Source organism: Pseudarthrobacter sp. HLT1-7 (genome assembly GCF_059383435.1).
The window spans coordinates 56,769-170,539 of the sequence record NZ_JBWZCH010000003.1 but is presented as its reverse complement, the minus strand read 5'-3'; the positions used below and the strand labels follow the sequence as shown (position 1 = coordinate 170,539).

The following is a 113,771-nucleotide window of genomic DNA, read 5'->3' as shown; positions in this document are numbered from 1 at the left end:
GAGAGCGGAGACGCCTTCACGCCGTCCGCCGTGCTCATCCAGCGACTGATTCAGCACAACCCTGCTATGTGGGGACAGGCCAGCAGTTACGGCAAGGAACTGAACGCCCAGCGGCTCGGCCGGATGCTCGTTACCGCGTTCAAACTCCACTCCACCAGGCAGGGAGATTCCAAGCGCGGATACTTCCGGGCCAACCTCGAAAACGTGTGGCGTCGGATGGGCATGGCACCCCTGAAAGTAACCGACGGGACTGACGAGACCGCCAAGACCGACGGCGCGAAGTGTGCACTCCACCGGGTGCCGCAGCCCGCCGCCTGCTTCACCTGCAACGCAGCCCAGGCCGCAGCATGACGTACATCCGCCCCAGCCAATGCCAGCAATGCGTACCGATCGAAACGACCACCGTCGACTCATCCCACGGATGGAGTGCGGACCTCGCACACGAAACCACCTGCCCGAACCGGAAGGACCACAAATGACCAGCACCGAGCGCGTACGTTCGTACGGTACGAATGCCAAAAGCGCGGGCGGGCCCGTTAGGCCTGATTCTGCGTCCGAACGTTCGGACGCCCGTACGCATGGAAACGGTTTCGATGGGTCCCGCGCACCCGCACCCGTTAGGCCCATTCTGAACGGAAACACGGACACTAGGGGCCTCGTGGGTGAAGTCGAGCGCGAGCACCTGCAGGCGTTCGGTAAGGACGTCCGGGCCATGCGGAAGGCCGCCGGCTTGACCCAGGAGCGGCTGGGGAAATTGTGCGGGATAGGCACAACCCACATTTCACGCCTGGAGCAGGGCAGGCGTAGGCCGTCTGTGGACGCCATCAAGGCTCTGGCCCGCATCCTCGCACCTTCGGGGACTGCGGACGCCGTAGAACAGCGTTGGGCCCTCGCGGCAGGGGACTCCTTGCGGGAGGGCGCGGCGCGGAAGAAACGCCGGGTCGATAACAAGCACCGCCGGGCGGCCGCCGCCGAACTGGCGAAGGTGAGAGCCAAGATGGGGCGCCTCATTGCCGACAAGGAGCGCCGCGGGCAGCCGGTACCCGAAATACTCCGGAGCCTGGCGGACTTCGATATCTCGCGGAGGTTGCAGCCGGTCGAGGATGAGCCCGGCATCACCGGCATCGAGCCCTTGCGTACCGCACGTGACACCCGCGAAGAAGTCCAGGACATCATCCGGAGCATGACCCGGCGCCGACGATGACCGCCACGCCGCAACCCATTTACAACACCCACCAGAAAGAGAACCCCATGAAGTACAACATCCCCGCCCCGAAGTCCGACGAGACCCCCAACGAGATCCACACCCGCCACCTCGCCGAGTACGACCACAACCACGCCGCCGGCCAGATTCCGGACTTCATCAACCGGAACGTCACGCAGGACCACGCCGAGACGCCCTGTGAAGTGTGCGAGCGCCGCACCGCGGGCGAGTCGTTCGCCCACGACCTCGCCTGCAGCGGGTACGTGCCGCACCCGGACAGCATTGCCGGTCAGCCCGGCTACCGCGCATCCTAACCCCCACCTTCCCCAGACTCTAGGAGATACATAATGGCCCGTTTCAACGATATTGCCGCCCAGATCGAGCAGCTCAACCGCGACTTGAACACCGCCGTCGCGGCCGCCCAGTCCCACGCGGACCCTCACCTGACCCCGGACGGCCTCACCGCAAAGCGTGCATCCTTGGTGAAGGGCGCCCAGGACACGGCCGGCGCGAAGCTGGTTGAACTCAAATCCGCTTTCGACGCCAACGTCAACATTGCTAAGCGCGACGCCGCCCGGCTCATCCCCAAGGCCGAGGGCAGCACCCGCGACGGATGGGAGCGCGTGAAGATGATCCTTGACGCCGGAATCCCGCTGCATCAGGTAGTCGCCCAGGCAACGCCCGAGCAATTGGAGGCCCTGGCCGAGTGGGGACCGTCATGGATGGCCGCTCAGTCCGCGGCGGCCCGATCGACAGGATTGGGCGCGGGGGAATGGCAGGCGCCGGATGCTTCCCAGTTGCGGCGGTCCATTCAGTCCCGCTGGGCGGAGGTCCTTGGTGGAACGGCAGCCGCGACCATTGCGGAGGCCCTGGACGCCGACGTCGTTGCGGCCGGCATCGAGCAGACCGCCACGCACCTTGCGGTCAAGGCTGCAGGGTCGACGTCGGTTGACCCGATCACGGCCGCACTGAATGCGCACTACGCGCAGGAGGGTGCCCGGCTCAGCCTTTCGCCCGCGGGCTCGTAGAGCACCCCATGCACCGGGGCGTGAGCCCTCCCACCCCATAGACCGGCTGGCCGCCGTGAGTTCAAGCCACGGCGGCCCGCCACCCCACACAGAAAGCAGGACCACATGGTCAATCCCGGAGCATTCAGAAATCCCAACGACGAAGCCTGGATCGGGCGCAAGTTCGCCGAACTGGAAGGCGAACTGCGGGAACTTAGAGCCGCCAACCCGTTCGGGCCTATGGGAGTCCTCCCCCGCAAGGGTGGGATCGACGTGCAAGGCTTCATCAACTCCCTCCGGCCCGACGGGACAATCGGCGTCTCGATGGACGAGTCTGGAGTGTTCGAGGTCTTCGACGCCGCCGGCACAACCCCCGTCGCACGGTTCGGGCCGCTCGACAATTCCGCGCCCGGCCAGTACGGCGTCGAGGTCCTCGTGGGCACTACATGGGTACAGCTAGGAGCGCAGGCAACGACGTGGGCAACCGTGTCCGGCAAGCCAGCGACCTACCCGCCGGCCACCCACCAGCACGCCGGGACAGACGTCACGTCCGCGGTGGCGAACGCTACAAACGCGGCGGAGGCCTCCCACGCGGCCCAGGCTGACGGGTCGCAGTACGGCTGGACCAACAACGTCGCCGGCACATCGTTCTATCAGGTCTGGGTGGGCAATGACGGCGGCTTCCACTTCGGACGCAACACCTCATCCATTCAGTACAAGGAAAACGTCCGGGCCCACAACACGGACCCCGCTAACGTCCTGGCGCTGCAGCCCGTCATCTATGACCGCGTCGGCGGCGGCGCCGACGAGTACGGACTCATTGCCGAGCAGGTAGCGGAGCACTTCCCGGAGCTTGTCATCTGGTTTGACGGCAAGATCGACGGTCTACGGTACGACCTGCTGCCCGTGGCCCTGCTGGACGTCGTACGGGACCAGGAGAACCGCCTCAGGGCACTGGAGGGCCGGGAACCCCTCCCGGCCCGCACGGTGTTGCCCAACGTGCCGTCAGCGGACGCTCCTGCCGTCGAACCGGAACCGCTGGCATACTCGATCGCAGGAGGGTAGACATGGACGCCGTAGAACTGGAACGCACCGCCGACAGCCTGGCCGCAGTTATCGCGGAGCTGGACACGGGAGAGCTTGACTCAAGCAAGCAAGGCCGCGCATACCTCGAAGGCGCAGAACAAGCGCTCAGGGCCGCCGCAACGCACTAGGTTTTGACCGGTCATTCCCTTACGCGCACGTGCACGCATTGGGCCCCGCTAGTGGTCAAACCGGCGGGGCCCCTTTGCTGTGTAGGTTCGACCGGTCGAAGGGGGAAATCGGGCGCAGGTGCGCGTTGGGCCATAGAAGCGCCCGCCAGGTGGTTGAACCGGCGGGCGCTTCTCGCCGTCTGCCTTCGGACGGTCCGAACCCCAAAAAGCGCCGGGCGTCCGAACCGTTCGCACCGCGCTGTTCCGCGCTGCATCCCAGTGACCGCGCTAAGCGCACCTGCCCGGCGTATTATCGGCAGTGACCGGCCCGCCGTCGTGATCCCCCCTTTATGACGGCGGGCTTTGTCGTGTCCGGCCGCCTTGCCAAAAACGAACGATTGCCGGGAACCATCGAAGCCGTTCCCGCAACTCGCAACTTCGCTGTGTTCTAGGCACTCCCAGTATTGCCAAAACTCATGCCGTAAGCTATTCTCAATACCAAGAGCCGCGGATGAGTTTTTAGGAATGGGGACATGATGGGCAGCATCGTTGGATACTCTCGGGTTAGCACCGCCGACCAGAATACGGATCTGCAGCTCGACGCACTCGAAAAGGCCGGCGCCGTGAGGGTCTTCACGGACCACGGGGTTAGCGGGGCCAAGACCGAACGCCCGGAGCTGGACAAGATGCTGGACTACCTCCGCAAGGGTGACACCCTGCTTGTCTGGCGCCTGGACCGCCTCGGCCGTTCCATGCAGCACCTCGTGACCCTCGTTGCCCAGCTCAAGGAACGCGGCATCATCTTCCGCTCAATCCATGAGGGCATCGACACCAGCACCATAAACGGTGAGCTCGTGTTCAACATCTTTGCCAGCCTCGCCACGTTCGAGCGGGAACTCATCCGGGAACGCACCAGCGCCGGCCTCGCATCAGCACGGGCCCGCGGCCGCCTCGGCGGCCGCCCCAAGAAGTACGACGCCAAGAAGGTTGCCGACATCAAGCGGTGGCACGCCGCCGGGGACATGAGCCCGCAGGAGATCGCGGACGCCGCGAAGGTCAGCGTCTCCAGCATGTACCGCCTGCTGAAGATGGAGACCCCCGCCTGACGGTAGTCCTCACTGGCCGCACGGCGTGGCGTGCACACTGGCGCGACGCAGAGAGCCCCCGCCAACTATGCATGTTGGCGGGGGCTCTCTGTCACTGACTACTTTGCCGGGTATGCCCATTCCCAGCCGGCGGCCATGAAGCCCTGCTTGTGGACCAGAACGCCCGTTGGAGTTGGCACGTCTAGGACAATCTTTCCGGTTGCCTTTTCTGCCGGACCGAGAGCCGACGGGAAGCGTTCAGCCTCCGGCAGGCACATGAATGACTCAAAGGTGCCGAGGTCACCGTTGAAGGTGGTCCCGTTGTCTGCGATCGCCTTCCAGCCATAGCCCGCGAGACCGAACTGAGGATTGACCGACTGCGCTAGTGCAGGCGTTGTCTCCATCGATACATCGAGCACAATGAAATGCCCGTTCTTAGAGGGCATGGCCGACGTGTTGGTGCACGCCGGATCGATCTGAACGGAGTTGATGACGAAGCTAGCCACGGTTTCATTCTTGTCCGTGACGGAAGCCCCCTGGCCCGGAACCTTGACGATATTGCCACGCGGCGACTTCGCCTCAGCTGCGGATGCGCTCGGGGAGGGTGCTGCGCTTGCGGAACCTCCGGCCGCGGGCTCAACGGACGGCGCCGTCGCGGTGCTCTGCGCCGTCCCGCCGCAACCGGCGAGCATAAGCGGAAGTAAAGCTATGGTCCCAATGATTCGTGCTTTCAATTTATCCCCCTGTGTGAAGTGACGTGTGCTGAATCAGGATATGGCTGCTGTGGCCCATGCGGGTGCATCAAGGCCATGTCGCGTTGCTGGTCAACAGCCGCGTCTAGGCGCTTATCAGCGTGTCCGCCCTGTGCGCCGTCAGGATGGCCGTCAGCTCATCCCGGAGCTGTTCGACGTCGCCCAGTGCCAGCGCCGGGCCAGCGCCGCCGTTGTGGGAGAGGCGCACCTCGACGGGCCCGCCGGCAGCCTGCGCCTGGTAAAGCTCAAGCGTGTCCGGTGCGCCCGTATCCGTCGCGGGCAACTGGATCTCCAGTGACTCACCGAAGCAGATCTGGTCATCAGTGTGGGTTACATCGGCGTGGCCGGCGCCGGATTCGCACCAGGTGGCGCAGACGATGGGGGAGAGGGTAGCGGTGCTGTTCATGGTGGAGACCGTTCTGTTGTGGTGGATTGACTGTTGGTGCTGTTGTGCGGTTGCGTCCCCAGCGGACGCGGTGAGCCTAGCGCGGGGCACGGACATTGGGAGCCGGGACAACCGTGATGTCTTCCGGGTGCCATTGCTGGCGGGAACCATCCGGGAGCGTGACCCACACGCCGCCGTTGGTGACCCGCCAGACTTTACCGGTGAGCCCGTCCGCATTATTGAACATGCCCGTGAACTTCACGTGCTTTCCGGCGAACGTCGATTTCATTTGCTGCAGGTCCATCGTGGTCCCCTTCACTGATATAGGACTCCCAAGGGAGATAGTTCCCCCGGACGAATCCCCTTCCCCAAAAAAGCCCGCCGCCCCCGTCTCCGCTCTGCGTCATTCGCCCACAACGAGTAGACCCGCCCCGGTTAGGGCCGTGTCTGTGGTGTGGCCTGGACGCCCGCAGCTAACGGGGATCTCGCCTAGGCGGTTCTAGGCGTTCGGTGGAGATAACCGCGCACTCACTGTGTTTGCGCTAGGAGGCTGGAACGCGCTGTGACGCTCGACGGCCTCGCAAAATGTGGGTGCCAGCCGGTATGCTGGGCTCACAATCAACTAGTCCTTGATTGTCACGCCCCGGAGGTTACTAGCCTGCCGGGGCACTACTTTTTAGGTAGTGCCTTGACGGTAAACGCAAGTGCGTTCGTGGTCCCCACGGTCGCCTCCTGCATCGACCTCGTAGTCCACTGCAGCCGGCACGCCAACGGCCGCAGGCAGGTGACCGAGATCCTGTCTCTGGGCCGCAGGGTGGAGAACGGCATCATCGAATCCTCCATGGTCTTCGCCCTGGCTGACGGCCAGCTGGAGCCAAGAGCCAACTCCGTGCCGGCGGCCGAGAAATTTGCGCGCTCGGGCTACGACGTATCCGCACTACTGGAGCAGCGCTGATGGCGCCGCTCCTTGGCATGCTGGGCGGTGCCGGACTCCTGCTGATCTGGTGGTCGGCCTGGGAACAACCCAAGCCGGTGAAACCCCACCCCAGAACGAGCAGGGTGGAAGACCTGCTGCGGCGGGCCGGGATCGAAAAGGTCAGCGGCCCCGGCCTGCTGGCCAGCTGCCTCGGCGCGGGGGCATTCACCACCGTCGTGTTCTTCGCCGTGACCCGGTCATGGCCGATCGCGGGGTGTTTTGGGCTATTTGGCGGCTGGCTCCCGATGGCAATAGTAAAGTGGCGCGCCCGAAAGCGCACCGCCGTCCTGCGCCTGCTCTGGCCCGACGTCGTCGATCACCTTCGCTCCGCCATCAGGGCGGGTCTGTCGCTGCCGGAAGCCCTGATCCAGTTGGGGGACAAGGGCCCGGCGGAGCTCCGCCACGTATTCCGCGACTTCGGCTCCGACTACCGATCGGGTGGCCAGTTCGATCCCTGCCTGAACAGGCTCAAGGACCGGCTGGCTGATCCCGTGGCCGACAGGATCGTCGAGGCGCTCCGCCTGACGCGTGAGGTGGGCGGGTCGGACCTTGGCCGGTTGCTGGGCACCCTGGCGGAGTTCCTGCGGGACAGCGCCCGGACCCGGAGTGAGCTCGAGGCCAGGCAGTCGTGGACGGTCAACGCCGCCCGGCTCGCGGTGGCTGCACCATGGATCGTCCTGGTGCTGCTGGCGAGCCGGCCCGAAGCTGTGGCCGCGTACAACACTCCGGTCGGGGCCGGCGTCCTTCTCGGTGGTCTCGCGGTCTCCCTCGTCTCGTACGCCATCATGCTGCGCATCGGAGCGCTCCCGGAAGACGAACGGGTGCTCCGGTGACCGGGCTGATGGCGAGCGCCGCGGTCTGCGGCGTGGTTCTGGGCGGCGGACTCTGGCTGCTGCTGGTGAGGCTGCCGTTCATGCGGCCCACCACCTTCGCCGAGCGCATCGGGCCGCAGCTCAAGTCCCACAATCTGGAATCCCGGCTGCTGCGCACGGCTCCGCGAAACGTCACACCGTTCGGGCCGCTTGAACGGACCCTCCGTCCCGTTGTCCGCGACGCGGTCTCGTTGTTGGGCAGGATCAACCTCGGCGCCCCGGCGTTGAACCGCCGCTTGGCCAGGGCCGGGAGCAGCAAGTCGTCGGTGGACTTCCGGGCAGAGCAGCTTCTCTGGGGTGTTGGGGGCTTTATGGCGGCAGTCGGTGCAGCGATGCTCTTCGGCGCCGCCGGACGATTCAGCCCCGTCGTTGCTGTTGTGGGCGTCCTCGGCGGCGCCGCCGGCGGCTTCCTGCTGCGGGACTATCTGCTGGGCGCCCTGATCCGGAAGCGCGAGTCCCGCATGATGGCGGAGTTCCCCAGCATCGCAGAACTGATGGCCCTTGCCGTCAGCGCCGGGGAGAGCGCCACCGGAGCCCTGGACCGGGTATGCCGCAGTGCCAGGGGAGAGCTGTCAAAGGAATTCACCCGGGTCCTCGCCGAGACCCGGGCAGGCAAGCCCCTCGTGGAGGCCCTGCAGGAGTTCTCGGCAAGGACCGACCTTGGTCCGCTGCTCCGCTTCGTGGACGGGCTGATCGTGGCGGTGGAACGCGGGACACCCCTTGCCGATGTGTTGAGAGCCCAGGCCCAGGACGTCAGGGACACAGCCAAGCGCGAACTCATGGAGTCGGCCGGAAAAAAGGAAATCGGAATGATGGTCCCGCTCGTGTTCGGAGTGCTGCCGCTGACGGTCGTGTTTGCCGTTTTCCCGGGACTGGCCGCCATCAGTCTGGGCCTTTAGGAGCAGGACAGAAGCAGACGTACTGCAGAAGAACCGCAGCATCCACAGAATCAGGACCAGACCTCGAACCACCCACAAAGGGGGACGCCATGAAAAACGGGGCACCATGAAAAAGGGGACACAGTGAAAAGCATCGGGATCCGCACGGCATTGTTGTTCTGGACGTCCGGCCTGCTGCTCCGGCGGCCTGCAGCTGTCCAGGCGCGGAGGAGCAGGCGGCCGGCCGCTCCCGGGGACCAACGGGAGCGCGGCGATGTCCCGGGCTGGGTGATGATCACCCTGATGTCGGCGGTGCTGGTCGCTGCACTCCTTGCACTCGCGGGCCCGGCGCTCGAAGCACTCTTCAACCAGGCCATGGACAAGGTGGGGCAGTAGCGGGTGCGCAGGGCCGGCGTCCTCCACACCCCCGGCAGAGCCGAGGAGCGAGGCTCTGCCGTGGTGGACTTTGTCCTGGTGGGCGGTCTGCTGACCCTCTTTTTTCTCGCCATCATCCAACTCACTTTGGCTCTCCACGTCCGTAATACCCTGATCGACGCCGCAGCCTCGGGAGCCAGATACGGCACGCTGGCGGACCGCGGTTCGGCGGATGCCCGGGACAGGACCGCCCAGCTGATCGGCGTGGCACTCAACCAGGACTTTGCCAGGGACGTGACCACGAGCGAAACCAGCTTCCAGGGAATCCGCACCCTGGAGGTGACGGTCCGTGCCCCGCTGCCGGTCATCGGGCTGATCGGCCCCCGGGGGATACTGGAGGTGAAGGGGCATGCAGCGATCCAGCCGTGAAACCCTGAACAGTCTCTGCCAAGCGGACGACGGCTATGGTTCCGAACGGGGGAGCGCCGTCGTCGAGTTCACCTTCTTGACACTGCTGCTCATGGTCCCGCTGGTTTACTTCATCATCACGGTGGGGCAGCTCCAGGGCGGCTCCTTCGCGGTGGTGGGCGCCGCGGACCAGGCGGCGAAGGTCTTTGTTGCGCAGCCGGACGCGGCGAGTGGCAGGGCCGCGGCCGAGCAGGCGGTCCTCCTGGCGCTCGCCGACTACGGGCACCCGGCGGAAAACGCCAGGGTGGATACGGACTGTGCACCGGCGGACTGCCTGGCCGCCGGCTCGGCGGTCACCGTCACCGTCCACCTCACCGTGCCACTGCCGTTCGTGCCGTTCAGCGATGCCCTCCACCTCAACGCCGGCCAGCTCAGCGCCTCCGCCACCCAGCTGGTGGGACGCTTCAGATGAACCCCGCGGCGGCGCAGGACCGGTGGCACCGGCTGACGAGCGGCCAGGATCCGGAATCCAGTGGCGGCAGGGAAGGCGGTCAGCTGACGGTGCTCATCATCGGCTATGTCCTGCTCGCCCTGCTCGTCGCGACCGTGGTCACGGCCGCCTCCAGCGTCTATATCGAGCACAAGAAGCTGCTCTCGCTCGCCGACGGCGCCTCGGTGGCAGCGGCGGACAGTTTCACCCTCGGACAGCTCAAGACCGCCGCCGGCAGCCCCACCGCCGTCCTGGACGGCGGACGCGTCCGGAGCGCGGCCGGCGACTACCTGGACCGCAACGGAGCCTTCTCCCGGTTCAACGGCCTCGCAGTCGCACCGGCAACGGGCAGCCCGGACGGTTCCACCGCTGTGGTGGTGCTGAGCGCCGCGGTCCACCCGCCTGTGGTCAACTTTCTGGTCCCCGACGGCATCAGGATTGAGGCGAGTTCGACGGCGCGTTCCCGGCTCACCCGCTAAGCCGGCTCACCGGCTAAGCCCGCGCTCGGTAGCGCGGCCGGTAGCGCGGCCGGGAAGACCCGCCCGCGACCGAGTCGGGGCGGCCAGCGGGGATAGCGTAGGCTTAAAAAACCATGGCAAACATTGATTTTCCCGCAGAAATCCGCGAGCTCCGCGCCACCTACACCTCCATCGAGAACGTTTCGAATGTGGAGGCTCTGAAGGAAGACATCGCCGAACTGAGCGAGCGGGCCGGCGAACCCAATCTCTGGGACGATCCCGCCGCCGCCCAGGTGATCACCTCGAGGCTCTCGCACCGCCAGTCCGAGCTCGCACGCCTGGACTCGCTCGTATCGCGGATCGACGACCTTGAGGTTCTCGTGGAGCTGGGCCAGGACGAGGACGACGCCGCGTCCATGGGGGAAGCCGCCACCGAGCTGGAATCCATCCGCAAGGCCCTGACGGATCTTGAGGTGGTGACGCTGCTCTCCGGCGAGTTCGACGAGCGCGAGGCCGTGGTCACCATCCGCGCGGGCGCCGGCGGCGTGGACGCGGCGGACTTCGCCGACATGCTGCTGCGGATGTACCTGCGGTGGGCCGAACGCCACGGCTACCCGACCACCATCATGGACACCTCCTACGCCGAAGAAGCCGGGCTGAAGTCCGCCACCTTCGAGGTCAAGGCGCCCTACGCCTATGGCACGTTGAGTGTCGAGGCCGGCACTCACCGCCTGGTCCGGATCAGCCCCTTCGACAATCAGGGCCGCCGCCAGACCTCCTTCGCCGCCGTCGAAGTGATCCCGCTGATCGAACAGACGGACTCCATCGACATCCCGGATAACGAGATCCGCGTTGACGTATTCCGCTCCTCCGGTCCTGGCGGCCAGTCGGTCAACACCACGGACTCCGCCGTGCGCCTGACCCACCTTCCCACCGGCACAGTGGTCTCCATGCAGAACGAGAAGTCCCAGCTGCAAAACCGCGCCGCCGCCCTGCGCGTGCTCCAGTCCCGGCTGCTGCTGCTCAAGAAAGAGCAGGAAAACGCGGAGAAGAAGGCCTTCGCCGGCGACGTCAAGGCCTCCTGGGGCGACCAGATGCGTTCCTACGTGCTCAACCCGTACCAGATGGTCAAGGACCTCCGCACAGAACACGAGGTGGGGAACACCTCCGCCGTGTTCGACGGCGAGATCGACGACTTCATCGACGCCGGCATCCGCTGGCGGACCGACAACCGCAACGCGGAAAAGTAGGTATCCCGGGCCCGGCGCTGCCCATCCGCCTCTTGCGTCACTCCCGTCCCTCCCATCTAATCGGGCAACACGCCCCCGCACTCCAGCCGATCCGCAGGGTCCCGTGCGTATAGTCGAGAAGCCGGAGCTCTACTTCCCCCACTAGAAAGCCCGCGCCCCGGCAGCAGAACCGTGCTGCACCAGCCGCGTCCTGCAGGGTACTTAGGGCCATGATCCGTTTCGAAAATGTCAGCAAGGTCTATGACCAGACGGCGCGTCCGGCGCTGGATTCGATCAACCTTGAGATCGACCGTGGCGAATTCGCCTTCCTCGTCGGCGCGTCCGGCTCCGGTAAGTCCACGTTCCTGCGCCTGGTCCTCAAGGAGGACCGCGCATCCTCGGGCGCCGTCTACGTGGCCGGCCAGAACGTCGCGAACATTTCCAGCTGGCGCGTCCCCAGGCTCCGCCGGGGAATCGGCGTCGTCTTCCAGGACTTCCGGCTGCTGCCGCAGAAAACCGTGTTCGCCAACGTCGCGTTCGCCATGCAGGTCATCGGCAAGAGCCGCAGTGTCATCCGCGACACCGTTCCTGAGGTCCTCAAGACGGTGGGCCTCGAAGGCAAGGAAAGCCGCCTGCCGCACGAGCTCTCCGGCGGTGAGCAGCAGCGCGTGGCGATCGCCCGCGCCGTCGTCAACCGCCCCGGCATCCTGCTGGCCGATGAGCCCACCGGAAACCTGGACCCCACCACCTCGATGGGCATTATGGGTGTGCTGGACAAGATCAACCAGAACGGCACCACCGTGGTGATGGCCACCCACGACGACGACATCGTCAACGAGATGCGCAAGCGCGTCGTGGAACTGCGCAACGGCGTGGTGATCCGGGACGAGGCCAAGGCCCTCTACACGTCCATGATTCCGGTGGTGGGCCAGTCACGGCGCCTCCGGGACGCCAGCGGCCGGGAACTTGAACCAGCCCCCGCACCGGCTGTCTCCAGCCGCAGCGAGGCGCGCGCGGATTCACGCGCAGCGGCACGCATCGCAGGGGAGGTCCAGCTGTGAGGCTCCAGTTCATCCTCGCCGAAATCGGCAGCGGCCTGCGCCGCAACCTGTCCATGGTGGTTTCCGTCATCCTCGTGACCTTCGTATCCCTGACCTTTGTCGGCGCCGCCGGCATGCTGCAACTGCAGATCAACCAGATGAAGGGGTACTGGTACGACAAGGTCCAGGTGGCCATCTTCCTCTGCAGCGACGGCTCGACGGCGCCCGGCTGCGCCGCCGGCCCGTCCACGGACGAACAGCAGGACAACCTGCGCAAACTGCTGGAGTCCCCCTCGGTAGCCCAGTACGTCAACGACTTCCAGTTTGAGTCCAAAGACGATGCCTACAAGCATTTCAAGGACCAGTTCTCCAATTCCCCGATTGTCGACTCGGTGAGCGCGGACCAGCTCCCGGCGTCCTTCCGGATCAACATGAAGGACCCGGAGAAGTACCAGATCATCAGCGAGACGTTCTCCTCGCAGGCCGGCGTGGAGACCGTGATTGACCAGCGCCAGCTCCTCGAACGCCTCTTCTCGGTCATGAATGCCGCGTCCCTCGTGGCCGTGAGCGTCGCCGGCGTGATGATCGTCTGCGCGATCCTCCTGATTGCGACCACCATCAGGCTGTCGGCATTCAGCCGGCGGCGGGAAACGGGGATCATGCGCCTCGTGGGAGCCTCGAAAATGGTCATCCAGCTTCCCTTCATCCTGGAGGGCGTGATTGCGGCGGTCATCGGTGCCGCCCTCGCCTCGGGCACGCTGTGGGCCGTGGCGCACTTCTTCCTCGGCGGCTACCTGTCCCAGCAATACCCGGACACCGCCTTCATCTCCGCAGCCCAGACGCTGATCCTGGCACCGGCGCTGATCGGCCTGGGTGTACTCTTGGCCGGGGCATCATCACTCCTGACCCTCCGCCGATATTTGAGGGTCTAACTTGCGCAACGAAAAGGGAATGCTCATGACAGCGAAGGTTCGCCGGACGTCTCTGCCAGGGCAGGCCGGCGCCGGCTCTTTCCGCCGCCGCAGCCGCCTGATCGGCGCCGCGCTGGTGCTGGTCCTCGCCGCCGGTATGGGTGCCTCGACTCCGGTGGCATTCGCCGAAAACCTTGAGGACCAGCAGGCCGCGCTCCGGGACGAAGCATCGCGCGTCCAGCAGTCCCTCGAGTTCGTCGACTCCAGAATCGCCCAGGCCGCGTCGGATCTGGTGCTCTTTCAGGGCCAGCTTCCCGGCGCGCAGCAGTCGCTTCTCGAAGCCCAGGGCCGCGTGGCCGGCGCGGTGAAGGAAGTCGAAGCCCTGGCCGCCCGGGTGGACCTGGCGCAGCAGAACAAAGCCAAGATCACTGAGCAGCTCGAGACGGACAAGCAGAAGATCTCCGATACCAGGAAGCTGATCGGGCAGATCGCCACCCAGGCATACAAATCCGGCGGCGTGCCGTCCAACCTGTCCCTGTTCTTCGGCTCGAACCAGGGCGGCAGCCTGACGGACACAATCGACCTGGCCGACCAGGCGATGCGCAGCCAGAACTCTGCGATGGATAAACTCACCCAGCAGAACGCCACCAACGTCAACTCGCAGGCCCGCCTCGAAGCGGTGGAAGCCGAGATCAAAGATCTCAAGGCCAAGGCCGACGCCGCGCTGGCACGTGAGAAAGCCGCCCGCGACGAGGCCGAGGCCAAGAAGGCTCAGGTGGACAAGCTCATTGCCGACACCAGCCGGCTCGACGCGGAACTGCAGGCCGCCAAGCCCGGCATCCAGACCCAGCTTTCCCAGGTCAAATCACAGCAGGACGCCGTCGCCGCGGAAATCGTCGAACGGGACCGCAAACTGCGTGAGGCCTACGAGGCCGAACAGCGCCGCATCGCCGAGGCCGCTGCGGCCGCGGCTGCCGCAGCCGCCCGCGCCCAGGGCCAGAACCAGGCCAAACCGGCTCCCTACATCCCGGCGCCCCCCGGAGCGCCGTCGGCCTTCGGCCTGCGCAGCCCGCTCCCCGGCGCCCGCATCACCTCGGGCTTCGGCTGGCGCGCGACGCCGCCGGGAACCATCGACTTTTACGGTAAGGGTGGCTACATGCACACCGGCATCGACTTCGGCGCGGGCTGCGGCACCCCCGTGTACGCCCCGGCGGCGGGCACCGTCTACTCGGCCGGCTGGGCGGGCGACGGCGGCGGCAACAACGTCAAGATCTCCCACGGCGTGGTCCAGGGCAACTCGCTGACCACGATCTTCTACCACAACGCCAGCGTCGCAGTGTCTTCGGGCCAGCAGGTCAGCCAGGGCCAGCTGATTGCCTATGTCGGCTCGACGGGTAACTCCACGGGCTGCCACTCGCACTTCGAGACCTGGCTTAACGGCCAGGCTGCGGACCCGATAAACCTGCTCTGATCTGCCGGGAGCGTAAGCTTTCCGGTTGCGGAGATGCTCTGCCGTAAACTGGAAGCTCCGTGCCGTACCGGCTGCGGACCCCCTGGCGGCTGGGAACAGCCATTCCGCCAGCCACCACTCGATCCAAGGAGTTCCACCGTGCCGAAAGAAAGTGGCCGTAAGGTAGTGGCCACCAACCGCAAGGCCCGGCACGACTACCACGTCCTGGACACCTATGAGGCCGGGATCGCGCTGATGGGTACCGAAGTGAAGTCACTCCGCGAGGGGCATGCCTCCATGGTGGACGGCTTCTGTACCTTCTACAACGACGAGCTGTGGATGGAGGGCATCCACATCCCTGAGTACCACCAGGGGAGCTGGACCAACCATGCTGCCCGCCGTCGTCGTAAACTGCTGCTGCACCGCGACGAGCTCATCAAGATCTCGCACAAGATCCGCGAGTCCGGCTTCACCATCGTTCCGCTCCAGCTGTATTTCGTGGACGGACGCGCGAAGGTGGAGATCGGCGTCGCGCGCGGCAAGAAGGAATACGACAAGCGCCAGACGCTGCGCGAGCAGCAGGACAAGCGCGAGGCCCTGCGGGTCATGCGCGAACGCAACCGCCGCTGACGCAGGGCCGGAACCTCACCGGACTGTAAAATGGTCCCGCCGCGGGAATGATTCCGGGCAGGTGTGCGCTATGCTTAGTAGTCCGGGAAGGAACCTCTTGGTTCCTGGCCGGTTTGACAAAAAAATACGGGGATGATCGGTTTCGACGATGTTAGTCGCGACAGGTGAAGCGGGCCGAGGATGCAGAATTATCTCGTAAACGCTGTCTGCAAACCAATAAGTGCCGAATCAAAACGCACTGACTTCGCTCTCGCTGCCTAAGCAGTAAGACAGTCCGTCAGCCCGAGGTTGCTATTGCCCCGGATCCTGGCGTCATTTAGATAGCCACTGCTGTTTACCTCCGCCACCGGGGTGAACGGGACTCTTAGGTGACTGGGCCCGGATCAGCCAGCTGTTCGCAGCATGGCAGGGGCCGAGAAAATCCGATGCGAACTGCGCCCGGAGAAGCCCTGACAACACGACATCGGACGGGGGTTCAATTCCCCCCATCTCCACATGGGAGCGCCGGAAACGGAGCTCCACCCCGTATAAGTTTGACGCAGTACAAGCTACACCCAGTACAAAAAGGCCGGAAGCTGATGCTTCCGGCCTTTTTGGCGTGTCAAACAGTCCTTGCGGTGCCGCTCAGCACCGTGACCGCTCGGCCCCGTTGCCGTGCAGCGAACGCTCAGCGCTTCTTGATATGCGCCACAGGGTCCGCATGCGTTTCCGCGACGTTCTTGGTCTTCTTCTCGGCCCGTTTTTCCTTGATGGTCTTCACCGGTTTTTTGGCCTGGTGCCGGTGCGGAGATTTGTCAGGCATTGCGCCCTCCCTAAAGGCAGAGAGGCCGGGATGGCCCCGTGCTCTTTAAGTTACGCCTTCGGCACTGCGACGTCCACGATGCCGACGAACCGGCTTCCTACACCCTCATACTCGCTGCGGATCAGCCCGCTACCGCGCAGCGGGATCTCATCCGAGTGGTGATCCGCGCAGACAACGTAGGTGAAGTCCGGCCACCACTTCTTGGGCCGGGCGGCCTCGGAGAACCCGCAGACCGCACACGTCAACTGGACCCATACCGGGCGCTTGCCCGTCCGGTTGGCCTTGGACTGGACCAGCCACTGCGGGGGATTGTCCAGCAGTGCGCCAAGCTCGGCATCGCTCAGGCGGGAGGGGATACCGTGACGGTGTGCCATTTCCAGCGGAATGTCGAGGATCTGGGCTGCAACACGACGGGTAATCATCCTTCAACGATACGTGACGGCAGGCCTCCGGACGGCCCGGCAGACGGCCCCAGCGCCCCGGCAGACGGCCCCAGCGCCCCGGTGTTAGGCTCATCACAGACCCGTGCCGCCCCCGCACAGCACTGCAGCACAGGAGCCAGCGAGGAAGGCAGCTGCCATGTCCCCAAGCACCGCCGCGGCGATGACCGCCGTCGAGAAACGCGTCCTCTACGTCGCGATCGTCGCGTCGTTCATCGCCTTCCTGGATGGTTCGGTAGTCAACCTCGCCCTGCCGGCGATCGGGCGGGAGCTTGGCGGCGGACTGGTGGTCCAGCAGTGGGTGGTGGATGCGTACCTGCTGGCCCTGGGCGCCCTCATCCTGGTGGCGGGTTCCCTGTCGGACCAGTTCGGCCGGGTACGGGTCCTGAAATGGGGGCTAGCCGGCTTCACGGCCACGTCGGTGCTGTGCGGCCTCGCCTGGAGCGGCGAGTCGCTCATCCTATTCCGCGGCCTGCAGGGGATCGCCGGCGCCCTGCTGGTGCCCAGCTCGCTCGCCATGATCGTGACCGTCTTCACCGGCCCGGCGCAGTCGCTGGCGATCGGGCGATGGTCGGCCTGGACGTCCGGCGCCATTGTGGCGGCACCGCTGCTCGGCGGGCTCTCGGTGGATCTCTGGACCTGGCGGTTGATCTTTTTCCTCAACGTTATTCCGGCCGCGGCGGTCTGGCCGGTGCTGCTCAAACTGCACGAACTGGACCATGAGCGCACACCCGGCAGCCGGATCGACGCGGCGGGAACCTTCCTGGCGGTCATTGGCCTCGGCGGAATCGTCTATGGTTTCATCGAACGGGGCAGCCTGGGCTGGTCGGCCCCGCAGGTATGGCTTCCGCTGGCGATCGGCGCGGCCGCCCTGGCCCTGTTCCTCCGCCACGAGGCCCGGACCTCCGCTCCGATGATGCCGCTGCGGCTCTTCGCCGTCCGCAACTTCGGCTGGGGCAACATTGCGACGGCGGCGATCTACGGCGGGCTCTCACTCGGTTTCTTCGTCCTGGGACTCTTCCTGCAGCAGGTCGCCGGGCTGGGCGCCACAACGACTGGCCTGGCCCTGCTGCCCCCCACCGTTATCCTGCTTCTCCTGTCCTCCCGGATGGGTGCCCTCGCGGGCCGCTACGGGCCCCGCTGGTTCATGACCGCCGGGCCGCTGCTGTGCGCGGCGGGCTTCCTGCTGCTGATGCGGGCGGGCCTGCCGCTGGACTATTTCGGGCAGATCCTGCCGGGGCTGCTGGTCTTCGGACTGGGCCTGGCCGTCACGGTGGCGCCGCTGACGTCCGCCATCCTGGGTGCCGTAGAGCCTGAAGAGGCCGGCATCGGTTCCGCCGTCAACAACGCAGTGGCGCGCATCGCGGGGCTGGTGGGCATCGCCGCCGCCGGGCTGATCACCGGACCGGGGATCACGACGTCGGGCGTGGTCAGTACCGTCGTGGTCACCGCGGTGCTGTTCTTCGCGGGCGCGGTGGCGTCCGCCGTCGGCATCCGCAACCGCCCGGCGACGGCCGGGGTTGAGTAGTCCCCGAGTCAGGAGTCAGGCGGCCTACGCGGTGAGGGCAAGGCCAAGCGCCGCAGCCGCGAGCCCGGCGACGAGGTTGGCGGCGACATTGAGCGCGGCGGCGCGGTACCGCGCCTCACTGGCCAGCCGCACCGTGGCGGTGGTCCAGGAGCTGAAAGTGGTGAGGCCGCCCGCCAGACCGGTCACGAGTCCGGTGCGCCACTCCGGCCCGAGCCCCAGCTCTTCGGTCACGCCCATGGACAGGCCGATGATGAAGGACCCGGCGACGTTGACCAGCAGGGTGGCCCACGGCCAGTGCGCCCGGGGCCCGGGGCGGTGCGCAAACCAGGAGTCGGCGGCGAAGCGCAGCAGGGCCCCGGCAACCCCGAAGATGCCCACCAATAGCGGGGTGATCATGATGTTGCGCCCCTCGCGTCGGCCGGTGCCTTGCCGGCCAGTGCCATGCCGGATTTCCAGCCGGCCGCGGCGGCGCCGAGCCCCAGCACGACGGAGAGTCCCAGATAGGCCAGCCAGATGCTGTGGAAGCCGCCGCGGAACTGCTGGTCCACTGAGTACACCACCGCGGAAAACGTGGTGAAGGAACCCAGCAGCCCGGGGCCGAGGCCGGCACGGAGCCAGATGGCCGTGCGGGGCCGCGCCATCCAGAGGGTGGTGAGGGCGGCGAGGACAAAACTCCCGGCGACGTTGATCACCAGGGTGGTCCACGGCACGGCGCCGGACGCCTCCGGGAACAGCAGGCCGGCACCGTAGCGCAGCTCCGTTCCGAGCAGGCCGCCGACGGCGACGGCCGCCCACGCACGCCAGCCGGGCGGCCCCGGGCCTGTCACCGCAGGGCCTTCCGGCACGGTGCCCGCCACTTAGCGCCCGTCGACGCTGCAGCCGGCGTGGGCCGCGCCGCTGTGGACCCACAGGGCGGCCGCGACTTCCCCGGCGAGGTCGAATTCCCGCAGGATCCCGCCGGAGCCGATGCGCACCACGAGCGCCCCGCCGAAGGGCTTCCGTCCCAGCACCTCGACGTCGGCGTCCAGATCGATCTCTTCGGCCGCAAGGTAGCGCAGCAGTTCGGGGTTTTCATCGCTGATCCGGGTGATCCGGCCGGTGTGGCCGTCGTCGAGTTCGCTCATCCGGTGCGCCGGCGGCATCAGCACGGAGCCGTCGGCGGCCGGGATCGGATCGCCGTGCGGGTCCCGGACCGGATTCCCCAGCTTGGCGGCCATCCGCTCGATGAAGGTGTCCGAGACGGCGTGTTCTAACAGCTCGGCTTCGTCGTGGACCTCGTCCCAGCGGTAACCGAGCTCCCGGACGAGGAAGGTCTCGATCAGACGGTGCCGCCGGACCATGGACAGGGCCAGTGTGACGCCGTCGGGCGTGAGGGTGATGGCGCTGTAGGGCTGGTGGTCCACCAGGCCCTGGTCCTTGAGCTTGCGGACCATCTCGGAGACCGAGGAGTTGGCGACACCCAGGCGCTGCGCGAGCTGCGTCGAGCTGATGGGTTTGTCCTGCCACTCCGTGAAGGTGTAGATGACTTTGACGTAGTCCTCAATCGAGGAGGAGGGTGCACCGGTCTTCACGGACCCAACCCTACCGTCAGCCGGCGCCGGTGAGCGTGAGCCACAGCAGGACGACGTTCAGCGCCACCACCAGCACCACGCTGACGATGCCGGCGATCCGCAGCGGCATGCCGTCCGCGAAGCGGCCCATCAGCACCTTGTCGCTGGTCAGTACCACCAGCGGGATCAGGACGAAGGGAATGCCGAAGCTCAGCACCACCTGGCTGAGGATCAGACCCCAGGTGGGGTCGAAGCCGACGGACAGCAGCACAACCGCCGGGATCAGCGTGACCACGCGCCGGACCATCAGCGGGATGCGGATCTTGAGCAGTCCCTGCATGATGGTTCCGCCCGCGTAGCAGCCCACAGAGGTGGAGGCCAGGCCGGAGGCGAGCAGGCCGACGGCGAAAACGACGCCGATAATCGGGCCCAGATTGGCCGTAATCGCCGCGTGGGCCCCCTCGATGGTGTCGGTACCGGCCACGCCGCCAAGGGTTGACGCCGCCAGCAGCAGCATGCCGATGTTCACCACCCCGGCGATGGCAAGGGCCACCACGACGTCGAGACGGGTGGCCTTGACAAGCCGGGTGATCGCGGGCAACGGAACGTGCAGATGCGGGTTGGGGCGGTGCCGGTCCCGGGACAGGGCCGAGTGGACGTAGATGGCGTGCGGCATCACGGTGGCGCCGAGCATGCTGGCGGCCAGCAGGACGGTGTCCGGGCCCTGGAAGCCCGGGATCAGCCCGGCCGCGACGCCGGCCGGATCCGGCGGGCTGATGAAGAGCCCGGCCAGGAAGCCGATGCTGATGATGCCGAGGAGGAAGATGATGACGAATTCGAAGGGCCGCTGCCGGTTTTTCGCCTGCACCGCCAGCAGGAGCATGGATACCGCGCCGACGATCACGGCCCCGAGCGGGAGCGGCAGTCCGAAGAGCAGGTACAGGGCGATGGACCCGCCGACGACCTCGGCCAGGTCGGTGGCCGCGGCCACGATTTCGGCCTGGACCCAGAAGGCGCGGCGCCAGACGGGCCTGAGGCGTTCGCCGAGGATTTCCGGCAGGCTCTTGCCGGTGACGATACCGAGCTTCGCGGACTGGTACTGGACCAGCACGGCCATGACGTTGGCGGCCACCAGGACCCAGACCAGGAGGTAGCCGTACTGGGCACCGGCGGTGAGGTTTGCCGCGACGTTGCCGGGATCCACGTAGGCAATCGAGGCCACGAACGCCGGGCCCAGCAGGCCAAGCAGGGCCCGGCGGGCGCCTGGTTTCCGCCCGGGACGCACCTTCGGCGCCGATGGTTGGTGTCCGGTTACTTCCAGCACGGCGGGCCCCTCTGGATCGGTTGGTCAGCTGGTCCGCCGTGAGAATGGTCGGTTTGCCAGCCATGACGCCCGGTGTGGGCTGGCGGTGCGGCCCACGCCATTGTTTGTAGATACCTGCAACAAGTTGTTAGGCCTACCGAAACGATAATCCTCTGCGCGGGTAACGCGCAATCCGGCCGGAAAGAGCGCAGCGGTTACGAGACGACGTCGTCAGGCCCGGAATGCGCGCCACGTCTGGGCCAGGTAGGGGAGCCGCAGCAGCTCTCCGGGCCCGTGGCCCAGCTGCCCGTGCAGGTACCAGTCGAGATTGACCAGCACCTTGGTCCGGGTCGGCTCCGAGGCCTTCAGATAGTAACTGCGGGACTTAGCCAGCGCCAGGATGTCCGCGGTTGTGACCGGGTCCTCCCAGCGGGTCAGGTGGCTCTCCAGACCGGTGAATTCCGGACCCAGCGGCGGCGTGAAATGCGGTTTGTGGACATCCCCGGCGTGCATGATCCGGGAGAGCCGGTGGACCCACGGGACCGAGGTGTCCAGCTGGTTCCAGATCAGGCCCAGGACGCCGTGCGGGCGCAGGATCCTGGCGAGCTCCTTGCTGGCCGGGAGCGGATCGCACCAGTGCCAGGCCTGGGCGACAGTGACCAGATCGAAGGCTTCGCCCGGCAATCCTGTGTGTTCGGCGGTGCCGGTGACGGCGGAGACGGCCGGGAGCATCCGGCGCAGCTGGTCCAGCATGCCGGCGGACGGATCCACTGCCACGGTGTGCAGCCCGCGTGCGACCAGCAGGGCGGTGAACTTTCCGGTGCCGGCGCCGATATCCGCAGCGTCCTGCGCCCCGGCCGGGATCAGCCAGTCGGCCGACTCTGCGGGATAGCCGGGGCGGACCCGCTGGTAGTGTTCGCCGCCGTCCTGGAAGCTCTGCCCGAGCTCCTGGCGGCGCTCGCGGTCCAGTTTGGGGCCGCCGCGTGTCACGTGCGATCTCCTTCGGCCAGATCCGGATGGTACCTTTCGAATTTACCGCACGCTGCGGAGGAGCGTTTCCAGCCCAGACCGCTAGCTCGGGCCGCTAGTGGTCATTTTCCCCGGGTCGTCGGGGTCAGGCTGGACCGGGTCCTTCACCTGCCGGGGGACATGCCCATTCTTCGCACCCGGGACTGGGCAAAATGGCACTATGTCCGCCCGCTGGCCCCGGGGCGGGGCATGTCCCTGAGCCCGGCCATCCCACACTCCCGGATCCGGACCCCCGACGAACTAACCAAAATGTCCGCTAACCCAGGCCGCAGGGTGCCGCCCCGGCGGTGCCGGGCGTGTTGGGCGCCCACTGCGGGTAGCTGCGGGAGTCGTTGGCCGGCACCCAGCGGCCGGCATCCACCACATAGTCCCAGCCCAGTCCGTTCTGCCGCAGTTCCTCCAGCCCTGCCAGCAGCCGCTGGGCATCCTCCAGCCGGGAGCCGACGCCGAAGCTGGCCCGCAGCGAGCCTGAGGGCAGCCCGAGCCGGCGGAGCAGCGGATGCGCGCAGAAGCGGCCGTCACGCAGGCCGATGCCGTGCTCCGCGGACAGGTACGCGGCCACCAGGCCGGCGTCGTAGCCCGCCACGGAGAAGTTGACGACGCCGATGCTGCCGCTTCCCGGCCCGCCGCCGTCAGGCCCGCCGTCGTCAAGGCCGGAGTCGGAGAAGATCCGGTGGACGGTGACGCCGTCGATCCGCTGGAGCCCCTCGACCAGGAACGACCGGATGGTGTTCTCGTGGGCCTGCCACTGCTCCGGATCCAGGGCAGCGATCACCTGGGTGGCCCGGGCAAGGGTTGCGGCGCCCAGAACATTGGGGGAGCCGCCCTCGTGGCGGGCCGGCCCGGTGGTCCAGCTGACCGTATCGAGCCGGGCGTCCTGCACCGCTCCGCCGCCGGCCAGGTGCGGGGTGCCGGCGTCCAGCCAGTCCGGCCGGCCCACCAGGACGCCGGCGCCGAACGGCGCGTAGAGCTTGTGGCCGGAGAAGGCGAGGTAGTCGACGTCGTCCGCGGCGATGTCGATCCTGCGGTGCGGGGCCAGCTGGGCGGCGTCGACCACGATCCGGGCGCCGAACTCGTGGGCCAGCGCTGCCAACGCGCGGATCGGCAGGATTTCCCCGGTGACGTTGGAGGCACCCGTCACGGCGAGCAGGCTGACACCGCCGTGGGACAGTTCCCCGCGGAGCCGCTCCAGTGTGGCGGCCACGGTGGGGGCGGCCACAACGCTGCGGTGCGGGACGGCCTGCCACGGCAGCAGGTTGGCGTGGTGTTCGATGTCGAGGAAGAGCACCTCGCCGGTGTGTACGCCGCCGGCGACCGGCAGGCAACCGGCGAGCAGGTTCAGCGAGTCGGTGGTGTTCCGGGTGAAGATCACGGAGTCTTCCGGGCGTCCGCCCACGAACTCGCGGACGATCGTCCGGGCGTTCTCGTACACTGACGTGCTGATCTGGGAGGCGTAGCCGGCACCGCGGTGGACGCTAGCGTAGTAAGGCAGGATCTCGTTCAGGTAGGCCGAAACGACGGACAGCGCGGGGGCGGAGGCGCCGTAGTCCAGATTGGCGTAGCGGACGTGGCCGCCCTGGATCAGCGGCGCCTGGATCTCGGCGCCGGTGACCGCCGAGAGCGGCTGGCGGGCGACGGCGAACGCGTCGTCCGGGCGCCCGGCGTCGGCACCGGCGGCTGCACCGGGGTGGATTCCGGGGTGGATTCCGGGGGCAAATCCGGAGCTGGCAGGAAAAGTGGCAGTCGTCATGGGACCTCGCTCGAAAAGGGACCCCATGTGCCGGGGATCCGCGCTTGCCGGGTCCGTTCCGGACCGGCCAGGTCGTCACCCGGGGCACCCCGCCGCGAAGGGAGGGTTGCCGGCCAGCAAACCGGGGTTTAGCGCTGGCACTCGTGACCTGCTTCGAGCCTAGGACATCCGCGTCGGCGGCGGAAAGGGAGGGCATCAATGTGAAGAGCATTGTTACGCGCCAGGGCCCGCCGACGCTACGAAGCCGCCGTGTCCGGTTCTGTCGCTTCACAGCGCGGCTGATTTAGCCAGGCCAGCCTCCCGCTGCCGGGCGGGCGGGGACTGGTGGGCTGAACGCTGATGCCGAACAGGGCATCCAGCGCCGCCGTGTAGTCGTCCCGGCGGCCGGCCGCCGCCAGTTCCCTGGCGCGGACCGTCGGGATATGGAGCAAACGCCGGACAACGCGCCGCAGGGCAAAGTTCACCTCGTCAGCCGGGGCGCCGCAGCCATGTTGCTTCCGGACCCGCTCCATCTCGGCTTCGAGAACCTCCTGGATGTGCCGGCGCAGCGCCACGACAGCGGTGTCGACGGCGCGGATTTCCTCGTGCTCCTCGAAATGACGCGCGGCCTGCCGAACCAGCGCCCGGGCGAGGTGAAGTGCCTCAATGTCTGCCGAAGGGGCGGCGAGCTGCACGGACGCCAGAGTGATCAGTTCAACGCCTGACAGATCGGCCACCTGTGGATCGAAGTCGTGGCTGGGGGCGAGATCAATCACAGTGACGGCACGTCCCGCATCCTCCCGCCAGTCCGCCAGAGTGGCAGCACTGATGCGTGCCCCAGCCCCGCTGCAGCCAACGATGACGTCTGCCCGGGCAATGGCCGGGGGTAACTCCCGGGCCGTCAGCGCCTTGCCTCCCCGGGCCGCGACAAATTCATCCGAGCGGCCCGACTGCGAGAAAACGGAAATCGTTGTACACCCCCTGGATCTGAGGATCTCTGCAACGCATGAGGCATAGGCTCCAGTGCCGAATAGGACCACCGAGGTGTTGGCGAGGGCCCGTTGCCCGGATCCGGCGGCGATGTCAAGCGCCACAGACGCAATGGACCTGCCGGCGCTGCTTAGCGCGGTCCGGGCACCAACGTTCTTCGCCGTGCGGGAGGCTCCCTGGAATAGTCGGACCAAACGTCCGCTGGCGGTACCGGCAACTTGTGCTTCGGTAAGGGACCGGCGGACCTGGCCGGCAACTTCGCGTTCGCCCACAACAGAGGAATCCAGGCCGGCGGCGACGGCAAAGAGATGCTCGGCCGCAGTGGATCCTTGGTGGTCTTCGAACAGCGCCGTGAGCTGTTGGACGGCCAGTCCGGTGCAGCGGCCGACAGAACCGAGGGCAGCGGAGCGGGCGGCCGCCACCTCGGTGCCGGAGAAAACTTCGCAGTAGATTTCAAACCGATTGCACGTCGACAGAACCACCGATCCGGTCACGGCGGAACTGCTGGCCAGGAGGTGAGCGGCCAGGTCCGATGAACCGGCGTGCAGCCGGGCGGCCACCTCAATGTCGAGATCCCGGTACTTCGCTGCTAGCACCAGCAGGATCGGTCCGGCCGCGTCGTCCCGGGGACCGGAATCCATGGTTTCAAAAGATGCCGGCATGGCTGCAATCCTCCCGGTAGGTGTCCAGACCACCTCGCTCCGGCCGCGGAGCCCGCCGCCGCAGCCAGAGTCCTACAGGTACCTATGGGAATCCTTGGGTCGCCGGACCGCCAGGGAAGCGCAGCAGCCGGCGCCGTTATAGCAGGTCGTCTAGTCCCGGGTTGAGGCGCCTGAGCACCTCGGAGTGCAGGATCGAGTTGGTGGCCAGGGCGTTGCCGCCGAACGGGCCATCTTCCCCCTCGAGGGAGGTGAAGCGGCCGCCCGCCTCGGTGACAATGGGGACCAGCGCGGCCATGTCGTAGAGGTTCAGCTCGGGCTCGCACGCGATGTCGACAGCGCCTTCCGCCACGAGGCAGTAGGACCAGAAGTCGCCGTAGGCGCGGGTGCGCCAGACCTCCTCGGTGAGGCCGAGGAATTCATCCAGGTTTCCCCGCTGCTTCCAGCCGCCCAGGCTCGAGTAGGACAGTGAGGCATCCGAGAGCTCAGAGACGTTGGAGACCTTCAGTCGGGTCGCGGCGGCCAGCGAGCGGCCCATGTACGCACCAGCGCCCTTGGCGGCCCACCAGCGCTTGCCCAGCGCCGGGGCGCTGACGACGCCGACAACCGGCTCGCCCTCGTCCACGAGAGCGATCAGGGTAGCCCAGACGGGGACGCCGCGGACGAAGTTCTTGGTCCCGTCGATCGGGTCGATGATCCAGCGCCGCGAGCCGTGGCCGGAGCTGCCAAACTCCTCGCCCAGCACAGCGTCGCGGGGTCGGGAGCGGGAGAGCTGGCCGCGGATGGCTTCCTCGACGGACTTATCGGCATCGGTGACCGGCGTCAGGTCCGGCTTCGTCTCGATCCGAAGGTCGAGCGCCTTGAAGCGGCTCATGGTCTGGGAATCTACGGAATCTGCCAGTACATGGGCAAGGCGCAGGTCATCGTTGTAGCTCGAAGCGGGTTGACTCATGGTTCCAAGCTACCGCCAAAGCGGCCGGCCGGCCGGGAGGCTGCGTCGCTGCGCCACGGGAAGCGGGACAGCCGGGCGCAACCGACACGTCAGGAGACGGTGCCCAGTTCCTTGACGTCCTGCGCTTCCATCCGCGGGTCGGTGCCCAGCAGCCGGCGCAGCGAGGTCAGCCGGGCGGGGCCTGACGGGCCGGCATGTCCCCCCGCTACCCAGGCGTCGACACCGCAGTTGACGGCGCTGGTGTTGTGCTTGCAGCCCCGCTCGCAGCGGTCGGTGCCGGGTTCCAGATCCGGGAAGGAACGCAGGATCCGGTCCGGGTCCACATGGGCCAGGCCGAAGGAACGGATGCCGGGGGTGTCGATGATCCAGCTGCCGGACGGTGCATCGTTGACCTTGAGGGCCAGCGCCGAGGAGGAGGTGTGCCGGCCGCGCCCGGTCACGGCGTTGACGCCGCCGGTGGCGCGCTCGGCCCCGGTCAGGGCGTTGACCATGGTGGATTTGCCGACGCCGGAATGGCCCAGCATCACCGTGACCTTCCCGTCGAGGTAGTCGCGCAACTGTGAGACGGCGTCCTTGTCGAGCCGCGCCGAGAGCCCGTCGTCCGAGCGGGCGTCGATTCCGGAGGCGGCAGAATCCGCCGTCTTGGAAATGATCACCGGGAACGCGAGGTGCTGATAGTTGGACAGCAGCCCGGCGGGATCCTTGACGTCGGCCTTGGTGACGAGCAGCAGGGGAGAAATGCCGGCGTCGTAGGCGGCCACGAGGGCACGGTCGATGAAACCGGTCCGGGGTTCAGGGTTGGCGGCCGCCACCACGATCACCAGTTGGTCGGCATTGGCGACGACGGCGCGTTCGATCGGATCGGTGTCGTCCGCGCTGCGCCGTAGCAGGGTTTTGCGGTCCTGGATCCTGACCAGCCGGGCCAGGGTGTCCGGCTCGCCGCTGACGTCCCCCACAAGGGAGACGAAGTCGCCGGCCACCACAGGGTTGCGGCGCAGTTCCCGGGCGCGGGCGGCGATGATCTTGCGTTCCTCGCCGGTGCCCTCGCCGACGACGGCGGTGTAGCGTCCGCGGTCGACGGTGATGATCCGGCCGGTGACTGCATCGTCGTAGCTGGGCCGGTCCTTCGTGCGGGGGCGTGAGCCCTTCTTATTGGGGCGGATCCGGACATCGGACTCATCCCAGGAGTCAGTGCTGCGTGCCACTGGCGGCGTCCATTTCTGCAGCGGCTGCGTCCGCCGGGGGTGCGTCCGGCGGGGCGGGCGTCCCGGCAGAGGACTGGGCCAGCATGGCTTCCCACAACCGGGGGAAGTCCGGCATGGTCTTGGCTGTGGTGGCGATGTCCTCGACCTCGATGCCGGCTACGGCCAGTCCCAGGATGGCGCCGGCGGTGGCCATCCGGTGGTCCGCATAGCTGTGGACGGCGCCGCCGTGCAGCGGAGCGGGCCGGATGATAAGGCCGTCGGACGTCTCTTCGGCGTCGCCGCCGAGGCGGTTGATCTCGGTCACCAGTGCGGCGAGCCGGTCCGTTTCGTGGCCGCGGAGGTGGGCAATTCCGCTCAGCTGGGAGGATCCGGAAGCCAGGGCACAAAGGGCAGCCACGGTGGGCGCGAGTTCGCTGGTTCCATCGAAGTGGGCGCCCTTGATCTCCGGGCCGCCGGTGACGGTCAGGATGCCGTCCTCCAGCGTAACGGTGGCTCCCATGGTGGTGAGAATGCTGCGCCAGAGGTCCCCCACCTGGGTGGTCCCGGCGGGCCAGCCCGGGATCCGGACCGTGCCGCGGGTTGCCAGGGCCGCCGCGAGGAAGGGGCCGGCGTTGGAGAGATCCTGTTCGATGCGGCGGTCAAAGGCGCGGATGGGCCCGGGGGAGACAGCCCAGTGGTTCGGGACCGAGTCATCCACGGTCACTCCGACGCCGCGCAGCACGGCGATGGTCATGGTGATGTGGTCCATGCTGGGCACGGGTTTACCGGGGTGTTCGGTGCTGCGGTGTTCCAGGTGTAGCCCGTCCGTGAAGCGCGCGCCGGCCAGCAGCAGGGCGGACACGAACTGCGAGGACGCGCTGGCATCGATGACAAGGTGCCCGCCGCGGACCTCACCGGTGCCGTGGACGGTGAACGGCAGGGACGACGCCGGCCCGCCGTCGGGCGCGCTGACAGCGACGCCGAGCCCCGTGAGTGCCTCGATGATGGTGGCCATCGGCCGGTTGCGGGCGTGCAGGTCGCCGTCGAACAGCGTCTGTCCGTTACGCAGTGCCGCCACCGGGGGGACGAAGCGCATGACGGTGCCGGCCAGGCCACAGTCGATTCCGGTGCCGGCCGCGGGGCTGTCCAGGCTGATGGGGGTGATTTCCAGGTCGGGGCCGAAGGCGCCGTCACCGGGGACCTCCGTGATGGTGGCGCCGAGCCGGCGCAGCGCCTCGATCATCAGGGCGGAGTCCCGGGAGTGCAGCGGCGCACGCAGTCGCGAGGGCCCGTCGGCGATGGCCGCCAGCACCAGATACCTGTTGGTCAGGGACTTGGAGCCCGGCACGGTGACCGTCGCGTCGACGGGCCGGCCGGCGAACGGCGCCCGCCAGAGCGGGGCGACGCCGGCCGGGACGGGGAGGGCAGCTGCGGTGGGGGTGGTGCCGGCCATGTGCTTGCTTATGATCCGACGGTGTGGTCTACGGCCTTACGCACCGCTTTGTCGGCTTTCTTCAGCTGCTTGCCCGTGGTCTTCCTGACGTCAGAGGCGAGGTGGCCGGCGTTCTTCCTGGCGTCGGACGCGAGGTGCTCCGCGCGCCAGGCCAGGCTGGGCTTGCCGTTCGTGTCCACGGAGGCCAGCAGCACGCCGCCCGTCAGCGAGACGTTTTTCAGCAGCTGCTTGCGGCGGGCGTCGCGGCCCTCCTTGGAGGTGATGTCCGCGCTGCGCCATTCGACGTAGCCATTAAGGGCGGAGATGACGGCCAGGACGGTGGCGGCAAGGCGGGCGGACTTGCCGAGCGCGAAGAGGACGCCGGCACCTACCTGGGTGCCGCCGATGACGCGGGCCAGCACCTTTTCATTTGTCTGGAACGGCAGGGACTCAGCCGCGCGGCGCAGCAGGGGGGACAGCTGTGCCGCAGTGTCATCCGCATTCTTCAGCTTGTCCACACCGGCAAGGACGAAACTGGAGGCGAGCATGGGGCGGGCGAGAAAGCGGACAAACGGCATGGATTTCCTCCTGGAGAGACGAACCGCGGAATCGACGCGGGAGAACCGGTTCCAGTCTTGCACTTTTGCGGAATATTTGCCCGCCGGACGTGGTTGTGAGTGGCAGGTTCCAGCCGCTCTTCAATGGCTGGATTTTGAGTCGGATCAGCCCGGTAGCCGGGCTGCAACACACAGGCACGGCCGGACCAATCCGGTGCGGCCCGAGGAGGCGGAGATTTGATTCTGGTCAAGGACAGTGTGGAGCTGGCAGCAGATCCCATGCAAGCGTGGGGCGTCGCCCGCCAGGATGGTTCCGGTGCCCGCCGGACGGTGACAGTAGACTTGAAAGCGATGAGCACCATGGATCCGGCCGTTGCGGCCATGCACGAGGTAGCCGGAAACGGTACCGCGCCCGCCAAGTCACCTGTTGCCGGGCCCGCTGGCGCACCCCGTGAGGCTGCCCCGGCGGCTGAGGAAGTCCTGGCTGCGCCGGGTGTCGATGCGCCGGCCAACGAAGCCGCCGTCCGGGAGACCATCGTGGATGGCCGGCTGCTGGACGTCGCGGTCGAGTCGTCGGACGAGCGCCGGGTCCGTTTTGAACGGGACGCCATGCAGTATGTGGACCAGTTGTACTCCGCGGCCATGAGGATGGCAAGGAATCCCGCAGATGCCGAGGACCTCGTCCAGGAGGCCTACACCAAGGCCTTCTCCGCGTTCCATCAGTACAAACCCGGGACCAACCTCAAGGCCTGGCTGTACCGCATCCTCACCAACACCTACATCAATCTCTACCGCAAGCGGCAGCGCGAGCCGCTGCAGTCGAATTCGGACACCATCGAGGACTGGCAGCTGGCCCGCGCCGAGTCGCACACCTCCTCGGGACTGCGTTCGGCTGAGGCCGAGGCGCTGGACCACTTGCCGGATTCTGACGTTAAGCGGGCGCTGCAGGCGATCCCGGAGGAGTTCCGCCTCGCGGTGTATTTCGCCGACGTCGAGGGCTTCGCGTATAAGGAAATTTCAGACATTATGAACACGCCGATCGGGACCGTTATGTCACGGTTGCACCGGGGCCGGAAGATGCTGCGGGATATGCTCGCCGACTACGCCGCCGAGCGGGGATTCAAAGCCGCAAATACCGCTGCGGCGCCCGGAAGCAATAAACAGGAGAACAGGAAATGAGCGACTGCCAGGGACTGGGCGATTGCGACGACGCCCGGATGGAACGTATTTACGAGTATCTGGACGGGGCGCTTACGCATGATGACATCGCTGAGATCAAGGATCACCTGGACGGGTGCCCGGAGTGCTTTGAGCAGTACGACCTCGAATGTGTCATCCGCGTAATGGTGAAGCGTTCGTGCACGGAGGCGGCACCGGAGAACCTTAAGAACGCGATCCTCGAGAGGATCCATACAATCCGGCCCGTCGAGGCCTGAGCGTCCGCGGCCCACTGGCATAAAACGAATGACCCCGGAATCCTCAAGGATTCCGGGGTCATTCGTTTCAAGCTGTTAATTCAAGCTTTTGCTTAGGCGTTGGGGCGCTTGCCGTGGTTCGCGCCGCCACGCTTACGGTCACGACGTTTACGTGCACGTTTGCTCATAGCTGGCCTCCTTAATATTGGTACTCACAAGAGCTGCCCTCAAGTCTCCCACATCGGGACCCGGGCCGCGAACCGGCGGTCTGCCCGCCGGCGGGCTCAGCCGAGCGAATTGCGGATCGAGATCCGGGCCTGGTCCAGCACCGTCTTGACCGTCTCCAGCGTCACTGGAGTGATGGGCTGCCGGCCGCCGTGGCGGCGCAGCTCCACTCGGATGTCGTCGCGGAAGGTCTGGACCAGCATTTCCGCTTCGCGCAGGCGCCGGTCGCTCTCCTGGGAGTAGCGCGGGCCGGTGAGGGCGCCGACCGTTGATCCTGCCGCACGGGCCGTGGAGCGTGCCGCCTCCGCCGTCGCGGCGAGGTCGGCCCGCAGCCCGCGCATATTTTCCCGGATATCCTGCCGCAGGTTGTCGGCGAGACGGCGGACCGAGGCCGAGATGTCATCCTCCACTCCGGCCAGTTCGTCCCGCCTGCTGTTGAGCTCAACGAGGCCGGCCGGGGTGATGCTGTAGTTGGTCCGGCGGCCCTCCGTCCGGGTGGCCACCAGTCCTTCCTCCTCCAACTTGCCGAGCCGCGGGTAGATGGTGCCGGCGCTGGGGGAGTAGGTGCCGCCGAACCGTTCGCTGAGTGCCTTGATGAGTTCGTAGCCGTGCTTGGGGCCGGACTCGAGCAGCGCGAGCAGATACAGGCGCAGCGCTCCGTGGGCAAAGACCGGAGGCACTAGTGCCCCGTTTCGGGATCCGCGGTCGGCTGGCCGTGGAAGACGGAGGTTTTTCCCGAGACGGAGTTGGTGCGGACCAGCATGAGCTGGGCATCAGGTCCCGCGATGGTCTCCACGGCACCGCCGGGCTGGGAATATTTCTGGTCATCGATGACCACAGTGCCGCTGGCGGTCTTGGCGATAATGTCCACGCCGACGTCGTGCGGCAGCCGGATAGTGACGTCGCCGGACACGGAATTCGAGCCGAAGTCCTGGGTGAAGCCGTGCAGATCGAAGCCCAGGTCGCCGCTGACGGTGTTCGCCCGGACATGGCTAAGATCGCCCGAGGCTGTGACCTCGCCGGAGACGCTCCTTGCTGTGAAGACGCCCTGGTGGCTGCGGGCGATCACCTCGCCGCTGACGGTGTTCACGGACAGGTTCCCGGACGTGCCGTCGGCCAGGACAGAACCGGAGACAGTGTTCAGTCGGGTGTGCCCGCTGAGGCCGGACACCATGCCGTCGCCACTGACGGTTCCCGCCTCGACCTCGACGCCGGCCGGCAGGGCGATACTGACGACGACCGAGTTGCTGCTGCTGTTGTTGACGGTGCCCATGAGGTTCTTGAACCAGCCCTGCGGGCCATGCAGCTGGTGCCGGATCTCGAGGCGCCCGTTGACCAGGCTGATCGCGAGAGGGTCACCGTGGACCTCGGAAACCTCGATCCGGGCAACGGCCTCGTCATGGGTGACGACGTCGAAGCGGCCCCGGATGATCCCGAGCTTGAGCGAGCTGACGCCGTCGACGTCGATGGTCTTCGGGCCGGTGACGGTCCACGTGGTTCCTGCCGATTCGTGCTCTGTCATGGTTCCTCCGGGAAGGCGCTACGGATGCAAATCATCACGATATATCGTGACTATGAAACTCACGATATATCGCCTTGCGCCCCGGGGTCAAGGCCGGTCACTCCGGCGTGTCAATGCCAAGCCACTGGAACCAGCCGCGGTGCAACACAAGCCACGCCATCAGCCCGTAGCCCGCCTGTCCCGGGGTGCCGTTGTTTGCCGCGAGGTCCTGGCGCCACTGCTCGTGGTTCAGCAGCGGCGAGAAGGTGTCCACGTAAAGGTGCTTACGGCGGTTGGTGACATCGGCGAAGGCCGTGTTGAGCTCGCCAAGCCTGCGGTTCTGCGCCGGGTCCAGGGTTGGCGGCGGACCCACCACAAAGACCTCGATCTTGTTCTGCGAGGCGGAATCCAGGATGTTAGCCAGGTTCAGCCGGCTGCGTGCCGTGGAGAGACCGAATTCGATGTCGCGGCCGGAGAGCCCGATCACCAGGCGGTTCTCGTGGCTGGCGCTGAAGCGGCGCCCGGTCTCCTCGAGCCAGCGCGCGGCCAGCCCCTCGGTCCCTTCCTGCGGGCACGGCAGGGAGTAACTTTCCACGGACATTTCGTCCTGGGGGGTGCGGGCAAGCACCCGGCCCAGCCAGCCCAGCGCGCGGGGGTCACCCAGCCCGGCCAGCAATTCATCACCAACGGCTGCGATCCGCAGCTTTCGATCTTCCACGACTACCTCTTCACTCCATAGCGCTAACGGGACGCAGTCCACCAGACCACGCCGGTCCGGAAAGGCCGGTTAAACACCGCTGCCCGGCCGGAGTTGCGTATTTCCATCTCCGGCCGGGCAGCAATGACTTTACTTACGTGCGAATGCCTGCTTGAGCAGGGCGTCCTGCTCCGCCGCATGCCGCTTCATCGACCCTGCCGCGGTGGACGCCGAGGCGGGACGGGATGCGAGGCGCACCCGGCGGTCCAGCTCGTCCGGGAGATTGAGGCCGATGAACGGCCACGGCCCCTGATTGGCGGGCTCGTCCTGCGCCCAGACAACGTCGGCGTTCGGGTACTTGGCAAGCTCCGCGGCGATCTCGGCGGACGGCAGCGGGTAGAGCTGCTCCACCCGCACGATTGCCGTCGTCGTGTCGCCGGTCTTCTGCCGGGTGGACAGAAGGTCGTAGTACAGACGGCCGGAGACCAACAGCACGCGTTCGACGGCGTCGGCCGGCAGCTGCTCGTGCTCCGGGATCACGGGCCGGAAGGTACCGGTGGTGAAGTCTTCCACCGACGATGCGGCGGCCTTGAGGCGGAGCAGCTGCTTCGGCGTGAAGATGATGAGCGGCTTGCGCGGCCGGCTGTACGCCTGGCGGCGCAGCAGGTGGAAGTGCGACGCCGCCGTGGTCGGGTTTGCCACGATCATGTTCTGCTCGGCACACATCAGCAGGAAGCGCTCGATCCGGGCCGAGGAGTGGTCCGGGCCCTGGCCTTCGTAGCCGTGCGGCAGCATCAGTACCAGCGAGGACCGCTGGCCCCACTTTTGCTCTGCGGAGGAGATGAACTCGTCGATGATGGTCTGCGCGCCGTTGACGAAGTCACCGAACTGCGCTTCCCAGAGCACCAGGGCATCCGGGCGTTCCACCGAGTAGCCGTATTCGAAGCCCATGGCCGCGTATTCGGAGAGCAGGGAATCGTAGATCCACAGCTTCGCCTGGTCCTCTGAGAGGTGGGCCAGGGGTACCCACTCGTCACCGTTGGCGCGGTCGTGGAAGACGGCGTGGCGCTGCACGAAGGTGCCGCGGCGCGAGTCCTGGCCGGCGAGCCGGACCGGGACACCTTCCATGGTGAGCGAGCCGAACGCGGCGAGCTCACCGAAGCCCCAATCGATGCCACCCTCGCGGGACATCGCTTCACGCTTCTCCAGCAGCTGCTTGAGCTTGGTGTGAACGGTGAAACCCTCGGGGATGTCGGTGTGGGCCTTGCCGATACGGGCCAGCATCGCGGCGGAAATCGCCGTCGACGCCGGGGTGCGGGCGGACGAATCGCCCTGCTGGGAAAGCGGGCGCTCGATGTCCGACACAGCGGCAGAATCGGCCGTGATAATCGGAATCGGCGACGTCTGGGCTGCGTGGGTTTCGGCGAAGACGCGCTCCAGCCGTTCCTGGTAGTCGCGCAGCAGCTGCTCGGCTTCCTCCTCGGTGATGTCACCGCGGCCGATCAGCGATTCCGTGTACAGCTTGCGGACCGAACGCTTGGCTTCGATCAGGTTGTACATCAGCGGCTGGGTCATCGAGGGGTCATCGCCCTCGTTGTGGCCGCGGCGGCGGTAGCAGACCATGTCGATGACAACGTCCTTGTGGAACTGCTGGCGGAAGTCGTAGGCGAGCTGGCCGATGCGGACCACGGCCTCCGGGTCATCGCCGTTCACATGGAACACCGGTGCCTGGATCATCTTGGCGACGTCCGTGGAGTAGGTGGAGGAACGCGAGGACGACGGGGCGGTGGTGAAGCCGACCTGGTTATTGACCACGATGTGGATGGTGCCGCCGGTGCGGTAGCCGCGCAGCTGGGAAAGGTTCAGCGTCTCCGCCACCACCCCCTGGCCGGCGAAGGCCGCATCGCCGTGCACCATGATCGGCAGCACGGGGAATGCCTTGCCCTGGTCGAGGCGGTCCTGCTTGGCGCGGACGATGCCTTCGAGGACGGGGTCGACAGCTTCAAGGTGGGACGGGTTGGCCGCGAGGTAGACCTTGGTCTCCTTGCCGTTGTCCGAGGTGAAGGTACCCTCGGTGCCGAGGTGGTACTTCACGTCGCCGGAGCCCTGCACCGAGCGCGGATCCTGGGTGCCCTCGAATTCGCGGAAGACCTGGGCATAGGTCTTGCCGGCGATGTTGGTGAGCACATTGAGCCGGCCGCGGTGGGCCATGCCGATCGCTACTTCGTCGAGTTCGTCGTCGGCCGCATTGGAAATGACGGCGTCCAGCAGCGGAATCAGGGATTCGCCGCCTTCCAGCGAGAACCGCTTCTGCCCGACGAACTTCGTCTGCAGGAACGTCTCGAAGGCCTCGGCCGCGTTGAGCTTGGAGACGATGCGGAGCTGCTCGTCGCGGCTCGGTTTGGAGTACGGGTGCTCGATCTGGTCCTGGAACCACTTGCGCTCGGCAGGGTCCTGGATGTGCATGTACTCGATGCCGGCGGTGCGGCAGTAGGCGTCGCGGAGGACGCCGAGGATGTTGCGGAATTTGAGCATCGGCTTGCCGCCGAAGCCGCCGGTGGGCCATTCGCGGTCCAGATCCCACAGCGTCAGGCCGTAGGTCAGGACGTCGAGGTCCGGGTGCTTGCGCTGGACGTACTCGAGCGGATCGGTGTCCGCCATGAGGTGGCCGCGGACGCGGTAGGCGTGGATGAGCTGCTGGATCCGGGCGACCTTGTTGATTTCGTCGGCCGGGTCCACCTGCAGGTCCGGGCTCCAGCGCACGGGCTCGTACGGGATGCGCAGGGATTCGAAAATGTCGTCGTAAAAGTTCTGCGCGCCGAGCAGGAGCTGGTGTACGAGCTTCAGGAACTCCCCGCTGCCGGCACCCTGAATGACGCGGTGGTCATAGGTGGAGGTCAGCGTGAGGACCTTGCTGATGGCGTTCTGGGCGATGATCTTCTCGCTGGCACCCTGGAACTCCGCCGGGTAGTCCAGGGCGCCGACGCCGATGATGGCGGCCTGGCCCTTGGACAGCCGCGGAACTGAGTGCACCGTGCCGATGCCGCCGGGGTTGGTCAGTGAGACCGTGGTACCGGAATGGTCATCCGCGGTCAGCTTGCCGGCGCGGGCGCGCTTGATCAGGTCCTCGTAGGTGTGCCAGAACTCGGAGAAGTTGAGGGTCTCCGCCTTCTTGATGTTCGGCACTATGAGCAGGCGGGTTCCATCAGGCTTGGGCATATCGATGGCGATGCCGAAGTTCACGTGCGCCGGCTGGACGGCGACGGGCTTGCCGTCGATCTCGTCGAAGTAGACATTCATCGAGGGGAACTGGGCCAGGGCGCGGATGACGGCGTAGCCGATCAGGTGCGTGAAGGAGACCTTGCCGCCGCGGGCACGGGCCAGATTGGAGTTGATGACCACGCGGTTGTCGATCAGCAGCTTCGCCGGGATGGCCCGGACGCTGGTGGCGGTGGGCACCTCCAGGCTGGTGATCATGTTGGCGGCGATGGCCTTGGCGGGGCCGCGAAGGACGGACACGACGTCTTCCTCGGGAGCCGTCGGGGCCTTGATGTTCTTGGGCAGCTGGGCCGGGATGGGCGTGGTGCCCGGGCTGGCCTCCGAAGTCTTGGAGCCGTCGCGGGCGACGGTGGCCGGGGCTTTCTTCGCTGCGGCAGGGGTCGCTGCGGCAGGGGTCGCTACCGGAACGGGGGCAGGTGCTGCGGGAGTGGGTGCTGCCGGAGCGGGAGCAGGTGCTGCCGGCCGCGACGGCGACGCGGCAAGCCGAGCTACAACGGGGATTTCGCGGGTGGCGGGGTGCGCAACTGTCGCTGCGCCTGAGGCTCCGTTGGTGGACGAACCGTCACCGGCGTCGAAGGATTCGAACAGCGGCCACCACTTGGCATCGACCGTGTTTTTGTCCTGCTGATAACGCTCGTACAGTTCGTCAACGAGCCACTCGTTTCCGCCAAATTCCTCGGGTAGACGGTGGCTAGGCTGCTCTGGCACTTGAAATACGCCTCTTCCGTGAGTTTGATTCCCACTGGTTTCCACGGTGCCGCAGCACGACGATCGAACCAGTCTCTGCGTCCAGTGAACCCAGACCCCTGCCAGTCTAGTGACGATTCGAGCCAAACCGCCAATAGGGGTGACTCAAATCATCAACTTGCCGGACTGCCTCGACAAGCGGGGAAGTGCGGCTGCGCGCCGGGCCGCTCGGCGGCAACCGCTCGCTGTCCAGCACGCCTAGAATCATTGCCTAAATACCGTAGTTGCCAATCCAAGGAGCAGTTGTGCGATTCCTGAGCGCGCCCACCACCGATCTGACCTACTCGGACATCTTCCTGGTGCCGTCCCGTTCCGATGTCACATCACGGCTGGAGGTGGACCTGGCAACCGACGACGGGACGGGCTCCACGATTCCGCTGGTCGCAGCGAACATGACGGCCGTGACGGGCAAGCGGATGGCTGAGACCATGGCGCGCCGCGGCGGCCTCGCCGTATTGCCGCAGGATGTCCCGCTCGAGGTGATCCGCGACGTCACAGCCTGGATCAAGACCCGCCACACGGTCCTGGAAACCCCCGTCACCCTCTCGCCGGCCGACACCGTCATCGATGCGCTCCATCTGATGGGGAAGCGGCCGCACGGGGCAGTGGTGGTGGTCGATGACGCCGGCACCGTGAGGGGCGTGGTCCGTGCGGCCGACTGCGAGGGACAGGACCGCTTCGCCTCGCTCGCCTCCGTCATCCGCCACGAGCCGCTGGTGCTTGACGCGGAAGGGCTCGACGCCGACGGGCTCGGAACCGGAGCCGGCGGCCAGTCCCCAGGCCAGTCCCTTCGGGGGCTGCGCCGTGCCTTCGACGCGATGGACGCCGCAGGAACCGACTACGCTCCCGTTCGGCTGAACGGAACCCTGGCAGGGGTTCTCACCCGCAGGGGCGCGCTGCGTTCAACGCTCTACCGCCCGTTGCTTGACCAGGCCGGCAAACTCAAGGTCGCTGCCGCCGTCGGAATCAACGGCGACGTTGCCGGCCGGGCCGCGGAACTTCTGGCCGCCGGAGTCGACGTGCTGGTCCTCGACACCGCGCACGGCCACCAGCGGAAGATGTTCGATGCGCTGGCCGCGGTGAAAGGCCTCAACCCCGGCGTCCCGGTGGTGGCCGGCAATGTGGTCACTGCCGAGGCGACCCGGGAACTGATCCAGGCCGGGGCGGACATCGTCAAGGTGGGCGTCGGGCCGGGCGCTATGTGCACCACCCGCATGATGACCGCCGTGGGCCGTCCCCAGTTCTCCGCGGTGCTGGAGTGCTCCGCGGCTGCCCGGGCAGCGGGTGGCCGGGTGTGGGCCGACGGCGGTGTCCGCTACCCGCGCGACGTGGCACTGGCCCTCGCGGCCGGGGCCAGCCAGGTCATGATCGGCTCCTGGTTTGCCGGCACACACGAGAGCCCGGGGGACCTGCAGCTGGAGGCCAGCGGCCGCCAGTTCAAGGAGAGCTTCGGCATGGCCTCGGCCCGGGCCGTGCAGAACCGCAACCAGCGCGAAGGCGCCTTCGAAAAGGACCGCAAGGCCCTGTTCGAGGAGGGCATCTCCACCTCCCGCATGTACCTCGATCCGGCCCGGCCCGGCGTCGAGGATCTGCTGGACATGATCACCGCGGGCCTCCGCAGCTCCATGAGCTATGCCGGGGCCGCGGACCTCGCCGCGTTCCGGGAACGCGCCGTGGCGGGGATCCAGTCCGCGGCTGGCTACGAGGAAGGCCGCCCGGTTCCGCAAAGCTGGTGACCAAAGCTGGTGACCAAAGCTGGTGACCCGGGCTGGCGGCCCGGGCCGCCGGAACTGCCGCCGTCGGGCGTCACTGTAGAGGGCGCGAGTTGGCGGGCGGCGGCAGCCGCTCCTGTAGACTGGAACTCTTATGGACAGTAAATCTAGGTGCCGGCCTGGGGGCTGTCAGCGGAGAACCGGAACCGGTCCCGCACAGTCCACCCGCAGAGCCGGCAAACCCCGTTCACGTGCCCATCATGCTCCGGCAGTACGCCAGTCCGGAGCTTTTCAGGAAACAGGGCCGGCCCCCGCCGGCCAGCCTCCGCCTGACAGCCTGCTCCCGCGCGGCCGCCCTGTACGCGGCCTACTCCTGCCCGGCCGCCTCTGCGCCCCGGAAGCAGGCCGCTAAATGGAGTGGATCCTTCTCGGCGTAGGCCTCCTGCTCATCCTCGGCACCGGTTTCTTCGTGGCTGTCGAGTTCTCCCTGGTGGCCCTTGACCAGACCACCGTCCAGCGCGCCGTCGACAACGGCGACACCGCGGCCGGGCCCCTGCTCAAATGCCTCAAATCCCTGTCCACGCAGCTTTCCAGCTGCCAGCTGGGCATCACCATCACCACCCTGCTGACCGGCTATGTCATGGAACCATCGGTCGGCCAGCTGCTCGAAGGTCCCCTAGCCGCCCTGGGACTCCCGGACGCTGCAGCCGCCTCCGTGTCCCTCGTCCTCGCACTGGCCCTGGCCACGCTCTTGTCGATGCTGATCGGGGAGTTGGTTCCCAAGAATATGGCCATTGCGTTGTCGTTTACCGTAGGCAAGGCCCTGGCCCGGCCCCAGCTGGTCTTCACCGCAATCTTCAAACCTGCCATCGTGGTCCTTAACGGCTTCTCCAACAAGGTCCTGAATATTTTCGGTCTGGAGGCCAAGGAGGAGATTTCGGGCGCCCGGACGCCGGCCGAACTGGCGTCATTGGTGCGCCGTTCGGCCGCGATGGGAACCCTCGACGCCGGCACCGCCAACTTCATTGCCCGGACGCTGAAGTTTTCCGGACGGACCGCGGCGGATGTGATGACACCCCGGATCCGGATCGAGACCATCGACGGGGACCAGCCGGTGTCCGACATTGTGGAAGCCGCGCGCCGGACGGGCTATTCGCGCTTCCCTGTTATCGGCGAATCCTCGGACGATATCCGCGGCGTGGTGCACATCAAGAAGGCCATCGCCGTTCCTTCGGGCCGGCGCGCCAACCTTGAGGCCGGGGCGATCATGACCGATGTGCTCCGGGTTCCGGAAACCATCCACCTCGACGCGCTGCTGGCGGAACTGCGCGAAGGCAATCTGCAGCTGGCCGTGGTCTTGGACGAATACGGCGGCACCGCCGGGATCGCCACGCTGGAGGACCTGGTCGAGGAAATCGTCGGAGAAGTCGCCGACGAACACGACAAGGTCCGGCCGGGGCTGCTGCAGAACGCCTCCGGTGACTGGTATTTCCCGGGGCTGCTGCGCCCCGATGAACTCTCCGAACAGATCTCGGGCCTGACCGTGCCCGACGAGTCTGCCTACGAAACGGTGGGAGGCTACGTCATGAGCCAGTTGGGCCGCATCGCATCGGTCGGTGACACTGTCGACGTCGGCGGCGGGACCCTTAGCGTCACCCGCATGGACGGGCGCAGAATCGACCGGATCTGCTTTCAACCCGTCCGGGTTCCCGGTGCGGACGACGGCGAAAACCACAGCGCGAACCATGCCGCCGGACGGGCCGGTGCCGCATGAGCGACTGGGCGGGAATCATCTGGCTCGTTGTGCTGCTGCTCGGCAATGCCTTCTTCGTTGGTGCTGAATTCGCGGTCATGTCCGCACGCCGGAGCCAGATCGAACCGCTCGCCGAGGCGGGGTCCAAGCGGGCGCAGACCACGCTGCTGGCGATGGAGAACGTCTCGTTGATGCTGGCGTGCGCCCAACTGGGCATCACCGTCTGCTCGCTGCTGATCCTGCAGGTGGCGGAGCCGGCCATCCATCACCTGCTGGCGGTCCCGCTGGAAGCCGTGGGCATGCCGGTGGAGATCGCCGACGTCGCTGCATTCGCCGTCGCGCTGCTGCTGGTCACGTTCCTGCACGTCACCATTGGCGAAATGGTTCCGAAGAACATCTCGGTGACGATGGCGGACAAGGCGGCCCTGCTGCTGGCCCCGCCGCTGATGTTCATCGCCCGGCTGGTGAAGCCGGTGATCGGGACCCTCAACTGGGCCGCGAACCACATCCTGAAGCTGATGCGAATCGAGCCCAAGGACGAGGTCACCTCCTCCTTCACACTCGAGGAAGTGCAGTCGATCGTGCAGGAATCCACCCGTCATGGACTGGTGGACGACGACTCAGGACTCATTACGGGTGCCCTGGAGTTCTCGGAACATACCGCGTCCGTGGTGATGGTGCCGCTCGACAAACTGGTGATGCTGAAGGCGAACACCACCCCGGTGGAGTTCGAGAAAGCCGTGAGCCGGACCGGTTTCTCCCGGTTCCCGATGCTTGACGACGACGGGATGCTCTCCGGCTACCTCCACATCAAAGACGTGCTGTCGATCCCCGACGCCGCCTACCACCAGCCCATCGCGGAAAGCCACATCCGCTCCCTGGCAAACCTGGCCATGGACGATGAGATCGAGAAGGCCATGTCCGTTATGCAGCGGACCGGCTCGCACTTGGCCCGGGTGATCGGGCCGGACGGACTCACCCAGGGGGTGCTGTTCCTGGAGGACGTCATTGAACAGCTCGTGGGAGAGATCCGGGACGCCACCCAGGCCACCGGCTACCGGAGGCTGGGGCAGGACTAGCCGGCGGGTAGCCCTAAATAGGAATCATTCCTATTTGGGGCTACACTCGAAGCCGATACTAATGCTCCTGATTCTCAATAAACGATCCGAGGTTCCCCGTGCGTCGTCCTGCTGCCCGTGTTCTAGTGGCTGCCCTTGCCGGCCTCAGCGTGATGCTGACTGCCTGTAGTCCAACCGCGGCGACCCCGCAGGAAACTGCCAGGGATAAGACCATAGAGGTCGTCGCCTCCACCAGTGTCTATGGAGACATCGTCAGCGCCATCGGCGGAGCCAAGGTGGCAGTTAACTCCATCATCAACCGCACCAGCCAGGACCCGCATTCCTACGAGGTGACCACCCAGGACAAACTGGCGGTTTCCAAGGCCGATCTGGTGCTGGAGAACGGCGGCGGCTATGACGATTTCATCCAAAAGCTGTCCGAGGAGAGTGGGCTGGACCCCAAGAAGATCTTGAACGCCTCGGAGCTTTCCGGGCTGGAGAATGCTGGCCAGGCAGGCTTCAACGAGCACGTCTGGTACAGTTTTCCGGCCATGAAGCGGCTGGCAGACGCCATCGCGGCTAAGCTCGGCGAACGTGAACCGTCGTCGGCGGAGACTTTCCGCAGCAACGCCTCTGCCTTCAAGGAGTCGCTCGGGGGCCTGGAGGCGAAACTCGCGACGATCAAGGCCGCCGGTGGCCAGGGTGCCGCCGCCGTCACCGAGCCGGTGCCGCTCTATCTGCTGGACGCTGCGGGTCTTGAAAACACGACCCCCGACGAGTACCTGGAGGCCATCGAATCCGGCTCTGACGTCCCGCCTGCCGTGCTGAAGTCCGCCGTCGACCTGGTGCGTTCCGGCGCAATCAAGCTGCTGGCCTACAACCCGCAGACCGAGGGCCCGCAGACGGTGGCGCTTCGGGACGCCGCGGACGCCGCCGGCGTTCCCGTGCTGAACTTCAGCGAGACGCCGCCGGAGGGCAAGACGTATCTGCAGTGGATGACGGACAACGTGGACAGCATTGCCAAGACGCTCTCCTGAGCACAGCCCGGCCAATAGGCGCTGGTTCAACCGGCCCCCGGCCCCACGGATCGTCGGGGCCTAAGATGATAATCGCAACAGCGTGAATAGACGCGTCAGCGGAACGCGCGGGTAAGAAGACCCGCGCAGAAATTGAGGAAAACCAAGTTGACATCCGTAGTGAGCCTCCGTGGTGCTTCCCTCTCGTTCGGTCAACGGACCCTCTGGGAAAACCTGGATCTGGACATCAACCCGGGTGAATTCTTCGCGGTCCTCGGCCCGAACGGCAGCGGCAAGACCACCTTCCTTAAAGTGCTCCTGGGGCTGCAGGAACTTTCGTCCGGAACAGCCGTGCTTGACGGGCATCCCGTTCAACGGGGGAGCCGGCGGATCGGCTACATCCCGCAGCAGAAGGCCTTCGACCCCGACACTCCGCTGCGCGCCCGCGATCTGGTGGGCCTCGGCATCGACGGGCACCGCTGGGGAGTGCGGCTGGGGGAGGCCAAAGCCAACCGCAGGATCGACCGGCTCCTGGGCATGGTGGGGGCCGAGGACTATGCCAAGACACCCGTTGGGCAGCTCTCCGGCGGCGAGCAGCAGCGGCTGCGGGTGGCGCAGGCCCTTGCCACCGATCCGAAGGTCCTGCTCTGCGATGAACCGCTGCTCTCACTGGACCTGCAGCACCAGCAGGCTGTCAGCGGACTGATCAACGAACAGTGCCACGGACGGAAGAGCGCCGTCGTGTTCGTAACGCACGAGATCAACCCCATCGTGGACTATGTCGACCGGGTGCTGTATCTGGCCGGCGGACGCTTCCGGGTCGGCACACCGGCGGAAGTCATGACCACCGAGGTCCTGTCCGATCTCTACGGCAGCCGGGTCGAAGTGATCCACGCGAACGGCCGGCTGGTGGTGGTGGGCGTCCCTGATGCCACCACCCACCACCACCACGACGCGCACGCCGTTGCAGGGGCGGTGGGCTAGATGGATTTCGAAAGCCTGCTGAACTCCGTTTTCAACTTTGAGAACTACGGCGAGTTGCTCATCCTGGTCCAGAACTCGATCTGGGCCGGCGCGGTACTGGGGCTGCTTGGCGGCCTGGTGGGGACCTTCGTGATGAAGCGGGATCTGGCCTTCGCCGTACACGGCATCTCCGAGCTCTCCTTCGCCGGCGCGGCCCTAGCCCTGCTGATCGGTGTGGACGTTGTGCTGGGCTCCCTTGCCGGTTCGGTGGCGGCCGCCCTGCTGCTGGGCCTGATGGGGGTGCGCGCCCGGGACAAGAATTCGACCATCGGCGTCCTGATGCCATTCGGCCTCGGCCTGGGCATCCTCTTCCTCTCACTCTATGAAGGACGCGCCGCCAACAAGTTCGGCCTGCTGACGGGGCAGATCGTCTCCGTGGGGACTGTCCAGCTGCAGGTGCTGGCCGTCGCCGCCGTCGTCGTGATGCTTGCCCTGATCGCCATTTGGCGGCCCCTCACCTTTGCGAGCGTTGACCCCGACGTCGCCGAAGCCCGCGGTGTGCCGGTCCGCGCCCTCGCCCTCGGCTTTATGCTGCTGCTGGGCGTCAGCGTGGCGCTCTCCATTCAGATCGTCGGCGCCCTGCTGGTGCTGGCGCTGCTGATCACCCCCGCGGCGGCGGCCCTGCGGGTGACGTCGTCGCCCCGGCTGGTGGTGATCCTCAGCGTCGTGTTCGCGGTGGCGGCGACCGTGGGCGGCATCCTGCTGGCCCTCGGCGGCCGGCTCCCGATCAGCCCCTACGTGACCACTCTGTCGTTCCTGATCTACGTCATCTGCCGCGTGATCGGCGGCGTCCGGGCAAAGCGGGGAATGAACGGGCGCGTGCTGCGGAGCGCTCCGGCACCGGCTGCCTGAGCCTGTCGAAAGGCCCGTTGACCCGCCCGTTGACCGTGGCCACTAATCTTGTCGTATGAAGCGGATTGTCCTGTGGCTCATGCTCGCCGTGCTGACGCTGGCCGCGGCGGAAATCGCGCGCCGGCTGGGCGGCGACGGCGCGGCTGGCCTGGTCCTTATGGTCGTCGCGGCGAGTGTAGGGACAACTGTCGGGGTGGGTTGCGGCAACAGACAAGCCGCGGAGACGGAAAAGTACAGGAAAGCCCTGATCTCAGGCCGGAAGATGCCCGCAGCCAATGATCCCCTGGATCCTGACCCCCAGGATGTCGTTGCACTCATCAGGGCAGCGGTGTCGGCACCATGGCCAGCATCAGAATCTGATCGCAGGACCTGTTTTTCGACGTTGAAGCTGGTTGACCGCGACCACCTCGAACCGGCGCACCCCCTGGTGCGAAGCGGGCTGCTCGTCGCCCCATCGCTCGGCGCTGCCGAAGGAATCTGGGTCACCCTTGGTGACCGCCTGCTATCCGTCACCGTGTTCCTCTACACGGATCCTCGTCCGGGACCCAGCGCCGCCGAGCTCGGCTATGTGGCAGTGCACGAAGGGTTGGTCGCCCTTCTTGGAGCTCCGGACGAGGAGAACTCCCGGCACGTCGGTGAGCCGACGAGTCGGTGGACCGCGGGTGGGACGCGGATTGAAATGTCCTGCCACTACCGGCATGTCGATTCACTCGAAATCGAGCTCAAACATGGCGCACTGGCAGAGGAGTACGAGGCACTGCTGGGGTAGGCGGCAGCTGCCTGGCTACCCGCCCGCCTGGCGTGCCGTGCACTCCGGGCACAGCCCGTAGATCTCCACGGTGTGTTCCACCGCGGTGTAGCCATGCTCTTCAGCAATCCGTGCGGCCCAGGCCTCGACGGCGGGTGCCTCCACTTCGACCGCCTTGCCGCAGTTGCGGCACAGCAGGTGATGGTGGTGGCCGGTAGCGGCACAACGCCGGTAGACGGCCTCGCCGTCGGCGTTCCGGAGTGCGTCAACCAGGCCGTCGTCGGCGAGGGACTGCAGAATCCGGTAAGAGGTGGCCAGGGAAACCGAGGTGCCACCGTCCTGCAGGATGCGGTGGAGTTCCTGGGTGCTGACAAAATCCGCGAGCTCGTCCAGGGCTGCGCTGACCGCGAGCCGCTGTTTAGTGACGCGCTGTTCTTTGCCCGCGGCTGCGGCCGGGGCGGGAGCCGGCCGCGGGCTGTGGCCGGCTGTGGCGTCCTGGGACATCGTGGAACTCGCCTCGCTGATCGTCTTGCTCTTGGGTGATGGCAAGGTCCAAGATTACCAGCCGGGTCCGTGGACACGGGAATGCCGGGTGCCTAGGCTGGCCTGATGTTGCTGACGAAATTCACCCATGCCTGTGTCCGGCTCGAGAAGGAGAACAAGGTGCTGGTCTTTGACCCGGGAACCTTCTCCGAGACGGACCAGGCGCTGGCCGGCGCGGATGCCGTGCTGATCACCCACGAACATGCGGACCACCTCGACGTCGACGCCGTCGTCGCCGCACTGCTGGGCAGCGCCACGCTGCAGCTCTTCGCGCCGGCCGGGGTAGCCGCGCAACTGCGCGACAAGGCGGCCGACGCCGGATCCCGGATCCATCCCGTTGCCCCCGGGGCGGACTTCGAGGTTGCCGGCTTCGCCGTCAGGAGCTTTGGCGGGCAGCACGCGCTGATCCATCCGCAGATTCCGGTGGTGGCCAACATCGGCTACTTTGTGGATTCCAATGTGTACCATCCGGGGGACTCCTTCATAGTTCCCGACGGCGTGGAGGTGCGGACGCTGCTCGTGCCGATCCACGCACCGTGGAACAAGGTAGGCGAAGTGGTGGACTTCGTCATCGGCGTCCGCGCCCCGAAGGCATTCCCGATCCACGACGCCCTGCTCAACGAGAGTGGCCGTAGCCTGGTCGAGGGCCATGTGACCCGGTTCGGCGCCAAATTCGGCACCGAATACCGGCACCTCTCCAGCGGTGACTCGGTGGAGGTCTAGGCACGGCCGGACGAACCCGGCCGGACGAACCCGGCCGGGAGCCTAGGCCGGCCAGACCCCGCTGGCGAAAAACTCGCGGATGGTGGCCTCGTGGGGCTCAGGGTCCAGCCCCTGGGACAGCAGCCAGCCCGGGTTGTAGTAGTTGCCAGCGTAGCGGTCGCCGCCGTCGCACATCAGGGACACGACGCTGCCGCGCCGGCCCTCGGCGATCATCCCGGCGATGAGCTGCCACACGCCCCAAAGGTTGGTGCCGGTTGATGGGCCGGCGTGCAGTCCGGCGTGCTGCTGAAGGTGCCGCATCGCCGCCACCGAGGCGGCGTCCGGAACCTGCACCATGTGGTCGATCACCGCGGGAACAAAACTCGGCTCCATCCGTGGCCGGCCGATTCCCTCGATCCTTGAGGGAAGCCCTGTCGCCGCGGAATGCTCTTCGCCGTAGCGGCAGCCCAGCCACGCGGGGTAGAACGCGGAATTCTCCGGATCTACAACGGCCAGTTCCGTGTTGTGGCGGTGATAGCGGAGGTACCGGCCGATGGTCGCGCTGGTCCCGCCGGTACCGGCACCCACCACGATCCAGCGGGGGACCGGGTGCTCTTCCAGCGCCAGCTGGCCGAAGATCGACTCGGCGATGTTGTTGTTTCCGCGCCAGTCCGTCGCCCGCTCGGCATACGTGAACTGGTCCATATAGTGGCCGTTGGTGCTCCTGGCCAGTTCACCGGCGGCGGCATAGACCTCCGAGGCATGGTCCACCAGCAGACAGGAGCCGCCGAACTGTTCAATCAGGGCGATCTTCTCGCGGCTGGTGGTCCGCGTCATTACGGCGATGAACGGCAGCCCCAGCAGTTGCGCAAAATAGGCCTCCGAGACCGCCGTGCTGCCGCTGGAGGCCTCAACAATGGTGGTCCCCTCGGTGATCCAGCCGTTGACCAGCCCGAATAAAAACAACGACCGCGCCAGCCGGTGCTTGAGGCTTCCGGTCCGGTGCGTGGATTCGTCCTTGAGGTACAACTGGACACCCCAGTGCTCCGGGAGCGGAACCGAATACAGGTGGGTGTCGGCGGAGCGGTTGTTCTCGGCATCGATTCTACGGACGGCCTCGTCAGCCCAGGCCCGGCCCATTGTGCGCTCTCTGATCACCGCACCAGCCTACCCGCGGCCGACGCGCCACCAATGACCGTGCAGGTGATGATCCCGCAGCTGATGACCCCGCAGCTAGAGTTGGCGGATGCAGACCCTCATGGATGTTGCGGAACTCAAGGTCCGGCTGGGCGGTGTCGGGCAAACCGGGCAGCGCACGGTGCTGTTGGATGTGCGCTGGGAGCTCGGCGACCTGCACGGCCGGGAGCACTACCTCGCTGGGCACCTTCCGGGCGCTGTTTTCGTGGACCTCGCGACCGAACTGGCTGGTCCGGCGGACGCTGGTCGCGGCCGACATCCGCTCCCGTCGCTGGAACAGTTTCAGGCGTCCGCCCGCTCCTGGGGAGTCCGCAGCGGCGATCTAGTTGTTGCCTATGACAACACCGGCAACATGGCAGCCGCCCGGCTTTGGTGGATGCTCCGGAACGCCGGCGTTGCGGACGTTTGCCTGCTCGACGGCGGACTGGCCGCCTGGCGTGCCGCCGGGTTCGACGTCGAAAGCGGCGAGCGGCGGCCGGCTGGTGGGGACATCCTCCTCTCGGACGGGGCCATGCCTGTGATCGACGCAGGCCAGTCGGCATCATGGGGCCGGCAGGGACTCCTCTTGGACGCGCGGGCGGGGGAGCGGTACCGCGGCGAAATCGAACCGGTGGATCCCCGTGCCGGCCACATCCCGGGAGCCGTCAGCGCCCCCACCTCGGCCAACCTCGGCCCGGACGGCAGGTTCCTTCCGGCCGAACAGCTGCGGGAACGCTTCACCGGTGTGGGTGTGCGGCTTGATATCCCCACCGCGGTCTACTGTGGTTCGGGCGTGACGGCGGCCCACGAAATCGCGGCGCTGTCCATTGCAGGATTCCCTGCAGCGCTCTTTCCGGGATCTTTCTCCGAATGGTCCAACGAGCCCTCGAACGAAGTCGTGACCGGCACGGCGCCCTACGATGGCGGCACCCCCGCGCCATAGGTGCAGGAGGACACGCTCACCCTCTCACCCGCTTCTGACTGCAACGCGGGCAGTCACATACGGCCCGTTATGCCCTGTCGGATGGGCCGTAAGTGACCCCGCGTTGCTGTTGGCGGCGGCGGCTTGCCGCTCCGGAGGATCTTGGCCCGGCGGCGGCGAGGCGGGGGTGGGTCCGGTGACGTCCGGCTCAGACCTGATTCCGGCAGCGTCGTTCGCGGCGGCTTCATTCCCGGCGGTGGTGTTCCTGGGAGTGGCGGGGCGGTGGAGTGGTAGCTGTGGCCGGTGGGGGTGGTGAGGTCGATGGTGTGTTTTGGCCCGGGGCGGGGTTTGGCGGTCCAGCCGGGGTTTTCTTTGGTGTGGTTGCAGGCTTCGCAGAGTCCTGCGCCGTTGGTCCGGGTGGTGGTGCCGCCGTGGTGCCAGGGGATGATGTGGTCGTAGTGGCGGATGGGGGCGTCGCAGTAGGGGGTGCGGCAGGTGTCATCGCGGGCCTGGATGAAGCGGCGGAGCCCGGGTGGGAAGAGCCGGGCGCGGGAGTCCATGCCGATCAGGTCCCCGGTGCCGGGAGCGGTGTAGAGCCGGCGGAGGAAGAGGTTGAACGCCGCGTCATCGTTGACCGTGGCCCCGGCCTTGGGGGTGTGGGTGAGGATGTTTCGTGCCCAGCCGGCGGGGACGATGCCGTAGCCGGGGAGGCGGGCTGGTTCGGAGTCGCCCTGGAGGAGGGTGCGGTCGGTCATGATGAGCTGGAGTTCGATTCCGGTGATCCCGCCGGGGGTGCCGGTGGTGCGTTCGAGGAGGCCGTCGGCCATGAGTTGGCCGCGGGAGCGGGGGTCCCCGGCGGCGCGCAGGGTGTCGGCGTGCCGGGTCAGGGCGGTGTACACCGCGACGCCGTCGGCGACCGGGAGCAGCGCGGTGAGGCAGGTCATGGTGTCCGGGGCGGGGCGGAGGCTGACGTGCCGGTCGGTGGCGGCGTGGGCCGAACGCTGAGTGACGGTGCGGGGGTCGCGGCGGTAGGCTGCGGTCCGGGCGCGGGCAACAACGGCCCGGTCTCCGGCGCCGTCGAAGGTGCCGGTGTCCGCGGCGAGTTCCTCGTCGACGGCGGCCCGGTCGGCGGCGGACAGGCAGGCGGTTTCCCGCACGAGGAGGGTGGCCCGCCATTCGTTGAGCCGGCCGGTCTGCAGGGCAAGGAACGTGTGGGGCATTTCGGTGACGAGGGCTGTGGCCAGGCCCAGGAGCCGGTTGCCGCGGGCGGGGGATTCGCGCCGGGCCAGCGCGATCTGCGCACCGACCCCGGACCCGTGCCCCGCGGCGTGCTCCGCGCCGGGCCCGGCACCCGGATCTGCGCCGGGCGCCCCGGGGCCGCGCTGTGCGGCGTGCTGTTTCCGGCGCTGGATGAGTTCGAAAGCGACGGCGATCCGGGCCTGCAACGCTGCCGCGGCGGATTTGAGGTCCTCGAGGTCCCGGAGCTGAGAGATCAGCCCGGCCCCGCCGTCGTCGTCGTCATGGCAGGGCCGGACAGCGGCCAGTGAGCGGGCCACCTCCATGACCGTCACACCGCCTCCCGAAGTAGCCACCTCGGACCCCCTATTACCGTCCATGTAAAAAGGCTATCGGGCACCTGTGACAATCAAGACCCGCGCAGGTGTCCATCCAGTTCGGACTCGTTCCCTCCTGTTTGGTGGCGGGACGACGGCTGCGGTCAGCGATTCTGCGGTGTCCCCGGCGGTGGTGCGGGTCATGGCTGCCGGGCTCATGGAGTGAGTCCTCGGCCCTCCAGGGCAGACGGCTTTGACGGAAAGCTCAACGATCGTAGAGTCCGCTACGAACACCTCAGTCAACCCTCACCGGCTGACTCAAAATGCGGTGTCCGGCCGGCGCCGACTGCCTCAGGGCGATTGGCTGACGTATTGGAGCGCTTCTCTGGTGAGTGCGGTCCAGGCTTGCAGCGTAGTTTCCAGATCCGGCGATGCAGGGATCGCGACCCATTCGCGCATTGTGCGCGCGCCCATGATGACAGGTTCCGCAGTGCCGTCGTCCACGAGGGCGGCGGCACGTGGGCGGGGAAGCTTGACGATGAGACGGTCGCCGTGGCCGAGGAAGGCCACGATCTTGTTTCCGGTGCGCAGCCCAGGGCTTCGGAACATTGTGCCCAGATCGATCGGCCCGTCGGGTTTGAGCGCTGCGGCTATTTCCTGAAGAAGATAAATCCCGGTCGAGGGCGGATGAGTCACGATACTGTTACCGCCGCAGAAGCCCGGATGCCGCCGATAACGCGGCGCACCGCGCCGATGTCCCCGGTGATGAGCCCCGCGGTAGCCGCAGCGCTGACGGGCATCTGGCCCGCGAACAGGGCAACGAGAGCACCGGGATCACCATCAACCACGGCATCAGGGGGGTCGTGCGGCCCGCTCGGGGTGATCCGAATGGTGCCGGCCATCGCGGTAATGTCGCATCCGTCGTCAATTGTCCCGACACGCACCAGCTGCCGGGGAGCTGCGGGATGATTGTCTCGACATAGGGCGCGCAGCGGCAGCAGCAGCCAATGCGCACGAAAGGATTCTTCAGGCGTCGGGGCGCTCATCACCGGTGCGCCCCATTTGATGAACTCCCGGACGACGCCCTCGAGTGCGGCGCCGCGATCGGTCAGAGAAAACACGACTGCTTTCGCGGGGCGGGGCAGTTCCGAGCGCAGCACCAAACCGGCCAGCTCCATGTCGCGAAGCCGGCCTGCAAGCAAGTTGGTGGCAATCCCCGGTAGGCCGCGTTGCAAGTCCACGTACCGGCACTCTCCAAGTGACAGCAGTTCGCGAACGATCAGTAGCGTCCACCGATCACCGATCAGGTCAAGTCCTCGCGCCAGCGCGCAGTACTGCCCATAGGTCTTCACGGAACCAGACTATCAACTCACTTGACTTAATCAAGTGAGCGCTGGAAAGTATCAACTAGCACGCATCTCTGGCAGCTTGGAGGAACAATGTCCGCCGTAGTGACCATCGACGAATCGCCCACTCTTCGGCGCTACTACAGCATCCTCACGGGCGGTGCCGAGCCATACCGGGATGGGCGGGATCTCCTCGCATTGCTCTCGGACGACTTCGTGTTCGACGGGCCGGTTGCCGGCCGAATGGCCGGCGGCACCCGGTTCACACACGGGGTGCGAGGTTTCATTGAATCGGTCCGCGGCCTCGCGATCCTTCAGGCCGTCGTCACATCGGGCGGAGCGGCAGTGCTCTACGATGCTGAGCTCCCCAACGGAACCATTCGCTTCGCCGAGTTCTTTGACTTTGACGGCGACAAGATCCGAGAGCTCCGCATCCATTACAACGGGGCAGACTACCGCGCAAGTGGCGGCCGCTAGTCACACCCGCAAGCCGGTCCTGCCCGCTCTCTGGCGGATGCTCCTGACTGGCGATGTTGCGGCCCCGGGGGTAGCGTCGGAACATGACTCCAGGACGCCCCGTGCCGCCGCCCCTTGCCAAACCGCTCCCCGATCTCAGCACCGCGTCAGAGCCCGCTGATGGCCCCCGTTTCGCGGCCGCCGTCGGCGCGACCTCCAGCGAGAGCGGTCTGGTACCCCTGACGGTTGCGCGCCGCGCGCCGAAGGAAGACGACGTCGAGATCGCGATCGAATTTTGCGGACTGTGCCACTCGGACGTCCACGCCTCCCGTGGCGAGTGGGGCACCCAGAACTACCCGCTGGTTCCCGGCCACGAAATCGTGGGCCGCGTCGGCCGTGTCGGTTCCGCCGTGGACGACTTCGCCCCCGGTGAGCTTGTGGGCGTCGGCTGCATGGTCGATTCCTGCCGCGAATGCGAGAGCTGCCTCGATGGCCTGGAGCAGTACTGCGAAAACGGCATGACCGGAACCTACGGTGCAAAGGACCGCCGCAATGGCGACGCCACCACCCAGGGCGGCTACGCCACCTCCATCGTCGTGGACCGCCGCTACGTGCTCCGCGTCCCGGAATCCCTGGACCCGGCCGCGGCCGCGCCGCTGCTGTGCGCCGGCATCACCACGTTCTCCCCGCTGCGCCACTTCGACGTCGAGGAGGGCGACGTCGTCGGCGTCGTGGGTCTGGGCGGACTGGGTCATATGGCAGTGAAGCTGGCCAAGGCAATGGGCGCCGTGGTGTTGGTCTTCACCACCTCGGAATCCAAGGTCGCCGCAGCCCGCGAACTCGGCGCGGATGAGGTGATCCTGTCCCGCGACGGGGCAGCCATGGATGCCGCCAACCGGAGTATCGACGTCATCATCGACACTGTCGCCGCACCCCACGACCTCAACCCCTACTTCCGCACCCTGCGCGTGGACGGTGCGCTGTTCCAGCTGGGGCTTCCCTCGGAGGACATACCGCCGGTGAGCCCGGGCGCTCTGATCCGCCGCCGGATTGCTTACGCAGGCTCCCTGATCGGCGGCATCGCCGAGACCCAGGAGATGCTGGACTTCTGCGCCGAGCACGGCGTCGTCTCCGACGTCGAGGTGGTCCGCGCGGACCAGCTCAACGAGGCCTATGACCGGATGGTGGCTGGAGACGTGAAGTACCGTTTTGTCCTGGACGCCAGCACCCTGGGGTCCCCGTCGGAAAGGGCAGACGCATGAGCACACTCTTCACCAGGATCATCCGCGGCGAGATCCCCGGCCGCTTCGTGTGGCGCGAGGACGACGTGGTGGCCTTTCTCACCGTCGGCCCGCTCGCAGACGGGCATACCCTGGTGGTGCCAACCGAGGAGGTGGACCGCTGGACGGACGCCTCCCCGGCACTGCTCGCCCGGGTCATGGAGGTGGCCCGGAAGATCGGCGCCGTCCAGGTCGAGGTGTTCGACGCCGACCGGGCCGGACTCATCGTGGCCGGCTACGAAATCAACCACCTGCACGTCCACGTCTGGCCCTCCAACACCATGGCCGACTTCGACTTCGGCTCGGTGGAGAAGAACCCGGACCCGGCACGGCTTGACGCCAACGCGGCGAAGCTCCGCGAAGGTCTCCGGACCGCGGGGTTCGCGGAGCACGTCCCGGACGCCTAAACCGGACGCCTCAACCGTGCGCCTAAACGTAGGCAAAGCGCCGTGCACCGGCGCCGGCCCGGAACCCCAGCGGGTGTCAGGCCGGCGCCAGCGCCCTATTCAGCACCGCGCGGATCCGTTTCTCGGAGACCGAATAGGCGGTCCCGAGCTCGACGGCGAACAGGCTCACCCGGAGCTCCTCAATCATCCAGCGGACCTGGGTTAACTCGGCGCCGGCCCGGCGGCCGGGCAGCAGCGCCGAGACGGCGTCGTCGTGGTCGTCTTCCAGCGCCTGGACCGCCGACATCTGCTGGGCATCGCGCTGGACGTTGCTGGGAAGCTTCTCGAGGCGCTTTTCAATGGCGGCGAGGTAGCGCGGCAGCTGGCTGAGCTGGGCGTAGCCCGTGCGTGCCACAAAACCGGGGAACACCAGCTGTTCCAGCTGGCTCCTGATGTCGTTGAGGGCGCTGATCAGGGCCAGGCTGGTGGTGCCCTTGAGCTGCTTCTCGATCCGCCGCGTGCTGGCAAGGATGCGTTCGACGACGGCGGTGACGGTAAAGACCGTGTCGATCAGCTCGGCCCGGACTTTTTCGTACAGCGCGTTGAAGGACGCCTCGTCCCAGGGCAGCTCGGCAGGCGTGAGCTTGTCGATCGCGGCGAGGGCGCAGTCCGCGATCAGGGCCGTGACAGAGCCGTGCGGGTTCTGGCTGAAGGTCAGCTTCTCGGTGTTGTTCAGGTGCTCCAGGACGTAGCGGTCCGGCGGCGGAACCTTCAGTGCCAGCAGCCGGATCACGCCGCCGCGCATGGCCTGTTCCTGCTCGGAGCCGGTCTGGAAGAGCCGCAGCGCCACCGTGCCGCCCTCGTCGGCAAGCGCAGGGTAGCCGGTGACGGTATGGCCCTTGACGGTGCCCTGGACCTGGCGCTGCACGGCCCCGAAAGACCAGGCGGTGAGGCCGGATTTCTCGGCAAAACCGGTAGAAGCGGCAGGGACCGGCACCGCCGCGGGTGCGGCGTCGTTGCCTGGACCGTTGCCGGTGGCCTTTCCGGCGGCCCGCCCGCCCGCCTGTGGCGCCGTCGTCGCGGGCGTGGCGCCCAATGACTCGGCGATCGCGCGGCGGGTGGCCGGCGCCAGCCGTTCCTGCAGCGCCGGGAGGTCTTTGCCCTCGTCCAGGACCTGGCCCTGGGAATTAACCACTCGGAAGCTAACCCGCAGGTGTGACGGCACGGCGTCCCAGTTCCAGGAATTCGGCGGGATGACCTGCCCGCGGATCCGGCGCAGGACCAGCTCCAGCGACGCTTCCAGCTCGTCGGTGGCCGGGACAAAATCGGACTCAAGGGCGGCCACGGCCTGGCGCGCGACGTCCGGTGCCGGTACGAAGTTCTTGCGCACCTGCTTGGGCAGGGACTTGATCAGGGCCGTGACCAGCTCCACGCGCTGGCCCGGAATGAGCCAGCGGAAGGCGGCGTCGTCGAGCTGGTTGAGGAAAAGCACGGGGACCTCGGCGGTGACGCCGTCGGACGGATTCGGTGGCGAGCCGGGCGCCACGGGGTGGAACTCGTAGCTCAGCGGCAGCTCAAATCCCTTGTGCAGCAGGGTCTTCGGGTAGGCCGAATCGTCAAGCGCATCGGCGTCCTCGCTGATCAGCAGCGCCTGGTCGAAGTCGAGCAGCGTGGGATCCTGCTGCCGCGCATCTTTCCACCACTTGTCGAAGTGCCGTTCGGAGACGACCTCCTTGCCGATCCGGTCATCATAAAAACCGAACAGCGTCTCGTCGTCCACCAGGATGCCCCGGCGCCGCATCCGGGCCTCGAGCTCCTCGACCTCGTGGAGCAGGGCGCGGTTGCGGTGGAAGAACTTGTGGTGCGTCTGCCAGTCGCCTTCGACGAGGGCGTGCCGGATGAAGAGTTCACGGCATAGCTCCGGGTCCACCCTGCCGTAGTTGATCCGGCGGCTGGGGATGATGGGCACGCCGTAGAGCGTGACCTTCTCGTGGGCCATCACCGAGCCCATTTTCTTGGACCAGTGCGGTTCACTGTAGCTGCGCTTGAGAAGGTCCGGCGCCACCTGCTCCACCCAGAGCGGATCGAATTTCGCGGCCACCCGGGCCCAGAGCCGGCTGGTCTCGACGAGCTCCGCGGCCATCACGAACGTGGGGGATTTCTTGAACAGCGCGGAGCCCGGGAAGATCGCGAAGCGGCTGCCGCGGGCGCCGGCGTACTCACGTTTGCGCTCGTCGAGGATGCCGACGTGGCTGAGCAGGCCGGAGAGCAGGCTGATGTGGATGCCTTCGTGGAGGCCCACCGGATCGGCCAGGCGCTTGTTGTCCAGGCTGATGCCAAGCGGCCGGGCCAGCTGCCGGAGCTGGGCGAACAGGTCCTGCCACTCGCGGACGCGGACGTAATTGATGAACTCGGCACGGCAAAGCCGGCGGAACGCTGTGGAGGACAGCTCCTGCTGCTTTTCCTGGAGGTAGTTCCAGAGATTCAGGAAACCGGTGAAGTCCGAGTTCTCGTCGCGGAAACGCGCGTGCTTTTCCGCGGCGAGCTGCTGCTTGCCGGAGCCGTCGCCCTGGGGGCGTTCGCGCGGGTCCTGGATGGTGAGGGCTGCGGCCAGGATCATGACCTCGCGGACGCAGCCGCGCTTGCCGGACTCCACGATCATCCGGCCAAGCCGGGGATCCACGGGCAACTGCGCCAGCTGCTGCCCGACGGCGGTGAGCCCGCCGCCGCTTCCGCTTCGGCTTCCGCTTCCGTCGCTGTCGCCCGCCTGTCCTTGCGGGCGCGCGACGCTGAGGGCGCCGAGCTCGCGCAGGAGGGTGACGCCGTCGTTGATCGCGCGCGAATCCGGGGGCTCCACGAACGGGAAGTTTTCCACGTCTTTGGGTCCGCGGGCAACGCCCATGGCGGTCATCTGCAGGATGACGGCGGCTAGGTTGGTGCGCAGGATCTCGGGGTCGGTGAACAGCGGCCGGGACTCGAAGTCCTCCGCCGAGTAAAGCCGGATGGTGATGCCGTCGGACACGCGGCCGCAGCGGCCGGAGCGCTGGTTGGCGGAGGCCTGGGAGACCCGCTCGATCGGCAGGCGCTGGACCTTGGTGCGGTGCGAATAGCGCGAGATGCGGGCGGTGCCGGTATCGATGACGTACTTGATGCCCGGGACCGTCAGCGAGGTTTCGGCGACGTTGGTGGCCAGCACGATCCGGCGCTTGCTGCCCGGGTGGAAGACCTTGTGCTGCTCCTGCAGGCTCAACCGGGCAAAGAGTGGGAGCACCTCGGTGCCGGCGAGCCGGCGGTTGGACTGGATCCTGGCGTTGAGGGCCTCGGCGGCATCGCGGATCTCGCGTTCGCCGGAGAAGAAGATCAGGATGTCGCCGGGGGCTTCCAGCGCGAGTTCGTCGACGGCGTCGCACACGGCGTCCAGGGGGTCGCGGTCCTCCTCCAGCTCGTCGTCGGAGGCTGCGACTGTATCTTCAGCGCCATCGTCACCGGCGGTGCTGGCGCCACCGGCGGGCTGGGAGAGGGGCCGGTAGCGGATCTCGACCGGGTAAGTGCGTCCGGAGACCTCGATGATCGGGGAGGGCTCTTCCTCGCCACCGAAATGCCTGGCGAAGCGCTGAGGGTCGATGGTGGCCGAGGTGATGATGATCTTCAGGTCCGGCCGCTGCGGCAGGATCCGCTTGAGGTAGCCGAGGATGAAGTCGATGTTCAGGCTGCGCTCGTGGGCCTCGTCGATGATGATGGCGTTGTACTTGCGCAGCAGCTTGTCGCGCCGGATTTCGGCCAGCAAAATGCCGTCTGTCATGAGCTTGACCTTGGTGTTGCGGCCCACCTCGCCCGTAAACCGGACCTGGAAGCCGACCTCCTGGCCGATCTCCACGCCGAGTTCCTCCGCGATGCGCTCGGCGACCGTGCGGGCGGCGAGCCGTCGCGGCTGGGTGTGGCCGATCAGGCCGTTCTCGCCCAGACCAAGCTCCAGGCACATCTTGGGAATCTGGGTGGTCTTACCGGAGCCGGTCTCGCCGGCGATGATGGTCACCTGGTTGGCGGCGATGGCCGCCATCAGGTCCTCGCGGCGCTCGGAAACCGGCAGCTCGGCGGGGTAGGAAATATGCAGTGTCATGGCTGGAGACAGTCTACTGGGAACTGTCCCCGCGGCAGTTCCGGAACAGGGAAGTGCCCGGTCCCTGACGGGGCCGGGCATCGGGCGGTGATGGGAGGTGCAGCGCAGGCCAGTCTTCGCCGGGGCTCAGAAGATCCGGTAGGTGTAGCTGCTGCTGGGCAGGTCCAGGGCGGACCAGGAGTCCTCCGAGCGGACCGGCGGGTTGTGGCCCAGCCCGTCCTTGCGGAGCGCTGCGATGGTGGTGGCGGCGGCGGTGATGATCAGGACGATGAGGGCGATTCCGAAGAGTTCCATAGCTCCATGGTTCTCCGGTGACGGGGACAAAAGAAGTGGCAGAAATGCCCAAAAAGCTATAATTTCTGCCACAATGGAGGCATGATTAAATCAGTGGCCATGATCGTGCTCCCCAACTTCTCGATCTTCGAGTTCGCGACCGCTTTTGAGGTTTTCGGCATGGACCGCTCGGCACGGGGAACCGGCGTCCCCGCGTTTGATTTCCGGGTCTGCACCCCCGTGCCGGGCGAGGTCCCGATGAGGTCCGGACTGTCCATGCAGGTGGGGCTCGGACTGGACGCCGCGGCGGACGCGGACCTGGTCATCATGACTCCTTACGGCGGGGACAAGGACGTCCCCGAATCCGTCCTGGACGCACTGCGGGCCGCGCACGCCCGCGGGGCCTGGGTCATGTCGATCTGCACCGGTGCTTTCGCCCTGGCCCGGGCGGGCCTGCTGGACGGCCGCCGCTGCACAACGCACTGGCACTTTTCCCAGGAGCTCGCCAGCCGGTATCCCGCTGCACTGGTGGATGAGAACGTCCTCTACGTCGAGGACGGCCGGATCATCACGAGTGCGGGCACGGCGTCGGGCATTGACGCCTGCCTGCATTTGGTCCGGCTGGAATTCGGCGCCACGGTGGCGGCGAGCATCGCCCGTGACATGGTGGTTCCGCCGCACCGCGACGGCGGCCAGGCCCAGTTCATCGACCGGCCGATCCCGCCCTGCGGCTCCGAACCCATGGAGCACCTGCTGCTGTGGATGGTGCAGCACCTGGGCGAGGACCATTCCGTCAACGAGCTGGCCGCCCGCGTCCACATGTCGCCGCGGACGTTCGCCAGGCGGTTCCGCTCCGAGACAGGTGCCACCCCGGCGGCCTGGCTCAACTCCCAGCGGGTGCTTCGCGCCCAGGAACTGCTCGAGACCACGGACCTCAACATCGACGAAATCGCACGGGAAGCCGGCTTCGGGCACTCGGTGCTGCTGCGGCACCACTTCGCCAAGGTGCTGGACACCAGCCCGCAGTCCTACCGCCGCACTTTCCGCGGTCACGTGGCCGCAGCGGTCTGACCGGAAGCTCAGCCCGCTGGCCCGAGCAGTCCGTCCGACGGCGGCAGGCCTCCCGGCGCGGCGGGTGACGATTCTGCCGTGGCCCGGGCCTGGTCCACAAGGTCCCGCCACGGTCCCGTGACGGCCTGCTCCGGCAGGGTGGCCCGTCGCTGGCCGGCGCGGATGCTGTAGAGGAAGCGGTCCGGCTGGCCCGTGGCAACCGACCGGGCGTTTTTTGGGACGTCCTCCCAGGGGCAGGCCTCCACAAGCGGCTGCCAGAGCTCCCTGTCATCCGGAGGGGTCGCCAGCACGGACCAGGTCCGTTTCATGCCGGCAATCCCGCCGCTGCGCTGGACGGTGATTTTCATCTGACTGTGGTTTTCATAAGGGTTGCTTCATCGTCTGATTCCCGGGATCTTCACCTTCACAGTTTCCCACGCAGACAGGACGGCGTCATGCTCCGCGGATTCGGCGCCAAAGAGTTCCCCCGCGGACGCTGCGGTGGCTTTCGCGAAGGCGCCGAAGGTCGCATTGGGAGCCAGAGTGCCGCCCGTCAGGGTGTGATACCAGATCTGCGCCGGCGCGTCCCAGGCCTTGCCGCCCAGAGTGGTGGCAACAAGGCAAAACGCCCGGTTGGGGATCCCCGAGTTGATGTGCACGCCGCCGTAGTCGGCACTCGTGTGCACATACGTTTCCATTGAGTCCGGCTGCGGGTCCTTGCCCAGCACATCGTCGTCGTACGCCGTTCCCGGCGCCTTCATGGAGCGCAAGGCGCGGCCCTGGACCTGGTCCGTGAAGAGTCCCTCGCCGATCAGCCAGCTGGCCTCCGCCGTCGACTGCTTCTTCACATACTGCTCCACCAGAGCGCCGAACACATCGGACATGGATTCGTTCAGCGCGCCCGCCTGGTTCCGGTAGGCCAGGCCTGCCGAGTACTGGGTGACGCCGTGGGCGAGTTCGTGGCCGATCACGCTCAGGGACTTTGTGAAGCGCTGGAAAACCTGGCCGTCGCCGTCCCCGAAGACCATCTGCCGGCCGTCCCAGAATGCGTTGTCGTACAGGCGGCCGAAGTGGACCGTGGCATCAAGGTGGAGGCCGTTGCCGTCAATGGAATTCCGGCCGAACGCCCGGGCATAGAGCCGGTGGGTATGGCCCAGGCCGTCGTACGCTTCATCAGCGGCCGGGTCGCCGGTGGCCGGTTCCCCCTCTTTGCGCACCACGCTGCCGGGCAACTGCTCCGCGAACTTGGCGTCGTAGACGGTGCGCTCCGGCGGGGACGGCTTGATTTCCCGCATGCCGGGGGGAGTAACGGGACTGGGAGCCGCACGGGAGGCCTGGAAGCTCCTGACGTGCAGCAGCGCTTCCTTTGCCGCACGGGCGGCCCCGGAGAGCCGTGGTTCGCGCTGGGCAGCCAGACGGCGGAGCAGGTACGGCGGGATGATGGAACAGTACATGTGAGACCCCTTTGTGCTTCGGCGGACTCCCGGCACGGCAGGTCTCCTGGCACGGGGCCAGCCGCCCGCCGGCCGCCGGAACCCCGCTGCCGATGCAGACAGCCTACGAGCGGGCACCGACATTTGGCAGGGGTGTGCTCCTGCAATTTCCCTGAGCTGTTCCGCCGTCCCGGGCCGGACGTAAAATCACGCATGGAAAAGCTACGGTATTCGGTGAAGATCAAGGCGCCCGTGCAAGATGTTTGGACCACGATGCTGGACGATGCCAGCTACCGGGAGTGGACCGGCGTTTTCAGCAGCGGCTCCTACTATGAAGACGCCTGGGACAAGGGCGGCGAAATCCGATTCCTGGGTCCGGACGACAGGGGCTTGCACGGCGGAATGATCGCCACTGTCGAGGAGAACAAACCGCACGAACTGATCTCCCCGCGCTACACCGGCCAGATCATCGATGGTGCGGATGACACCACCAGCGACGCTTCGAAGACCTTCATTGGCACCCAAGAATCGTGCTCCTTCAGCGAGTCGGGCGGGATAACACTAGTGGACGTCGAACTTGGCAGCGAGGATGACTTGGTCGCCATGTTCAATGACGCCTGGCCCCTTGCACTGGCCAAGCTCAAGGACGTCACGGAGGCCTCGAGCTGAGCCGGCCGAAAACGCCTGCCCGTTCCCTCTGGGGTACCGAGCTTTAAGGACGAATTGTTGCACCATTGTTCATAAGGCTTTACCCGGCTGCTCCGTGAGTAGCTTGCGTTCTGGTGCCGTGTCTGGTTAGGGCGTGGCTCACCTTTGGTATTGCCTCCGCCGAGTCTCCTACGAAGTGCGCTTTCTTGGATATGTCCGTCCCAGCCGTCCGGCTTCGGTCCTGTCGGCAGCGCTGGCGGGTGCGCTGCCATCGAATGTAGGTCAGACCGGTGAAGGTGCCGGCCGGAGGGTCCGAAAGGAACTCTTTGCTCAGCGAGAAAGCACTCAGGCGGTGTTGGACCAAGGTATGCGGACTAACACGGCACCCAGGGTGCAAGCCGGAGCTTCTTTTTCGTCTCTTGTGTATTCTTCGTCGCTCCCATGGAACTGGTAGCTTGTGACCAGCGGCCCCAGTTCTGGGCACCGCATTCCGTAGGGGGATATCTTGAAGAAAACACTCGCCACAGTTATGCTTGCCGGTCTCATGCTGAGCGGCTGCAGCGGCAACCAGGTTTCCGCGAAAACACCGACGGCGTCCGCAGTCGCCGTCGCTCCGGCCGCTTCCATCACTGTCCCCGCGGTGACCGGCCTTACCCTGGACAAGGCCACGGACAAGCTAGTAGACCTTGGGCTGAAGGTGGAGGCCAAAGACATAGAGGACGACAAAATAATCCTCTCCAAAAAGAACTGGCAGGTGACTACCCAGGATCCCAAAGAGGGGGCCGGGCTCGCCAAGGGGTCCACGGTGATCTTGGGAGTCAAGCACCTCGTGAAGGAAACGCCAACGCCTACGCCTACGCCGGCCCCGGCGCAGTTCGTGGCCCCGGTAGCACCGCCGGTCGTGGTGGCACCGCCGGTCGTGGTGGCACCGCCGGCACCGCGTACCCCCGCTCCCGCGCCCCCGCAGTATGGCGGAATCATCTGCAAGGACGGCTACGCCTGGCCGGGAACGACGCGCCAGGGCGCCTGCCGCGGACATGGGGGCATCAGGAACTAGGCGGGGGACTTCTTCCGCTTCTTGTTGACTGCGGGGACGCCTTGTCCAGGACAGCCGGGATCGCAGGGCCCTGGGTACTACTTTCTCCGCTCTGGTCCCGCGCTGCCCAGTGAGCCGGCCCATGGGGAAGGACGTGGAAATCCATCACCGAGTTGGCCGACTCTGAGCCTGAGGAAGTACTACCGGCGCTTCCACCGGATCGACTACTTGCCCGGTACGATGCGCGGGTTGGCTGCCAAGCAAAAACCCCGCCGTTTCTCTGAAACGGCGGGGTTTTTGTCTGTGCCCTCGATTGGAATCGAACCAACGACCTTCTGCTCCGGAGGCAGACGCTCTATCCCCTGAGCTACGAGGGCAGTCAAGGTTCCTGCCGTTGCCGGCGGGACGTCCTAGAGCTTAGCAGGAAGGTGGCCTCCAAGGGAAAATCGACGCGCCTAGGGGGCCGACGGCGGCTGGCCCCCAGGCGCCGTCGGCCCCCAAGCGGAACAGCTCACTAGCAGGCGGAACCGCTCAGTATCCGGCGAAGGAATCAACATGGATCTTCCGCGCCCCGGCGGCGCGGGCGGCGGCGCGGAGAGATCGGACGCTGGCCGGCGAACCGGACACAAAAACCTCCCGGTCCGCGATATCGGGAACAAGGTCCTTCAGCGCCGCACTGTCGATCCGGGACCGGCCGGCGTCTTGCATAAACGCCGGCGGCGGGGAGCCGTCGCTGAGCCTGGCCACGACGCGGGTGCCGAAACGTTCGAGCTCCTCCGCGTAGGCGAGTTCCGACGCTGTCCGCGCCAGGTAAAGCAGGACCACGTCCCGCTCACTGGCCGAGCCGGTGCCCGGGCCGGTGCCCGGGCCGTCGCCGGAGCCAGCGCCGAGGTGGGCCAGGTAGGGCGTGATCCCAATGCCTGCCGCGATGAGCAGCACAGGAGCTCCTGACTTCCGGGGCAGGACAAAATCGCCGCCCACCGCAGTTCCCGTCAGTTCGTCGCCGGGTTGCAGGGACAGCAGCGTCCGCTTGGCCGAGGACAGCGGTTCGGCCGTTCCCACCCCGATTGTCAGCACCGGCGACCCGGGGGGACTGGTGAGGCTGAAGACGCGCCGCAGGCCCCTGCCGTCGGACTTTTCGTGGGGCAGGTGAAGTTCCAGGTACTGTCCGGGGCGGTACCTGACGGGACGCTCCGGGCGGAAGCTGAATTCCGTCGTCGTCGGCGTCAGCGGCCGGGAGTTCAGGAACTGGAGGCGGACCCCGCCGCGCTGGCCGGCTGCGAAGGCGAGCACGTTCCCCACCAGCAGTGCCAGCTCGGGGGCGCTGGCCACGAAACCGAAGTTGTACGGGCTCGCGAACAGCACCCCGACGACGGCGGCCAGCGCCAGCTGCTGCCACCGGCGCGGCGGCAGGGTGAGTGGTTCGGTCAGCATAAAGCCGACGAAGAACAGGACCGGACGCTGGGCGAGCGGCTGCCACAGGGCCTCGCCAAGGACCGAGCCGGTCCGCAGCAGGTCCGCGGCGACGATGGACACCGCGACCACCGTGAACACCGCAGCCATGAGCAACTTCCGGATCCGGTAGAGCACCAGCAGCACGCCGGGCAGCAGGAGCCAGAGCATCGCCGGCGTGGCGGCCCACCAGGTGGCGATGTTGAGTCCGGTCAGCCCGGTGATGAACGCGCCGGCCGCTGCCGGGTTAAATACGTGCCGGCCGCGCCACGCAAGAGCGTACTTGGACGCGGACGCCAGCACACAGGCGAGGGCAACGCCAGCAAGGTCCAGCACCTGTTGCCCCGCCGAAAACTGTGTCGGCCAGAAAAGGAAGTACAAAAGCAGGCCCGTGATGAGTGCTGACTCCGAGTGTGGACGCACCCGGAACAGGGCGGCCAGGGCGCGGTTGGACGTGTACGTCAGGCCCAGGCACAGCGCCAGATGCGCGATCATCTCCACGAGCCCGAATGTCAGCCAGCCGAGCACATTGAGCAGCATGCTGTAGGCGGCGAGCACGGCCAGGACCAGAAGTACCATCCGGTACATCGTGAACCGGCCCAGCGCCGTGTCCAGCCGCGGGCCGATGGGGGTGAAGACGGTGGCAGTCATGAGAACAGGGCCCCTTCAAAGTCGGCGGAATACTCGGCGTGTCCGTCCGAATACACGGTAAGCCAGGAGAACTCGAACTCCTCGCGCAGTTGGGCGCCGCCGACAAAAAACAGGGCGGTGGCCAGCGCATCCGCCACCATCGCTGTGGCGGCCATTGCCCAGCTGGCGACGACGGTGCGCACCGGGGCGCCGGTGGTGCCGTCCAGGACGTGGTGGAGCCCGTCGCCCCAGGCGCGCCGGTTGGCGGCGGAGGCGCAGAGCGCACCCGTTCCCAGGCTGACAATGCCGATTGCCCGGCCCGGGTCGTAGGGATGTTCCAGTGCCACCTCGACCGGCGCGGCGCCGCCGGTCTCCTGTCTGGTCTCGAGACCATTCTCCAGACCGGGGCCCGGGCCGGAGTTCAGCAGGTCCCCGCTCGCGTCGATGAAGTGTTCTTCGACGCCGCGGGCGCGGAGCTCGGCCGAGAGCAGGTCCGCCAGCTGTCCTTTTCCGGCCGCTCCGACGTCGATCACCACCGGGGCGCTGGTGGTCAGCACCGTGCCCTGCCAGTCCAGCACTGTGTCCCACGGCGGGGCCGGCAAGGGCGGCCCGCCGGCGCGCAGCGAGTACCTGGCGTCATAGCCGAGCTGTTCCAGGCTGCCGCCGATCAGCGGGGTCATGGCCCCGCCGCTGAGCCGGTACAGGGACGCGTAGATCGGACCGAGCTGGGCCGCCCCGGCGGGCAGCTCGTATCTGCCGGGCCGCCGCGACGCTTCGGCGATCAGGGAGTCCGGCCGGAAACGGGACCAGGCCGCGTCGTAGTCCGCCACGGTGGCCAGCAGCCGGCGGCGGTGCCCGTCGGCCAGGGGCGATGGTGTGGAGATTTCCCAACTGGTACCGATCCCGTCGAAGCTGAAGCCTGTCCAGCCCGGATGCGGCACGAGTCCTCCTTTGCTGCCGGCGCGGCGCGGCGGCCGCACCACTGGTTGGCGTGGGCTATTTGGCGTCGGCCTTGATCTTTTCCACGGCCTGGTTGAAGCCGCCGCCGGTCAGCGAGGACCCGGCCACCTTGGAAACCTTGATCTCATCAAGCTTCTTTCCCACGATCTGGGCCTTGATGCCGCCGGCGAACTCGCCCTGGAATTTCTTGGTGTTGGGGGTGGAGGGATGCGGGGTGATCTCCACATCTGACACGGCCCCGCTGGCCAGCGTCAGCTTGACGCCCACAGTCTCGGTGCCGTTGGGGGAGCCGTAGTTGCCGTCGGCGGCGTAGATGCCGTCCTTGTAACTGGCGGTTCCCGCTCCGGCGGAGGAAGGTGCCGGAGCGGCACTTTGGGCGGCGGGGGCCTGGGCGGGCGCGCAGCCGGCTGCGGTCCCGGCCAGGGACAGGCCGGCGATGCCGACGAGGACGCTTTTTCGAAGGGAGGCATTCATACCGCTGCTCGTTTCGTTGGCGAAGATTGGATAAGGGAGTGACTCGAGAACACTGACCTAATACGGGTACACCCATGACAACGTTGTCCTTAGCGTAATGGTTCACACGCGATCCGGCTTGGAAAAACGCGGGGGTTCCCGGCTGCGTCCCCGCGCCGGTGACCGGGCCGTCATGACCGGCGCCAAATTCCGCCGCACCGCGGGCCACCGGTAGGCTGGAACCGTGACCCCAGAAGAACTCTCCCTCGCCATTTCCGCCTGCCTGAAAGACGCCGTCGCCGCAGGCGAAATCGGGCTCCCCGCGTCCGACATCCCGGCTGAGGTGCGCGTTGAGCGGCCGAAGAACCGGGACCACGGCGACTGGGCCACCAGCATCGCCCTCCAGCTGGCCAGGGCCGCGGGCACCAATCCGCGGGAGTTCGCCGCCGTCCTAGGTGCCCGGCTGAAGTCCATCGACGGTGTATCCGCCGTCGACATCGCCGGCCCCGGGTTCCTGAACATCACGGTTGACGCCGGTGCGGCCGGCGCCCTGGCCAGGGCAATCGTCGAAGCGGGGGCGGCCTACGGCACCAACTCGGCGCTCGCAGGCCACGTGGTGAACATGGAATTCGTCTCTGCCAATCCCACCGGACCTCTGCACATCGGGCATACCCGCTGGGCAGCCCTCGGCGACTCGATCGCCCGCGTGCTCCGGGCCTCCGGCGCCGAGGTCACAGCCGAGTACTACGTCAACGACGCCGGCTCGCAGATGGACGTCTTCGCACAGTCCGTCCTGTCCCGGCTGCACGGCCGTGGTGTTCCCGACGGCGGCTACCCGGGCGAATACATCGCGGACCTGGGCCACGAGGTGCTCACGCAGCACCCGGACATCCGCGAACTGACCGAGGTGGCGGCGCTGCCGGTCATCCGCGGCGCGGCTTACAAGGCGCAGCTGCACGACATCAAACGGACCCTTGCCGAATTCGGCGTCGACTTCGACGTCTACTTCTCCGAACAGGAACTCCACGACGCCGGCGCCATCGAGGACGCCGTCGCCCGGTTGCGGGAGCAGGGCCACGTGTACGACGACGGCGGCGCAGTCTGGCTGCGCACGACGGACTTCGGCGACGACAAGGACCGCGTGATGGTCCGCGCGAACGGGGAGCCCACATATTTCGCGGCCGATGCTGCCTATTACCTGTCCAAAAAGGACCGCGGCTACACCGAGAAGATCTACCTGCTCGGCGCAGACCACCATGGCTACATCAACAGGCTCAAGGCCATCGCCGCCGCCGCGGGCGACGATCCCGAGGTCAACATCGAGGTCCTGATCGGCCAGCTGGTCTCGGTCAACGGCGCCAAGCTGTCCAAACGGGCCGGCAACATCATTGAGCTTAAAGACCTCATCTCCTGGCTCGGGAAGGACGCCGTCCGCTACTCGCTGGCCCGCTTCCCTGCCGACTCGCCACTCGCACTGGACCCCGATCTGCTCACGAAGCACAGCAACGAAAACCCGGTGTTCTACGTCCAGTACGCCCACGCCCGCTCCCGCGGCACGGCCCGCAACGCCGTCGCGGCGGGTGTGGACCGCCGTGTAGACGGCAAAGACAGCTTCGAAGCCTCGCTGCTGGACCACGCGACCGAAAACGAGCTGCTCTCCCATCTGGGCAGCTACCCCTCGATCGTGGCCAGGGCGGCCGAGCTGCGCGAGCCGCACCGGATCGCCCGCCACCTCGAGGTCATCGCCGGCGCGTACCACCGCTGGTACGACGCCTGCCGGGTGGCGCCGCAGGGCGAGGAACCCATTACCGACCTCAACCGCACCCGGCTGTGGCTCAACGACGCCACCAGCCAGGTGCTGGCCAACGGACTGGAACTGCTAGGCGTCTCGGCGCCGGAACGGATGTAACCATCATGACCGCGAACCCCGCAATCCCGTCCGCCGCCGGCACGACCGACGCCGCCGCCGCCGCCGGCGCCTCCCCGCTGGCGCCCGGATGGCTGCAGGTCCCCGCCGACCTGAACGCGCTCCACGCGCCGCTTTGGGCGGCCGGTGCGGCCCGGACCGCCGGCGGCGAACTCGCTATCGACGGGATTCCCGTCAGCGAACTGCAGCGCCAGTTCGGCACCCCGCTGTACGTCCTGAGCGAGAGCGATTTCCGGAGCCGGGCACGCGCCTTTTCCGACGCGTTCAATGATGCGTTCGCGGACATCTGCGGGGGAGTGGATGTCTACTACGCCGGGAAGTCCTTCCTGTGCACGGCGGTGGTCCGCTGGGTCGAGGAAGAAGGGCTGCGGCTGGACACGGCCTCCGGCGGGGAACTCGCCGTCGCTGCGCGCGCCGGGATTCCAGGCGCCGACATCGCGCTGCACGGCAACAACAAGTCCGACGCCGAGATCCACCGCGCCCTGGACATGAAACTGGGCCGGATCGTGGTGGACAGCCTCGCTGAGCTGGACCGCGTTGCGAAGATCGCGGACGCCCGCGGCGAAAGGGCGAAGGTCATGCTGCGGCTGACCCCCGGCGTGCACGCCCATACCCACGAATTCATCGCCACCGCGCATGAGGACCAGAAATTCGGCCTCTCCATGGCCGGGGATTCCACCGAACAGGCCGGGCTCTCCGCGGCCGAGGAAGCCGTGGCGGCGGCCGCCGGCTACCCCGGCATCGAACTGCTTGGCCTGCACTGCCACATCGGCTCGCAGATCTTCGAACCGGACGGCTTCGCCCTCGCCGCGGAAAGGCTTCTGGACTTCCTCGCCGCCATGCAGGCCAAGTACTCCATCGTGCTGCCCGAACTGGACCTCGGCGGCGGCTACGGCATCGCCTACACGCCGGTGGACACCCCCCGCCCGGCCGCCGAGATCGCCCGGGCGATGGCCGCCGTCGTCCGCACAAAATGCGCCGGGCTGGGCATCTCCGCCCCGCGGATCTCGATCGAACCCGGCCGGGCGATCGTGGGCAGCACCACCTTCACGCTCTACGAGGTGGGCACCCTCAAGACCGTGCGGGTCGATGCGACCGCGGCCGGCACCGGTGACTCGGACGAAGCCGCCGAACCCGGCACAACCGGCGAAAACGTTACGTACCCGCGCCGGTATGTGTCAGTGGACGGCGGCATGAGCGATAACCCCCGTCCGGTGCTGTACGACGCGGATTACTCCGCAATTCTTGCCTCCCGCACGTCCGCCGCGGCTCCGCAGCTGTCCCGCGTGGTGGGCAAACATTGCGAGAGCGGCGACATAGTTGTTAGAGATGTATACCTGCCCGAGGACGTGGCAGCCGGTGATCTGCTCGCTGTCCCGGGGACCGGCGCCTACTGCTGGGCCCTGTCCAGCAACTACAACTATCTGGCCCGGCCGGGCGTTGTCGCGGTGGGCGATGGATCCGCCCGGCTGATTGTCCGCGGGGAAACCGAAGAAGATTTGCTGAACCGCGACATGGGAGTCTGAATGACCGAATTACGAACCCTGAAGGTGGCCCTGCTGGGCTGCGGCAACGTCGGGGCCCAGGTTGCGCGGATTCTCCTGGACGATGCCGAGATGCTGGCGTCCCGCGCCGGCGCCCGGCTGGAACTGATAGGCATCGCCGTACGCGACGTCGCGGCCCCGCGCGACGTCGAACTGCCGCACGAGCTGTTCACCACCGACGCCGAAACCCTCGTCAAGGACGCCGACCTGGTGATTGAGCTGATGGGCGGGATCGAGCCCGCGCGGACCCTGATCCTGACCGCCATGCGGAACGGCGCCTGCGTGGTGACCGGCAACAAGGCGCTGGTGGCCAAAGAGGGCCCGACGCTGCACGAGGAAGCCGACAAGGCCGGCGTTCAGCTGTCCTACGAGGCCGCCGTGGCCGGCGCGATCCCCATCCTGCGGCCCATCCGCGACAGCCTCTCCGGCGACCGGATCACCCGGGTGCTCGGCATCGTCAACGGCACCACCAACTTCATCCTGGACCAGATGGACTCCACCGGTGCGCAGTTCGCAGATGCCCTGGCAGAGGCGCAGCGCCTGGGGTACGCGGAGGCCGACCCCACCGCCGACGTCGAGGGCCACGACGCCGCCTCGAAGGCCGCGATCCTCGCGTCGCTGTCCTTCCACACCCGCTTCTCCCTGGCCGATGTTTACTGCGAGGGCATCAGCTCCGTCACCGCCGCGGACATCGCCGCCGCGAAGGATGCCGGCTTTGTGATCAAGCTGCTGGCGATCGCCGAGAAGCTGGGGGCCACAGGCAGGGAAACAGGCTCGGACACCGACGGCGCGACGGGCGTCTCGGTCCGCGTTCACCCCACGCTGCTCCCGCGCGAACACCCGATGGCAGCGGTCCGCGGCGCGTTCAACGCCGTCTTCATCGAAGCCGAAAACGCCGGCGAGCTGATGTTCTACGGCCAGGGAGCCGGCGGCACGCCCACCGCGTCCGCCGTGATGGGCGACCTCGTCTCGGCGGCCCGCAGCATCGTCCTGGGGGGCCCCGGCCGCGCCGAGACCGCCACCGGCCAGGTCCCGGCGCTGCCTATCAGCGCCGCGGCCACGAGCTACTACATCGGCCTCGACGTCGCGGACCAGCCCGGCGTCCTGGCCCGGATCGCCCAGCTCTTCGCGGAGCACGGCGTGTCCATTGAAATCATGCGGCAGACCATCCAGCGCGATGCCGACTCCAAGATTGAGTCGGCGGCACTGCGGATCGTGACGCACCGCGCAAGCGAGGCTGCACTGGCAGCCACCGTCGAGGCCGTGAAGGGTCTCGACGTCATCAATTCCGTTACATCCGTACTGCGGGTAGAAGGAGTCTAAGTGGCTCACCAATGGCGCGGTGTCATCCGCGAATACGCTGAACGCCTGCCCGTCACCGAGGCCACCACGGTCATCACCCTGGGCGAGGGCGGCACCCCGCTGGTGCACGCCCGGAAGCTCTCCGAGCTGACCGGCAGCGCCGTCTACCTCAAGGTCGAAGGGATGAACCCCACCGGATCCTTCAAGGACCGCGGAATGACGATGGCCATGACGGCTGCCGTTGCCGCCGGCGCCAAGGCGGTGGTCTGCGCGTCCACCGGCAACACCTCCGCCTCCGCAGCGGCCTACGCTACGGCGGCCGGGCTCACATGCGTCGTGTTAGTGCCCGAGGGTAAGATCTCGATGGGCAAGCTCAGCCAGGCGATCGCGCACGGCGCGACGCTGCTGCAGGTTGACGGCAACTTCGATAACTGCCTCGACATCGCCCGAAAGCTGGGGGAGTCCTACCCGGTGTTCCTGGTCAATTCGGTCAACCCGGCCCGGATCGAAGGGCAGAAGACCGGTGCCTTCGAGGTGGTCGACTCGCTCGGCGACGCCCCGGACTTCCACGTCCTCCCGGTGGGCAACGCCGGGAACATCACCGCGTATTGGAAGGGCTACAAGGAGTACTGCACGCCGTACGAGTCCGCCACGGCAGGCACCCTGCCCGCGGTCTCCACGAAGACCCCGGTCATGTGGGGCTTCCAGGCTGCAGGCGCCGCGCCGTTCGTGGCGGGCCACCCCATCACCGAGCCCGACACCCTTGCGACGGCGATCCGGATCGGCAACCCTGCCTCCTGGGACGGCGCCATCGCCGCCCGCGACGAATCCGGCGGCGTGATCGAAGCCGTGACGGACGAGGAAATTCTGTCCGCCCACCGCTGGCTCTCGGCCCGTGAAGGCGTCTTCGTGGAACCGGGCTCTGCCGCCGGCGTCGCGGGACTCATCAAGAAGCACGCCGCCGGGGAAGTCCCCGCGGGTAAGACCATCGTGATCACCGTCACCGGCCACGGCCTGAAAGACCCGCAGTGGGCCCTGCGCACGGAAGACGGCAGCGAGGTGGAGCCGGTGAAGGTCGCCAACGACGTCGTTACCGTCGCCACCGCCCTGGGACTGGAAGATCAATAGCCGTGGAAACCACCCTCACCATCCCGGCCGAGTCCGCTGCCGGTGCGCCGGCGATTCCGGCCGGGCAGCTCGTGACTGTGCGGGTGCCGGCTACGAGCGCCAATCTGGGGCCCGGCTACGACAGCCTGGGCCTGGCACTGTCGCTGCATGACACCCTGACGGTGGAGACCCTGGCCAGCGGCGAGCTCGAGTTTGAACTCAGCGGCGAAGGTGCCCAGACACTGCCCCGGGACGCGAGCCACCTCGTAGTCAAGGCCATCACGGAAGCACTGCATCGCCTGGGATTCCGCCATGAGGGGCTGCGGATCACCGCCGACAACGTCAATCCGCACGGCCGCGGCCTGGGTTCCTCGGCGTCCGCGGTGGTCGCGGCCGTCACCGCGGCCAACGCCCTGGTTCCGGAGGCGTCCCGCCGGGACAAGGACTGGATCCTGCAGCTGACGAGTGAGATGGAAGGCCACCCTGACAACGTTGCCCCCGCAATTTTCGGCGGACTGGCGCTGTCATGGCAGGACAGTGACCGGTACAGCAGCACCCGCGCGGCTGTGGCTGGTTCGGTGATTCCCGTCGTCGCCGTCCCGGACTTCGAGCTGTCAACGGCAGCCGCCCGCGCGCTGCTGCCTGCCTCGGTGGGTCACCACGCGGCGGCGATGAATTCGGGCCGGGCTGCCCTGCTGATCCACGCGCTGACGCAGAAGCCGGAATTCCTGCTTCCCGGAACCCGGGACTACCTGCACCAAAGCTACCGGGCCCAGGCGATGCGGCCCAGCGCGGACCTGATCGCCGCACTGCGGCGCGAAGGCCACGCCGCCGTGGTGTCCGGGGCCGGTCCGACCGTGCTCGTTCTCGCCAACGGGGCAGTGCAGGCCCGCACGGTGGTGGACTTCATCGGCGCCTTTACGGCAGGCAACACGCCGGAGGTGGGCTGGCGTGTGATGACGCTGGCCGTCGACGGTGAAGGTGCTAAAGTGGAAGTGCACCGGCGGTAATCACGCAGGCGGTAAATCAGTTACTGTTCGTAAGACCGCGATGTTGGCCAAGTTGCCTCTCTCATCTTTCACTGCGCAATATCTTCCGGTGCCACCTGCTTTTGGTCTGATGCAGGAATCCGCAGACATCAGCTCTGCACCCCTGAATTGTCAGCCCGTCGTTCCTTAATTTCGGAACCAGGTGAAGCAGTATCCGGCCCTGCCGGCCAATATCCATCCGGCAAAGCCGAAATCCCGGCTGCAGATCTGAACTGCAGCCCAGATCAAATCATCGCGTCCAGCTCCTAGTCTGGACGCCGTCGAGGGGGAAGGATCCTTCGTGACCGAAACCACTGAGCTGTCTTTAGCTGTGGAAACATCATCTTCTGCTGCCGGATCGTCTACGGCAGCACCCGCCAAGAGCAGTGGCCTTGCCGGCCTCAAGCTCGCCCAGCTCCAGGCTCTTGCCAGCCAGCTGGGGATTCCCGGCGGTTCCCGGATGCGGAAGGGCGATCTGGTCTCAGCCATTTCGGCGCACCGTGCAGGCACTCCGGTCAGCAAGGCCCCGGCCAGCGCCGCCGATAAGGCGAGCAGCAACGGCACCGCAGCCCACGCCGCTGCTCCGGCGGTTGCGCCGGCGGCCGCCGAGTCCGAGGCTCCCGCCCAGGAAAACCCCCGTGCCCGGGGCCGTGGCCGCAGCCGCCGCGCAGGCAGCGACGGCGTCATCACGACGCCCGCCGCCGAGTCCCCGGCCGCAGCCGCTCCGACGGAGGCCCCCGCGGTTTCCGTTGAGACCGGCACTGCCGAGACCGGTTCTGCTGATAACGGCGCCGCCGTTTCCGGCGGGACGGAAGCCGGCGAACGCACCCGCCAGCCGCGTACCCGCAACCGCCGCCGCAGCGAAGCCGCAGCCCAGAGTGCTGATGGTAGCGAAGCTCCGGCCGAGCAGGCCCCCGCCGAACAGCGCACGGATCAGCGCACCGATCAGCGCCAGGCGGAGCAGGGCAGCGACGACGGCCAGCGCCGCGAGAACACCCGCACCCGTGGCGGCCGCGACACCGCCGAGACCGCAGTTGCCAGGGACAACGCCGGTAACCGCGACAACGCTGGTAACCGGGACAACGCTGGTAACCGGGACAACGCCGGTAACCGGGACAACGCCCGCGACAACGACGACGCTGACGGCGGCAGCCGCCGGAACCGCCGCAACCGGCGTGACCGCAACGACCGCAATGACCGTCCCGACCGCTCCGGTGGCCAGGACAGCCGCGACAACACCCCGCGCAACGACCGCTTCCGCGACCGCAACGACCGCCGTCGGGGCCGCGTCCAGGGGCCGGACGTCGACGACGTCGAGGTCACCGAGGACGATGTCCTGGTGCCTGTCGCCGGTATCCTGGACGTGCTCGAAAACTACGCGTTCATCCGCACATCCGGCTACCTGCCGGGTCCGAACGATGTGTATGTCTCCCTCGCCCAGGTCAAGAAGTACAACCTGCGCAAGGGCGACGCCGTCGTCGGCGCCATCCGTGCACCGCGTGAAGGCGAGTCCCAGCAAGCGAATCAGCAGCAGTCCGCCCGCCAAAAGTTCAACGCTTTGGTCCGCATCACCTCGGTCAACGGCAAGACGCCCGAGGAACTCAAGGACCGCGTCGAATTCGCGAAGCTCGTCCCGCTGTACCCCTCCGAGCGCCTGCGCCTGGAGACGGACCCCAAAAAGATCGGTCCGCGGGTCATCGACCTGGTTGCCCCGATCGGCAAGGGCCAGCGCGGCCTGATCGTTTCGCCGCCGAAGGCCGGCAAGACGCTCATCCTGCAGTCCATCGCCAACGCCATCACCATCAACAATCCTGAGGTCCACCTCATGATGGTGCTCGTTGACGAACGCCCCGAAGAAGTCACGGACATGCAGCGCACCGTCAAGGGTGAGGTCATTGCCTCCACGTTCGACCGTCCTGCCGACGACCACACCACCGTGGCCGAACTTTCCATCGAGCGCGCCAAGCGTCTCGTGGAAATGGGCATGGACGTCGTGGTGCTCCTTGACTCGATGACCCGGCTGGGCCGCGCCTACAACCTGGCAGCGCCGGCGTCGGGCCGCATCCTGTCCGGTGGTGTGGACTCCGCAGCGCTGTATCCGCCGAAGCGTTTCTTCGGTGCAGCCCGCAACATCGAAAACGGCGGCTCGCTCACCATCCTGGCAACCGCGCTCGTCGAGACCGGCTCCAAGATGGACGAGGTCATCTTCGAAGAGTTCAAGGGCACCGGCAACATGGAACTGCGCCTGTCCCGCCAGCTCGCGGACAAGCGCATCTTCCCGGCCGTGGACGTCAATGCGTCCGGTACCCGCCGGGAGGAAAACCTGCTGTCCCCCGAGGAAGTCAAGATCATGTGGAAGCTGCGCCGCGTCCTTTCCGGACTCGAAACGCAGCAGAGCCTTGAGCTGCTGACCAACAAGATCCGGGAGACCCAGAGCAACGTCGAGTTCCTCATGCAGGTGCAGAAAACGACGCTTGGTGCGAAGTCCGATAACGACAAATAGCTGAGTCAACCGCTCGAAAATTGGCGGCCGTTCCCTGGCCGCCAATTTTTCGAGCGGTTGTTGCGTTAAAGCGGATCCTGAGTTAGCCGGTTCCTCCGCGTCAAAAAGCAACGCGGGGTCACATAGAGCCCATGAGGGCCCGGGACATGGGCCGTATGTGACCCCGCGTTGCAGTAACTAGACTTGAGAGAGTCGAAAGAGGTTTTGAAATGTTTGAGTCCGTACAGGGCCTGTTGGATGAGCATGATGCCATCCAGGCGCAGCTTGGGGATCCTGCTGTTTATGCTGACCAGAAGGCTGCCCGGAAACTGGGGCGGCGTTCCGCGCAGCTGAACGGCATTGTCGAGGCCTATCATGCCTGGCATGGAATCCAGGATGACCTTGCGGCCGCCCGGGAAATGGCGGGGGAGGACCCGGAGTTTGCTGCGGAGGTGCCCGTGCTGGAGGCTGCGCTGGAGACGGCCGCGGCGGAGTTGCGCCGGCTGCTGATCCCGCGCGATCCGGACGATGCCCGCAACGTGATCCTCGAGGTCAAGGGCGGTGAGGGCGGCGACGAGGCTGCCCTGTTCGCCGCTGACCTGCTGCGGATGTACACCCGGTACGCGGAAACCCGCGGCTGGAAGACCGAGATGATTTCCTTCAACGAATCGGACCTGGGCGGATACAAAGATGTCCAGGTGGCCATCAAGGGCAGCTCGAACGATCCGGCCGAGGGCGTCTACGCGCGGCTGAAGTTCGAGGGCGGCGTGCACCGGGTGCAGCGCGTCCCCGTGACGGAATCCCAGGGCCGCATCCACACCTCGGCTGCCGGCGTGCTGGTGCTTCCCGAAGTGGACGAACCTGAAGAACTCGAGATCAACCAGAACGATCTCAAGATCGACGTCTACCGTTCCTCCGGCCCCGGCGGCCAGTCCGTGAACACGACCGACTCCGCCGTCCGCATCACCCACCTTCCCACCGGAATCGTGGTGGCCATGCAGAACGAGAAGTCGCAGCTGCAGAACCGTGAAGCGGGCATGCGCGTGCTGCGTGCCCGGATACTGGCCCACCAGCAGGAGCAGATCGACGCCGAGAACTCGGCCCAGCGCAAGTCGCAGATCCGCACCATGGACCGCTCCGAGCGTATCCGCACCTACAACTACCCGGAAAACCGGATCGCGGACCACCGCACCGGCTACAAGGCCTACAACCTGGACCAGGTCATGAACGGCGACCTGGAACAGGTGATCCAGTCGGCCATCGAGATGGACGAACAGGCCCGCCTCGACGCCATCGGCGACTAGTACCGGACCCGGTTTGATGACAGACGAATCAGGGCCAAGCCTGGCGGAGGCGGTCCGCGACGCCACGGCCGTCCTGGCCGCTGCCGGCGTTCCGAGCCCGCGGGTCGACGCCGAACTCCTCGCTGATCACCTGCTCGGCGTCGGACTCGGCCGGCTCCGCGCCCTGCTGCTGGGCGACGCGCCGGCGCCCGAGGGCTACAACGAACTCGTCGCGGAGCGCGCCCGGCGCATCCCGCTGCAGCACATCACCGGAGTGGCGCACTTCCGCTATCTGGAGCTGGCGGTGGGCCCGGGGGTGTTCATTCCCCGGCCGGAAACCGAATCCGTCGTGCAGCTGGTGATTGACCGGCTGCAGGGGATAGCGCGGCCCAGGGTGGTGGACCTCGGCACCGGATCCGGCGCCATCGCCGGGTCGGTTGCCCACGAGGTTCCCGGCGCCGAGGTGTACGCGGTGGAGTTCAGCGAGTTCGCCCATGCCTGGGCCGCGAAGAACCTGCTGCCACTCGGGGTCAACCTGGTCCGCGGTGATTTGCGCGATGCGCTGGGCGAACACAACGGCACCTTCGACGTCGTCGTCTCCAATCCTCCCTATATACCCGCCCAGGCCATCCCCAAGGAGCCCGAGGTGGCGCTGCATGATCCGCCCGAGGCCCTGTACGGCGGGGGAGCGGACGGAATGGAACTTCCGACGGCGGCCGCCGCGTCTGCGGCCCGGCTGCTGGTCCCAGGCGGCTACTTTGTGATGGAACACGCCGAAGTCCAGGCGGGCTGGATCGCCGCGATGCTGAACCGCTCGGGACTGTGGACCGGGGTGGGCACCCATCTGGACCTCAACGGCAAGGAACGGGCCACCAGTGCGGTCCTCGCCGCCCGGGCGGCCGCCCCGGTAGTCCGGCCAACCCAAGAAGTGATGAAAGGATAGGGCAGTGACCACTAGCTACGACTGCACGGCCGCCGACCAGCGCGCCGCAGGACTTGAACACGCCCAGCGGGCCATCCGGGAGCACAAGTGCGTGGTGTTCCCCACCGACACCGTGTATGGGATTGCCGCGGATGCCTTTTCGCCCCAGGCCGTAACCCTGCTCCTTGCCTCAAAGGGCCGCAGCCGGAAGATGCCGCCACCCGTGCTCATCCCGAGGCTCAACGCTCTCGACGGACTCGCCGCAGATGTTCCGGCCGAGGCCCGGCGCCTCGCCGAGGCCTTCTGGCCCGGCGGACTGACCCTCATCCTGCACGCCCAGCCCTCGCTCGACTGGGACCTCGGCGAGACGAGAGGCACCGTCGCGCTGCGGATCCCGGCCGACGACATCGCGCAGGACCTGCTCACCCTGACCGGGCCGCTGGCCGTCTCCTCGGCCAACCGGACCGGCCACGCCGCCGCGCAGACCGCCGCGGACGCCGAATCCCAGCTCGCGGAGTCCGTGGAGGTGTACCTTGAAGGCGGACACCGCCCGGTGGAGGGCACCGAGGCGCTGCCGTCCACCATCATTGACGCCACAGCCCTTCCGCTGCGGGTGGTCCGCGAGGGCGCCATCAGCCTGGCACGGCTGCGCGAAGTGGTCCCGGGGGTGCTAGGCATCGACGAGGAACCGGCCGACGTCGTGACCACCGCCGACGTCGAGACCCCCGCCGACGGTGCCGACAGCACCGACAGCCCGCCCGTCAGTGAGGAACCGGCCGACGTCGTGACCCCGCCCGCCGGAACCGACAGCCCCGGTGTACCCGCCGTCGACGATTCACCGAGGAACTGACATGCAGCCCAAAGTCGCCGTCGCGGCCGTCACATTTGACCGCCACGAGGAACTCGCCCTACTGCTCACGGGGCTGGCCAAGCAGACCGCCCCCATTCACTCGATCGCACTTGTGGACTCGGGCACCGTTCCGGCGACGGGGGTAGTGAACGCCGGCGGCGATAACATCAACTACCTGCGCTCCGAGGCAAACCTCGGCGGCGCCGGGGGGTTCGCCTACGCGATCCTGGCCGCCATGGCCAGCGGCGCCGAGTGGATCTGGATGATGGACGACGACGGCCACCCCGAGGACGCGAGCTGCCTGGCGGAACTGCTCAGGACCGCCGAGGAGCACAGCCTAGATATTGTCAGCCCGCTGGTGGCAGCGACCGCCGATCCGGACCGGCTCTCCTTTAACTTCCGGATCAACGGACTCCTGACCAACGACCGCTCCCGGCTTGCCCCGATGGGTTACCTTCCCGACATGGTGCACTTTTTCAACGGCGCCCTGATCCGGACGGAAGTCTTCTACAAGATCGGCATTCCGGACGTGAAGTTCTTCATCCGCGGTGACGAAGTCGACTTCCTTTCCCGGGTCAAGAAGGCAGGCCTCAAGTACGGCACCCTGGCCACCGTCGCGGTCCGGCACCCCGCCACGTGGACGGAAATGAAGCCGGTTTTCGGCGGGTTCATCACCCCGGTCATCCCGGAGGGCGACTTCAAGCGGTACTGCTACTTCCGCAACCGCGGCTATCTTACGCGGAAGTACCGAAACCTGCGCTGGTTCGGCGCGGACATTGTGGGCTTCCCGTACTACTTCCTGAAGACCGGCGACCTCAAGGGGCTGGCGCACTGGTTCCGTGCCTACTCCACCGGCTTCCGCGGAAAGGGCTTCGGCTCACCCGCCCGGCTGATGCAGACCAACAGCTAGGCCGCCGTGAAAAAACTCTTCGCCGTCGTCGTCACCTACAACCGTGCAGACTTCCTGCAGAATCTGCTCGACTCGTTCGGCCGCCTGACCACCCGCCCGGACCGGATCATCGTGGTGGACAACGCCAGCAGCGACCACACCGCTGAGGTTGTCTCCCGCGCCACGGCCGCCGGCGGGCCGCCAATCCAGTACGAACGGCTGTCCGCCAATGTCGGCGGCTCCGGCGGTTTCTCCCGCGGCGTCGAGCTTGCCCTTGAGGGCGGTGCGGAGTGGCTGTGGATGATGGACGACGACGTCGAGGTCCTCCCGGGGGCCATCGAGGCACTGGACAAGTTCACGTCCGACTACTCCTGCCTGATCGGCCGCAGATACGACGCCGCCGGCAAGCCCTTCTTCTGGCAGCACCGCTTCGTCGATGCCCTGGGTATCTTCCTGCCAGTCTCCGGCGATGTCTTCCGGAAGTCCGATGTTTTTCCCACGAACGTGGGAAATTTTGAGGGCATGCTGATCAGGGCGTCGGTGGCCAGGACGATCGGGCTGCCGGACCCCCGCTTCTTCATCACCTGGGACGATCTGGTCTATGGCTGGCTCGCGGCGCAGCAGACGCCGGTGGTCTACGTCAACGCCTTTGTGATCAGGAAGGTCCGGGCCCAGCGCCAGGTGGACCTGGGCGTGCGCCATCTCAACGACTCTTCCGACCTGAGCCGGCGCTATGTGATGCGGAACCGGGGCCACGTGGCCCAGTATCTGCGGGCGCACGGCAAGTTCAATCGGCCGGGATTCGGAGCCGGCACGGCCCTGACGTACCTGAAGGAACTCGTGCGCCTGGTGCTGGTTGAACGGACGCTGAAGGGTGCCGGCGCCCTCTGGCAGGGATGGCGCGAATCGCGCGGCATCCTCGCCGACCGGAACTGGCAGCCGATGCCGCCGGTACCTCCGCAGCAGGCCGGGAACCGGCCTGGCTGACGCCCGGATCTCGGTGAACCGGCTCCTCCCGGCGTTCGCCGACCCGGGCTTCGCAGGTGATTGCGATTAGTATCGTGATAGGCCCCGGTACTGTCCGGCAGTTATACGGCGGGGTATTTTGAAACAGGCGCCTGGCCGCCGTGGTACTGGAAGTCGGTTGCAATCTCTGTTGACTACGAAATCTGAAGCGCGCGAACCCGACGCAGTGCGGGACGAGAAGCCCCCGCTCTGGATCTGGATCCAGCTGTTCCTCGACTCGATGTCCTGGGTTGTGGCGATCGTCCTGGCCTTGTTGCTGCGGTACGAAATGGGAATCCGGGAAGACCAGCTGGTCAATGCCACCATCGTGATGGGCATCGCCGTCGTTGTCCAGGCCTTGGCCGGCTACGCCCTCGCCCTGTACCGCGGCAGGTACCCGTTCGGCAGCTTCCAGGAGGCCAAAGCCCTCGTTTTCGTCACGGTGATTGTGGCCGCCTCGGTCACACTGAGCCTGCTGGTGCTTTACGAAGCCATCGGGATCGGCCGCAGCGTCGGGCTGATCGCTTTCCCGTTTGCCTGCCTCTTTATGGGTGCCGCCCGCTATGCCAAGCGGCTGTATGTGGAGAGTAAGAACCGCCCCGGAGACGGGGCCCAAAACACCCTGATCTACGGCGCGGGTTTCCTCGGCAACTCCCTGCTGACCCGGATGCTGCAGGACTCCGATTCTCCGTACTTCCCGGCAGGCCTGATCGATGACGATCCCGCCAAGAAGCACCTGCGGCTTTCCGGTGTCCAGGTCCTGGGCCGCGGCGATGACCTGCCCGCAATTATCCGGCGCACCCGTGCCACGGTGCTTGTCTTGGCCTTTGCCCATGTGGAAGCGTCCGTCGTCCGGCGGATTTCCGACGCCGTCGCCGGCCTGAATGTCAGGGTGCTGGTCCTTCCTCCACTCCGGGACATGCTCGGCGGAGGGGCGCCGGACGGGTTTTCCGACTTCCGGGATGTGGCGGTGGAGGACCTGATCGGCCGCCGGCCCGTCGACATCAAAGTGGACGAGATTGCCGGCTATATCAAGGGCAAACGCGTGCTGGTCACGGGGGCCGGCGGCTCCATCGGCTCCGAGCTGTGCCGGCAGATCACGCTGTTCTCCCCGGCAGAACTGATCATGCTGGATCACGACGAAACCGGACTGCAGCACACCCAAATCTCCATTACCGGCCGCGGGCTGCTGGCGGGGCGCGACACCGTGCTGGCCAGCATCCGCGACGGGGCGGCGCTGCAGGCGATCTTCGATGAGCGCCGTCCCGATGTGGTGTTCCACGCCGCCGCGCTCAAACACGCGCCGTTGCTGCAGCAGTACCCCATCGAAGCCTGGAAGACGAACGTCCTGGGCACGCTCAATGTGCTGCGCGCCGCGGAACGGGCCGGTGCGTCGCACTTCGTGAACATCTCCACGGACAAGGCCGCGAACCCGACCACTGCGCTGGGCCATTCCAAGCGCGTTGCCGAGAAACTCGCCGCCTGGATGGCGGGCCAGACCGGCCGCAGCTTCGTGTCCGTCCGGTTCGGCAACGTGATGGGGAGCCGGGGATCGATGCTGCCGCTGTTCACGGAGCAGATCCGGGTGGGCGGGCCGGTGACGGTAACCGATCCCGAGGTCACGCGTTTCTTTATGACGATCCCGGAGGCCTGCCAGCTGGTGATCCAGGCCGGCGCCATTGGCCACGGCGGAGAGGTCATGATCCTGGACATGGGGGAGCCCGTCAGGATCCTGGACGTGGCCCAGCGCATGATTGCGATGTCCGGTAAGAAAGTCGAGATCATCTACACGGGGCTGCGGCCCGGTGAGAAACTCCACGAGGAACTCGTTGGGGTCGGCGAGCTGGACGAACGCCCGCTGCATCCGAAAATCTCGCACACCCAGGCCCACGAACAGGACCCGGCCGGGCTGGACCTTGAGGTCTGGCTGGCCCGCTGTGAGGCGGAGCAAGGACTGGACATCGCTGACATCCCCGATGACGAAGCGGACGAAGCGGGCGACAGCATCAGGGCGGCATCATGATGCCCCTCGTCCTGGCAGCCGGCATCACCTTGCTCGCCAGCCTGCTGCTGCCGTTCGCGGTCAAGCCGTGGCTGGTCCGGATGGGAGTCGTGGACGTTCCATCCGCCAGGTCCTCCCACGACCGGACCACCATCCGCGGCATGGGGGTGGCCGTCGCCCTGGCCACCGCCGCTGGGTACCTGGCGGCGATGCTCCTCGGCGCCGTCACCGTGGACCGCTCCGTTTTCCTTGTTGTGTTGGGAATCGTTGCGGCCAGCGCGGCCGTGGGCTGGATCGAGGACCTGCGCGGACTCTCGATCCGCGGCCGTGCCGCCGCGCAACTGGGCATCGGAGCCGCGGGATCAGCAGTGCTTATCCTGCTGACCGGTCAGTCTTTCTGGTGGCTTCCGCTGGCCGCGCTGGCAATTGCCGCGTACATCAACATCGCCAACTTCATGGATGGCGTCAACGGCATATCGGGCCTGCACGGTGTCACCGCAGGCGCAGCCTATGCGGCGGCCGGTGTCTTCGCCGATCAGCCCTGGCTCACCGCCGGGGGAGCGGTGCTGGCCCTGGCCTTCCTCGGCTTCCTGCCCTGGAACCTCTCCCGGGGCTCCGTTTTCCTGGGCGACGTCGGAAGCTACCTTCTCGGCGCCTCGGTTGCTGCTCTCGCGGTGGCCGGGTTCTTTAGCGGCGTCTACATTGAATACGTCCTGTCGCCGATCCTGGTCTATGTCGCGGACACCGGGTTCACCCTGCTGCGCAGGATCAAGGCGGGAGAGCGGTGGTACGCGTCCCACCGGGAGCACGTCTACCAGCGGCTGACCGACGTCGGCTTCTCCCACCTGCAGTCGACCGCAGCGGTCACACTGTGCACTGCCGCCGTCATCGTTCTCGGGTTTGTCGCCGCCACGGCGACGCTGCCCACAGTGGCCCTGTGTGTGGCCGGGAGCCTTGCGGTGCTGGCACTGTACTTATCTTCCCCTGACCTCATCCGGCACTTCCGGAGGCGGCCCAAAGTCACCCGGATCCCTGTTTCCTAGGCGGCGGGCTTGGCCGCAGGCCGGCCCAGCCGGATCCGGGCACCGCCATGTTCTATCTCATGTAGAATTTAGGGGCGGCTTCGCGCCGCGACCTCTTGCCAGCACCCGCCCCGCGACGATTGGGATCTTATGAGCTCCAACGCCGAACCCGGACCGACGTCCGGCAACGGATCCGTTGGCGTTTCCGGTCCCACAAAGTCCCTGTGGCTGAGGTTGCTGGGGATGAGTTCGGCCGTCAGCGGCGGCGCATTGCTGCTGGTAGCGGTGGCAGCCCTGCTCATGACCGGCATGGCCGCCGCGCTTTCGTGGATCTTCGGCGGGGCCCTGGTCATGGCCTTCTTTGCCATCAGCCTGGTGATCGGCCACTTCGCTGGCCGGAATAACCCCTCCGGCGCCATCGGTCTTTTCGCCGCAACGTACTTCATCAAGGTGGTCGGCTTTGCCGTGGTGCTTTTTGCCATCGGCACCCCCGACTGGCTGTCCCGGGGCTGGTTCCTGGCAGGCGCCGTCGTGACCGTCGTGTTGTGGCAGGCCGCGGAGATCTTCGGCTTCAGCTCGGCCAGGCTGCAGATCTACAACGACCCCGAGACCAGGGAAGGGGCAACCGATGTCTAGCCGCAGAGACGGACGTGGAAACAAGCCCAAAACCCCCGGAACCAGGGGCGGAGCCCCCGGTGTATCCGAGAACGGCAGGGATGGCGGATACAACGCCGGGATTGCCGTCTTCAGCTATATTGTTGGCGGAATCATCGTCTGGAGTTTGATAGGGTGGGGTCTGGATAATCTGTGGGGAACCCGCTGGATTGTGCTCGCAGGCGCTCTGCTTGGAGCCGCGGGAGGGTTCTATCTTTCACATATGCACGGTCTCACCAGCTCGGGTAATTCGGCTGGCGGGGACAATGCTGCAAGTGGCCCGTCGCAGGACGAGGATCAGTAATGCCAAATAATTTCACACGGGGAAAGGCTGACGGAAACGTCGCCGCTCTCCGACCAACGCCCAATGATGGACACTGCAGAGAGGAAACGCGTTGATCGCGCTTGCGCTCCCGGCCCAAGATTCAGGAACTTTTACGCCTCCTGGAATTGACGAAATCCACCTGCCGGCAATTCTGCCGTGGGGGGCGGTGGACGGATTCTCCAAGCAGATGCTGCTGGTAATTCTGTCGGTCGTAATTATCGCTACATTCTTTCTGCTAGCTGCCCGCAAGGGCCAGCTTGTCCCCGGCAAAATGCAATTTGCAGGTGAAGCCGCCTATGGCTTCGTCCGCAACGGCATTGCCAAGGACATCATCGGCGGCAAAGACTTCATGAAGTACGTCCCGCTGCTGTTCAGCTTGTTCTTCTTCATCCTGGTGAACAACATCTACGGTGCTATCCCGCTGATCCAGCTCCCGAGCTTCTCGCACGTCGGCGGCGCCTACGTGCTTGCAGGAATTGTCTACATCACGTGGATCGCCATCGGCGTCAAGAAGAACGGCCTGAAGTACTTCAAGCTGGCCACCGTTCCCACCGGTGTCCCGATCTATATCCTTCCGATCGTCATTCCGATCGAGATCATCTCCAACTTCTTGGTCCGCCCCGTCACGCACAGCCTCCGTCTGTTCGCGACCATGCTGGCCGGCCACCTGATCGTGATGATCGCCGGTTCCGGCATTGAGTACCTCGTCCTGCAGGAGAATCTGCTCCTCAAGGGCACCTCGGTGCTGGTGCTGGTCGGTGCGATCGCCATGTACATGCTGGAAGCGCTGATCATGGCACTGCAGGCCTACGTGTTCACGCTGCTGACTGCCATCTATATCGAAGGCGCCCTGCACGCGGACAGCCACTAGGCACCCCAAAACTTCCCCTCGCGGGGATGAAGCAACCCAAACAACCTGCCACATGGGTGGCATCTTGAAAGGAAGAAAAATGGAAGGCTCCATCAACGGCTCCCTCAACCTCATCGGCTACGGCCTCTCCGCCATCGGCGGTGGTATCGGTGTGGGTCTCGTGTTTGCCGCGTACATCAACGGTGTGGCACGTCAGCCGGAAGCTCAGCGTGTGCTGCAGCCGATCGCATTCCTCGGCCTCGCGCTGACTGAAGCCCTCGCCATCCTCGGCCTGGTCTTCGCTTTCGTTCTCTAGCGGTTCTTCAGAACTAAGCGAAAATCCAGAACCGAGTAGAAAAGGACGGGTGAATTATGAATCAGCTGATCATCTCAGCCGCCGTTGAGGGTACTAATCCTCTAATTCCCAACCCCTGGGAAATGGGCGTCGTCATCGCCGGCTTTGCTGTCCTCATGTTCATCGTGGTCAAGTACGTTGTCCCGATGTTCGAGAAGACCTTCGCAGAGCGTGCCGAGGCCATTGAAGGCGGCATTGCTAAGGCTGAAAAGGCCCAGGCGGAGGCTTCCGCGGCACTCGAGGAGTACAAGCAGCAGCTCACGGATGCCCGTGCCGAGGCCAACCGCATCCGCGAGGAAGCACGTGCCGAAGGCGCTCAGATCCTTGCGGAGCTGAAGGAGAAGGCAGCTGCCGAGTCTGCCCGCATCACGGCCCAGGCCCACGCGGCTATCCAGTCCGAGCGTCAGGCGGCCGTTGTGTCCCTCCGCGCGGAGGTCGGGACGCTGGCTACCACCCTGGCAGGACGCATTGTTGGCGAGTCGCTCAACGATGACCAGCGTTCGGCCCGTGTGGTTGACCGTTTCCTGGCGGATCTGGAGAACCAGAGCGCAGGTGCAGCTAAGTAATGGCAGGTGTATCGAGCGAATCGCTGACCGTGGCGCTGGTGTCGCTGGAAGCCAAGCTTCCTTTCGCCTCGCTGCAGTTGGCTAATGAACTCTTCGGAATCCTGGGAACGGTGGACAGTTCGGCTGGCTTGCGCCGCGCCCTGACTGACCCGTCCCGTAGTGGTGACGAAAAGTCGGCCCTGGTCAAGCAGCTCTTCGGCGGTCAGGTCAGTGCCGAAGCTGTGGAAATCGCGAGCGGACTGGCCAGCTCACGCTGGGCATCGGCCCGGGATATCGGCGATGCACTCGAGACTCTTGCTGCTTCGGTGGTAATCGCCGTCGCTGAGAACAAGTCGGCCGTCTCTGCCTCGGGAATCACCGGACTGGAAACGCTGGAGAACGATTTGTTCTCCTTCAACCAGGCCGTGGGGTCCAACCACGAGGTGCAGCGTGCTCTGTCCGAGCCGCAGGCGAGCCCGGCAGCCAAGATCGCCCTCGCCGAAAAGCTCGTTCCCGGTGCAAGCGCGGAAGCGAAAGTCCTCATCGGGCAGGCAGTTTCGCAGCCCCGCGGCCTCAAGGTAACCACGCTTGTCCGTCGATTCGCCGAACTCGCAGCCAAGCGCCAACAGCGCTGGATTGCAACCGTCGGCGTTACCCGTCCCTTGACGGGAGCACAGACGAGCCGCCTGCAGGCCGGGCTCAACGCCCTCTACGGGCGCGAGCTCAAGATCAACCTGAACGTTGACCCGGCACTGATCGGTGGCATCCGGATCCAGGTCGGTGACGAAGTGGTTGACGCTTCGGTTCTCGCCCGCCTGGGCCAGCTCCACCGTCAGCTTGCCGGTTAGCCGGACAAGCACAACTTACCGAAACGAAACCCCGGTCATCGTGAGCAACGATGATCACGAAAACAGGAGAGCAGGGACTGCAGATGGCCGAATTGACCATCAACGCCGACGACGTCCGTAATGCGTTGAACGAGTTCGCGGCGTCCTACGAACCCGGAAACGCCGAGCGCGTAGAGGTTGGCCGTGTAACAACCGCAGGTGACGGCATCGCCCGTGTTGAGGGCCTTCCCTCGGTCATGGCGAACGAGCTGCTTCGCTTCGAAGACGGAACCCTGGGCCTGGCCCAGAACCTCGACGTCCGCGAGATCGGTGTGATCATCCTCGGTGACTTCGCCGGAATCGAAGAAGGCCAGGAAGTCCACCGCACCGGACAGGTTCTGTCCGTGCCGGTTGGCGATGCCTTCCTCGGCCGTGTTGTCGACCCGCTGGGCGAGCCCATTGACGACCTCGGCGAGATCAAGGCTGAGACCACCCGTGCGCTGGAACTGCAGGCGCCCGGCGTCACCCAGCGCAAGTCGGTCCACGAACCGATGCAGACCGGTCTCAAGGCTATCGACGCCATGATTCCGATCGGCCGCGGCCAGCGCCAGCTGATCATCGGTGACCGCCAGACCGGCAAGTCGGCAATCGCCATCGACACGATCATCAACCAGAAGGCCAACTGGGCTTCCGGGGATGTCAACAAGCAGGTGCGCTGCATCTACGTGGCCATCGGCCAGAAGGCATCCACGATCGCTGCCGTCCGTCAGACCCTCGAGGACAACGGCGCACTGGAATACACCACCATTGTGGCTTCCCCCGCGTCTGACCCTGCCGGCTTCAAGTACCTTGCTCCGTACGCCGGTTCGGCGATCGGCCAGCACTGGATGTACGGTGGCAAGCACGTCCTCATCGTGTTCGATGATCTTTCCAAACAGGCCGAGGCCTACCGTGCAGTGTCACTGCTGCTCCGCCGCCCGCCGGGACGCGAAGCCTACCCGGGCGACGTGTTCTACTTGCACTCCCGCCTGCTCGAGCGTTGTGCCAAGCTGTCCGATGAGCTCGGTGCAGGTTCGATGACCGGCCTGCCGCTCATCGAGACCAAGGCAAACGACGTCTCGGCCTACATCCCGACCAACGTGATCTCCATTACCGATGGCCAGATCTTCCTGCAGTCGGACCTCTTCAACGCCAACCAGCGTCCCGCCGTCGACGTGGGTGTCTCCGTCTCCCGTGTCGGTGGCGCAGCCCAGGTCAAGGCCATGAAGAAGGTCTCCGGTACCCTGAAGCTGGAACTGGCCCAGTACCGCGATATGCAGGCCTTCGCAATGTTCGCGTCGGACCTCGACGCCGCATCGCGCCAGCAGCTGACCCGTGGTGCACGCCTGATGGAACTGCTCAAGCAGGGCCAGTACTCGCCGTTCCCGATTGAGAACCAGGTGGTCTCCATCTGGGCCGGCACCAACGGCTACCTCGACGAAGTTCCGGTTGAAGACATCAACCGCTTCGAAACCGAGTTCCTGGAGCACCTCAAGCACAAGTCCTCCATCCTGACGACGCTGGCGCAGACCAACGTCATGAGCGATGACACCGCAGAAGCCCTGAAGACCTCGATCGTGGCCTTCAAGAAGGGTTTCTTCGGCGAGGGCGACAGCCACCTGGTCGGTGCGGGGCATGAGGAACACTCCGCCATCGACGAGGCGCAGGTCGACCAGGAAAAAATCGTCAAGCAGAAGCGCTAGTTTCGCTGGCCGGGAATGCCGGGGCCCTCTGGGGTTCCGGCAGTCCCTGCCATCGGGATCTTAGGAAAGGATAAGTATGGGAGCCCAGATTCGGGTCTACCGCCAGAAGATCACCTCGACGACGTCGATGCGCAAGATCTTCAAGGCGATGGAACTGATCGCTACCTCGCGCATCGGCAAGGCCCGGGCACGCGTAGCAGCTTCACTGCCTTACGCAAACGCCATCACGCGCGCCGTTTCTGCCGTCGCAAGCCAGAGCGAAATCGACCATCCGCTGGTCACCGAGCCGGAGCAGATCCGTCGGGCCGCCGTCCTGGTCATCACCTCGGACCGTGGCCTCGCAGGTTCGTATTCGGCGAGTGTCCTCAAGCAGGCCGAAGGCCTCAACGAGTTGCTCGTCGAGGAGGGCAAAGAAGTCAAGATGTACCTGGTGGGCCGCAAGGCGCAGGCGTATTTCGACTTCCGGAACCGCCCTTACGGACGTGTCTGGACCGGCGGCACGGACGCACCGGAGTTCGCCACCGCAAAGGAAATCAGCGAGGCATTGCTGGCTGACTTTGCAACGGCCTATGAAGAGGGCGGCGTGGACGAGATCCACGTCGTTTATACCCGCTTCAAATCCATGGTGACGCAGGAGCCGACGGTTATCCGTCTTCTCCCGCTTGAGGTTGTCGAAGAGCAGGCTGCGTCCGAGTCGGACCTCCTGCCGCTCTACGAATTCGAGCCGGAAACAGAGCAGGTTCTTGATGCTTTGCTGCCGCGCTACATCGAATCACGCATCTTCGCGGCGATGCTGCAGGCAGCGGCTTCGGAGCTCGCTGCCCGCCAGCGGGCAATGAAGTCCGCCGGTGACAATGCCACGGACCTCATCAAGAAGTTCACGCGTCTGCGCAACACTGCCCGCCAGGCTGAAATTACGCAGGAGCTTTCCGAGATCGTGGCCGGTGCCGACGCGTTGAACGCGTCCTGACCTCCGCGAGCCCGGATCCGGCTGTACCTGCACCAACGTTGAAACTTAACCCCAACGCCATCTACTGAGTGAAGTGAGAGAGATGCCTGCCACTGCTACCGAACACGTAGCCGCGACGACCGGTGCTACCGGCCGTATTGCACGTGTTATTGGCCCGGTTGTCGACGTCGAATTCCCGGCTGACGCAATCCCCTCGATTTACAACGCCCTCACCACGGAGATTACTCTCAACGGTGAGACCAAGACGATCACGTTCGAGGTTGCCCTGCACCTCGGCGACAACGTCATTCGCGCCATCTCCCTGCAGGCAACCGACGGACTTGTCCGCGGTACCGCCGTCGTGGACTCCGGTGCCCCCATTTCCGTGCCCGTCGGCGACGTCGTCAAGGGACACATCTTCAATGTCCTCGGACAGCCGCTTGACGTGGCTGAGTCGGAACTGGAGATCACGGAGCGCTGGCCCATCCACCGCAAGGCTCCCGCCTTCGCGACGCTTGAGGGTTCCACCGAGATGATGGAAACCGGCATCAAGGTCATTGACCTTCTCACCCCGTACATCAAGGGTGGCAAGATCGGCCTGTTCGGCGGCGCCGGCGTGGGCAAGACCGTGCTGATCCAGGAAATGATCACCCGTGTCGCCCGCAACTTCGGCGGCACCTCGGTGTTCGCCGGTGTTGGCGAGCGTACCCGTGAAGGCAACGACCTCTGGGTTGAAATGGAAGAGGCAGGCGTCCTCAAGGACACTGCCCTTGTTTTCGGCCAGATGGATGAGCCGCCGGGAACGCGGTTGAGGGTCGCCCTGTCTGCGCTGACCATGGCGGAGTACTTCCGCGATGTGCAGAACCAGGACGTGCTGCTCTTCATCGACAACATCTTCCGCTTCACCCAGGCAGGCTCCGAGGTTTCCACCCTCCTCGGCCGCATGCCGTCGGCCGTGGGTTACCAGCCCAACCTGGCTGACGAGATGGGTCTCCTCCAGGAGCGCATCACGTCCACCAAGGGCCACTCCATCACTTCGATGCAGGCCATCTACGTTCCCGCAGATGACTACACCGACCCGGCACCGGCCACCACCTTCGCACACCTCGACGCGACCACGGAACTTTCCCGTGAAATTGCTTCCCGTGGTCTGTACCCGGCCGTTGACCCGCTGACGTCAACCTCGCGCATCCTGGATCCGCAGTACATCGGCAACGATCACTACAACACGGCCGTCCGGGTCAAGCAGATCCTGCAGAAGAACAAGGAACTCCAGGACATCATCGCCATCCTCGGCGTTGACGAACTCTCCGAAGAAGACAAGATCGTCGTGTCCCGCGCACGCCGCATCCAGCAGTTCCTCTCGCAGAACACCTACACCGCCAAGCAGTTCACCGGCGTCGAAGGCTCCACGGTGTCCATCAAGGACACCATCGAAGGCTTCACGGCGATCTGCGACGGCGAGCTTGACCACATCGCAGAGCAGGCGTTCTTCAACGTCGGCGGCCTGGACGATGTCGAGCGCCAGTGGGCCAAGATCCAGGAACAGACCAAGTAATATGGCTGAGCTTGAGGTTGAGATTGTCGCAGCGGACCACTTCGTGTGGTCCGGAGCGGCCAAGATGGTCAAGGCCCGCACCAGCGATGGTGAAATCGGAATCCTGCCCGGCCACTCGCCCCTGCTGGCGATTCTGGCCGAAGGTGAACTGGCGATCGAGCCGGTGTCCGGTGACCGCATCGCTGTAGTGGTCGACGGCGGGTTCTTCTCCGTCGACAACAACAGGGTGGTCATTGTTGCTGACAACGCCCAAATGGGCGACGCGGCTACTGCGGGGATCCGCTAGCACGACCTTGATGAACGTTACTGGTTTTCCGTTCATCGTCCTGGCAACGATCTTTGCGTTGCTGGTACTCGCACTGTGCCTTTCGGGGGCGCGCCGCTTCAATCTGCGGCGCGCCCTCGGCACGGTGGACGCCTCCATTAGCACGGCTGGAAACAGCTGGCAGATGGGGGTTTGTCGTTATCAGGACAACGACCTTGAATGGTTCCGCCTTGCCTCGCTGAGCACGCGGCCCAAGCACACCTTCCGCCGCAGTTCCCTGGAGCTGATCGGCCGGCGCAAGCCCACCGAATCCGAGCTTGTCAATGTCCCGCCCGACGCCGTGATCGTTGAACTCCGGTACGAAGGGCACGAGGTCCTGCTCTCGATGAGATTCGACGCGTACACGGGCCTCTCGTCCTGGCTCGAGGCCGGTCCCGTCATCGGCGTCGGTACCTGGCGCTAGCCCCGGTGGACTTCATCGAGGACCTCCGGCTCGTCGACGGGCCGGTACTGTGGGTTGCCTGGGCTGCCGGCGCGGCCGGCCTGGCCTACTTCCTTTGGCAGTCCGTCAGACGCCGCGGGCCCGGCCCCGGCGCGGCGGCCTGGTTCACGGCCCTGCTCCCTGTCCTGGCTGCCGTCCTGCTCGCCGCCGCACTGCTGGCGGCTGTCCACTGGCTGCTGATCTACGTCTTCTCGGTCTTCCCCGAGGAACTTCCGCGCGAAGTCCTGGCCTGGTCCGCCGCCGCCGTCACCGCCCTGCTGCTGTGGCTCCTGCGCTTGTGGGCGAGCTGGCGCCGGAGGGCTGCGGCTCCGGTGCAAGCCGGCAGCGCCGCCGACAGCGCTGCCGCCCGCTGGCGGGCCAGCGCCGTCGCAACGGTCTCCCTGCTCGGAGTCGTCCTCCTCTCCGCGGTGCAGATCAATGCCTATTTCGGGCTGAACCACACGTTGAGTGACCTTACCGGTACGGCCGTGGCGCGGATCCAGCCGCTGGAAGACGGCCTGAAGCGGGCACCGGGATCCCCGGCAGGCGTCAGCCTGTCCCGGTGGACGGCGCCGGTTGACCTGCCCGACGGCGGCGTGCTCCGGCGCGCCGGGATTCCCGGCACCGTCTCGGGGTTCCAAAGCCGTGAGGCCTACATCTATTTTCCTCCGGCGTACCAGAGCTCACCGCGGCCGGCACTTCCCGTTCTGGTTCTCTTTTCCGGTCAGCCGGGGGCTCCGGCCGACTGGCTCACCGGCGGCGCCCTCCGGAGCCGCATGGACCGCTTCGCCGCGGAGCACCGCGGCATCGCTCCGGTGGTGGTGGTGGTGGACCCGAACGGGAGTCCTTCGGGCAATACCCTCTGCATGGACAGCCGTATTGCCCAGGCCGACACCTTCCTCTCCCGGGACGTGCCGGACTGGATCAGCCAGACCCTTGACGTGGATCCGGATCGCAGGCAGTGGGCAGCCGGCGGGTTCTCGTTCGGGGCCACCTGCGCTGTGCAGATGGTGACGCGGCATCCGGACACTTTCGGCGCGGCCCTGGCTTTTTCCAGCGAGAAGGAACCTGCCCTCGCGAAGGAACGCGACAAAACCGTGGCGGCTTCCTTCGGCGGAGACACCGAGGCCTTCGACCGGCAGACCCCGCTGTCTCTTATGAAGGAGCGCCGCTACGAGGGTCAGGCAATTTTCTTCGGCGCCGGCGTCCGGGATCCCGAATTCATCGGCTACATGGAGCTGCTCTCCGGGGCCGCACGGACTGCCGGTTTCGCTGTGGAGGCGCGCAGCATTCCCAACGCCGGACATTCCTGGGAGACCGCCTCCAGAGGCCTGCCCGCCGGTCTCGACTTCCTGGCCGGCCGCTGGGGGATCCAGCCGTGAAGCCGTCACCGGCCATCGGGGCGCGGGGAACGGGCGGGTCCTCCCTCCTTGGCCTCGGGCGGGACTGCCTGCGCGCGGCCCTGGGCCACCTCCGTGCCATCCCGTTCACGCTCACGGTCCTGGCAGTCCTCCTTGTTGCCGGCGCGGCCACGGGAAGTCTGCTTTCCGGGCCGCCGGAATCCCTGCTGGATGTGGCCTCGGTCAGTGCCCCGGGACTGAAGGCGGGCCGCTGGTGGGCGCTTTTCACCTCGCTGTTCTTCGCGACGAATCCGCTGGCGTACCTTTCGGCCGCGCTGATGATCCTGGTACTGCTGGGTCTTGCCGAGCGGCAACTGGGCACAGGGCGCACGGCCGTGTTCTTCTTTGCCGCGCAGTTCGCCGCCGTGACACTGTTCCTGCTGCTGACGCAGCTTGCGCGCTTTGCCGGTGACGGCTGGCTCGGCCTTATGGTGGACGCCCGGCTGATCGGCCCGTACGCCCCCGTCCTCGCGGTGTCGCTCGCCTCCTGCGGGCTGCTGCCCACCCTGTGGCAGCGGCGGCTGCGGACGGCGGTGGTTTCCGTCTCCCTGTTGCTGGTACTTTACGTGGGTCATGCGGAGACCGTTGTCGGCCTCGCCGGGGCACTGTCCGGCCTCGCCGCGGGCTGGTGGATCCAGGGGGACAAGGGCACTCTCCACCGGCACCGTTCCACGGGCCGTGAAACCCGCAACCTGCTGGCCCTCACGGTGGCGATCTTCGCCGTCGGGCCCATCCTCACGGCCGCAGTCCGGACGCCCACCGGGCCGCTCGCCCTGTTGCGGGACGTTGTCCTGAACCCGCTGCCGACGCTGAGCCAGCTGGAACAGAACTGTGGCGGCGCCATCGATGTCACATGCCTTGAGGCCGGCCGTGCCGGTTTCGCCGGTCCGCTTGGCCTTGCCCTGGCGGTGGTGCCGGTGGTGCTGCTGCTCATCTGCGCGGACGGCATGCGGCACGGGCGCAGGCTGGCCCTGCGGATTGCCATCATCCTGCAGCTTGCCGTGACGGCCATGGCCACCGTGTATCTGGCCCTTTTCGCTCTGATTCCGTACTACGCCAACAAACCGCGCGTCGGGGTCATGGGTTCCGGTTTCGTCCACGTGCTGCCGTTGGTGATTGTCCCGCTGGTGCTGGTGGTCCTGCTCGCGGCGAACCGCCGGCAGTTCCGGGTGGAGACGACCCCGCGGGCGCGGACGGCCCTTGCCGTTGCGGTCGGCGGAACCTGGCTGGTGCTGGCGTTCGCCTATTCCGCGGCGTGGCTGGCGGCCGGCGGAATGGACCGCGACGGCGGGCCGCTGGGCCTCGCGGCTGAGCTGGCCCGCCAGTACCTTCCGCTTCCCATCCCTGGCTCCTACCGCCGGATCTTCCAGAACCGCGACGCGGTGGAGGCCTTCCTCTTCGCCTACTCCGGAATCATTTTCTGGATTGTGGCCCTGGCCGCCGTGTGGCTGGTCCTGCAGCGCCGCCTGCACCGCACCGACGAAGGAGCGGGGGACCGCGAGGTGGCCCGCGGCCTGATCCGCCAGGGAGGTGACTCGCTGTCCTGGATGGCGCTGTGGGATCCGAACAAGTATTGGTTCAGCCCGGACGGACGCGGCGGCGTGGCCTACCAGCAGCACGGCAATGTGGCGCTTACCCTTGCCGGGCCGTTCGGCCCCGCGGACTCGCGCGAGGACACGGCGGCCGGTTTCATGCGCTATTGCGTGGAACATGCGCTCATCCCGTGCTTCTACTCCTGCACGGATGAGCTGTGGCCGATGCTGCGGGCGCGCGGCTTCCGACGGGTGGCCGTGGCGCAGGAGACCAGGCTGGCGGTGCGCTCGCTTGAGTTCAAGGGCAAGGAGTGGCAGAACGTCCGCACCGCGCTGAACCGGGCGGAAAAGACCGGGGTCAAGGCAGTGTGGGGGCGGTACGCGGACTTTGCCCCGGCGCTGCGTGCCCAGCTGAGCGAGGTTTCCGAGGAATGGGCGGCGCGGAAATCCGTCCCGGAAATGGGATTTACGCTCGGAGGAATCGATGAACTTGAGGACCGGGAAGTGCTCTGTTGCCTGGCCGTGGACGCCGAGGGTCGGGTGCAGGGCGTCACCAGCTGGCTGCCGGTGTTCGACGGCGGCCGCCTGGTCAGCTGGACCCTGGACTTCATGCGCCGCCGCGGGGACGCGTTTCCCGGTGTGATGGAGTTTCTGATCGCTTCCGCCGTGCAGGAGCTGCGGGGCACGGTGGAAGTGATCTCGCTGTCCGGATCGCCGTTGGCCAGGGACCCGTCAGGGGGAGCTGGCCGCAACGTCGCCATCCTTCCCGGCGAGCCGGGGAATGACGTCCGATCCGAAGGGTTGGCCGGAATCCTTGACGTTGTGGGCCGGGCCCTGGAACCGGTTTACGGCTTCCGTTCGCTGGCCACCTTCAAGTCGCGGTTCAAACCCGAATACCGGACGCTCTACCTCTACTACCAGGATCCCTTGCAGCTGCCCGCGATGGGGCGGGCCCTGAGCAGGGCCTACCTGCCGGGCCTGTCGGTGCGGCAGAGTGCGCGCCTGCTCGGGTCGCTGGTGCGCTAGTTTCCGGGTCGGTGCAAAGTCGTGGATTGTGGCGTGATTCTAGCTGGTTTGAGGGCGCGGCTGGCGTTTCGGGCTAACGGCCTAGTCCCATCATCACCGTCTGGTGGCTTTGACGTTAGTGGTGATTTTGGCTATCCGGTGGAGGCTGATGGCGGGGTCTCGCAGCGAGGCCTCGAGCCCGGGCGCGGTGCCGGCGTGCGCCACCTTGTCGGTGAACACCATCGTTGTGTCGTCCAGGTAGGTCACGTCCGGGGATAGCTGGCGGGAGCCGGATGCGGGCGTTTCTTGCGGGTGCCGTTTGCGGGCGTTTTTTGCGGGCACTGTTTGCGATGCCAACTCGCGGGCGCCCATTCTCCACAGATGGCCGCCGTGAGACCGCCATCCCGGCCATTTGTGGCGAACCGCCGGCATGATGGCCACCCGTACGGCCACCATGTCCACCTTGCCCCCTAGGATCTGCTGGCGGCCACCTTGCCCTCAAGGTTCTGGAGGCCTGCCACCACGTCCCCCAAGGAGCTGAAGACGTGCCACCACGAAGCCCCGCCGCTGGGCATGCTCAGTGGCGGGGCTGCTGCGCTGCGTACGGCCTTACTTCCCGGGGGATGACGTTCCCGCCCTGTTACTCCGTTCCGGAGGCCGATTCAGCCCCCGGGAACCCCGGGATTCCGGGCGATTCCGCGGGCGCCGGCCGGCGCGCGGGAGTAACTGGGCAGGAGCGTCGTGCCGGGGCCCGGAGATTCACCATAGCGGCCGTCTATGGCGTACCGCTGGAGTCCGCAAGTGAAGTTGGCTCAGTCAAGACAGGATGATCCATAGTTGGCGAGGTATTCCGCGTGGGAGCGTTGCGTGTGCACCGAAGCTGCCGTCACCACCAGGCATTCATGGTTCTCGATAGTGTCCACCAGGTCCTCACAGCGGGTGATATCGGTGGTCTTGGCCGGGTGGCTGCGCTCGTCCTTACCCCGCAGGTGATGACGATCCTGCCCAGTTGCTCGGGTCCGGACGCCGATTCCGCTCTAGGGACCCGCGGGATCACGCGGGATCCCGCGGTTGCCGGCCAGCGCGCGCGGGAGTAAGCGCGGGAGTAACTGGGCAGGAGCGTCGTGCCGGGGCCCTGGCACTCCCAAGGCAATGACGTCGGTTTTCACCTCCGCGATGACCCAGGCGCCGAAGAACCCCCGCCCACTTTACCCCAACCCCCCACGTGAAAAATGATCCCCGGCACGAATGCCGGGGATCATTTTCTGCGCGGAAAGTGCCAGAGGCAGCGCCGCCGCGGCGGACTAGACCAGTGTGACGCCGGTAGCCTGGGGGCCCTTGGCTCCCTGGCCGATTTCGAACTGAACGCGGGCGTTCTCGTCGAGGGTCTTGAAACCACCGGTCTGGATCTCGGAGTAATGAACGAAGACGTCGCCATCGGCGTCGTCCGGAGTGATGAAGCCGAAGCCCTTTTCAGCGTTGAACCACTTGACAGTTCCCTGAGCCATGAATTTCTCCTCATTGTGGATCGTGTTTAGGTCCGGCACACCTCGTGCCGAACTTGGTCACTCCGCGGGAAGAACCATGGCTGTGGGCCCGGATAATCCGGGCTTGGGCGGCAGGAGCTCCACGCTCGCAACATGTCTTGCGAGCATGAAAATACACCTACACAAAGACTCGTATAAGAATTTCATGTCAATTGCGCCAGGTCAACGGGGACAGCGGAGAATTTCACAAATATTGTCCAAAGAACGGATGAACCCTCTCCGCGGAAGAGTAGCTGCGGAGCAATTTAGCTGCGGTGCAATTCCTCAGAAGAGCCTGGACTCGCTGTCATCCACTCCGCGCATGGCGTCATAGTCAAGGGTGACGCAGTCGATGCCGCGGTCGTTCGCGAGGACCTTGGCCTGTGGCTTGATCTGCTGGGCGGCGAAGATCCCGCGCACCGGCGCCAGCAGGGGATCGCGGTTGAGCAGCGCCAGATACCGTGTAAGCTGCTCGACGCCGTCGATGTCGCCGCGGCGCTTGAGCTCAATGGCCACGGTGGCGCCGCCAGCGTCCCGGGCCAGGATATCCACGGGGCCGATAGCGGTGAAATATTCACGGCGGATCAGCGAGAACCCGGGGCCCAGGAGCTCGATCTGGTCGGCCAGCAGCCGCTGCAGGTCCGCCTCGACGCCGTCCTTGATCAGGCCCGGGTCCTGGCCCAGCTCATGGGAGGTGTCGTGCAGCTGTTCATGGATATTGATGATGAGCCGGTCATCGGTCTTCGCGGACTGGACGGTCCACTGCTCGATAACGCCGAGCTCGACGTCGACGTCGTCCGGGGAGGAGACGCGCAGCGAAGCGGGTGGGCTCATCCAGTTCAGCGGCTTGTAGGATCCGCCGTCGGAATGGACCAGAACGGAGCCGTCAGCCTTGACCAGCAGGAGCCGGGTGGCCAAAGGGAGATGGGCTTTGAGCCGGCCAACATAATCAACGGAGCACCGGGCTATGACTAAACGCACCCCGTCAACACTACCGTCTGGCGGGGAAGCAGGCATCCGGACTGGGGCAGAATGGAGGCATGCCCCGTTCCAACCGTCCCCGCCGAGCCGTTTCCGGTAAGGCACCCTCCGGTAAGGCCCAGAAGCCCGGAGCCAAGGGCGGTCCGGTGCCGGAGCTTGACCTTGAACGCGCCCGCTCGGGGTTTGCACGCCGGGAGAGCGCCCCGGACGGTGAGTGGACGGTCCGGCCGATCACGGCCGGCCGTGCCGAAAAGACATACATCTGCCCCGGCTGTTCGACGGCGGTGCTGCCCGGTGTTGCCCACCTCGTCGTCTGGTCAGAGGATCATCTCTTCGGCACCGCCGCCGGCCTGGCAGAGCGGCGGCATTGGCATTCGAACTGCTGGGTCTCGCGCAGCTACCGGTACCGCTAAGCGGCTTCGCTAAGCTGGAGCGCATGAGCTTTGACCCGGCGTCGTACGTCTTCAGCCAGCCTTCCGCACCCACCGCAATCCGTGCATCCACCGTGCTTCCGGCACGCCGCGAAAACGTGGAGCTCCGCACCGGCGACGGCCACAGGCTGGTCGGCGAGCTCGCCCTCCCGGCTGCCGGGGAGGTGCGTGCAACCCTCATCACCCTGCATCCGCTGCCGACGCACGGCGGCTTCATGGATTCGCACGTCTACCGCAAGGCCTCCTACCGGCTTCCCGCGCTGGCGGGCATCGCCGTGCTTCGGTTCAACACCCGAGGTACCGGATCGCCACGCGGCACAAGCGGCGGAACGTTCGAGGGGGGCATCGGCGAACGCCTGGACGTCGAGGCGGCCGTGAGGTTCGCCGTCGACCGCGGCCTGCCGAACCGATGGCTGGTCGGCTGGTCCTTCGGCACGGAGCTGGCGCTGATGTACGGGGCCACGGAGCCGGTGTCGTCGGAGATCGAGGGCGCCATCCTGCTTTCACCCCCGCTGCACCGCGCCACCGATGTCCACCTCAAAGAATGGGCCGCCTCCGGCAAGCCGCTGAAGGTCCTGGTCCCGGAGCATGACGACTTTCTATTGCCGGCTGCCGCCACGGAGCGGTTCAGTCTGGTTCCGCAGGCCCGGGTTCTGGGGGTCGACGGCGCTAAGCACCTGTGGGTGGGCGAGAAGTACGCTGCCCGCGTGCTCAACGAGATCGTGGATGAGGTGCTGCCGGGCGGCTCCGGCGCTGCCGGTGGAACAGCTGCCGTGCTGCCGCAGGAATGGAACGGACCCGTCGCCACCGCGCACGGCTGAGGCTACTCTTGTCAGTGCTTGTCCTGGCGGACGATGAAGAGCTCCTTGACGAGCAGCAGAATCGCAGCGGCCGTGGGGATAGCGATCAGTGCGCCCAGCACGCCGAGCAGGCTGCCGCCGGCGATCACTGAGATGACGGCGACGGCGCCAGGGACTGCGACGGCTTTCTGCATGATGCGCGGCGAGATGAAGTAGGCCTCGAACTGCAGGTAGGCGAAGTAGCAAATGGCGTAGACCACGGCTGTCTGCCACCCTGCGGTCAAGGCGATCAAGGACACGATGACGCCGGCAATCAGGCCGCCCACCAGGGGAATGAAGGCCAGCAGCGCCACCACGAAGGCAAGCAGTACGGCAAAGGGAACCCCGACGATCGACATCACGATGAAGGCAAAGGTGGCGTTCAGCAGGGCGACGACGGCCTGGCCGATCACGTAGTTGCCGACCGAACCGGTGATCTCCTCGGCCAGGGCCTCGACCCGGGGACGGCGGGACCGCGGGGCCAGCCGGTAACCCCACTTTTTCATGGCCGGCAGCGCGGCCAGGAAGTACAGGCTCAGGACCAGCACGATCAGCGTTCCGAACAGCCCGTTGGCCAGGGTGGACCCGAAGCCGACGACGCCGCCGAAGATGCCGCCCATCGCTTCGGGGTCATTGACGAATTTCTGCAGTTCCTGGGTGATGCGTTCCCGCACGCCGAACTGGGTGTCGATGCTGCGGAAGAAATCCGAGTTGATGAACTCCGTGATCCATCGCGGCGCCTCCTGCACGATCTGGGTGACCTGCTGGACGATCGTGGGGATCAGCGTGGCAAAGAATCCTGTCACGGCCAGCGTCAGGGTGGCGACAGCCACCACGATGCCCGCGGCCCGGGGGAGTTTCCTGCCCTCCAGCCAGCGCACCACAGGGTCCAGCCCCAGCGCGATGAAAAGAGCGGCCACGATCCACAGCAGCAGCTGGGTTGTGTTGGAGCCGATCCAGTAGACCAGCAGTGCGAGTCCGACGCCGACGGTCCCCATGAACCCGACATAGAGGGGGTGCTGGGCGGAAATCCGCGGTCCGGGGTCGCCGAAGCGGGTGCCGGTCCCGCTCTGGGCAGCGGCCCCGTCCTGTTCCTCGGGCGGCATCTCGAATCGGAGCCGGGGCTGGGCGCCCGGCAGTGGCTGGCGCAAGCGGTGGGCCACCGAGTTCAGGAGTCCTGCGAGGGCACCCCGGCGGTGCGAATCCTGATCCTTCAGACCGCGTTCCTTGCTGGCGGATTGGCTTTCTTTCTGTCCCGCGGGGGACGAATCCGTGTGTTCAGTCACTGCGTCGAAAGCCCTTTATCTCTATTAATATCCTGCGGAGCCGCGGTCACGGCCCGGGTGTGATGATCACCGCAAACACTATCAGCAGCCCTGCCAGCGCACGGGTTTGCGGCCTGCGCGGGCGCCTCGGAAGGGGTTGACAATTCGTCCGATCTGACTCTTGGGTAACAAAACGGTTACTATTGAAGCTACGTGTCCGCTGATGATAGGTAATATTTTGCGTTTCAAGACTGCAGTTGCACTAGTGCTGCTCGGCCTCCTGACACTGCTGGCCGGAATCGGCCAGAAGACATTCTGGGCTCCGGCCGAGACCGTGACGGCTACCGCACCGGCCGGTGCCACCACCGCACCGCTAACCGTCTTCGACGAGAAGCTGCGCACCCTGCGCGGAGGCACAGTAAAGATCGATGTCAAGGGGGAGGGCAGCTTTATGCTGGCGGCCGGACGGCCGGACGACGTGGCGGCATGGGTGGGCAAGGCTGCCCACAACACCGTCTCCGGGGTCTCTGACGACGGCAAGGCACTGCAGCTGACGCACACCGAGGGCGAAGCTACGGCTCCCTCGCCCGCTGGCTCCGATCTGTGGGTAACCACCGAGAACGCCAGCGGCGAAATGAAGTATTCCTGGACCCCGCCGGCCGACGGCGACTGGTCACTGCTGCTCGCGGCGGACGGCACCAAGCCCGCTCCGGCGTCGATCAGCATGACCTTCCCCAATGACACCTCCACGCCGTGGGCCATTCCCTTGATGGTGCTTGGCGGCGTGCTGATCCTGGCCGGTGCCGCGCTCCTGGCTCTGAAGCCCAGGACCGGCGCCCGGACGGGCACCGGCACCAACGGTAACGGCGACGGCGGCCTGTCCGGCAGCCTGTTCGCCCGCCGCGCGCAGGCCCGGGCTGCTGCCCGCGCCAGTGCCCGCGATGATGCCCGTAATTCCGCCGGCGCCACCTCTGCCACCCCGGCGGTGGATCCCGGGCGCCGCCCGCAGGACACACCAGACAGCACCACAGCCAAGCAGCAGTCATCGACAGCCCGGCGACTGCGTCGCTCGGGCGTGGTCGTCGCAGTACTGACGGCCACCGCCGTCGCCGCTACGGGCGTGGCTGCACAGGCCGGCCAGACACCGGCGCCGACGCCGGGCACCTCGTCCGCGTCGCCGTCGGGATCCGCTTCCGCCGCAGCGGACCAGGGGGCCGACGCTCCGGTGCTGGTTGATGCCCAGTTCCGCCGGATCCTCGAGCAGGTGGCCAGTGCGGTGGACGCCGGTGACGCGGCCAAGGATGCCAGCAAGCTCGCGCCCCGTGTGGCGCCGCCCGAACTCGAGATCCGCACACAAAACTACAAGATCCGGTCCCAGGTGGGCTCCTACGAGGCCAGGATGCCTGTCCGTGCCACGAAGCTCCTGACCACCGTGGTCACGACTAAGCGCGGCTGGCCCCGTTCGGTCATGGCCGTCACGCAGGGCGAGGGCAACGTTGTTCCCCAGCTGCTCACCCTGACCCAGACGTCCCCGCGGGAGAACTTCAGGCTCACGGGCACCACTCCGCTGCAGCCGGGAACGACGTTCCCGGGCATCGCCAAGGGCGGCACCGAGACCCTCGCTCCCGGCGACAAGTCGGGGCTGCTGTACAGCGGCGAGGAAGCGCTGGCCGGGCTGGGCGACCGCCTGACCAACGCCGAATCGGCGTTCAAGGACAAGCTCGTGGAGGGCCAGTCCTCCCCGTACATTGCTGACACGCTCGCCTACCAGGCCGACGCGGTCAGCTCCGGGGTGAACGGCACCTTTGCATTCACCCACAAGGTGGTCCCGGAGGACACCGTGGTGTTCCGCACCGCCGACGGCGGGGCGCTGGCCCTGGGCCGCCTGAACTTCGGCTTCGACGGCACCCCCAAGGCCGCCGGGGACAAGCTGACCATCGGCGACGACGCCGCAGCCCTGGCCGGCGGCAAGGAGACAAGCACCGGTATGGTGCTGAGCTTCGCCGAGTCCATGGCCGTCTACATCCCGCCGGCCGGCTCCAAGGATCCGATGAAGCTGGTGGCCGCCACCCGCGGGCTCGTCGGGGCAAGCTTCAAGTAGGACGCCCAACAGTGATGCGACAGCATCATGGCGGCGACGTGACAACAACCTAGCAGGGGAGACCGGGCCGCAGCGGCCCGGTCTTTTCTGTTGTGCTGGGAGCGGATCCGCGGGCATGGGACAGGACCGGGGTGGCTAGAGTGGAGCTATGACTTCGCCAGCTTCCCGCCCGGTCCCCCCCGCCGCCGCCAACCTGCTTAACCTGCGGGGCGCCGTCGACCTTTCCTCGCTCAAACAGCGCCCCGCGCCGCCGGCCCCGGCCGCCTCCGGCGGTGTCCCGGCTGCCCCCGCAGCAGGCGCCGGCGCGGGCACCGACGACGCCTCATTGCAGCCGGGTCGTCCGCTGCGCGTGGATGTCACGCAGGCAAACTTCCAGGAACTCGTGGAGCTCTCGGCCCAGGTGCCCGTGGTGGTTGCCCTCTGGGCGGGGTACTCACCCGGCTCGGACGGGCTTGTTGACGTCCTGGAGCGGATCATCGACGGCTACGACGGCCGGCTCGTCCTGGGCTCGGCGGACGTCGAGGCTTTCCCGCAGCTGGCGCAGGCGTTCCAGGTAGAGGCCGTGCCCACCGCCGTGGCCGTCGTGAAGGGCCAGCCGGTGCCCCTGTTCCAGGGCGGCGCCGAGGAACAGCAGATCCGCAGCCTGCTCGACGAACTGCTCGAGGTTGCCGCCGCGAACGGCGTGTCCGGCCGCATCGGCGCCGGCGGGCCAGGCTCGGGCGGGCCGGGCGACGGGGGACCAGGTGCCGGCGAGCCGGAGGCCCCGCCGCTGCCGCCCCTGCACCAGAAGGCGTTTGACGCTATCGAAGCGGGTGACTATGCTGCAGCTGCCGCGGCCTACCGCCAGGCGCTCCTGGAGATGCCGGCCGATGCCGACGCCAAGGCAGGCCTCGCGCAGGTAGAGCTGATGGGCCGCCTCCAGCCGCTCTCGGCCGCGGATCCCGAAGTGCTCCGCCAGCAGGGGGCCGATGAGCCGGATAACCTTGATGCCCAGCTCGGCGTCGCGGATCTGGACGTCGCCGGCGGACATGTCGAGGACGGCCTGGGCCGGATCGTCGCATATATCGGGCGGAACTTCGGTCCTGAACGGGAAACGGCCCGGATCCGGCTGCTGGAGCTGTTCGACGTTGTGGGCATCCATGACCACCGCGTCGCGAAAGCCCGGCAGAACCTGGCCCGGGTGCTCTACTGATGGGTTCCGCTTTATTCACGCCGCTGGACCTGCGTTCCCTGCGGCTGCAGCACCGCGGCTGGGTTTCGCCGATGTGCCAGTACAGCTGCGAGGCGGAGACCGGGGAAGGCGTGCCCACTGACTGGCACCTCATGCATCTGGGCTCCTTCGCCACCGGGGGAGCGGCCCTCATCCTTACCGAGGCGGCGGCGGTGAACGCCGCCGGCCGGATCAGCCCCCGCGACGCGGGCTTGTACAACGATGACCAGGCGGCCGCGTGGGAGCGGATCACTGCCTTCGTCCACCGCCACGGGGCCGCGGACACCAAGATCGGCACCCAGCTGGCCCACGCCGGCCGGAAGGGCTCCTCGTACTGGCCGTTCGCCGGGAAGCAGGGCACCGTCCCGTCGTCGGCGGGTGGCTGGGACACCGTGGGACCCGGCGTCGGCGCCTTTGACGGCTATGCGGCCCCTGCAGCCATGACCGTCGGGGAGATCGAGGGCGTGATCGCCGATTTCGCTGCCGCCGCGGTCCGGGCTGTTGGTGCCGGCTTCGACACGATTGAAATCCATGGCGCCCACGGCTACCTCCTGCACCAGTTCCAGAGTCCCCTCGTCAACGACCGCACCGATGCCTGGGGCGGCGATGAGGCCGGCCGGAACCGGCTCACCATCGCCGTGGTGGACGCGGTCCGGGACGTCATTCCCGACTCCATGCCGCTGCTGCTGCGTATTTCAGCCTCCGACTGGGCCGAGGGAGGCATCGACGCCGAAGCCTCGGTCCGGATGGCCAAGGCTGCCTCCGAACACGGGGTGGACCTCGTGGACGTTTCCAGCGGCGGTGCCGTGGCGCACCAGCAGATTCCGGTGGGCCCGGGGTACCAGACGGGCTTCGCCGCCCGGATCCGGCGCGAAACCGGCGTCCGGACCGGCACCGTCGGGCTGCTGACCTCGGCCGGCCAGGCCGAGCACGCCGTTGCCACCGGGCAGGCGGACGGCGTGTTCATCGCCCGGGCGGCGCTCCGCGACCCGCACTGGTGGCTGCGCGCCGCGTTCGAGCTGGGGCACGATCTGGCGTGGCCGCCGCAGTATGAGCGGGCCGTGCCCCGGCGCTCCTTCTAGGATTCCACTGGGCCCGGAGGAGGACGGGGTGCCCCTTGGGTTTTCGGCACGTTGCCTTCGGTGACGACGCCGGCGGGGAATCAGGCGGAGCGGATAACGAAAGCCCTGGGCGGACTCCCCGTTCTCGACGATGTGTCCCTGGAGGCGGGGCCGTCGGAAATCCACGTCCTGGTAGGGCTGAACGGAGCCGGAAAGATGACGTGATGCGGATCCCAACTGCTCCCACGCGGACTACCTCCACAAGCTTGGATCTTCCTGTCTTGGCTGACGAGCTTCAGTTGAGGACGCCAGCGGTTCGCCACAGATGGCCGCTATGGGGGCCCCGGGCTCCGGCACGACGCTCTCGCCCAGTTACTTCCACGCCCGCCAGCCGGTACCCGCGGAATCCCGGGGTTCTCTGGGGCTGAATCGGGTTCCGGACCCGAGTAACTGGGCTGGAGCGTCGACATCCGGGGTTCCTGGTTGCTGGCCGGCAGATTCTTCGGTGCATGGTGGCAGCCGGGGCGGCGCCCTGCCAACGATTCGCCAAAGATGGCCGGGATGAAGGTCTCATACCGGCCATCTGTGGAGAATGGCGCCCGCCAGCTGGCCCCGGACGTCGCCAGCGTTGCGCGCAGCTACCTGACTGGCGTGGGCGGACTGGTGCTGCTGGTCGTCATCACCCAGGTCGTGACGGCCTTCGGAGCCGGGGCATGGTTCCCCTACGCAGCGCCGGGCCTATGGATGGGCATGGCCGGCTCCACGGCTGCCGAAACTGTCAGTCCGCTGCAACTCTTCCTCTGTTTCCCGGTCTCTGTGCTCGGCATCGCTGTAACCGGTCACTGGTGGAAGAACATCGAGATCCGCGACGGTTGAAATCGGGCGTAGCGGGCACACCCCAATCCTGCGCCGGAAGCGGGGCTCAAGGACAACAACGCAGAGTACGCCTTTCGGAGGATCGATTTCACCCGCCGGGGCCGTTAGTCTAACGTCATGACTTACCAGCAACCGGATCCTCATGTCCCCGGGGGGAACCCGCCGGCGGCGCCGGTCCCTGCCCTGTCCCTGCAGAGGCTGGCCAAGCGTTTCGGCGACAAAATCGCCGTCGACGGCATCAGCCTGGACGTCCCGGCCGGCTCCTTCTACGGGATCGTCGGCCCCAATGGGGCAGGCAAGACCACCACCCTGTCCATGGCCACGGGACTGCTTCGGCCCGAGTTCGGCACGGCGCTGGTACACGGTGTGGATGTTTGGCAGCATCCGCTGGAAGCCAAGAAATTGATGGGGATACTGCCCGACGGCGTCCGGCTCTTTGACCGGCTGACCGGTGAGCAGCTGGTGAGCTACGCCGGGCTGCTGCGCGGCATGGACAAGGAAGTGGTGTCTTCCCGGGTCAAGGAACTGCTCGCCGCCCTGGACCTCAGCCAGGACGCCGGCACCCTCGTGGTGGACTACTCCGCCGGCATGACGAAGAAGATCGCCCTTGCCTCCGCGCTGATCCATGCGCCGCGGCTGCTGGTGCTGGATGAGCCGTTCGAATCCGTGGACCCGGTGTCCGCCGCGAACATCCGCGACATCCTGGACAGCTACGTGGCTTCCGGCGGAACCGTCATCGTCTCAAGCCACGTCATGGACCTCGTCCAGCGGATGTGTGACCACGTCGCCGTCGTCGCGGCCGGGCGGCTGCTCGCGGCCGGAACCGTAGACGAGGTCCGTGCGGGGCAGTCCCTCGAAGACCGCTTCGTCCAGCTGGTCGGCGGCCGCAACCATACGGAAGGGCTGGAATGGTTGCGCACCTTTTAAGGCTCAAGCTCACCCTGCTGCGCAACAGTATCCGGCGCAGTCCCTGGCAGTTGGTGGGCCTCGGGATCGGAACGCTGTACGCGCTCAGCCTCGTCGGGCTCTTCGCCACTGGCCTGCTGTTCCTGCGGGAGGCCGACGTCGCGCTGGCGCAGACGGTGGTGGTGCTGGGCGGCGCCGCGGCCCTACTGGGCTGGGCCATCATTCCGGTAGTCGCTTCCGCGGCTGATATGACGCTGGATCCGGCGCGGTTCACCACCTCGGCCGTGCCCATGCCGCAACTCCTGACCGGGCTGGCCCTCGGCGGACTGATCGGCATCCCCGGCGTCGCGACCTCCCTCGTGGCCCTTGCCACCGTGGGTACCTGGTCCCGGAGCGTACCCGCCGCGGCAGGCGCCCTGGTGGGCGCGGTCCTTGGCGTGCTGAGCTGCGTCGTCCTGTCCAAGGTGGTCACCACCGCCACCGCAGGCCTCGCCAGTTCACGCCGCTTCAAGGACGTCAGCGCCATCGCGTTCCTGATCCCGCTGGTGCTGATGGGGCCCATCGTGGCAGGGATCGCCGAGGGGATCGCCAGTTCCGGTGATTTCCTGGCCGGGCTTGCCCGCACGCTGTCCTGGACCCCGGCGGGCGCGGCCTGGTCGCTCGGCGGCGAGCTGGCCGCCGGCAGCTACGGCGCCGCGGCGCTCAAGTTTCTGATTGCGCTCGCCACCCTGGCCGGCCTCGCCCTGTGCTGGAAACTCCTGCTCCAGCGGGCGCTTGTCACTCCGCCCTACGCCGGGTCTGCCAAGAAAAAGGCCGGAGGACTGGGTCTTTTTGGGCTGTTCCCGGCGACACCCACCGGGGCTGTCGCCGCCCGGGCCCTGATCTACTGGCTGCGGGATCCCCGCTACGCCGGGTCCCTGGTGGTGGTCCCGCTGCTGCCGGTCCTGCTGCTGTTCCAGGCCAGCCAGAGCGGGAACTATGGAATGTTCCTCTTCATAGGCCCGCTGACCGCCTTCCTGCTGGCCTGGTCCATCGCAGCGGATGTTTCCTACGACAACACTGCCTTCGCGCTGCACCTGTCCACGGGCGTCCGCGGCGTCCACGACCGGCTGGGACGTGCTCTGGCCTGCCTGGTCTTTGCCCTGCCGGTGGTGCTGGCGTTCAGCGTTCTCCCGTTCCTCTTCAGCGGAAACTGGGAGTTGCTGCCGGGAGTTCTCGGACTGTCCCTTGGTATGCTCTTCAGCGGATTGGGCCTGTCCTCCGTGGTCTCGGCGCGCTACACCGTCAGCGTTCCGCTCCCCGGCGACAGCCCCTTCAAGAAGCCACCGGGTAACGTTGCCCAGACCATGGCGGTGCAGTTCGGCGGCATGGGGGTGCTCCTGCTGCTCGCGGCGCCGGAGGCGGTCCTTATGGCCGTGCAGCTGATCACGGGCAGCACGCTGCCCGGTTGGATCAACCTGGGCCTCGGTCCGGTGCTGGGCCTGGCGCTTTTCGCGGGCGGGATACGGCTGGGCGGGAAATGGCTGGACGCGCGTGGACCGGAGTTGCTGGCACAGCTGGCCGTCAACCGCTGACCGGAGTTGCCGGCACTGCTGGCCGGTCCCGGCACCGCGGCCGGGACTGGGATAGCCTGCCGGTAACGCACAATTGCAAAGGCAGGGCCATGGAAGTCATCATTCTCTCCGGCAGCAGGCCGATCGCCTCGCTCGCGGCGGACGCAATCGAGGCGCTGCTCAGGCGCAAGCCCGGGGCCGTCCTGGGTCTCGCCACCGGTTCGTCGCCTTTGCCGGTCTACAACGAACTGGCACTGCGGCACGAGCGGGACGGCCTGGACTTCAGCCAGGCCCGCGGCTTCGCCCTGGACGAGTACGTGGGGCTGCCACCCGGCCACCCGGAATCCTACCGCGAGGTAATCCGGCGCGAGTTTACCGAACGGGTTAACATCAGCCCGGCCAATGTGCACAGCCCCGACGGCGCGGCCGAGGACATCCCCGGGTCATGCCGGGCCTATGAGGATGCCATCCGCGACGCCGGGGGTGTGGATCTGCAGCTCCTCGGCGTGGGTACGGACGGACACATCGGCTTCAACGAGCCTGCCTCGTCGCTGGCATCGCGGACCCGGATCAAGACCCTGATCGAGCAGACACGCCGGGACAATGCACGGTTCTTCGGCAGCCTGGCCGAGGTCCCGCACCACGTCCTCACGCAGGGGCTCGGAACCATCCTGGAAGCCCGGCATGTGATCCTCATTGCCACCGGCGCACAGAAGGCCCAGAGCGTGCGCGACCTTGTGGAAGGGCCCGTCGCCGCGATATGTCCGGCCTCGGTACTGCAGTTACATCCGCACGCCACGATCCTGGTGGATGAGGCGGCGGCGTCCTCGCTGCGGCTCGCCGATTACTACCGCCACAGCTATGACAACAAGCCATCGTGGCAGGGGCTGTAAGTGGCCGCCGTGGCGGTCCCGTCAGCATCACGTCGCCTTTCTGTCTGTTCCAGCGGCTAAGATGGGTCTCATGAACAGCATGACCGAACCCCTCGAAAACGACCCGATGCGCGAGCTCTCCGGAGCCGGGACGTCGACGGCCACGATCGAGCGCGAGGAACTGCGCCAGGAAGTGGAACCCGGTGACCGGGAGCGCTTCTCGCATTATGTGCGCAAGGAAAAGATCATGGAATCAGCGCTGTCCGGTGAGCCTGTCATTGCCCTCTGCGGCAAGGTCTGGACGCCCGGACGCGATCCTAAGAAGTTCCCCGTCTGCCCCGAATGTAAAGACGTGTACGACGGCCTCCGCCCGGGCAAAGATGGCGGCGGCAAAGATGGCGGCGGCAAGGGCTCGGGCGACAAATAGCGTTCACGCGACCCGGCCATCTGCTGCGTCCGGGCGTCCGGTCCGCGGGAACACTGCCCACGCTCCGCGTGCGCCTGCAATGTGGTCTGCCTGGCGCGTGTGGGTGTCCCCGACCCCGCTGACTGTGGTCGGGTCCGTGCTGACCGGCGTTTGGCAACGGTTCATCCGAAAAAGATTGGTGTTTTTGTGCTTAGTTGGGTTTCTCCGGCAGCAGCAGCGGTACGCGGAATGGAAGGCACCTGAGTGACAGAGACACTTTTTGGCGGACCAGTGCTGCCTCCCGCGTATCCCGAGCGGGCTGCCTGGGGCACCGCGCCGAAGCTCCGGGCCTGGCAGCAGGAAGCCCTCGACAGCTATTTCAGCACCCAGCCCAAGGACTTCCTTGCGGTGGCAACGCCGGGCGCCGGTAAGACCACCTTCGCCCTGCGCGTTGCCTCCATGCTGATCGACGCCGGTGCCGTCAACCGGGTCACCATTGTGGCGCCCACCGACCACCTCAAGCGGCAGTGGGCCGATGCCGCCGCCAAGGTGGGCATCGCCATCGATCCGAACTTCAAGAACGCCGACGGCCAGCACGGCCGCGGGTTCGTCGGCGTCGCGGTCACATACGCGCAGGTGGCCAGCAAACCAATGCTGCACCGCGCCAAAACCGAGGCCGCGCGCACGCTGGTCATCCTGGACGAGATCCACCACGGCGGCGAGGCCCTGTCCTGGGGTGACGGTCTGCGCGAGGCCTTCGAGCCCGCATCCCGCCGGCTCTCCCTGACCGGTACGCCGTTCCGCTCCGACACGTCGCCCATCCCGTTTGTGGAATACGCCGAGGACCGCGACGGCATCCGGCGTTCCAGGGCCGACTACACCTACGGCTACGGCAATGCGCTGCGCGACCACGTTGTCCGCCCGGTCATGTTCATGGCGTACTCCGGGCAGATGCGCTGGCGCACCAGCGGCGGCGAGGAAATGGCAGCCTCGCTCGGCGAATCCGCGGTCACCAAGGACATCACCGCCCAAGCGTGGCGCACCGCACTGAACCCGGCAGGTGAATGGATCCCGGCCGTCCTCGCCGGGGCAGACAAGCGCCTCAGTGAGGTCCGCCGCACCGTCCCCGATGCCGGCGGCCTGGTCATCGCTACCGACCACGAGGACGCGCGGGCCTACGCCGGGCAACTGAAAAAGATCACCGGTGAATCACCAACTGTCATTTTGTCCGACGACGCCAAGGCCTCCAGCAAGATTGAGGAGTTCACCGCCAGCGAGAAGCGCTGGATGGTGGCCGTGCGCATGGTGTCCGAAGGCGTGGACGTCCCGCGGCTGTCCGTCGGCGTCTACGCGACGTCCATCTCCACGCCGCTGTTCTTTGCCCAGGCGGTGGGACGCTTTGTACGCGCCCGCAAGCGCGGCGAGACGGCGTCGGTCTTCCTGCCCTCCGTTCCCACCCTGATGGCGCTGGCGAACTCCATGGAGGCAGAGCGCGACCATGCCCTGGACCGTCCGGAGAAGGAAGACGGCGACGGTCTTTTCAATCCCGAGGACTCGCTCATGGACGAGGCGAACCGCGAGGAAACGGCGTCGGATTCGCTCACCAAGGGCAAGTTCGAGGCGCTTGATTCGCAGGCGTCCTTTGACCGGGTCCTGTTCGACGGCGGCGAGTTCGGCACCGGCGGCGAGGTGGGCTCGGAGGACGAACTCGACTTTCTCGGGATTCCCGGTCTGCTCGACGCCGAACAGGTCGGCACGCTGCTGCGCCAGCGCCAGCACGAACAGCTGAACCGTAAGAACGCCCGGGCCCCGCAGGCCGGGGGCCCGCCGGCCGGCGCGGCCGCCCCGGCCGTGCCGGACCACCGCATGCTGATGGACCTGCGCACCGAACTGGCCAAGAACGTGGCGGCGTGGTCCGCGCGGACGGGCACGCCGCACGGCGTTGTGCACACCAAACTCAGGACTGTCTGCGGCGGCCCGCCCGTGGCGCAGGCCGACGAGGAGCAACTGCAGACCCGGCTGCGGAAGCTGCAGGACTGGTTCATCGGCCGCAAGTAGCGTGCTGCGGCGGCCCGCTGCGGGCAGAAAGAAGTTGAGGGCATACAAGAAGGGACCAGGCGAGCCTGGTCCCTTCTGTTTACCGCAGCCTGTTTACCGCAGCGCCTTTGTATGCCCCAGCGCGGGTGTTACTGTCCGCCGGTGCCGCCGCCGCCGCAGGCGGCGCCGAGGGCCTGGCCTGCAGCAGCGTACTTGGGCTGGAGCTCCTCAAGCTTCGCTGCGTCCGGGTTTGCCTTTGCCGACTCGTCCAGGAATTCAATGATGTCGCGCAGCGGAGCCTTCAGCTCATCGGAGGACGTCACCTCGACGGGCCGCAGCCGGTTGGCCAGACGGATCATCCCTGTCTTATCCGCGGCGGACGTCGGGCCTGCGCCGACGCCCTGGATCCGGGTGCAGGTTTCCTCGTTGCTCAGTTGCGGGGCGGCGGCAGAGCAGCCGGCGGCGCCGAGCAGCGCCCCGGCAACAATCAGGACGGTGAGGGTTTTCTTCATGGTGCACTCCGGGGTTCTACGGTCAGACGATCTGGCAGGGATTTCGAGTCTACTGTGAGGGCGCTGTTTTCCGGTCAAGCAGCACGGCCGGACGCCGTCACGAGCCGGCAGCCCGCAGCCGGCGGCACGTGCAAACGGCTAGGCGATGTCGACGCCGCCGAGTTCCATCTCGGCGACGGCATCTTCGAGGTCCTCGGCGACCCCCGCGGTCAAGGCGCGCAGCACCGTGACGGAGTAGCCGGCCTGGACGCCGTCGAGCGCCGTGGCTTTGACACAGTGGTCGGTAGCGATCCCGACCACCACCACGTCCTCGACGTCGTGGCTCTGCAGCCAGTCGTCGAGCCCGATTGTGTCCTCGCCACCGGCGAAGTCACTTCCGGCGAAACCAGCGCCGGCGAAGCCTTCGGCGTCCGCGTGAACGGGGCCGGCGCTGCCGGACGGAATACCGGTGACCGGCATGGCGCCGGGCTTCCGGTCGCCGGTGGGGACGGCGTCGTCAGGGGCGAGCAGGCCCTCAAAGCCCGAGTAGGCGGCCGTGAACCGGCCCTTGCGGAAGTAGGCCTGGATATATTCCGCGTCTAGGTCGGGGTGCAGCTCGGCGCCGCGGGTACCGGCGACGCAGTGCTTCGGCCAGCTGTCGACGAAATTCGGTGTCTCCGAGAAGTGCGCACCCGGATCGACATGCCAGTCCTGGGTGGCCACGATGTGGTCGAACTGGCCGTGGTGCGCGTCGACGTATTCGCTGATTGCGCCGGCGAGGTCCGCCCCGCCCTCGACGGGCACCGAGCCTCCTTCGCAGAAATCGTTCTGGACGTCGACGATGATCAGGGCGCGGGACATCAGTTCTCCTCGTAGATGGTTGGGATGGCGGCTTCGCCGCGCTGCAGCCGGTTGACCACGGCAGGAAGCTCTTTCATCGTGTCGGCATGGCGACTGCGGGCGCGCACGACGCCGTCCGCTCCGGTCCAGCCGGGCAAGAGCTCGCCATTCTTGAAGAACTGCTGCAGCAGCGGGCGGTCGTTGCCATCGTCCTCAGGGCGGTGGCCGATCCCCACGATCTCCTGGGTGGCGGTGCCGCGTTCGTTGAGCTTGCGCAGCGCGTACTTGCGCCCGCCCTTGCTCGTCTTGTTCTTCGCGGCCTTGGCCACGGGGACGAACTCGCCGTCATCGTCCGTGCGGCTGACCAGCTTGTAGACCATGCTCGCCGTCGGCGCGCCGGAGCCTGTCACGAGGGAGGTGCCGACGCCGTAGGAGTCCACCGGAGCGGACTGCAGGGCCGCGATGGCGAACTCGTCCAGATCTGAAGTGACGATAATCCGGGTGCGTTCATTGCCCAGATTGTCCAGGAGCTGGCGGACCCACTGCGCCTGCGCCACGAGGTCCCCGGAGTCCAGTCGCACC

Annotated in this window: 113 protein-coding genes, 1 tRNA gene, 1 other RNA gene, 1 pseudogene and 1 riboswitch (2 of these 117 cut by a window edge); of the genes and pseudogenes, 75 read left to right on the top strand and 41 right to left on the bottom strand. The window is 66.6% G+C overall.

Translation table 11 applies throughout. The features are described 5' to 3' along the window. The 7 genes from AC50X6_RS04505 to AC50X6_RS04475 all read left to right on the top strand — a co-directional run. Positions 1-351: the end of a DUF3631 domain-containing protein gene (locus AC50X6_RS04505; protein ID WP_494965062.1), read on the top strand. Its footprint begins 792 nt before the window's first position; only the last 351 of its 1,143 coding nucleotides appear in the window; the start codon falls outside the window, past its left edge; its stop codon occupies positions 349-351. Between the two features lie 307 nt (positions 352-658). Then, positions 659-1,204 carry a helix-turn-helix domain-containing protein gene (locus AC50X6_RS04500; protein WP_494965061.1) on the top strand — a complete coding sequence of 182 codons (546 nt, stop codon included), beginning with the start codon at positions 659-661 and terminating at the stop codon, positions 1,202-1,204. A 47-nt stretch (positions 1,205-1,251) separates the two neighbouring features. Next, complete coding sequence (locus AC50X6_RS04495) at positions 1,252-1,518, top strand: hypothetical protein (protein ID WP_494965060.1); 267 nt, start codon at positions 1,252-1,254, stop codon at positions 1,516-1,518. Between the two features lie 33 nt (positions 1,519-1,551). Next, on the top strand, positions 1,552-2,232 hold the full coding sequence (locus tag AC50X6_RS04490) for a hypothetical protein (protein ID WP_494965059.1): 681 nt from the start codon (positions 1,552-1,554) through the stop codon (positions 2,230-2,232). Between the two features lie 105 nt (positions 2,233-2,337). After that, positions 2,338-3,276: a tail fiber domain-containing protein gene (locus AC50X6_RS04485; protein WP_494965058.1), complete on the top strand. Its 939-nt coding sequence runs from the start codon at positions 2,338-2,340 to the stop codon at positions 3,274-3,276. A gap of 2 nt (positions 3,277-3,278) precedes the next feature. Continuing rightward, positions 3,279-3,425, top strand: a complete 147-nt coding sequence (locus AC50X6_RS04480; protein WP_494965057.1) for a hypothetical protein — start codon at positions 3,279-3,281, stop codon at positions 3,423-3,425. Between the two features lie 512 nt (positions 3,426-3,937). Beyond that, entirely contained in the window at positions 3,938-4,510 is a 573-nt protein-coding gene (locus AC50X6_RS04475; RefSeq protein ID WP_494965056.1) for a recombinase family protein, read from the top strand. A 98-nt stretch (positions 4,511-4,608) separates the two neighbouring features. Here AC50X6_RS04475 and AC50X6_RS04470 read toward each other — a convergent pair whose 3' ends face one another. The 3 genes from AC50X6_RS04470 to AC50X6_RS04460 form a co-directional block, all read right to left on the bottom strand. Then, positions 4,609-4,995, bottom strand: coding sequence for a DUF4352 domain-containing protein (locus tag AC50X6_RS04470; protein WP_494965055.1), 387 nt, complete (start codon positions 4,993-4,995; stop codon positions 4,609-4,611). Between the two features lie 331 nt (positions 4,996-5,326). Continuing rightward, complete coding sequence (locus tag AC50X6_RS04465; RefSeq protein WP_494965054.1) at positions 5,327-5,647, bottom strand: hypothetical protein; 321 nt, start codon at positions 5,645-5,647, stop codon at positions 5,327-5,329. A gap of 76 nt (positions 5,648-5,723) precedes the next feature. Continuing rightward, entirely contained in the window at positions 5,724-5,930 is a 207-nt protein-coding gene (locus AC50X6_RS04460; protein ID WP_494965053.1) for a hypothetical protein, read from the bottom strand. 396 nt (positions 5,931-6,326) lie between these two features. On the opposite strand from AC50X6_RS04460, the pseudogene AC50X6_RS04455 reads away from it, so the two are divergent. The 13 genes and pseudogenes from AC50X6_RS04455 to ssrA all read left to right on the top strand — a co-directional run. After that, positions 6,327-6,581 (top strand): annotated as a pseudogene (locus AC50X6_RS04455) (CpaF family protein); the annotation flags it as partial. Next, entirely contained in the window at positions 6,581-7,435 is an 855-nt protein-coding gene (locus AC50X6_RS04450; RefSeq protein WP_494965052.1) for a type II secretion system F family protein, read from the top strand. The pseudogene AC50X6_RS04455 and the gene AC50X6_RS04450, both read left to right, overlap by 1 nt. Beyond that, a complete protein-coding gene (locus AC50X6_RS04445) occupies positions 7,432-8,373 on the top strand; it encodes a type II secretion system F family protein (protein ID WP_494965051.1) in 942 nt (313 codons plus the stop codon). The genes AC50X6_RS04450 and AC50X6_RS04445 overlap by 4 nt, the downstream gene beginning before the upstream one ends. Positions 8,374-8,496: 123 nt before the next feature. Then, on the top strand, positions 8,497-8,748 hold the full coding sequence (locus AC50X6_RS04440; protein WP_494965050.1) for a hypothetical protein: 252 nt from the start codon (positions 8,497-8,499) through the stop codon (positions 8,746-8,748). A 63-nt stretch (positions 8,749-8,811) separates the two neighbouring features. Further along, positions 8,812-9,156 carry a TadE family protein gene (locus tag AC50X6_RS04435; RefSeq protein WP_494965147.1) on the top strand — a complete coding sequence of 115 codons (345 nt, stop codon included), beginning with the start codon at positions 8,812-8,814 and terminating at the stop codon, positions 9,154-9,156. Further along, a complete protein-coding gene (locus AC50X6_RS04430) occupies positions 9,137-9,607 on the top strand; it encodes a hypothetical protein (protein ID WP_494965049.1) in 471 nt (156 codons plus the stop codon). The genes AC50X6_RS04435 and AC50X6_RS04430 overlap by 20 nt, the downstream gene beginning before the upstream one ends. Further along, on the top strand, positions 9,604-10,104 hold the full coding sequence (locus AC50X6_RS04425; protein WP_494965048.1) for a pilus assembly protein TadG-related protein: 501 nt from the start codon (positions 9,604-9,606) through the stop codon (positions 10,102-10,104). Before AC50X6_RS04430 ends, AC50X6_RS04425 begins: the two co-directional genes overlap by 4 nt. Before the next feature lie 113 nt (positions 10,105-10,217). Further along, entirely contained in the window at positions 10,218-11,333 is a 1,116-nt protein-coding gene (prfB, locus tag AC50X6_RS04420) for a peptide chain release factor 2 (RefSeq protein ID WP_326967385.1), read from the top strand. A 209-nt stretch (positions 11,334-11,542) separates the two neighbouring features. Continuing rightward, positions 11,543-12,373, top strand: a complete 831-nt coding sequence (gene ftsE, locus AC50X6_RS04415; protein ID WP_494965047.1) for a cell division ATP-binding protein FtsE — start codon at positions 11,543-11,545, stop codon at positions 12,371-12,373. Further along, complete coding sequence (gene ftsX, locus AC50X6_RS04410; RefSeq protein ID WP_326967383.1) at positions 12,370-13,284, top strand: permease-like cell division protein FtsX; 915 nt, start codon at positions 12,370-12,372, stop codon at positions 13,282-13,284. Before ftsE ends, ftsX begins: the two co-directional genes overlap by 4 nt. A 19-nt stretch (positions 13,285-13,303) precedes the next feature. Then, on the top strand, positions 13,304-14,734 hold the full coding sequence (locus AC50X6_RS04405; RefSeq protein ID WP_494965146.1) for a peptidoglycan DD-metalloendopeptidase family protein: 1,431 nt from the start codon (positions 13,304-13,306) through the stop codon (positions 14,732-14,734). Between the two features lie 138 nt (positions 14,735-14,872). Next, positions 14,873-15,343 carry an SsrA-binding protein SmpB gene (gene smpB / locus AC50X6_RS04400; RefSeq protein ID WP_326967382.1) on the top strand — a complete coding sequence of 157 codons (471 nt, stop codon included), beginning with the start codon at positions 14,873-14,875 and terminating at the stop codon, positions 15,341-15,343. A gap of 128 nt (positions 15,344-15,471) precedes the next feature. Beyond that, positions 15,472-15,840, top strand: a transfer-messenger RNA (tmRNA) gene (gene ssrA, locus AC50X6_RS04395). 170 nt (positions 15,841-16,010) lie between these two features. Here ssrA and AC50X6_RS04390 read toward each other — a convergent pair. Further along, complete coding sequence (locus AC50X6_RS04390; RefSeq protein WP_326967381.1) at positions 16,011-16,145, bottom strand: hypothetical protein; 135 nt, start codon at positions 16,143-16,145, stop codon at positions 16,011-16,013. Positions 16,146-16,195: 50 nt separating this feature from the next. After that, the gene (locus AC50X6_RS04385; RefSeq protein ID WP_494965046.1) at positions 16,196-16,567 is read right to left on the bottom strand and encodes a hypothetical protein; all 372 of its coding nucleotides are present in this window, start codon (positions 16,565-16,567) and stop codon (positions 16,196-16,198) included. Positions 16,568-16,724: 157 nt separating this feature from the next. Here AC50X6_RS04385 and AC50X6_RS04380 point away from each other — a divergent pair, with 157 nt between their 5' ends. After that, on the top strand, positions 16,725-18,113 hold the full coding sequence (locus tag AC50X6_RS04380) for an MFS transporter (RefSeq protein ID WP_494965045.1): 1,389 nt from the start codon (positions 16,725-16,727) through the stop codon (positions 18,111-18,113). 24 nt (positions 18,114-18,137) lie between these two features. Here AC50X6_RS04380 and AC50X6_RS04375 read toward each other — a convergent pair whose 3' ends face one another. The 11 genes from AC50X6_RS04375 to AC50X6_RS04325 form a co-directional block, all read right to left on the bottom strand. Further along, on the bottom strand, positions 18,138-18,509 hold the full coding sequence (locus AC50X6_RS04375; protein WP_494965044.1) for a fluoride efflux transporter FluC: 372 nt from the start codon (positions 18,507-18,509) through the stop codon (positions 18,138-18,140). After that, on the bottom strand, positions 18,506-18,940 hold the full coding sequence (locus AC50X6_RS04370; RefSeq protein ID WP_494965043.1) for a fluoride efflux transporter FluC: 435 nt from the start codon (positions 18,938-18,940) through the stop codon (positions 18,506-18,508). The genes AC50X6_RS04375 and AC50X6_RS04370 overlap by 4 nt, the downstream gene beginning before the upstream one ends. Positions 18,941-18,970: 30 nt before the next feature. Beyond that, positions 18,971-19,684: a metal-dependent transcriptional regulator gene (locus tag AC50X6_RS04365; protein ID WP_494965042.1), complete on the bottom strand. Its 714-nt coding sequence runs from the start codon at positions 19,682-19,684 to the stop codon at positions 18,971-18,973. A 16-nt stretch (positions 19,685-19,700) separates the two neighbouring features. Beyond that, positions 19,701-20,987 carry an Nramp family divalent metal transporter gene (locus AC50X6_RS04360; protein WP_494965041.1) on the bottom strand — a complete coding sequence of 429 codons (1,287 nt, stop codon included), beginning with the start codon at positions 20,985-20,987 and terminating at the stop codon, positions 19,701-19,703. 210 nt (positions 20,988-21,197) lie between these two features. Then, positions 21,198-21,956, bottom strand: a complete 759-nt coding sequence (locus AC50X6_RS04355) for a class I SAM-dependent methyltransferase (RefSeq protein WP_494965040.1) — start codon at positions 21,954-21,956, stop codon at positions 21,198-21,200. A gap of 295 nt (positions 21,957-22,251) precedes the next feature. Further along, complete coding sequence (locus tag AC50X6_RS04350; RefSeq protein ID WP_494965039.1) at positions 22,252-23,745, bottom strand: aminotransferase class V-fold PLP-dependent enzyme; 1,494 nt, start codon at positions 23,743-23,745, stop codon at positions 22,252-22,254. Between the two features lie 35 nt (positions 23,746-23,780). Then, a riboswitch (SAM riboswitch) is annotated at positions 23,781-23,894 on the bottom strand. A gap of 87 nt (positions 23,895-23,981) precedes the next feature. Then, entirely contained in the window at positions 23,982-25,376 is a 1,395-nt protein-coding gene (locus AC50X6_RS04345; RefSeq protein WP_494965038.1) for a glutamyl-tRNA reductase, read from the bottom strand. Positions 25,377-25,512: 136 nt separating this feature from the next. Beyond that, the gene (gene hisN / locus AC50X6_RS04340) at positions 25,513-26,325 is read right to left on the bottom strand and encodes a histidinol-phosphatase (protein WP_326967373.1); all 813 of its coding nucleotides are present in this window, start codon (positions 26,323-26,325) and stop codon (positions 25,513-25,515) included. An 89-nt stretch (positions 26,326-26,414) separates the two neighbouring features. Further along, positions 26,415-27,530: a ribosome small subunit-dependent GTPase A gene (gene rsgA / locus AC50X6_RS04335; RefSeq protein ID WP_494965037.1), complete on the bottom strand. Its 1,116-nt coding sequence runs from the start codon at positions 27,528-27,530 to the stop codon at positions 26,415-26,417. Further along, the gene (aroA, locus tag AC50X6_RS04330) at positions 27,514-28,962 is read right to left on the bottom strand and encodes a 3-phosphoshikimate 1-carboxyvinyltransferase (protein ID WP_494965036.1); all 1,449 of its coding nucleotides are present in this window, start codon (positions 28,960-28,962) and stop codon (positions 27,514-27,516) included. Before aroA ends, rsgA begins: the two co-directional genes overlap by 17 nt. An 8-nt stretch (positions 28,963-28,970) precedes the next feature. After that, a complete protein-coding gene (locus AC50X6_RS04325) occupies positions 28,971-29,519 on the bottom strand; it encodes a DoxX family protein (RefSeq protein ID WP_494965035.1) in 549 nt (182 codons plus the stop codon). A gap of 330 nt (positions 29,520-29,849) precedes the next feature. Here AC50X6_RS04325 and AC50X6_RS04320 point away from each other — a divergent pair, with 330 nt between their 5' ends. Both AC50X6_RS04320 and rsrA read left to right on the top strand, forming a co-directional pair. Then, the gene (locus tag AC50X6_RS04320; RefSeq protein WP_494965034.1) at positions 29,850-30,677 is read left to right on the top strand and encodes a sigma-70 family RNA polymerase sigma factor; all 828 of its coding nucleotides are present in this window, start codon (positions 29,850-29,852) and stop codon (positions 30,675-30,677) included. After that, complete coding sequence (rsrA, locus tag AC50X6_RS04315; RefSeq protein WP_494965033.1) at positions 30,674-30,934, top strand: mycothiol system anti-sigma-R factor; 261 nt, start codon at positions 30,674-30,676, stop codon at positions 30,932-30,934. Before AC50X6_RS04320 ends, rsrA begins: the two co-directional genes overlap by 4 nt. A gap of 92 nt (positions 30,935-31,026) precedes the next feature. On the opposite strand, the gene AC50X6_RS04310 is transcribed toward rsrA, so the two are convergent. From AC50X6_RS04310 to AC50X6_RS04290, 5 genes are all read right to left on the bottom strand, one after another. Beyond that, positions 31,027-31,101 (bottom strand): 50S ribosomal protein bL37, encoded by a 75-nt coding sequence (locus tag AC50X6_RS04310; RefSeq protein ID WP_104061284.1) that lies wholly within the window; start codon positions 31,099-31,101, stop codon positions 31,027-31,029. Positions 31,102-31,197: 96 nt separating this feature from the next. After that, positions 31,198-31,818 carry a PadR family transcriptional regulator gene (locus AC50X6_RS04305; protein WP_494965032.1) on the bottom strand — a complete coding sequence of 207 codons (621 nt, stop codon included), beginning with the start codon at positions 31,816-31,818 and terminating at the stop codon, positions 31,198-31,200. Beyond that, entirely contained in the window at positions 31,818-32,660 is an 843-nt protein-coding gene (locus AC50X6_RS04300; protein WP_494965031.1) for a DUF4097 family beta strand repeat-containing protein, read from the bottom strand. The genes AC50X6_RS04305 and AC50X6_RS04300 overlap by 1 nt, the downstream gene beginning before the upstream one ends. 97 nt (positions 32,661-32,757) lie before the next feature. Continuing rightward, positions 32,758-33,357, bottom strand: coding sequence for a GDSL-type esterase/lipase family protein (locus AC50X6_RS04295; RefSeq protein WP_494965030.1), 600 nt, complete (start codon positions 33,355-33,357; stop codon positions 32,758-32,760). Between the two features lie 129 nt (positions 33,358-33,486). Continuing rightward, positions 33,487-37,323 (bottom strand): multifunctional oxoglutarate decarboxylase/oxoglutarate dehydrogenase thiamine pyrophosphate-binding subunit/dihydrolipoyllysine-residue succinyltransferase subunit, encoded by a 3,837-nt coding sequence (locus AC50X6_RS04290; RefSeq protein ID WP_494965029.1) that lies wholly within the window; start codon positions 37,321-37,323, stop codon positions 33,487-33,489. Between the two features lie 284 nt (positions 37,324-37,607). On the opposite strand from AC50X6_RS04290, the gene AC50X6_RS04285 reads away from it, so the two are divergent. From AC50X6_RS04285 to AC50X6_RS04255, 7 genes are all read left to right on the top strand, one after another. Continuing rightward, a complete protein-coding gene (locus AC50X6_RS04285) occupies positions 37,608-39,098 on the top strand; it encodes a GuaB1 family IMP dehydrogenase-related protein (protein WP_494965028.1) in 1,491 nt (496 codons plus the stop codon). A 388-nt stretch (positions 39,099-39,486) separates the two neighbouring features. Beyond that, positions 39,487-40,848, top strand: coding sequence for a hemolysin family protein (locus AC50X6_RS04280; protein WP_494965027.1), 1,362 nt, complete (start codon positions 39,487-39,489; stop codon positions 40,846-40,848). Then, a complete protein-coding gene (locus tag AC50X6_RS04275) occupies positions 40,845-41,906 on the top strand; it encodes a hemolysin family protein (RefSeq protein ID WP_494965026.1) in 1,062 nt (353 codons plus the stop codon). The genes AC50X6_RS04280 and AC50X6_RS04275 overlap by 4 nt, the downstream gene beginning before the upstream one ends. A gap of 152 nt (positions 41,907-42,058) precedes the next feature. After that, positions 42,059-42,922, top strand: coding sequence for a metal ABC transporter solute-binding protein, Zn/Mn family (locus AC50X6_RS04270; protein ID WP_494965145.1), 864 nt, complete (start codon positions 42,059-42,061; stop codon positions 42,920-42,922). A 147-nt stretch (positions 42,923-43,069) separates the two neighbouring features. Next, positions 43,070-43,885, top strand: coding sequence for a metal ABC transporter ATP-binding protein (locus AC50X6_RS04265; RefSeq protein WP_494965025.1), 816 nt, complete (start codon positions 43,070-43,072; stop codon positions 43,883-43,885). Next, a complete protein-coding gene (locus AC50X6_RS04260) occupies positions 43,886-44,776 on the top strand; it encodes a metal ABC transporter permease (protein WP_494965024.1) in 891 nt (296 codons plus the stop codon). It begins immediately after the preceding gene. A gap of 55 nt (positions 44,777-44,831) precedes the next feature. After that, a complete protein-coding gene (locus AC50X6_RS04255; protein WP_494965023.1) occupies positions 44,832-45,545 on the top strand; it encodes a hypothetical protein in 714 nt (237 codons plus the stop codon). 15 nt (positions 45,546-45,560) lie between these two features. On the opposite strand, the gene AC50X6_RS04250 is transcribed toward AC50X6_RS04255, so the two are convergent. After that, positions 45,561-46,028, bottom strand: coding sequence for a Fur family transcriptional regulator (locus AC50X6_RS04250; RefSeq protein ID WP_494965144.1), 468 nt, complete (start codon positions 46,026-46,028; stop codon positions 45,561-45,563). 105 nt (positions 46,029-46,133) lie between these two features. On the opposite strand from AC50X6_RS04250, the gene AC50X6_RS04245 reads away from it, so the two are divergent. Then, entirely contained in the window at positions 46,134-46,790 is a 657-nt protein-coding gene (locus AC50X6_RS04245; protein ID WP_494965022.1) for an MBL fold metallo-hydrolase, read from the top strand. Between the two features lie 42 nt (positions 46,791-46,832). Here the strand turns inward: AC50X6_RS04245 and AC50X6_RS04240 are convergent, their stop codons facing one another. Further along, the gene (locus AC50X6_RS04240; protein ID WP_494965143.1) at positions 46,833-47,909 is read right to left on the bottom strand and encodes a PLP-dependent cysteine synthase family protein; all 1,077 of its coding nucleotides are present in this window, start codon (positions 47,907-47,909) and stop codon (positions 46,833-46,835) included. Between the two features lie 106 nt (positions 47,910-48,015). Here AC50X6_RS04240 and AC50X6_RS04235 point away from each other — a divergent pair, with 106 nt between their 5' ends. Further along, on the top strand, positions 48,016-48,888 hold the full coding sequence (locus tag AC50X6_RS04235) for a sulfurtransferase (protein ID WP_494965021.1): 873 nt from the start codon (positions 48,016-48,018) through the stop codon (positions 48,886-48,888). A 53-nt stretch (positions 48,889-48,941) separates the two neighbouring features. On the opposite strand, the gene AC50X6_RS04230 is transcribed toward AC50X6_RS04235, so the two are convergent. From AC50X6_RS04230 to AC50X6_RS04220, 3 genes are all read right to left on the bottom strand, one after another. After that, positions 48,942-50,429, bottom strand: a complete 1,488-nt coding sequence (locus AC50X6_RS04230) for an HNH endonuclease (protein ID WP_494965142.1) — start codon at positions 50,427-50,429, stop codon at positions 48,942-48,944. 342 nt (positions 50,430-50,771) lie between these two features. Then, positions 50,772-51,116 (bottom strand): hypothetical protein, encoded by a 345-nt coding sequence (locus tag AC50X6_RS04225; protein WP_494965020.1) that lies wholly within the window; start codon positions 51,114-51,116, stop codon positions 50,772-50,774. Continuing rightward, positions 51,113-51,772, bottom strand: a complete 660-nt coding sequence (locus tag AC50X6_RS04220; protein ID WP_494965019.1) for a winged helix-turn-helix transcriptional regulator — start codon at positions 51,770-51,772, stop codon at positions 51,113-51,115. The genes AC50X6_RS04225 and AC50X6_RS04220 overlap by 4 nt, the downstream gene beginning before the upstream one ends. Positions 51,773-51,859: 87 nt before the next feature. Between AC50X6_RS04220 and AC50X6_RS04215 the strand changes: the two genes are divergently transcribed. From AC50X6_RS04215 to AC50X6_RS04205, 3 genes are all read left to right on the top strand, one after another. After that, positions 51,860-52,243: a nuclear transport factor 2 family protein gene (locus AC50X6_RS04215; protein ID WP_494965018.1), complete on the top strand. Its 384-nt coding sequence runs from the start codon at positions 51,860-51,862 to the stop codon at positions 52,241-52,243. Between the two features lie 83 nt (positions 52,244-52,326). Next, positions 52,327-53,484 carry an NAD(P)-dependent alcohol dehydrogenase gene (locus AC50X6_RS04210; protein ID WP_494965017.1) on the top strand — a complete coding sequence of 386 codons (1,158 nt, stop codon included), beginning with the start codon at positions 52,327-52,329 and terminating at the stop codon, positions 53,482-53,484. Next, entirely contained in the window at positions 53,481-53,909 is a 429-nt protein-coding gene (locus AC50X6_RS04205; protein ID WP_494965016.1) for an HIT family protein, read from the top strand. Before AC50X6_RS04210 ends, AC50X6_RS04205 begins: the two co-directional genes overlap by 4 nt. Positions 53,910-53,985: 76 nt before the next feature. Here the strand turns inward: AC50X6_RS04205 and hrpA are convergent, their stop codons facing one another. After that, positions 53,986-58,008 (bottom strand): ATP-dependent RNA helicase HrpA, encoded by a 4,023-nt coding sequence (hrpA, locus tag AC50X6_RS04200; protein WP_494965015.1) that lies wholly within the window; start codon positions 58,006-58,008, stop codon positions 53,986-53,988. Between the two features lie 126 nt (positions 58,009-58,134). Then, positions 58,135-58,302, bottom strand: coding sequence for a hypothetical protein (locus AC50X6_RS04195; protein ID WP_494965014.1), 168 nt, complete (start codon positions 58,300-58,302; stop codon positions 58,135-58,137). Positions 58,303-58,383: 81 nt separating this feature from the next. Between AC50X6_RS04195 and AC50X6_RS04190 the strand changes: the two genes are divergently transcribed. Beyond that, on the top strand, positions 58,384-59,352 hold the full coding sequence (locus AC50X6_RS04190; protein WP_494965013.1) for a GlxA family transcriptional regulator: 969 nt from the start codon (positions 58,384-58,386) through the stop codon (positions 59,350-59,352). A gap of 8 nt (positions 59,353-59,360) precedes the next feature. On the opposite strand, the gene AC50X6_RS04185 is transcribed toward AC50X6_RS04190, so the two are convergent. After that, entirely contained in the window at positions 59,361-59,699 is a 339-nt protein-coding gene (locus AC50X6_RS04185; RefSeq protein ID WP_494965012.1) for a protealysin inhibitor emfourin, read from the bottom strand. A 27-nt stretch (positions 59,700-59,726) separates the two neighbouring features. Beyond that, a complete protein-coding gene (locus AC50X6_RS04180) occupies positions 59,727-60,785 on the bottom strand; it encodes a M4 family metallopeptidase (protein WP_494965011.1) in 1,059 nt (352 codons plus the stop codon). Positions 60,786-60,977: 192 nt separating this feature from the next. Here AC50X6_RS04180 and AC50X6_RS04175 point away from each other — a divergent pair, with 192 nt between their 5' ends. Together AC50X6_RS04175 and AC50X6_RS04170 are read left to right on the top strand one after the other, a co-directional pair. Beyond that, entirely contained in the window at positions 60,978-61,433 is a 456-nt protein-coding gene (locus AC50X6_RS04175; protein WP_494965010.1) for an SRPBCC family protein, read from the top strand. Between the two features lie 484 nt (positions 61,434-61,917). Continuing rightward, the gene (locus AC50X6_RS04170; protein ID WP_494965009.1) at positions 61,918-62,469 is read left to right on the top strand and encodes a PASTA domain-containing protein; all 552 of its coding nucleotides are present in this window, start codon (positions 61,918-61,920) and stop codon (positions 62,467-62,469) included. Positions 62,470-62,752: 283 nt separating this feature from the next. Here AC50X6_RS04170 and AC50X6_RS04165 read toward each other — a convergent pair. From AC50X6_RS04165 to AC50X6_RS04150, 4 genes are all read right to left on the bottom strand, one after another. Continuing rightward, positions 62,753-62,825 (bottom strand) — tRNA-Arg (locus AC50X6_RS04165). Between the two features lie 154 nt (positions 62,826-62,979). Beyond that, positions 62,980-64,551, bottom strand: a complete 1,572-nt coding sequence (locus AC50X6_RS04160; RefSeq protein WP_494965008.1) for an FAD-dependent oxidoreductase — start codon at positions 64,549-64,551, stop codon at positions 62,980-62,982. Continuing rightward, on the bottom strand, positions 64,548-65,471 hold the full coding sequence (locus AC50X6_RS04155) for an FAD:protein FMN transferase (RefSeq protein ID WP_494965007.1): 924 nt from the start codon (positions 65,469-65,471) through the stop codon (positions 64,548-64,550). The genes AC50X6_RS04160 and AC50X6_RS04155 overlap by 4 nt, the downstream gene beginning before the upstream one ends. A 55-nt stretch (positions 65,472-65,526) precedes the next feature. Next, the gene (locus AC50X6_RS04150) at positions 65,527-65,964 is read right to left on the bottom strand and encodes an FMN-binding protein (protein WP_494965006.1); all 438 of its coding nucleotides are present in this window, start codon (positions 65,962-65,964) and stop codon (positions 65,527-65,529) included. A gap of 223 nt (positions 65,965-66,187) precedes the next feature. Here AC50X6_RS04150 and argS point away from each other — a divergent pair, with 223 nt between their 5' ends. The 26 genes from argS (at position 66,188) to AC50X6_RS04020 (ending at position 95,815) form a co-directional block, all read left to right on the top strand. Continuing rightward, positions 66,188-67,852, top strand: coding sequence for an arginine--tRNA ligase (gene argS, locus AC50X6_RS04145; RefSeq protein ID WP_494965005.1), 1,665 nt, complete (start codon positions 66,188-66,190; stop codon positions 67,850-67,852). Positions 67,853-67,857: 5 nt separating this feature from the next. Next, positions 67,858-69,396 carry a diaminopimelate decarboxylase family protein gene (locus AC50X6_RS04140; protein WP_494965004.1) on the top strand — a complete coding sequence of 513 codons (1,539 nt, stop codon included), beginning with the start codon at positions 67,858-67,860 and terminating at the stop codon, positions 69,394-69,396. Further along, a complete protein-coding gene (locus AC50X6_RS04135) occupies positions 69,397-70,737 on the top strand; it encodes a homoserine dehydrogenase (RefSeq protein ID WP_494965003.1) in 1,341 nt (446 codons plus the stop codon). Next, on the top strand, positions 70,738-71,844 hold the full coding sequence (thrC, locus tag AC50X6_RS04130) for a threonine synthase (RefSeq protein WP_326965633.1): 1,107 nt from the start codon (positions 70,738-70,740) through the stop codon (positions 71,842-71,844). Between the two features lie 2 nt (positions 71,845-71,846). After that, entirely contained in the window at positions 71,847-72,833 is a 987-nt protein-coding gene (gene thrB, locus AC50X6_RS04125; RefSeq protein ID WP_494965002.1) for a homoserine kinase, read from the top strand. A 319-nt stretch (positions 72,834-73,152) separates the two neighbouring features. Beyond that, positions 73,153-75,354: a transcription termination factor Rho gene (gene rho, locus AC50X6_RS04120; RefSeq protein WP_494965001.1), complete on the top strand. Its 2,202-nt coding sequence runs from the start codon at positions 73,153-73,155 to the stop codon at positions 75,352-75,354. Positions 75,355-75,563: 209 nt separating this feature from the next. Beyond that, positions 75,564-76,637: a peptide chain release factor 1 gene (gene prfA, locus AC50X6_RS04115; RefSeq protein ID WP_494965000.1), complete on the top strand. Its 1,074-nt coding sequence runs from the start codon at positions 75,564-75,566 to the stop codon at positions 76,635-76,637. A 16-nt stretch (positions 76,638-76,653) separates the two neighbouring features. After that, positions 76,654-77,559 (top strand): peptide chain release factor N(5)-glutamine methyltransferase, encoded by a 906-nt coding sequence (gene prmC, locus AC50X6_RS04110; protein ID WP_494964999.1) that lies wholly within the window; start codon positions 76,654-76,656, stop codon positions 77,557-77,559. 4 nt (positions 77,560-77,563) lie between these two features. Beyond that, positions 77,564-78,388: an L-threonylcarbamoyladenylate synthase gene (locus AC50X6_RS04105; protein WP_494964998.1), complete on the top strand. Its 825-nt coding sequence runs from the start codon at positions 77,564-77,566 to the stop codon at positions 78,386-78,388. A 1-nt stretch (position 78,389) separates the two neighbouring features. Continuing rightward, positions 78,390-79,298: a glycosyltransferase gene (locus tag AC50X6_RS04100; RefSeq protein WP_494964997.1), complete on the top strand. Its 909-nt coding sequence runs from the start codon at positions 78,390-78,392 to the stop codon at positions 79,296-79,298. Positions 79,299-79,304: 6 nt separating this feature from the next. Then, on the top strand, positions 79,305-80,264 hold the full coding sequence (locus AC50X6_RS04095; RefSeq protein ID WP_494964996.1) for a glycosyltransferase: 960 nt from the start codon (positions 79,305-79,307) through the stop codon (positions 80,262-80,264). A 169-nt stretch (positions 80,265-80,433) separates the two neighbouring features. Continuing rightward, on the top strand, positions 80,434-82,305 hold the full coding sequence (locus AC50X6_RS04090; RefSeq protein ID WP_494964995.1) for a polysaccharide biosynthesis protein: 1,872 nt from the start codon (positions 80,434-80,436) through the stop codon (positions 82,303-82,305). Then, positions 82,302-83,327, top strand: coding sequence for an MraY family glycosyltransferase (locus AC50X6_RS04085; RefSeq protein ID WP_494964994.1), 1,026 nt, complete (start codon positions 82,302-82,304; stop codon positions 83,325-83,327). The genes AC50X6_RS04090 and AC50X6_RS04085 overlap by 4 nt, the downstream gene beginning before the upstream one ends. A 129-nt stretch (positions 83,328-83,456) precedes the next feature. Then, entirely contained in the window at positions 83,457-83,942 is a 486-nt protein-coding gene (locus tag AC50X6_RS04080; RefSeq protein WP_494964993.1) for a hypothetical protein, read from the top strand. Continuing rightward, positions 83,935-84,264: a hypothetical protein gene (locus AC50X6_RS04075; RefSeq protein ID WP_494964992.1), complete on the top strand. Its 330-nt coding sequence runs from the start codon at positions 83,935-83,937 to the stop codon at positions 84,262-84,264. The genes AC50X6_RS04080 and AC50X6_RS04075 overlap by 8 nt, the downstream gene beginning before the upstream one ends. Positions 84,265-84,355: 91 nt before the next feature. Then, complete coding sequence (atpB, locus tag AC50X6_RS04070) at positions 84,356-85,156, top strand: F0F1 ATP synthase subunit A (RefSeq protein WP_494964991.1); 801 nt, start codon at positions 84,356-84,358, stop codon at positions 85,154-85,156. A gap of 79 nt (positions 85,157-85,235) precedes the next feature. Beyond that, positions 85,236-85,451 (top strand): ATP synthase F0 subunit C, encoded by a 216-nt coding sequence (gene atpE, locus AC50X6_RS04065; RefSeq protein WP_282328946.1) that lies wholly within the window; start codon positions 85,236-85,238, stop codon positions 85,449-85,451. 56 nt (positions 85,452-85,507) lie between these two features. Then, positions 85,508-86,056: a F0F1 ATP synthase subunit B gene (locus AC50X6_RS04060; RefSeq protein WP_494964990.1), complete on the top strand. Its 549-nt coding sequence runs from the start codon at positions 85,508-85,510 to the stop codon at positions 86,054-86,056. After that, the gene (locus tag AC50X6_RS04055; RefSeq protein ID WP_494964989.1) at positions 86,056-86,883 is read left to right on the top strand and encodes a F0F1 ATP synthase subunit delta; all 828 of its coding nucleotides are present in this window, start codon (positions 86,056-86,058) and stop codon (positions 86,881-86,883) included. The genes AC50X6_RS04060 and AC50X6_RS04055 overlap by 1 nt, the downstream gene beginning before the upstream one ends. A gap of 83 nt (positions 86,884-86,966) precedes the next feature. Further along, positions 86,967-88,604: a F0F1 ATP synthase subunit alpha gene (gene atpA / locus AC50X6_RS04050; RefSeq protein WP_326965663.1), complete on the top strand. Its 1,638-nt coding sequence runs from the start codon at positions 86,967-86,969 to the stop codon at positions 88,602-88,604. Between the two features lie 76 nt (positions 88,605-88,680). Beyond that, the gene (locus AC50X6_RS04045; protein ID WP_326965617.1) at positions 88,681-89,574 is read left to right on the top strand and encodes a F0F1 ATP synthase subunit gamma; all 894 of its coding nucleotides are present in this window, start codon (positions 88,681-88,683) and stop codon (positions 89,572-89,574) included. Between the two features lie 82 nt (positions 89,575-89,656). Then, positions 89,657-91,111, top strand: a complete 1,455-nt coding sequence (gene atpD / locus AC50X6_RS04040; protein ID WP_326965616.1) for a F0F1 ATP synthase subunit beta — start codon at positions 89,657-89,659, stop codon at positions 91,109-91,111. Between the two features lies 1 nt (position 91,112). Next, positions 91,113-91,397 (top strand): F0F1 ATP synthase subunit epsilon, encoded by a 285-nt coding sequence (locus AC50X6_RS04035; RefSeq protein ID WP_104172348.1) that lies wholly within the window; start codon positions 91,113-91,115, stop codon positions 91,395-91,397. Positions 91,398-91,407: 10 nt separating this feature from the next. Next, a complete protein-coding gene (locus tag AC50X6_RS04030) occupies positions 91,408-91,839 on the top strand; it encodes a DUF2550 domain-containing protein (protein WP_494964988.1) in 432 nt (143 codons plus the stop codon). A gap of 5 nt (positions 91,840-91,844) precedes the next feature. After that, complete coding sequence (locus tag AC50X6_RS04025) at positions 91,845-93,239, top strand: alpha/beta hydrolase (RefSeq protein ID WP_494964987.1); 1,395 nt, start codon at positions 91,845-91,847, stop codon at positions 93,237-93,239. Next, on the top strand, positions 93,236-95,815 hold the full coding sequence (locus AC50X6_RS04020) for a bifunctional lysylphosphatidylglycerol flippase/synthetase MprF (RefSeq protein ID WP_494964986.1): 2,580 nt from the start codon (positions 93,236-93,238) through the stop codon (positions 95,813-95,815). The genes AC50X6_RS04025 and AC50X6_RS04020 overlap by 4 nt, the downstream gene beginning before the upstream one ends. A gap of 93 nt (positions 95,816-95,908) precedes the next feature. Here the strand turns inward: AC50X6_RS04020 and AC50X6_RS04015 are convergent, their stop codons facing one another. The 3 genes from AC50X6_RS04015 to nucS form a co-directional block, all read right to left on the bottom strand. Continuing rightward, positions 95,909-96,136 (bottom strand): hypothetical protein, encoded by a 228-nt coding sequence (locus tag AC50X6_RS04015; protein WP_494964985.1) that lies wholly within the window; start codon positions 96,134-96,136, stop codon positions 95,909-95,911. A gap of 962 nt (positions 96,137-97,098) precedes the next feature. Further along, positions 97,099-97,302, bottom strand: coding sequence for a cold-shock protein (locus AC50X6_RS04010; protein WP_069952225.1), 204 nt, complete (start codon positions 97,300-97,302; stop codon positions 97,099-97,101). Between the two features lie 303 nt (positions 97,303-97,605). Continuing rightward, positions 97,606-98,301 carry an endonuclease NucS gene (gene nucS / locus AC50X6_RS04005; RefSeq protein ID WP_494964984.1) on the bottom strand — a complete coding sequence of 232 codons (696 nt, stop codon included), beginning with the start codon at positions 98,299-98,301 and terminating at the stop codon, positions 97,606-97,608. A 59-nt stretch (positions 98,302-98,360) separates the two neighbouring features. Here nucS and AC50X6_RS04000 point away from each other — a divergent pair, with 59 nt between their 5' ends. Together AC50X6_RS04000 and AC50X6_RS03995 are read left to right on the top strand one after the other, a co-directional pair. After that, positions 98,361-98,714, top strand: coding sequence for an Rv1322 family protein (locus tag AC50X6_RS04000; RefSeq protein WP_494964983.1), 354 nt, complete (start codon positions 98,361-98,363; stop codon positions 98,712-98,714). A 23-nt stretch (positions 98,715-98,737) separates the two neighbouring features. Continuing rightward, complete coding sequence (locus AC50X6_RS03995) at positions 98,738-99,553, top strand: alpha/beta hydrolase (protein ID WP_494964982.1); 816 nt, start codon at positions 98,738-98,740, stop codon at positions 99,551-99,553. An 11-nt stretch (positions 99,554-99,564) separates the two neighbouring features. Here AC50X6_RS03995 and AC50X6_RS03990 read toward each other — a convergent pair whose 3' ends face one another. Further along, on the bottom strand, positions 99,565-100,743 hold the full coding sequence (locus AC50X6_RS03990; protein WP_494965141.1) for an AI-2E family transporter: 1,179 nt from the start codon (positions 100,741-100,743) through the stop codon (positions 99,565-99,567). Positions 100,744-101,059: 316 nt separating this feature from the next. On the opposite strand from AC50X6_RS03990, the gene AC50X6_RS03985 reads away from it, so the two are divergent. From AC50X6_RS03985 to AC50X6_RS03945, 9 genes are all read left to right on the top strand, one after another. Continuing rightward, positions 101,060-102,937 (top strand): hypothetical protein, encoded by a 1,878-nt coding sequence (locus AC50X6_RS03985; RefSeq protein WP_494964981.1) that lies wholly within the window; start codon positions 101,060-101,062, stop codon positions 102,935-102,937. Positions 102,938-103,085: 148 nt separating this feature from the next. Further along, positions 103,086-104,129, top strand: coding sequence for a co-chaperone YbbN (locus tag AC50X6_RS03980; protein ID WP_494964980.1), 1,044 nt, complete (start codon positions 103,086-103,088; stop codon positions 104,127-104,129). Next, on the top strand, positions 104,129-105,229 hold the full coding sequence (locus AC50X6_RS03975) for an NADH:flavin oxidoreductase/NADH oxidase (protein ID WP_494964979.1): 1,101 nt from the start codon (positions 104,129-104,131) through the stop codon (positions 105,227-105,229). The genes AC50X6_RS03980 and AC50X6_RS03975 overlap by 1 nt, the downstream gene beginning before the upstream one ends. Positions 105,230-105,769: 540 nt before the next feature. After that, entirely contained in the window at positions 105,770-106,084 is a 315-nt protein-coding gene (locus tag AC50X6_RS03970) for a hypothetical protein (protein ID WP_494964978.1), read from the top strand. A 117-nt stretch (positions 106,085-106,201) separates the two neighbouring features. After that, positions 106,202-107,011, top strand: a complete 810-nt coding sequence (locus AC50X6_RS03965; RefSeq protein ID WP_494964977.1) for an ABC transporter ATP-binding protein — start codon at positions 106,202-106,204, stop codon at positions 107,009-107,011. Then, complete coding sequence (locus AC50X6_RS03960; RefSeq protein WP_494964976.1) at positions 106,993-108,564, top strand: transporter; 1,572 nt, start codon at positions 106,993-106,995, stop codon at positions 108,562-108,564. Before AC50X6_RS03965 ends, AC50X6_RS03960 begins: the two co-directional genes overlap by 19 nt. Before the next feature lie 89 nt (positions 108,565-108,653). Then, positions 108,654-109,436 (top strand): glucosamine-6-phosphate deaminase, encoded by a 783-nt coding sequence (nagB, locus tag AC50X6_RS03955; RefSeq protein ID WP_494964975.1) that lies wholly within the window; start codon positions 108,654-108,656, stop codon positions 109,434-109,436. A 79-nt stretch (positions 109,437-109,515) separates the two neighbouring features. Further along, on the top strand, positions 109,516-109,842 hold the full coding sequence (locus AC50X6_RS03950) for a DUF3039 domain-containing protein (protein WP_442784754.1): 327 nt from the start codon (positions 109,516-109,518) through the stop codon (positions 109,840-109,842). A 243-nt stretch (positions 109,843-110,085) separates the two neighbouring features. Then, entirely contained in the window at positions 110,086-111,879 is a 1,794-nt protein-coding gene (locus AC50X6_RS03945) for a DEAD/DEAH box helicase (protein ID WP_494964974.1), read from the top strand. Positions 111,880-112,007: 128 nt separating this feature from the next. Here AC50X6_RS03945 and AC50X6_RS03940 read toward each other — a convergent pair whose 3' ends face one another. From AC50X6_RS03940 to AC50X6_RS03930, 3 genes are all read right to left on the bottom strand, one after another. Continuing rightward, positions 112,008-112,370 carry a hypothetical protein gene (locus AC50X6_RS03940; protein ID WP_494964973.1) on the bottom strand — a complete coding sequence of 121 codons (363 nt, stop codon included), beginning with the start codon at positions 112,368-112,370 and terminating at the stop codon, positions 112,008-112,010. A 138-nt stretch (positions 112,371-112,508) separates the two neighbouring features. Beyond that, complete coding sequence (locus AC50X6_RS03935) at positions 112,509-113,210, bottom strand: isochorismatase family protein (RefSeq protein WP_494964972.1); 702 nt, start codon at positions 113,208-113,210, stop codon at positions 112,509-112,511. After that, positions 113,210-113,771, bottom strand: the final stretch of a protein-coding gene (locus AC50X6_RS03930; RefSeq protein ID WP_494964971.1) for a nicotinate phosphoribosyltransferase. The gene runs 767 nt beyond the window's last position; the window shows 562 of its 1,329 coding nt (coding positions 768-1,329); its start codon lies off the right edge, out of view; it ends in the stop codon at positions 113,210-113,212. The genes AC50X6_RS03935 and AC50X6_RS03930 overlap by 1 nt, the downstream gene beginning before the upstream one ends.

Bases quoted from the DNA above. Each gene is read 5' to 3' on its own strand.
- AC50X6_RS04385 (WP_494965046.1), bottom strand. From the start codon at position 16,567: ATGATTACCCGTCGTGTTGCAGCCCAGATCCTCGACATTCCGCTGGAA.
- hrpA (WP_494965015.1), bottom strand. From the start codon at position 58,008: ATGACACTGCATATTTCCTACCCCGCCGAGCTGCCGGTTTCCGAGCGC.
- atpA (WP_326965663.1), top strand. From the start codon at position 86,967: ATGGCCGAATTGACCATCAACGCCGACGACGTCCGTAATGCGTTGAAC.
- AC50X6_RS04230 (WP_494965142.1), bottom strand. From the start codon at position 50,429: ATGGAGGTGGCCCGCTCACTGGCCGCTGTCCGGCCCTGCCATGACGAC.
- AC50X6_RS04450 (WP_494965052.1), top strand. From the start codon at position 6,581: ATGGCGCCGCTCCTTGGCATGCTGGGCGGTGCCGGACTCCTGCTGATC.
- rsrA (WP_494965033.1), top strand. From the start codon at position 30,674: ATGAGCGACTGCCAGGGACTGGGCGATTGCGACGACGCCCGGATGGAA.
- AC50X6_RS04270 (WP_494965145.1), top strand. From the start codon at position 42,059: ATGCTGACTGCCTGTAGTCCAACCGCGGCGACCCCGCAGGAAACTGCC.
- AC50X6_RS04175 (WP_494965010.1), top strand. From the start codon at position 60,978: ATGGAAAAGCTACGGTATTCGGTGAAGATCAAGGCGCCCGTGCAAGAT.
- AC50X6_RS04380 (WP_494965045.1), top strand. From the start codon at position 16,725: ATGTCCCCAAGCACCGCCGCGGCGATGACCGCCGTCGAGAAACGCGTC.
- AC50X6_RS04030 (WP_494964988.1), top strand. From the start codon at position 91,408: ATGAACGTTACTGGTTTTCCGTTCATCGTCCTGGCAACGATCTTTGCG.
- AC50X6_RS04205 (WP_494965016.1), top strand. From the start codon at position 53,481: ATGAGCACACTCTTCACCAGGATCATCCGCGGCGAGATCCCCGGCCGC.
- prfA (WP_494965000.1), top strand. From the start codon at position 75,564: ATGTTTGAGTCCGTACAGGGCCTGTTGGATGAGCATGATGCCATCCAG.
- AC50X6_RS03960 (WP_494964976.1), top strand. From the start codon at position 106,993: ATGGTTGCGCACCTTTTAAGGCTCAAGCTCACCCTGCTGCGCAACAGT.
- AC50X6_RS03975 (WP_494964979.1), top strand. From the start codon at position 104,129: ATGGGTTCCGCTTTATTCACGCCGCTGGACCTGCGTTCCCTGCGGCTG.
- AC50X6_RS04300 (WP_494965031.1), bottom strand. From the start codon at position 32,660: ATGACAGAGCACGAATCGGCAGGAACCACGTGGACCGTCACCGGCCCG.
- AC50X6_RS03950 (WP_442784754.1), top strand. From the start codon at position 109,516: ATGACCGAACCCCTCGAAAACGACCCGATGCGCGAGCTCTCCGGAGCC.
- ftsE (WP_494965047.1), top strand. From the start codon at position 11,543: ATGATCCGTTTCGAAAATGTCAGCAAGGTCTATGACCAGACGGCGCGT.
- AC50X6_RS04405 (WP_494965146.1), top strand. From the start codon at position 13,304: ATGCTCATGACAGCGAAGGTTCGCCGGACGTCTCTGCCAGGGCAGGCC.
- AC50X6_RS04260 (WP_494965024.1), top strand. From the start codon at position 43,886: ATGGATTTCGAAAGCCTGCTGAACTCCGTTTTCAACTTTGAGAACTAC.
- AC50X6_RS04490 (WP_494965059.1), top strand. From the start codon at position 1,552: ATGGCCCGTTTCAACGATATTGCCGCCCAGATCGAGCAGCTCAACCGC.
- AC50X6_RS03985 (WP_494964981.1), top strand. From the start codon at position 101,060: ATGATAGGTAATATTTTGCGTTTCAAGACTGCAGTTGCACTAGTGCTG.
- AC50X6_RS04240 (WP_494965143.1), bottom strand. From the start codon at position 47,909: ATGGGCCGGGCCTGGGCTGACGAGGCCGTCCGTAGAATCGATGCCGAG.
- AC50X6_RS04075 (WP_494964992.1), top strand. From the start codon at position 83,935: ATGTCTAGCCGCAGAGACGGACGTGGAAACAAGCCCAAAACCCCCGGA.
- AC50X6_RS04250 (WP_494965144.1), bottom strand. From the start codon at position 46,028: ATGTCCCAGGACGCCACAGCCGGCCACAGCCCGCGGCCGGCTCCCGCC.
- nagB (WP_494964975.1), top strand. From the start codon at position 108,654: ATGGAAGTCATCATTCTCTCCGGCAGCAGGCCGATCGCCTCGCTCGCG.
- AC50X6_RS04390 (WP_326967381.1), bottom strand. From the start codon at position 16,145: ATGCCTGACAAATCTCCGCACCGGCACCAGGCCAAAAAACCGGTGAAG.
- AC50X6_RS04190 (WP_494965013.1), top strand. From the start codon at position 58,384: ATGATTAAATCAGTGGCCATGATCGTGCTCCCCAACTTCTCGATCTTC.
- AC50X6_RS04045 (WP_326965617.1), top strand. From the start codon at position 88,681: ATGGGAGCCCAGATTCGGGTCTACCGCCAGAAGATCACCTCGACGACG.
- AC50X6_RS04100 (WP_494964997.1), top strand. From the start codon at position 78,390: ATGCAGCCCAAAGTCGCCGTCGCGGCCGTCACATTTGACCGCCACGAG.
- AC50X6_RS03940 (WP_494964973.1), bottom strand. From the start codon at position 112,370: ATGAAGAAAACCCTCACCGTCCTGATTGTTGCCGGGGCGCTGCTCGGC.
- AC50X6_RS04495 (WP_494965060.1), top strand. From the start codon at position 1,252: ATGAAGTACAACATCCCCGCCCCGAAGTCCGACGAGACCCCCAACGAG.
- AC50X6_RS04480 (WP_494965057.1), top strand. From the start codon at position 3,279: ATGGACGCCGTAGAACTGGAACGCACCGCCGACAGCCTGGCCGCAGTT.
- AC50X6_RS04185 (WP_494965012.1), bottom strand. From the start codon at position 59,699: ATGAAAATCACCGTCCAGCGCAGCGGCGGGATTGCCGGCATGAAACGG.
- atpD (WP_326965616.1), top strand. From the start codon at position 89,657: ATGCCTGCCACTGCTACCGAACACGTAGCCGCGACGACCGGTGCTACC.
- AC50X6_RS04215 (WP_494965018.1), top strand. From the start codon at position 51,860: ATGTCCGCCGTAGTGACCATCGACGAATCGCCCACTCTTCGGCGCTAC.
- AC50X6_RS04350 (WP_494965039.1), bottom strand. From the start codon at position 23,745: ATGACGACTGCCACTTTTCCTGCCAGCTCCGGATTTGCCCCCGGAATC.
- AC50X6_RS03980 (WP_494964980.1), top strand. From the start codon at position 103,086: ATGACTTCGCCAGCTTCCCGCCCGGTCCCCCCCGCCGCCGCCAACCTG.
- prfB (WP_326967385.1), top strand. From the start codon at position 10,218: ATGGCAAACATTGATTTTCCCGCAGAAATCCGCGAGCTCCGCGCCACC.
- AC50X6_RS04275 (WP_494965026.1), top strand. From the start codon at position 40,845: ATGAGCGACTGGGCGGGAATCATCTGGCTCGTTGTGCTGCTGCTCGGC.
- AC50X6_RS04325 (WP_494965035.1), bottom strand. From the start codon at position 29,519: ATGCCGTTTGTCCGCTTTCTCGCCCGCCCCATGCTCGCCTCCAGTTTC.
- AC50X6_RS04150 (WP_494965006.1), bottom strand. From the start codon at position 65,964: ATGAATGCCTCCCTTCGAAAAAGCGTCCTCGTCGGCATCGCCGGCCTG.
- AC50X6_RS04055 (WP_494964989.1), top strand. From the start codon at position 86,056: ATGGCAGGTGTATCGAGCGAATCGCTGACCGTGGCGCTGGTGTCGCTG.
- AC50X6_RS04320 (WP_494965034.1), top strand. From the start codon at position 29,850: ATGAGCACCATGGATCCGGCCGTTGCGGCCATGCACGAGGTAGCCGGA.
- AC50X6_RS04180 (WP_494965011.1), bottom strand. From the start codon at position 60,785: ATGTACTGTTCCATCATCCCGCCGTACCTGCTCCGCCGTCTGGCTGCC.
- AC50X6_RS04235 (WP_494965021.1), top strand. From the start codon at position 48,016: ATGCAGACCCTCATGGATGTTGCGGAACTCAAGGTCCGGCTGGGCGGT.
- AC50X6_RS04375 (WP_494965044.1), bottom strand. From the start codon at position 18,509: ATGATCACCCCGCTATTGGTGGGCATCTTCGGGGTTGCCGGGGCCCTG.
- AC50X6_RS04465 (WP_494965054.1), bottom strand. From the start codon at position 5,647: ATGAACAGCACCGCTACCCTCTCCCCCATCGTCTGCGCCACCTGGTGC.
- hisN (WP_326967373.1), bottom strand. From the start codon at position 26,325: ATGAGTCAACCCGCTTCGAGCTACAACGATGACCTGCGCCTTGCCCAT.
- AC50X6_RS04010 (WP_069952225.1), bottom strand. From the start codon at position 97,302: ATGGCTCAGGGAACTGTCAAGTGGTTCAACGCTGAAAAGGGCTTCGGC.
- AC50X6_RS04035 (WP_104172348.1), top strand. From the start codon at position 91,113: ATGGCTGAGCTTGAGGTTGAGATTGTCGCAGCGGACCACTTCGTGTGG.
- AC50X6_RS04085 (WP_494964994.1), top strand. From the start codon at position 82,302: ATGATGCCCCTCGTCCTGGCAGCCGGCATCACCTTGCTCGCCAGCCTG.
- AC50X6_RS03935 (WP_494964972.1), bottom strand. From the start codon at position 113,210: ATGTCCCGCGCCCTGATCATCGTCGACGTCCAGAACGATTTCTGCGAA.
- AC50X6_RS04210 (WP_494965017.1), top strand. From the start codon at position 52,327: ATGACTCCAGGACGCCCCGTGCCGCCGCCCCTTGCCAAACCGCTCCCC.
- prmC (WP_494964999.1), top strand. From the start codon at position 76,654: ATGACAGACGAATCAGGGCCAAGCCTGGCGGAGGCGGTCCGCGACGCC.
- AC50X6_RS04140 (WP_494965004.1), top strand. From the start codon at position 67,858: ATGACCGCGAACCCCGCAATCCCGTCCGCCGCCGGCACGACCGACGCC.
- aroA (WP_494965036.1), bottom strand. From the start codon at position 28,962: ATGGCCGGCACCACCCCCACCGCAGCTGCCCTCCCCGTCCCGGCCGGC.
- AC50X6_RS04425 (WP_494965048.1), top strand. From the start codon at position 9,604: ATGAACCCCGCGGCGGCGCAGGACCGGTGGCACCGGCTGACGAGCGGC.
- AC50X6_RS03970 (WP_494964978.1), top strand. From the start codon at position 105,770: ATGAAGGTCTCATACCGGCCATCTGTGGAGAATGGCGCCCGCCAGCTG.
- AC50X6_RS04255 (WP_494965023.1), top strand. From the start codon at position 44,832: ATGAAGCGGATTGTCCTGTGGCTCATGCTCGCCGTGCTGACGCTGGCC.
- AC50X6_RS04080 (WP_494964993.1), top strand. From the start codon at position 83,457: ATGAGCTCCAACGCCGAACCCGGACCGACGTCCGGCAACGGATCCGTT.
- AC50X6_RS04280 (WP_494965027.1), top strand. From the start codon at position 39,487: ATGGAGTGGATCCTTCTCGGCGTAGGCCTCCTGCTCATCCTCGGCACC.
- AC50X6_RS03995 (WP_494964982.1), top strand. From the start codon at position 98,738: ATGAGCTTTGACCCGGCGTCGTACGTCTTCAGCCAGCCTTCCGCACCC.
- AC50X6_RS04475 (WP_494965056.1), top strand. From the start codon at position 3,938: ATGATGGGCAGCATCGTTGGATACTCTCGGGTTAGCACCGCCGACCAG.
- atpE (WP_282328946.1), top strand. From the start codon at position 85,236: ATGGAAGGCTCCATCAACGGCTCCCTCAACCTCATCGGCTACGGCCTC.
- AC50X6_RS04430 (WP_494965049.1), top strand. From the start codon at position 9,137: ATGCAGCGATCCAGCCGTGAAACCCTGAACAGTCTCTGCCAAGCGGAC.
- AC50X6_RS04060 (WP_494964990.1), top strand. From the start codon at position 85,508: ATGAATCAGCTGATCATCTCAGCCGCCGTTGAGGGTACTAATCCTCTA.
- AC50X6_RS04460 (WP_494965053.1), bottom strand. From the start codon at position 5,930: ATGGACCTGCAGCAAATGAAATCGACGTTCGCCGGAAAGCACGTGAAG.
- AC50X6_RS04000 (WP_494964983.1), top strand. From the start codon at position 98,361: ATGCCCCGTTCCAACCGTCCCCGCCGAGCCGTTTCCGGTAAGGCACCC.
- AC50X6_RS04485 (WP_494965058.1), top strand. From the start codon at position 2,338: ATGGTCAATCCCGGAGCATTCAGAAATCCCAACGACGAAGCCTGGATC.
- AC50X6_RS04160 (WP_494965008.1), bottom strand. From the start codon at position 64,551: ATGACTGCCACCGTCTTCACCCCCATCGGCCCGCGGCTGGACACGGCG.
- AC50X6_RS04245 (WP_494965022.1), top strand. From the start codon at position 46,134: ATGTTGCTGACGAAATTCACCCATGCCTGTGTCCGGCTCGAGAAGGAG.
- AC50X6_RS04135 (WP_494965003.1), top strand. From the start codon at position 69,397: ATGACCGAATTACGAACCCTGAAGGTGGCCCTGCTGGGCTGCGGCAAC.
- AC50X6_RS04345 (WP_494965038.1), bottom strand. From the start codon at position 25,376: ATGCCGGCATCTTTTGAAACCATGGATTCCGGTCCCCGGGACGACGCG.
- AC50X6_RS03965 (WP_494964977.1), top strand. From the start codon at position 106,202: ATGACTTACCAGCAACCGGATCCTCATGTCCCCGGGGGGAACCCGCCG.
- AC50X6_RS04195 (WP_494965014.1), bottom strand. From the start codon at position 58,302: ATGGAACTCTTCGGAATCGCCCTCATCGTCCTGATCATCACCGCCGCC.